Source organism: Streptosporangium sp. NPDC050855 (assembly GCF_044456585.1).
Classification (GTDB): domain Bacteria; phylum Actinomycetota; class Actinomycetes; order Streptosporangiales; family Streptosporangiaceae; genus Streptosporangium; species Streptosporangium longisporum.
The window spans coordinates 56954-170810 of record NZ_JBITFY010000015.1; the positions used below are offsets into that span (position 1 = coordinate 56954).

At 72.6% G+C, this 113857-nt stretch carries 101 protein-coding genes, 1 pseudogene and 1 riboswitch (2 of these 103 cut by a window edge); of the genes and pseudogenes, 51 read left to right on the forward strand and 51 right to left on the reverse strand.

Features of this window, described 5'->3' with window-relative positions; translation table 11 throughout:
- Positions 1–262: the 5' portion of an alkaline phosphatase PhoX gene (locus tag ACIBCT_RS27500; RefSeq protein WP_399193320.1), read on the reverse strand. 1124 nt of this gene lie to the left of the window's left edge; only the first 262 of its 1386 coding nucleotides appear in the window; the start codon lies at positions 260–262; its stop codon lies off the left edge, out of view.
- 195 nt (positions 263–457) lie between these two features.
- Between ACIBCT_RS27500 and ACIBCT_RS27505 the strand changes: the two genes are divergently transcribed.
- Positions 458–3694, forward strand: a complete 3237-nt coding sequence (locus ACIBCT_RS27505; protein WP_399193322.1) for a P-loop NTPase fold protein — start codon at positions 458–460, stop codon at positions 3692–3694.
- Here the strand turns inward: ACIBCT_RS27505 and ACIBCT_RS27510 are convergent.
- On the reverse strand, positions 3682–4080 hold the full coding sequence (locus ACIBCT_RS27510) for a winged helix-turn-helix transcriptional regulator (RefSeq protein ID WP_399193324.1): 399 nt from the start codon (positions 4078–4080) through the stop codon (positions 3682–3684). The genes ACIBCT_RS27505 and ACIBCT_RS27510 overlap by 13 nt on opposite strands.
- A gap of 65 nt (positions 4081–4145) precedes the next feature.
- Here ACIBCT_RS27510 and ACIBCT_RS27515 point away from each other — a divergent pair, with 65 nt between their 5' ends.
- Positions 4146–4535, forward strand: coding sequence for a YybH family protein (locus tag ACIBCT_RS27515; RefSeq protein ID WP_399193326.1), 390 nt, complete (start codon positions 4146–4148; stop codon positions 4533–4535).
- Between the two features lie 126 nt (positions 4536–4661).
- Here ACIBCT_RS27515 and ACIBCT_RS27520 read toward each other — a convergent pair whose 3' ends face one another.
- Entirely contained in the window at positions 4662–5129 is a 468-nt protein-coding gene (locus ACIBCT_RS27520; protein ID WP_399193328.1) for a Dps family protein, read from the reverse strand.
- Positions 5130–5241: 112 nt separating this feature from the next.
- Between ACIBCT_RS27520 and ACIBCT_RS27525 the strand changes: the two genes are divergently transcribed.
- The 3 genes from ACIBCT_RS27525 to mmuM all read left to right on the forward strand — a co-directional run bounded on the left by ACIBCT_RS27525 (position 5242) and on the right by mmuM (position 9684).
- Positions 5242–6090, forward strand: a complete 849-nt coding sequence (locus ACIBCT_RS27525; protein WP_399193331.1) for a MerR family transcriptional regulator — start codon at positions 5242–5244, stop codon at positions 6088–6090.
- On the forward strand, positions 6087–8534 hold the full coding sequence (locus ACIBCT_RS27530; protein WP_399193332.1) for a VIT domain-containing protein: 2448 nt from the start codon (positions 6087–6089) through the stop codon (positions 8532–8534). Before ACIBCT_RS27525 ends, ACIBCT_RS27530 begins: the two co-directional genes overlap by 4 nt.
- A 292-nt stretch (positions 8535–8826) precedes the next feature.
- On the forward strand, positions 8827–9684 hold the full coding sequence (gene mmuM, locus ACIBCT_RS27535) for a homocysteine S-methyltransferase (RefSeq protein WP_399193334.1): 858 nt from the start codon (positions 8827–8829) through the stop codon (positions 9682–9684).
- Positions 9685–9813: 129 nt separating this feature from the next.
- Here the strand turns inward: mmuM and ACIBCT_RS27540 are convergent, their stop codons facing one another.
- Both ACIBCT_RS27540 and ACIBCT_RS27545 read right to left on the reverse strand, forming a co-directional pair.
- On the reverse strand, positions 9814–11364 hold the full coding sequence (locus tag ACIBCT_RS27540) for a rhamnulokinase family protein (RefSeq protein WP_399193336.1): 1551 nt from the start codon (positions 11362–11364) through the stop codon (positions 9814–9816).
- Positions 11365–11435: 71 nt separating this feature from the next.
- Positions 11436–13550 carry a bifunctional aldolase/short-chain dehydrogenase gene (locus ACIBCT_RS27545; RefSeq protein ID WP_399193338.1) on the reverse strand — a complete coding sequence of 705 codons (2115 nt, stop codon included), beginning with the start codon at positions 13548–13550 and terminating at the stop codon, positions 11436–11438.
- A 224-nt stretch (positions 13551–13774) separates the two neighbouring features.
- Here ACIBCT_RS27545 and ACIBCT_RS27550 point away from each other — a divergent pair, with 224 nt between their 5' ends.
- On the forward strand, positions 13775–14743 hold the full coding sequence (locus tag ACIBCT_RS27550) for an acetylxylan esterase (protein ID WP_399193340.1): 969 nt from the start codon (positions 13775–13777) through the stop codon (positions 14741–14743).
- A gap of 198 nt (positions 14744–14941) precedes the next feature.
- On the forward strand, positions 14942–15949 hold the full coding sequence (locus tag ACIBCT_RS27555; RefSeq protein ID WP_399193341.1) for a LacI family DNA-binding transcriptional regulator: 1008 nt from the start codon (positions 14942–14944) through the stop codon (positions 15947–15949).
- A 61-nt stretch (positions 15950–16010) separates the two neighbouring features.
- On the opposite strand, the gene ACIBCT_RS27560 is transcribed toward ACIBCT_RS27555, so the two are convergent.
- Positions 16011–16787: a lysophospholipid acyltransferase family protein gene (locus ACIBCT_RS27560; protein ID WP_399193343.1), complete on the reverse strand. Its 777-nt coding sequence runs from the start codon at positions 16785–16787 to the stop codon at positions 16011–16013.
- A 148-nt stretch (positions 16788–16935) separates the two neighbouring features.
- Between ACIBCT_RS27560 and ACIBCT_RS27565 the strand changes: the two genes are divergently transcribed.
- Both ACIBCT_RS27565 and ACIBCT_RS27570 read left to right on the forward strand, forming a co-directional pair.
- A complete protein-coding gene (locus ACIBCT_RS27565; RefSeq protein ID WP_399193345.1) occupies positions 16936–17700 on the forward strand; it encodes an alpha/beta hydrolase in 765 nt (254 codons plus the stop codon).
- A 67-nt stretch (positions 17701–17767) separates the two neighbouring features.
- A complete protein-coding gene (locus ACIBCT_RS27570) occupies positions 17768–18286 on the forward strand; it encodes a hypothetical protein (RefSeq protein ID WP_399193348.1) in 519 nt (172 codons plus the stop codon).
- Between the two features lie 39 nt (positions 18287–18325).
- Here ACIBCT_RS27570 and ACIBCT_RS27575 read toward each other — a convergent pair whose 3' ends face one another.
- The 7 genes from ACIBCT_RS27575 to ACIBCT_RS27605 form a co-directional block, all read right to left on the reverse strand.
- Positions 18326–19453, reverse strand: a complete 1128-nt coding sequence (locus ACIBCT_RS27575) for a hypothetical protein (protein ID WP_399193350.1) — start codon at positions 19451–19453, stop codon at positions 18326–18328.
- A 337-nt stretch (positions 19454–19790) separates the two neighbouring features.
- Complete coding sequence (locus ACIBCT_RS27580) at positions 19791–20585, reverse strand: endonuclease/exonuclease/phosphatase family protein (RefSeq protein WP_399193352.1); 795 nt, start codon at positions 20583–20585, stop codon at positions 19791–19793.
- Between the two features lie 142 nt (positions 20586–20727).
- Positions 20728–21669 carry an ROK family glucokinase gene (locus ACIBCT_RS27585; protein WP_344896434.1) on the reverse strand — a complete coding sequence of 314 codons (942 nt, stop codon included), beginning with the start codon at positions 21667–21669 and terminating at the stop codon, positions 20728–20730.
- A 26-nt stretch (positions 21670–21695) separates the two neighbouring features.
- Positions 21696–23195, reverse strand: a complete 1500-nt coding sequence (locus ACIBCT_RS27590) for a hypothetical protein (protein ID WP_399193354.1) — start codon at positions 23193–23195, stop codon at positions 21696–21698.
- Positions 23196–23337: 142 nt separating this feature from the next.
- Positions 23338–24510: an ArsA family ATPase gene (locus ACIBCT_RS27595; RefSeq protein ID WP_399193356.1), complete on the reverse strand. Its 1173-nt coding sequence runs from the start codon at positions 24508–24510 to the stop codon at positions 23338–23340.
- A 154-nt stretch (positions 24511–24664) separates the two neighbouring features.
- Positions 24665–25102 carry an SRPBCC family protein gene (locus ACIBCT_RS27600; protein ID WP_399193358.1) on the reverse strand — a complete coding sequence of 146 codons (438 nt, stop codon included), beginning with the start codon at positions 25100–25102 and terminating at the stop codon, positions 24665–24667.
- 57 nt (positions 25103–25159) lie between these two features.
- Complete coding sequence (locus ACIBCT_RS27605) at positions 25160–25927, reverse strand: metallophosphoesterase (protein WP_399193360.1); 768 nt, start codon at positions 25925–25927, stop codon at positions 25160–25162.
- Positions 25928–26133: 206 nt separating this feature from the next.
- Here ACIBCT_RS27605 and ACIBCT_RS27610 point away from each other — a divergent pair, with 206 nt between their 5' ends.
- Both ACIBCT_RS27610 and ACIBCT_RS27615 read left to right on the forward strand, forming a co-directional pair.
- Entirely contained in the window at positions 26134–27927 is a 1794-nt protein-coding gene (locus ACIBCT_RS27610) for an AMP-dependent synthetase/ligase (RefSeq protein ID WP_399193362.1), read from the forward strand.
- 149 nt (positions 27928–28076) lie between these two features.
- Positions 28077–29006, forward strand: a complete 930-nt coding sequence (locus ACIBCT_RS27615) for a helix-turn-helix domain-containing protein (protein WP_399193364.1) — start codon at positions 28077–28079, stop codon at positions 29004–29006.
- On the opposite strand, the gene ACIBCT_RS27620 is transcribed toward ACIBCT_RS27615, so the two are convergent.
- From ACIBCT_RS27620 to ACIBCT_RS27655, 8 genes are all read right to left on the reverse strand, one after another.
- Entirely contained in the window at positions 29003–30127 is a 1125-nt protein-coding gene (locus ACIBCT_RS27620) for a glycosyltransferase family 4 protein (protein WP_399193366.1), read from the reverse strand. The genes ACIBCT_RS27615 and ACIBCT_RS27620 overlap by 4 nt on opposite strands.
- Positions 30124–31401, reverse strand: a complete 1278-nt coding sequence (locus tag ACIBCT_RS27625) for a M48 family metallopeptidase (protein ID WP_399193368.1) — start codon at positions 31399–31401, stop codon at positions 30124–30126. The genes ACIBCT_RS27620 and ACIBCT_RS27625 overlap by 4 nt, the downstream gene beginning before the upstream one ends.
- A complete protein-coding gene (locus ACIBCT_RS27630; RefSeq protein ID WP_399193370.1) occupies positions 31398–32342 on the reverse strand; it encodes a hypothetical protein in 945 nt (314 codons plus the stop codon). Before ACIBCT_RS27630 ends, ACIBCT_RS27625 begins: the two co-directional genes overlap by 4 nt.
- A 79-nt stretch (positions 32343–32421) precedes the next feature.
- Positions 32422–32964, reverse strand: a complete 543-nt coding sequence (locus ACIBCT_RS27635) for a C40 family peptidase (RefSeq protein ID WP_399193372.1) — start codon at positions 32962–32964, stop codon at positions 32422–32424.
- 133 nt (positions 32965–33097) lie between these two features.
- Positions 33098–33257, reverse strand: a riboswitch (cyclic di-AMP (ydaO/yuaA leader).
- 367 nt (positions 33258–33624) lie between these two features.
- A complete protein-coding gene (locus ACIBCT_RS27640) occupies positions 33625–33915 on the reverse strand; it encodes a DUF1905 domain-containing protein (protein ID WP_399193374.1) in 291 nt (96 codons plus the stop codon).
- A gap of 346 nt (positions 33916–34261) precedes the next feature.
- Positions 34262–35239 carry an NlpC/P60 family protein gene (locus tag ACIBCT_RS27645; protein WP_399193376.1) on the reverse strand — a complete coding sequence of 326 codons (978 nt, stop codon included), beginning with the start codon at positions 35237–35239 and terminating at the stop codon, positions 34262–34264.
- A gap of 155 nt (positions 35240–35394) precedes the next feature.
- Positions 35395–36069 (reverse strand): hypothetical protein, encoded by a 675-nt coding sequence (locus ACIBCT_RS27650; RefSeq protein WP_399193379.1) that lies wholly within the window; start codon positions 36067–36069, stop codon positions 35395–35397.
- A gap of 46 nt (positions 36070–36115) precedes the next feature.
- Positions 36116–37438: an NYN domain-containing protein gene (locus ACIBCT_RS27655; RefSeq protein WP_399193381.1), complete on the reverse strand. Its 1323-nt coding sequence runs from the start codon at positions 37436–37438 to the stop codon at positions 36116–36118.
- 173 nt (positions 37439–37611) lie between these two features.
- Here ACIBCT_RS27655 and ACIBCT_RS27660 point away from each other — a divergent pair, with 173 nt between their 5' ends.
- From ACIBCT_RS27660 to ACIBCT_RS27670, 3 genes are all read left to right on the forward strand, one after another.
- Entirely contained in the window at positions 37612–38793 is a 1182-nt protein-coding gene (locus tag ACIBCT_RS27660; protein WP_399193383.1) for a phosphotransferase family protein, read from the forward strand.
- A 98-nt stretch (positions 38794–38891) separates the two neighbouring features.
- On the forward strand, positions 38892–40616 hold the full coding sequence (locus ACIBCT_RS27665) for a DEDD exonuclease domain-containing protein (protein WP_399193385.1): 1725 nt from the start codon (positions 38892–38894) through the stop codon (positions 40614–40616).
- Between the two features lie 65 nt (positions 40617–40681).
- Positions 40682–40969, forward strand: a complete 288-nt coding sequence (locus tag ACIBCT_RS27670; RefSeq protein WP_399193638.1) for an Lrp/AsnC family transcriptional regulator — start codon at positions 40682–40684, stop codon at positions 40967–40969.
- Between the two features lie 66 nt (positions 40970–41035).
- Here ACIBCT_RS27670 and ACIBCT_RS27675 read toward each other — a convergent pair.
- The 3 genes and pseudogenes from ACIBCT_RS27675 to ACIBCT_RS27685 all read right to left on the reverse strand — a co-directional run.
- Positions 41036–41800, reverse strand: a pseudogene (locus ACIBCT_RS27675) (sensor histidine kinase); the annotation flags it as partial.
- A gap of 83 nt (positions 41801–41883) precedes the next feature.
- Positions 41884–42945, reverse strand: coding sequence for an anthranilate phosphoribosyltransferase (gene trpD, locus ACIBCT_RS27680; protein ID WP_399193389.1), 1062 nt, complete (start codon positions 42943–42945; stop codon positions 41884–41886).
- 33 nt (positions 42946–42978) lie between these two features.
- Positions 42979–43377 carry a hypothetical protein gene (locus ACIBCT_RS27685; RefSeq protein ID WP_344896806.1) on the reverse strand — a complete coding sequence of 133 codons (399 nt, stop codon included), beginning with the start codon at positions 43375–43377 and terminating at the stop codon, positions 42979–42981.
- A gap of 202 nt (positions 43378–43579) precedes the next feature.
- On the opposite strand from ACIBCT_RS27685, the gene ACIBCT_RS27690 reads away from it, so the two are divergent.
- Genes ACIBCT_RS27690 through ACIBCT_RS27705 form a run of 4 tightly spaced genes read left to right on the forward strand, consistent with a single transcriptional unit; the run spans position 43580 to position 47811 of the window.
- Entirely contained in the window at positions 43580–44197 is a 618-nt protein-coding gene (locus ACIBCT_RS27690; RefSeq protein ID WP_399193392.1) for a heme-copper oxidase subunit III, read from the forward strand.
- 16 nt (positions 44198–44213) lie between these two features.
- On the forward strand, positions 44214–45029 hold the full coding sequence (locus ACIBCT_RS27695; protein WP_399193394.1) for a c-type cytochrome: 816 nt from the start codon (positions 44214–44216) through the stop codon (positions 45027–45029).
- Complete coding sequence (locus ACIBCT_RS27700) at positions 45026–46141, forward strand: Rieske 2Fe-2S domain-containing protein (RefSeq protein WP_399193396.1); 1116 nt, start codon at positions 45026–45028, stop codon at positions 46139–46141. The genes ACIBCT_RS27695 and ACIBCT_RS27700 overlap by 4 nt, the downstream gene beginning before the upstream one ends.
- Complete coding sequence (locus ACIBCT_RS27705) at positions 46138–47811, forward strand: cytochrome bc complex cytochrome b subunit (RefSeq protein ID WP_399193398.1); 1674 nt, start codon at positions 46138–46140, stop codon at positions 47809–47811. The genes ACIBCT_RS27700 and ACIBCT_RS27705 overlap by 4 nt, the downstream gene beginning before the upstream one ends.
- Before the next feature lie 242 nt (positions 47812–48053).
- Here ACIBCT_RS27705 and ACIBCT_RS27710 read toward each other — a convergent pair whose 3' ends face one another.
- From ACIBCT_RS27710 to coxB, 4 genes are all read right to left on the reverse strand, one after another.
- Positions 48054–49283, reverse strand: coding sequence for an Ig-like domain-containing protein (locus ACIBCT_RS27710; RefSeq protein WP_399193400.1), 1230 nt, complete (start codon positions 49281–49283; stop codon positions 48054–48056).
- Positions 49284–49438: 155 nt separating this feature from the next.
- Positions 49439–49834 carry a cytochrome c oxidase subunit 4 gene (locus ACIBCT_RS27715; protein ID WP_344896367.1) on the reverse strand — a complete coding sequence of 132 codons (396 nt, stop codon included), beginning with the start codon at positions 49832–49834 and terminating at the stop codon, positions 49439–49441.
- A complete protein-coding gene (gene ctaD, locus ACIBCT_RS27720; protein ID WP_399193403.1) occupies positions 49831–51501 on the reverse strand; it encodes a cytochrome c oxidase subunit I in 1671 nt (556 codons plus the stop codon). The genes ACIBCT_RS27715 and ctaD overlap by 4 nt, the downstream gene beginning before the upstream one ends.
- Positions 51498–52247: a cytochrome c oxidase subunit II gene (coxB, locus tag ACIBCT_RS27725; protein WP_399193405.1), complete on the reverse strand. Its 750-nt coding sequence runs from the start codon at positions 52245–52247 to the stop codon at positions 51498–51500. The genes ctaD and coxB overlap by 4 nt, the downstream gene beginning before the upstream one ends.
- A 218-nt stretch (positions 52248–52465) precedes the next feature.
- On the opposite strand from coxB, the gene ACIBCT_RS27730 reads away from it, so the two are divergent.
- The 3 genes from ACIBCT_RS27730 (at position 52466) to ACIBCT_RS27740 (ending at position 54381) form a co-directional block, all read left to right on the forward strand.
- The gene (locus tag ACIBCT_RS27730) at positions 52466–53602 is read left to right on the forward strand and encodes a cysteine desulfurase family protein (RefSeq protein ID WP_399193407.1); all 1137 of its coding nucleotides are present in this window, start codon (positions 52466–52468) and stop codon (positions 53600–53602) included.
- 25 nt (positions 53603–53627) lie between these two features.
- Positions 53628–53897: a sulfurtransferase TusA family protein gene (locus ACIBCT_RS27735; RefSeq protein WP_399193409.1), complete on the forward strand. Its 270-nt coding sequence runs from the start codon at positions 53628–53630 to the stop codon at positions 53895–53897.
- Positions 53898–53958: 61 nt separating this feature from the next.
- Positions 53959–54381 carry a CBS domain-containing protein gene (locus tag ACIBCT_RS27740; RefSeq protein WP_399193411.1) on the forward strand — a complete coding sequence of 141 codons (423 nt, stop codon included), beginning with the start codon at positions 53959–53961 and terminating at the stop codon, positions 54379–54381.
- Between the two features lie 292 nt (positions 54382–54673).
- On the opposite strand, the gene ACIBCT_RS27745 is transcribed toward ACIBCT_RS27740, so the two are convergent.
- Entirely contained in the window at positions 54674–55660 is a 987-nt protein-coding gene (locus tag ACIBCT_RS27745) for a carbohydrate kinase family protein (protein WP_399193413.1), read from the reverse strand.
- Between the two features lie 175 nt (positions 55661–55835).
- The gene (locus ACIBCT_RS27750) at positions 55836–56189 is read right to left on the reverse strand and encodes an iron-sulfur cluster assembly accessory protein (RefSeq protein WP_030910261.1); all 354 of its coding nucleotides are present in this window, start codon (positions 56187–56189) and stop codon (positions 55836–55838) included.
- Between the two features lie 211 nt (positions 56190–56400).
- Here ACIBCT_RS27750 and nadA point away from each other — a divergent pair, with 211 nt between their 5' ends.
- Positions 56401–57555, forward strand: a complete 1155-nt coding sequence (gene nadA, locus ACIBCT_RS27755) for a quinolinate synthase NadA (RefSeq protein ID WP_399193415.1) — start codon at positions 56401–56403, stop codon at positions 57553–57555.
- Positions 57556–57713: 158 nt separating this feature from the next.
- Here nadA and ACIBCT_RS27760 read toward each other — a convergent pair whose 3' ends face one another.
- The 5 genes from ACIBCT_RS27760 to ACIBCT_RS27780 form a co-directional block, all read right to left on the reverse strand.
- Entirely contained in the window at positions 57714–58424 is a 711-nt protein-coding gene (locus ACIBCT_RS27760) for an SIMPL domain-containing protein (protein WP_399193417.1), read from the reverse strand.
- 290 nt (positions 58425–58714) lie between these two features.
- Positions 58715–59467: a maleylpyruvate isomerase family mycothiol-dependent enzyme gene (locus tag ACIBCT_RS27765; protein WP_399193419.1), complete on the reverse strand. Its 753-nt coding sequence runs from the start codon at positions 59465–59467 to the stop codon at positions 58715–58717.
- Between the two features lies 1 nt (position 59468).
- Positions 59469–62240 carry a protein kinase gene (locus ACIBCT_RS27770; RefSeq protein WP_399193421.1) on the reverse strand — a complete coding sequence of 924 codons (2772 nt, stop codon included), beginning with the start codon at positions 62238–62240 and terminating at the stop codon, positions 59469–59471.
- A 671-nt stretch (positions 62241–62911) separates the two neighbouring features.
- A complete protein-coding gene (locus ACIBCT_RS27775) occupies positions 62912–63190 on the reverse strand; it encodes a hypothetical protein (RefSeq protein ID WP_344886739.1) in 279 nt (92 codons plus the stop codon).
- A complete protein-coding gene (locus tag ACIBCT_RS27780) occupies positions 63187–64029 on the reverse strand; it encodes a PspA/IM30 family protein (RefSeq protein ID WP_399193423.1) in 843 nt (280 codons plus the stop codon). Before ACIBCT_RS27780 ends, ACIBCT_RS27775 begins: the two co-directional genes overlap by 4 nt.
- Before the next feature lie 144 nt (positions 64030–64173).
- Between ACIBCT_RS27780 and ACIBCT_RS27785 the strand changes: the two genes are divergently transcribed.
- Both ACIBCT_RS27785 and ACIBCT_RS27790 read left to right on the forward strand, forming a co-directional pair.
- Positions 64174–64782, forward strand: a complete 609-nt coding sequence (locus ACIBCT_RS27785) for a DUF3043 domain-containing protein (RefSeq protein ID WP_399193425.1) — start codon at positions 64174–64176, stop codon at positions 64780–64782.
- Between the two features lie 346 nt (positions 64783–65128).
- The gene (locus ACIBCT_RS27790) at positions 65129–66127 is read left to right on the forward strand and encodes an aldo/keto reductase family protein (protein WP_344886733.1); all 999 of its coding nucleotides are present in this window, start codon (positions 65129–65131) and stop codon (positions 66125–66127) included.
- A gap of 276 nt (positions 66128–66403) precedes the next feature.
- Here ACIBCT_RS27790 and ACIBCT_RS27795 read toward each other — a convergent pair whose 3' ends face one another.
- Positions 66404–66610 (reverse strand): hypothetical protein, encoded by a 207-nt coding sequence (locus ACIBCT_RS27795; protein WP_344886731.1) that lies wholly within the window; start codon positions 66608–66610, stop codon positions 66404–66406.
- Between the two features lie 371 nt (positions 66611–66981).
- Between ACIBCT_RS27795 and ACIBCT_RS27800 the strand changes: the two genes are divergently transcribed.
- Both ACIBCT_RS27800 and ACIBCT_RS27805 read left to right on the forward strand, forming a co-directional pair.
- On the forward strand, positions 66982–67971 hold the full coding sequence (locus tag ACIBCT_RS27800) for a bifunctional adenosylcobinamide kinase/adenosylcobinamide-phosphate guanylyltransferase (RefSeq protein ID WP_399193428.1): 990 nt from the start codon (positions 66982–66984) through the stop codon (positions 67969–67971).
- A gap of 298 nt (positions 67972–68269) precedes the next feature.
- The gene (locus ACIBCT_RS27805) at positions 68270–69232 is read left to right on the forward strand and encodes an adenosylcobinamide-GDP ribazoletransferase (protein ID WP_399193430.1); all 963 of its coding nucleotides are present in this window, start codon (positions 68270–68272) and stop codon (positions 69230–69232) included.
- Positions 69233–69342: 110 nt separating this feature from the next.
- Here the strand turns inward: ACIBCT_RS27805 and ACIBCT_RS27810 are convergent, their stop codons facing one another.
- The 3 genes from ACIBCT_RS27810 to ACIBCT_RS27820 form a co-directional block, all read right to left on the reverse strand.
- Positions 69343–70281, reverse strand: coding sequence for a lysostaphin resistance A-like protein (locus tag ACIBCT_RS27810; protein WP_399193432.1), 939 nt, complete (start codon positions 70279–70281; stop codon positions 69343–69345).
- Between the two features lie 277 nt (positions 70282–70558).
- Positions 70559–71548, reverse strand: a complete 990-nt coding sequence (locus tag ACIBCT_RS27815; RefSeq protein ID WP_399193434.1) for a DUF1648 domain-containing protein — start codon at positions 71546–71548, stop codon at positions 70559–70561.
- 38 nt (positions 71549–71586) lie between these two features.
- Entirely contained in the window at positions 71587–71934 is a 348-nt protein-coding gene (locus ACIBCT_RS27820) for a GntR family transcriptional regulator (protein ID WP_344886725.1), read from the reverse strand.
- A 90-nt stretch (positions 71935–72024) separates the two neighbouring features.
- Between ACIBCT_RS27820 and ACIBCT_RS27825 the strand changes: the two genes are divergently transcribed.
- The 10 genes from ACIBCT_RS27825 (at position 72025) to ACIBCT_RS27870 (ending at position 84846) form a co-directional block, all read left to right on the forward strand.
- A complete protein-coding gene (locus ACIBCT_RS27825; RefSeq protein ID WP_399193436.1) occupies positions 72025–73557 on the forward strand; it encodes a leucyl aminopeptidase in 1533 nt (510 codons plus the stop codon).
- Between the two features lie 249 nt (positions 73558–73806).
- The gene (gene lpdA / locus ACIBCT_RS27830; RefSeq protein ID WP_399193438.1) at positions 73807–75186 is read left to right on the forward strand and encodes a dihydrolipoyl dehydrogenase; all 1380 of its coding nucleotides are present in this window, start codon (positions 73807–73809) and stop codon (positions 75184–75186) included.
- Between the two features lie 37 nt (positions 75187–75223).
- The gene (gene sucB, locus ACIBCT_RS27835) at positions 75224–76804 is read left to right on the forward strand and encodes a 2-oxoglutarate dehydrogenase, E2 component, dihydrolipoamide succinyltransferase (protein ID WP_399193440.1); all 1581 of its coding nucleotides are present in this window, start codon (positions 75224–75226) and stop codon (positions 76802–76804) included.
- A 207-nt stretch (positions 76805–77011) separates the two neighbouring features.
- Positions 77012–77908 carry a TIGR01777 family oxidoreductase gene (locus ACIBCT_RS27840; RefSeq protein ID WP_399193442.1) on the forward strand — a complete coding sequence of 299 codons (897 nt, stop codon included), beginning with the start codon at positions 77012–77014 and terminating at the stop codon, positions 77906–77908.
- A gap of 40 nt (positions 77909–77948) precedes the next feature.
- Positions 77949–78686 (forward strand): Type 1 glutamine amidotransferase-like domain-containing protein, encoded by a 738-nt coding sequence (locus ACIBCT_RS27845; protein ID WP_399193444.1) that lies wholly within the window; start codon positions 77949–77951, stop codon positions 78684–78686.
- Positions 78687–78714: 28 nt separating this feature from the next.
- Positions 78715–79392, forward strand: a complete 678-nt coding sequence (gene lipB / locus ACIBCT_RS27850; RefSeq protein WP_344886715.1) for a lipoyl(octanoyl) transferase LipB — start codon at positions 78715–78717, stop codon at positions 79390–79392.
- A 164-nt stretch (positions 79393–79556) separates the two neighbouring features.
- Entirely contained in the window at positions 79557–80486 is a 930-nt protein-coding gene (gene lipA, locus ACIBCT_RS27855; protein WP_399193448.1) for a lipoyl synthase, read from the forward strand.
- 105 nt (positions 80487–80591) lie between these two features.
- Positions 80592–83111, forward strand: coding sequence for a beta-glucosidase (locus tag ACIBCT_RS27860; protein WP_399193450.1), 2520 nt, complete (start codon positions 80592–80594; stop codon positions 83109–83111).
- 251 nt (positions 83112–83362) lie between these two features.
- Complete coding sequence (locus ACIBCT_RS27865; protein WP_344886709.1) at positions 83363–84040, forward strand: DUF4191 domain-containing protein; 678 nt, start codon at positions 83363–83365, stop codon at positions 84038–84040.
- Complete coding sequence (locus ACIBCT_RS27870; protein WP_399193452.1) at positions 84040–84846, forward strand: class I SAM-dependent methyltransferase; 807 nt, start codon at positions 84040–84042, stop codon at positions 84844–84846. The genes ACIBCT_RS27865 and ACIBCT_RS27870 overlap by 1 nt, the downstream gene beginning before the upstream one ends.
- Here ACIBCT_RS27870 and ACIBCT_RS27875 read toward each other — a convergent pair.
- Both ACIBCT_RS27875 and ACIBCT_RS27880 read right to left on the reverse strand, forming a co-directional pair.
- Positions 84818–85249: a sigma-70 family RNA polymerase sigma factor gene (locus ACIBCT_RS27875; RefSeq protein WP_399193454.1), complete on the reverse strand. Its 432-nt coding sequence runs from the start codon at positions 85247–85249 to the stop codon at positions 84818–84820. The genes ACIBCT_RS27870 and ACIBCT_RS27875 overlap by 29 nt on opposite strands.
- Before the next feature lie 208 nt (positions 85250–85457).
- Positions 85458–85919 carry an RDD family protein gene (locus ACIBCT_RS27880; protein ID WP_399193456.1) on the reverse strand — a complete coding sequence of 154 codons (462 nt, stop codon included), beginning with the start codon at positions 85917–85919 and terminating at the stop codon, positions 85458–85460.
- Positions 85920–86037: 118 nt separating this feature from the next.
- On the opposite strand from ACIBCT_RS27880, the gene ACIBCT_RS27885 reads away from it, so the two are divergent.
- From ACIBCT_RS27885 to ACIBCT_RS27900, 4 genes are all read left to right on the forward strand, one after another.
- A complete protein-coding gene (locus ACIBCT_RS27885; RefSeq protein ID WP_399193458.1) occupies positions 86038–86403 on the forward strand; it encodes a hypothetical protein in 366 nt (121 codons plus the stop codon).
- The gene (locus tag ACIBCT_RS27890; RefSeq protein ID WP_399193460.1) at positions 86400–87059 is read left to right on the forward strand and encodes a hypothetical protein; all 660 of its coding nucleotides are present in this window, start codon (positions 86400–86402) and stop codon (positions 87057–87059) included. Before ACIBCT_RS27885 ends, ACIBCT_RS27890 begins: the two co-directional genes overlap by 4 nt.
- Before the next feature lie 161 nt (positions 87060–87220).
- Positions 87221–88645 (forward strand): type I glutamate--ammonia ligase, encoded by a 1425-nt coding sequence (gene glnA / locus ACIBCT_RS27895; RefSeq protein WP_399193461.1) that lies wholly within the window; start codon positions 87221–87223, stop codon positions 88643–88645.
- A 1048-nt stretch (positions 88646–89693) separates the two neighbouring features.
- Positions 89694–92387: a ricin-type beta-trefoil lectin domain protein gene (locus tag ACIBCT_RS27900; protein WP_399193463.1), complete on the forward strand. Its 2694-nt coding sequence runs from the start codon at positions 89694–89696 to the stop codon at positions 92385–92387.
- A 72-nt stretch (positions 92388–92459) separates the two neighbouring features.
- Here ACIBCT_RS27900 and ACIBCT_RS27905 read toward each other — a convergent pair whose 3' ends face one another.
- Both ACIBCT_RS27905 and ACIBCT_RS27910 read right to left on the reverse strand, forming a co-directional pair.
- Positions 92460–93323 carry a hypothetical protein gene (locus ACIBCT_RS27905; protein WP_399193465.1) on the reverse strand — a complete coding sequence of 288 codons (864 nt, stop codon included), beginning with the start codon at positions 93321–93323 and terminating at the stop codon, positions 92460–92462.
- Positions 93320–94033 (reverse strand): ABC transporter ATP-binding protein, encoded by a 714-nt coding sequence (locus ACIBCT_RS27910; RefSeq protein WP_399193467.1) that lies wholly within the window; start codon positions 94031–94033, stop codon positions 93320–93322. Before ACIBCT_RS27910 ends, ACIBCT_RS27905 begins: the two co-directional genes overlap by 4 nt.
- Positions 94034–94194: 161 nt before the next feature.
- Here ACIBCT_RS27910 and ACIBCT_RS27915 point away from each other — a divergent pair, with 161 nt between their 5' ends.
- From ACIBCT_RS27915 to ACIBCT_RS27935, 5 genes are all read left to right on the forward strand, one after another.
- Positions 94195–95373 (forward strand): sensor histidine kinase, encoded by a 1179-nt coding sequence (locus tag ACIBCT_RS27915; RefSeq protein ID WP_399193469.1) that lies wholly within the window; start codon positions 94195–94197, stop codon positions 95371–95373.
- Positions 95348–95995, forward strand: coding sequence for a response regulator (locus ACIBCT_RS27920; RefSeq protein ID WP_399193471.1), 648 nt, complete (start codon positions 95348–95350; stop codon positions 95993–95995). Before ACIBCT_RS27915 ends, ACIBCT_RS27920 begins: the two co-directional genes overlap by 26 nt.
- A gap of 276 nt (positions 95996–96271) precedes the next feature.
- Positions 96272–96472 carry a hypothetical protein gene (locus ACIBCT_RS27925; protein WP_399193473.1) on the forward strand — a complete coding sequence of 67 codons (201 nt, stop codon included), beginning with the start codon at positions 96272–96274 and terminating at the stop codon, positions 96470–96472.
- A 520-nt stretch (positions 96473–96992) separates the two neighbouring features.
- Positions 96993–97535 carry a C40 family peptidase gene (locus tag ACIBCT_RS27930; RefSeq protein WP_399193475.1) on the forward strand — a complete coding sequence of 181 codons (543 nt, stop codon included), beginning with the start codon at positions 96993–96995 and terminating at the stop codon, positions 97533–97535.
- A 7-nt stretch (positions 97536–97542) separates the two neighbouring features.
- Entirely contained in the window at positions 97543–98376 is an 834-nt protein-coding gene (locus ACIBCT_RS27935) for an LLM class flavin-dependent oxidoreductase (RefSeq protein WP_399193477.1), read from the forward strand.
- Between the two features lie 90 nt (positions 98377–98466).
- On the opposite strand, the gene ACIBCT_RS27940 is transcribed toward ACIBCT_RS27935, so the two are convergent.
- The 4 genes from ACIBCT_RS27940 to ACIBCT_RS27955 form a co-directional block, all read right to left on the reverse strand.
- Positions 98467–99663 carry a hypothetical protein gene (locus ACIBCT_RS27940; RefSeq protein WP_399193480.1) on the reverse strand — a complete coding sequence of 399 codons (1197 nt, stop codon included), beginning with the start codon at positions 99661–99663 and terminating at the stop codon, positions 98467–98469.
- Positions 99664–99865: 202 nt separating this feature from the next.
- Positions 99866–102853, reverse strand: coding sequence for a bifunctional [glutamine synthetase] adenylyltransferase/[glutamine synthetase]-adenylyl-L-tyrosine phosphorylase (locus ACIBCT_RS27945; RefSeq protein WP_399193640.1), 2988 nt, complete (start codon positions 102851–102853; stop codon positions 99866–99868).
- A gap of 258 nt (positions 102854–103111) precedes the next feature.
- Entirely contained in the window at positions 103112–103813 is a 702-nt protein-coding gene (locus ACIBCT_RS27950) for a type 1 glutamine amidotransferase (RefSeq protein ID WP_399193482.1), read from the reverse strand.
- Positions 103814–103917: 104 nt separating this feature from the next.
- Complete coding sequence (locus ACIBCT_RS27955; protein ID WP_399193484.1) at positions 103918–104682, reverse strand: PaaI family thioesterase; 765 nt, start codon at positions 104680–104682, stop codon at positions 103918–103920.
- A gap of 195 nt (positions 104683–104877) precedes the next feature.
- Between ACIBCT_RS27955 and ACIBCT_RS27960 the strand changes: the two genes are divergently transcribed.
- The gene (locus ACIBCT_RS27960; RefSeq protein WP_399193486.1) at positions 104878–105033 is read left to right on the forward strand and encodes a hypothetical protein; all 156 of its coding nucleotides are present in this window, start codon (positions 104878–104880) and stop codon (positions 105031–105033) included.
- Here the strand turns inward: ACIBCT_RS27960 and ACIBCT_RS27965 are convergent.
- The 3 genes from ACIBCT_RS27965 to ACIBCT_RS27975 all read right to left on the reverse strand — a co-directional run bounded on the left by ACIBCT_RS27965 (position 105023) and on the right by ACIBCT_RS27975 (position 107461).
- Complete coding sequence (locus ACIBCT_RS27965; RefSeq protein ID WP_399193488.1) at positions 105023–106177, reverse strand: cellulose binding domain-containing protein; 1155 nt, start codon at positions 106175–106177, stop codon at positions 105023–105025. The genes ACIBCT_RS27960 and ACIBCT_RS27965 overlap by 11 nt on opposite strands.
- Before the next feature lie 343 nt (positions 106178–106520).
- On the reverse strand, positions 106521–106832 hold the full coding sequence (locus ACIBCT_RS27970) for a hypothetical protein (protein ID WP_399193490.1): 312 nt from the start codon (positions 106830–106832) through the stop codon (positions 106521–106523).
- Positions 106833–107071: 239 nt separating this feature from the next.
- On the reverse strand, positions 107072–107461 hold the full coding sequence (locus tag ACIBCT_RS27975) for a MerR family transcriptional regulator (RefSeq protein ID WP_399193492.1): 390 nt from the start codon (positions 107459–107461) through the stop codon (positions 107072–107074).
- Between the two features lie 113 nt (positions 107462–107574).
- Here ACIBCT_RS27975 and ACIBCT_RS27980 point away from each other — a divergent pair, with 113 nt between their 5' ends.
- On the forward strand, positions 107575–108282 hold the full coding sequence (locus ACIBCT_RS27980; protein ID WP_399193494.1) for an SDR family oxidoreductase: 708 nt from the start codon (positions 107575–107577) through the stop codon (positions 108280–108282).
- A gap of 417 nt (positions 108283–108699) precedes the next feature.
- On the opposite strand, the gene ACIBCT_RS27985 is transcribed toward ACIBCT_RS27980, so the two are convergent.
- Positions 108700–110061, reverse strand: a complete 1362-nt coding sequence (locus ACIBCT_RS27985; RefSeq protein ID WP_399193496.1) for a glutamine synthetase family protein — start codon at positions 110059–110061, stop codon at positions 108700–108702.
- A 189-nt stretch (positions 110062–110250) separates the two neighbouring features.
- Here ACIBCT_RS27985 and ACIBCT_RS27990 point away from each other — a divergent pair, with 189 nt between their 5' ends.
- The 4 genes from ACIBCT_RS27990 to ACIBCT_RS28005 form a co-directional block, all read left to right on the forward strand.
- Positions 110251–111177, forward strand: a complete 927-nt coding sequence (locus ACIBCT_RS27990; RefSeq protein WP_399193498.1) for a terpene synthase family protein — start codon at positions 110251–110253, stop codon at positions 111175–111177.
- Between the two features lie 35 nt (positions 111178–111212).
- On the forward strand, positions 111213–111755 hold the full coding sequence (locus ACIBCT_RS27995; protein ID WP_399193500.1) for an EF-hand domain-containing protein: 543 nt from the start codon (positions 111213–111215) through the stop codon (positions 111753–111755).
- Positions 111756–111847: 92 nt separating this feature from the next.
- Complete coding sequence (locus ACIBCT_RS28000) at positions 111848–112837, forward strand: terpene synthase family protein (protein ID WP_399193502.1); 990 nt, start codon at positions 111848–111850, stop codon at positions 112835–112837.
- Between the two features lie 186 nt (positions 112838–113023).
- On the forward strand, positions 113024–113857 hold the 5' portion of the coding sequence (locus ACIBCT_RS28005; protein WP_399193504.1) for a sensor histidine kinase. The gene runs 459 nt beyond the window's last position; 834 of the gene's 1293 nt are visible here — the first part of the coding sequence; the start codon lies at positions 113024–113026; its stop codon lies off the right edge, out of view.

Consider the following 113857-nt stretch of genomic DNA (forward strand, 5'->3'; position numbering starts at 1 on the left):
CGCCGTCCGGAGCCGGATGCCAGCGCGTCCCGCCGATCCGGTGCCCGCTGCGGGCGACGACCCTGGCGGTGAACCCCTCCGGCAGCGCCAGCCCGTGAGCGTCCGGCGGGCACAGCGGCCCGTACGGCCCGTACGTTCCGGCCGGGCGTCGCGCGGTGGCGTCCGTCACCGTCACGGCGTCCGTGGCGCCCTGCCGGAGGGAGCCGGCCGGAGCCGCACCGGGCGCCGGAGCCCCGGTGCGCACGAGCGTACGGCGAAGCATGGCTCCTCCTCGTGGTTCCTCGCGGTATGCCACAAGCCGATCGAACCGACATGAACGCCGACACCACAGGCGCAAACTTTGCGTCACCCATCGGGCAAACATCCGCCAAAACAGGTCGACCTATCGCCAAGATCGCCATCAACCCCGGTCCGCGCCCTCACAGTGGGATCACCGTCATCAGACCGGGGAGGACCGTTGACCGAGGGACTCACGTTCGCGAACCTGGTTTCCGAGACCGCGCCACGGGTGCGGACCCGCCGCGCCCTGGTCTTCCTGGACGCTCCCCCGGTCCCCTTCGCCGTCCCCGCCACGACCGCGGCCCGGACGCCCGCCCCGCCCCCGTCGCGGCCCGACCTGCGGCTGGCGAGCGCCCTGCGCGCCGAGGGGTTCACCGTCGACGCCGGGACCAGCGAGGGGCCGGACGCGGACGGCGAGCGCGTGTGGGAGCTGCTGCGCTCGGCGCGCGAGGGCGACCTGCTCGTCGTCCGGCTGCCCGCCGACGGCGGCTGGACCTCGGGACGGCTGGGGGCGATGATCGGCTCGTTCGGCCGCCAGGTCGGCGGGTCGCTCGCCGCCGCCGTGGTGCTGATCGTGGACTTCGGGTGGAGCGCCCTGGGCGGGTCCGCCGGTCCGGTCCGGCAGCTCGCCGTGGCCGGGGAGCCGAAGGTGGCCGCGGCGACGCTGACCCTGACGCTGCGGCTGGACGAGGCGGTGCCGGGCCCGGCCCGGACGCTGACCGACGTCATCGCCGAGGGGCTGGCCACCCGGGCCGCCGACCTCGACGGGGACGGCGCGGTCAGCGTCGGGGACCTGCACGCCTACGCGCTCGCCCGCTACGCGGCGGTCTCGGCCGCCCGTACCCCGATCCTGATCGCCTACGGGGACGTCGCCGGCGTCCCGCTGACCCCGGTGCGGGACGCCTCGGCCGAGCCGCACGCCGCCTTCGCCGTCGCCCTGGCCCGGCTCGGCGAGCCCGTCCCGCCCACGGCCGGGACGGAGATCGTGCGAAGGGTCTACGAGCTGCACCTGAGCGAGCCCGCCAGGGAGATGCTGCGCAGGGCGGCCCTGCTCGACGAGGACGAGCCGATCGACGAGATCCTCGGGGACGCCGGCGAGCTGCGGCAGTGGGGCCTGCTGGGCGAGACGACCACGTTCGCCCATCCGGACGTGCGGGCCTTCGGCCACTCGCGGCTGTCGGCGGCCGAGCGGGCGCAGACCTCGGCGCTGCTGCGCCGTCGCCGCGCCGGGATGCGGACCGTACGGCCCCGGGCCAGGCTCACCGCGGACCGGTGGACCACCGAGGACCAGCTCGGGCACCGGGTCTACGCCGAGGCCATCGCCGCGTTCGTCCGCCACCCCGAGACCCGGCCGCCGCTCACCATCGGCCTCAAGGGGCCGTGGGGCACCGGCAAGACCTCGCTGATGCGGATGATCCAGGACGTCCTGGACCCGGGAGCCGCCGGGGACGCGGCCGTCCCGATCCACCTGCCGGGCACCCGCGCGGAACGGACGCTGACCAACGCCGAGGTGCTGGCCAGGGCGGGGCGCCGGGGCCGGGAGAGCGCCGGGCAGGCCGAGCCGGACCCGCTCCCGCTGCGGCCTGCGGACTGGCGGCCCACGGTCTGGTTCAACCCGTGGATGTACCAGAGCGGCGAGCAGGTCTGGGCCGGGCTGGCACACGAGATCATCAGCCAGGTCACCCGGCGGCTGCCCCGCGCCGAACGGGAGCGGTTCTGGCTGGAGCTGAACCTGTCCAGGATCGACCGGGAGGCGGTCCGCAGGCGCGCCTACCGGCTGGCGATGACCCGCCTGGCGCCGGTGGCCCTCGGCCTGGTGGCCACGCTCGTGGTCACCGGGGCGCTGATGGCGGCCACCGCGCTGCTGCCCGCCTTCGGCGTGCTGCTGGGCAACGCCGCCGCCGCCGTGGGCGCGACGGGCTCCGCGGTGGTGGTGGGGGTGGGCGCGCTGCGGCTGGCGCGGTTCTTCGGCGAGGCCGCGGACAACGCCTTCCGCGGCCTGGTCACCCAGCCGGACCTGCTGGGCTCCGGCGGCCTGGCCGACGGGGCGCTCCCGGACGCCGTGACCGTGCCGGGGTACCGCTCCAGGACCGGCTTCCTGCACCTGGTCCAGACCGACATGCGGCAGGTCCTCGACCTGGTCGCCACCGAGGGGCGCCCGCTGGTGGTCTTCGTGGACGACCTGGACCGCTGCTCGCCGGGAACGGTGGCGCAGGTGATCGAGGCGATCAACCTCTTCCTCGCCGGGGAGTTCCCCAACTGCGTCTTCGTCCTGGCCATGGAGCCGGAGGTGGTCGTCGCGCACATCGAGGCCGCCTACCCCGAGCTGGCCGGGACCCTGCCCGGTGGCGGCCGGGCCGGGCTGGGCTGGCGGTTCCTGGAGAAGATCGTGCAGCTGCCGCTGAGCGTGCCGCTGCTGGACGACGCCGACCGGCTGCCCGCCTTCGTGCGGGCACTGCTGGGCGTGCCCGATGTCACACCGAATCCGGCCGGACCGTGTCCGGCGGGTCCCCCAGCCGCCCTGGAACGGCTCGACCCGCCACCGGATCCGGCCGGACCGCGTTCACGCGGTCCCCTGTCTCCCGCACGGCCCTTCCCGGACGACGCGGCCGGACCGGGTTCGCCCGGCGCCGGCGCGCCGGCGGGAACGGCCGTGCCGGGGCGGCGGGCACCGGTGTGGGCACCGGGAACGTGGGCCTCGGCGAACGTGCCGGGGTCGCGGACGTCGATGGAGACGCTGGGGGCACGGGCGCCGGTGAAGGAGGCGGCACCGCGGACCGCGGTGGACGTGCCGCCCGTGCCCGGCCCGTGGGCGAGCGACCCGCCCGACCCGGTCCAGGTGAGCCGGCTGCAGGACGCCATCTGGGCGCTGCGGCCGACCACGACCACCATCGACGAGGCCGCCCGGCTGGCGCAGGACGCGCTCGGCATCGAGTGCTCCGACGCGGTCGGCGGCCTCTGCGCGGCCACCCGCGAGGCCGCCGACCGGGTCTTCGACGACCTCTACAGCGACGAGAACGCCTACCGGGCCATCGAGTTCGTGCTGCCGGCCCTGACGTTCTTCAACCCGCGCGAGATCAAGCGGTACGTCAACGTCTTCCGTTTCTACTCGTTCCTGACCTACCGCCGCGCCCTCGCCGGAGCGGCCCCGGCCTCGGACGGCGAGGTCGCCAAGCTCGCGGCACTGGCCGTGCAGTGGCCGCACCTGCTGACGCTGCTGGTCAGGGAGATCGACGGGGTGAGCGTGCTGCGGCGGCTGGAGGGGGCCGCGGGCGACGCCGAGAGCTGGCGGCGCACCCTGCGCGACACCGGCCTGACCACCCCCGACCTTCCCGGGTTCGCCCACCTGGACTCGCTGCGGGACCTGCTCGCCCGCCCCCATCCCATCGCCGAGCTGGCCCGCTACCTGCTGTGACCCTCCCGGTGGAGGGAGGGCTCGCCCCAGTCCCACAGCGCCTGCAGCACGGGGCCGAGGCGGCGGCCCCGCTCGGTGAGGGTGTAGCGGACCCGGGGCGGCCACCCCGGCATCCGGTGGCGGTCGAGCACGCCGGCCCCGGTCAGGTGTGCCAGCCGGTCGGACAGCACCTTGTCCGACAGGCCGGGAAGGGCCCGGCGCAGCTCGCTGAACGTGTGGTCGTCCCGCAGGAACTCCCGGACGACCAGGGTCGTCCAGCGGCCGTGCAGGGCCGCGAGGGTGATCTCCACCGGGCAGGACGGGGTGGGCTCGGTGACGTCCGCGCGCGGGTCGTCGGGCAGGCCGGGCCGGACCGGGGCCGGGTGGCCGACCGTTTGGTGAGTCACGAGGGCGCCTCCTAGCGTTGCCGCGTTCCCCCGATTCCTACCTCCTACCGGGAAGGACGTGCGTGATGCGACGACTCGCCGAGATCCCCCAGGACGTTCCGGCGGTGTTCGCCGAGCGTTTCAACAGCGGTGACCCCGAGGCGCTGGCGGAGATCTACGAGGACGGCACGGTGTTCGTCGCCGAACCGGGCTCGCCGCTGACCGGCCGGGAGGCGTACGAGGCCAACGCCGCCTTCATGGCCCTCGGCCTCCCGATCACGGTGCGGCCGCGCCAGGTCTACAGCACCGGCGACCTCGCCCTGCTGATCGTCGACTGGGTCATCGAGGGCACCGGCCCCGACGGCGCGCCCGCGCACATCGAGGGCACCGCCACCGACGTCGCCCGGCGCGGACCGGACGGACGCTGGCGGTACGCCATCGACAACGTGTTCGGCGTACGGGCGACGGCCGGGTGAACCCGGGCCTTCCGCCCCGCCGGGATCGTCCTGCCCACGGGTGAAGGATCCCGGCGGTGACGGGAGGCACCGTGCCCGGTGCGGAGGGCGCCCCGGCCCGCGGGGACGGGGCGCCCGGCAGACGACCTAGCGCTGGGCCTCGATCATCCAGTGGTACTTCTCCAGGTCCTGGGTGATCTCGATGAGCAGGTCCTGGGTCATCGGGTCGGCCTTCTCGGTGGCGGTGACGCGTTCGCGCATCCGGCGGACGATGGAGCCGAGGATGTCCGTCATCGCGGCGACGACCTTGCCGTCGTTGAGATAACCCGGCTCCAGCTGCGGCACCTCGGTGCTCTTCGCGAGCGTGGAACCCCGGCCGTCGGGGTTGCACCCCATGGCCACCGCTCGCTCGGCGACGGTGTCCGCGTGCTTCCTGGCAGCCGAGACGATCTTGTCGAGCTGCAGGTGCAGGGAGCGGAAGTTGTGACCGATCACGTTCCAGTGGGCCTGCTTGGTCAGCAGTGACAGGTCGAGCAGGTCGACGAGCGAGCCCTGGAGCGCGGTGGCGATGACCTTCTTGTCTTCCGGATTGAGCGGGCTGGTGATCGCGGACATAGAGCGTCCCCCCTGTTTTCGCCTTAATCTCCGGTTTCGTACTGAATGTCCGTACCCACACATCCGGCTTCTTATGTTGACACTGTCATGATTACAGTGTCACTATCTCCGTATGGAATGGACCATCGGTGAACTGGCCGAGCAGGCGTCGGCGGCGCTGGCCCCCACCGCCCGGCCCAACGGGCGGGTCAGGGACGTGCCCAACGAGCGCGTGATCCGGTGGTACTCCACGATCGGCCTCCTCGACCCGCCCTCGGCCCGCCGGGGACGGGTGGCCGTGTACGGCAGGCGGCACCTGCTCCAGCTGATCGCCGTCAAGCGGCGCCAGGCCGACGGGCGGAGCATCGCCGAGATCCAGGTCGAGCTGGCCGGGGCCACCGACCGGACCCTGGAGGCCATCGCCCGCCTCCCCGAGGCGCCACCGGAGCACAGACCCGAGCGGGCACCGGGCCGGGGAACCGGCCGGGGACCGGTTCCGGACCAGGGGCCGGCGCCGGAGCGGGGACCGGCTCCGGACGACGGGTCGAACCACGAGCCGGACCGGGGATCGGCCCGGCGGGGACACGCGGCCGGGGCCCCCTCCCCCGCGACGGCACGGCCGCGCTTCTGGACCGGCGCCCCGGCGTCGGCCCCCTCCCGGCCGGCGCCCGCCCCGGCCGCACGACCCGTTCCCCCGGCCCCTCCCACCGCCTCGGGCGCGCCGGAGATGCCGACCGTGCCACCCGTGCCACCCGTGCCACCCGCGCCGTACGCCCGTCCCGCCCTCCCCGCCGTCCCGGCAGCCGTGGCCGTACACGGTGTACGGCTGGCGGACGGCGTGACGCTGCTGCTCGACGGCGGGCAGGGTGGCGGGCGCGCCCCGTCGCCCGACGAACTCGCCGAGATCGCCGCCGCCTCGCGGGAGCTCCTGTCGCTCCTGCGCGAACGCGGCCTCACACCTCCGGAAGGACCGCACCCATGACCGTTTCCATCACCACTCTGCGACCGGAGGAGTGCCTGCCCGTCCCGGACGCCGGGCTGGGGGCGCTGACCACCGAACGCGGCAACCTGCCGCTGGAGAGCGTGGACGTGACCGCCGCCGTGTCCGGCCTGACGGCCGGGGTCGAGGTGGTCCAAGGGTTCCGCAACCCCTACGACGTGGCCCTGGAGGCGACCTACGTCTTCCCGCTGCCCGACCGGGCCGCCGTGACCGCGTTCCGGATGGAGGCCGACGGCCGGGTCGTCGAGGGCGTGCTGAAGGAGCGCGGCCAGGCCAGGGCCGACTACGACCAGGCGATCTCCCAGGGCAGGCGGGCCGCGATCGCCGAGGAGGACCGGCCGGACGTCTTCACCATCAGGGTCGGCAACATCGTGCCGGGCGAGCGGGTCACCGTGCACCTGACGCTGGACCAGCCGCTCCCGTACGAGGACGGCGCGGCCACCTTCCGGTTCCCGCTGGTCGTGGCCCCGCGCTACATCCCCGGCACCCCGCTGGACGGCGAGCCGGCCGGTGACGGCTGGGCCCCGGACACCGACGCGGTCCCGGACGCCTCCCGGATCACCCCGCCGGTGCTGCTGCCGGGCTTTCCCGACCCGGTCCGGCTCTCGCTGGCCGTCTCCGTCGACCCGGCCGGCCTGGAACTGCGCGAGATGCGCTCCAGCCTGCACGTGGTCCGCGAGGAGGGCGGCACCGTACGCCTCCAGCCGGGCGAGCGCCTGGACCGCGACTTCATCCTGCGGCTGGCCTTCGACGCCTCCACCTCGCTCGCCCTCGCCCCCGACGCCCGTCCCGGCGACGGCTCAGGGGCCGGGACCGGCTCAGGGGCCGGGACCGGCTCAGGGGCCGGGACCGGCTCAGGGGCCGGCGGGACCGATGAGGCCGGGGGCACGTTCACGCTGACCGTCGTCCCCGGCGCCGAGTCCGCCGGGGGCGAGATCCGGAGCAAGGACGTGGTGCTGGTCCTCGACCGCTCGGGCAGCATGACCGGCTGGAAGATGGTGGCCGCCCGGCGCGCCGCCGCCCGCATCGTCGACACGCTCACCTCGCGCGACCGGTTCGCGGTGCTCTCCTTCGACACCGAGGTGGAGCACCCCGACGGGCTCGGCGAGGGCCTGTCGGTTGCGTCCGACCGCAACCGCTACCGGGCCGTGGAGCACCTGGCCAGGCTGGAGGCGCGCGGCGGCACCGAGATGCTGACCCCGCTGGAGCGGGCCGTCACGCTGCTCGGCGACTCGGCCGGGGACCGGGTGCTGGTGCTCGTCACCGACGGCCAGGTCGGCAACGAGGACCAGATCCTGGAGCGGATCGGCCGTCGGCTCACCGGGGTGCGGGTGCACACGGTCGGCATCGACCAGGCGGTCAACGCCGGTTTCCTGGGCAGGCTGGCCGGGCTGGGAGGCGGCCGGTGCGAGCTGGTCGAGTCCGAGGACCGGCTGGACGAGGCCATGGAGCACATCCACCGCCGGATCGGCGCGCCCCTGGTGACCGACCTGTCCCTCAAGGCCGACGGGCTCGACCTGGTCACCGAGACCGTCAGTCACCTCGGTTCGATCTATCCGGGCGTCCCGCTCACCGTGTTCGGCCGCTACCGCGGCACGGCGGCCGGGACGATCACCGTGAAAGGGCTGGACGCGGCGGGCCGTCCGTGGGAGCGCCGGGTCGGCGCGACGACGGTGGACGCCCCGGCGATGCGCTCGATCTGGGCGCGGGCCCGGCTGCGGATCCTGGAGGACCGGTACGCGGCCGGTGACCGGTCGCTGGAGGCCGAGATCGTCGAGACCTCGCTCAGGTACGGGGTGCTCTGCCGGTTCACCGCCTTCGTCGCGGTCGACAGCCAGGTGGTCGCCGAGGGCGGCCCCGGGCACCGGGTGATCCAGCCGGTGGAGCTGCCCGGTGGCTGGGCGAGCCCGGCCCCGTCGGCACCGATGATGCCCATGATGCTGTCCACGGCGGCCTACACGGGCGCGGCCCCGCCCTCGCCGGCCCCGATGGGCCCGCCCGGGATGGCCGCCCCCGGCTCCCCTCCGGCGTTCGGGGCCAGTCAGGCCGTGGCCGGTATGCCGCAGGAGGCGGCGGCGGGCGGTTTCGACGACCGCGCGCGGATGCTGCCCCGTTCCGCCCCGAAGGCGGCGGCCCCCCGGCGGGGTGGTGCGGTGCAGGAGCCGCCGAGGGAGCAGCTCGCCCAGGAGCTGAAGCTGCTGCGCGCCGCGGAGTCCCTGCCCGACGCCGAACGGCTGCGCGTCCTGGAGGACCTGGGCAGCCGGCTCGCGGCCCTGGCCGTCTACCTGGGCGGCCACCCGGAGCTGACCGCCCTGGCCGAGGACCTGCAGGCGGGCGGTGACCTGGACGCGCTCTGGCGCCGGGCCGTGGAGGGTCTGGAGGCGCTCACCGGCCCCGCCAGGCGCCGGCCGTTCTGGAAGCGCTGACCCTCGTCCCCGGGGCCGGGAACCCTGGCGTGAACCCGGGTGCGAGAACCCGGGTGTGAACCCGGGCCCGTTCCCGGACCCCGCGAACGGGTCCGGGAACGGGACGGGTCCGGAGACGGGGCCAGGAACGGGAACGGCTCCGGAGACGGTCCGCGAACGGCCCCGGGAACGGGCCACGAGCCCCCGGCGTCCGCGACAGGAGGACCTCCGGCACCGGATCGTGGCCGCGACCGGGGCGGGAAGGCGGGAAAAGGGGGCTTTCAGGCCAGGCCGCTCCACATAAGGTGGCGGGATGGTGATTCTGGACGGCGGCCTGGCCACGCACCTGGAGGAGCTGGGCGCGGACCTGCGAGACGACCTGTGGTCGGCGAGACTCCTGCTGGAGAACCCCTCCGTGATCCGGCAGGCGCATCTCGACTACTTCGCTGCGGGCGCCGAGGTGGCGATAACCGCGAGCTACCAGGCGAGCATTCCGGCCTTCATGCGCCGGGGGCTGAACGCCGCCGAGGCCGAGGATCTGATCATGTTGTCCGTGCACCTGGCCGCCCAGGCCAGGGACGCCCACGGCTCCGGCACGGTGGCCGCCAGCGTCGGCCCGTACGGCGCCTACCTGGCGAACGGCGCCGAGTACACCGGCGACTACGACCTCGACGAGGACGGCCTGACCGACTGGCACCGCGACCGCTGGCAGATCCTGGCCGACAGCGAGGCCGACCTGCTGGCCTGCGAGACCATCCCGTCCTACGCCGAGGCCAGGGCGCTGCGGCGGCTGCTCGCCGAGACGCCGGAGATGCGGGCGTGGGTGAGCTTCTCCTGCCGCGACGGCGAGCACATCAACGACGGCACCCCGCTCAGGACGGCGGCCGCGCTCTTCGCGGGCAACCCCCAGGTGATCGCGATCGGGGTCAACTGCACGGCACCGCGCCACGTGCTCAGCCTGATCTCACAGGTCAAGGGGAAGCCCAGCATGGCCTACCCCAACTCGGGCGAGGTCTGGGACTCGGAGAACCGGCGCTGGCTGGGGCTGGCCGACCCGGTGGAGTTCGGCGAGGCCGCGGCCCGCTGGAACGCCGAGGGGGCGGCCTTCGTGGGCGGCTGCTGCCGTACCACCCCGGAGCACATCCGCCAGATCCGCGCCCACCTCACCTGATCACCCGCTGCCCTCAGGAAGCACGGCCGGTCCGGCGCGCGGCCCACCGGGGACGGGGTCCCGGCGACGGCCCCCGCAGAACCGCGGGACCGCGCCACCGGCACCCCGGGACCCCGGGACCCCGGGACGTCACCTGGCGGGCCAGCCGAACCTCTCCGCGGGCGGTACCTCGGCCCCCGGGCGCGGCTCGTGGCGTTCCAGCGGCTGGCCGCGCCGGATCAGGGCGCGCAGGTCGGCCAGGGTGCCGGAGACGGCCCCGTCGGCCCTGGCCTGGACGAGGACGTTGCCGATCGAGGTGGCCTCGACCGGGCCGGCGACCACGGGAAGGCCGCAGGCGTCGGCGGTGAGCCGGCAGAGCAGGGCGTTGCGCGAGCCTCCGCCGACGATGTGCACGGTGTCCACCGCCTGCCCGGTGAGCCGCCGGGCGTCCTGGATCGCGGCCCGGTGGGCCAGGGCCAGGGAGTCGACCACGCAGCGGACCGTCCGCGCCCGGGTGTCCGGGACGGGCTGGCCGGTACGGCGGCAGAAGTCGGCGATGCGCGCGGGCATGTCGCCGGGAGCGTGGAAGACCGGGTCGTCGGCGTCCACCGCGGACCGGAACGGCTCCTCGCGCGCGGCCGCCTCCAGCAGCGCCTCCAGGTCCACGCGCCCGCCCGGTCCGGCGCCCCGCCCGGCACCGGACGCTCCCGGTACGTCCGCGCCGGACGCGTCCGCCGGGTCATGGCCGGCGGCCGAGTCGTCCGCGAGGCCGTCCCCGGCCACCGACCAGGTGCGGAGGCACTCCTGCAGGAGCCACAGGCCGGTGACGTTGCGCAGGTAGCGCACGGTGCCGTCGATGCCCGCCTCGTTGGTGAAGTTGGCCCGCCGCCCCTCCTCGCTGATCATGGGCTGGTCCAGCTCGACGCCGACCAGCGACCAGGTGCCGCAGGAGATGTAGGCGAACCGCTCGTCCGCCGCCGGGACCCCGGCCACCGCGGAGGCGGTGTCGTGGGAGCCGACCGCGATGACCCGGGTGGCCGCCGGCAGCCCGACCTCGGCCGCGACCTCGGGAAGCAGCGGGCCGATCACCTCTCCGGGGCGCCGGATCGGCGGCAGGATCCCGGCCGCGGGGCCGAGGCCGCCGGCCAGCACCGGGTCCCACTCGCGGGTCCTGGCGTCGAGCAGCTGGGTGGTGGAGGCGTTGGTCAGCTCCGCGCCGATCCGGCCGGTCAGCCAGTACGCGATCAGGTCGGGGATGAGCAGCAGCGTCGCGGCCGAGGCCAGCCGGGGCTCGGCGGCGAGCTGGTGGATCGTGTTGAACGGCTGGCGGGCGATGCCGGTGCGGGCGTACAGCTCCTCGAAGGGGACGTCGCTCGTCCGGTGCTCGGTGCGCGCGTCGCGGTAGTGCACCGGGTTGCCGAGCAGCGCGCCGCGCTCGTCCAGCAGCCCGTAGTCGACGGCCCAGGAGTCGATCCCGATGCCGTCCACCGGACCGGCCGCGCGCAGGCCGTCCAGCACGCCCCGGTGGATCCGCAGGATGTCCCAGTACAGGGTGCCGCCGGCCCGGACGGGCACGTTCGCGAAACGGTGCACCTCGCGCAGGTCGAGGGTGTCGGGCCCGATCTCGGCGACCACCACCCGGCCGCTCGACGCGCCGAGGTCGACCGCGGCGTACCGCCGGGTCCCCGGTGCCGACTGCATGCAAGCTCCTCTCGGGGGACGTCCGCCGCGCCCGACCGGCGGGGCGACGGGACGGAAGGGATCGGCGGGGGTCAGCGCAGGAACGCGGCCGCGACGCCCGCGTCGACCGGGACGTGCAGGCCCGTGGTCTGGGTCAGCTGGGTCAGCTGGAAGACCGCCCCGGCCACGTGCTCGGGCAGCACCTCGCGCTTGAGCAGGGTGCGCTGCGCGTAGAACTCGCCCAGCTTCTCCTCCTCCACCCCGTAGACCGCCGCCCGGTTGGCGCCCCAGCCGGAGGCGAAGATGCCCGAGCCGCGCACCACCCCGTCGGGGTTGACGCCGTTGACCCGGATGCCGTGCCCGCCCAGCTCTGCCGCGAGCAGCCGTACCTGGTGGGCCTGGTCGGCCTTGGCCGCGCCGTAGGCCACGTTGTTCGGCCCGGCGAACACCGCGTTCTTCGAGGAGATGTACACGATCTCCCCGCCCATCCCCTGGGCGATCATGACGCGGGCGCTCTCCCGGGAGACCAGGAACGAGCCCCGGGCCATCACGTCGTGCTGCAGGTCCCAGTCGGCCACCGTGGTCTCCAGCAGCGAGCGCGAGAGTGACAGCCCGGCGTTGTTGACCACCAGGTCCACCCCGCCGAACGCCAGCACGGCCTCCCGGAGCGCGGCGCGCACCTGCTCCTCGTCGGTGACGTCCACCCGGACCGCGACCGCGACGTCCTCGGGCCGGTACGCCTTCGCGCCCAGCTCTCCGGCCACCTTCCTGGCGGCGTCCAGGTCGCGGTCGGCCACCACCACGCAGGCCCCCTCGGCGGCCAGCCTGCGCGCGGTCGCCGCGCCGATGCCGGACCCGCCGCCGGTCACCAGCGCGACCCGGGTGGCCAGCGGCCGGGCCGGGGGCATCCGGCGCAGCTTGGCCTCCTCCAGCTCCCAGTACTCGATCCGGAACTTCTCGCTCTCCTCGATCGGCGCGTACGAGGAGATCGCCTCGGCGCCGCGCATCACGTTGATCGCGTTGACGTAGAACTCCCCGGCCACCCGCGCGGTCTGCTTGTCCCTGCCGAAGGAGAACATGCCGACCCCGGGGACGAGCACGATCGCCGGGTCGGCCCCGCGCATCGCGGGCGAGCCCTCCGTGGCGTGGCGCCGGTAGTAGGCCGCGTACCGCTCGCGGTAGGCGGCGTGCAGCTCCCGCAGCCGGGCGACCACGTCCTCCAGGGGCGCTCCGGCGGGCAGGTCCACCACCAGCGGGGCCACCTTGGTGCGCAGGAAGTGGTCGGGGCAGGAGGTGCCCAGCGCCGCCAGCGCGGGGTGGCGTTCGCGCGACAGGAAGTCCAGCACCTCGTCGGTGGCGGTGTGGTGGCCGACCTGCGGGGCGTCGGTCGAGGCCAGGCCGCGGACCACCGGCAGCAGCGCCGCCGCCCGCTCGGCCCGCGCCGCCGCCTCCAGCGGCTCGTACCCTTCGAGCACCGGCCCGAACGGCTCGGCGCGGCCGTGCTCGGCGATGTACGCCTCCGCGGTACGGATGATCTCCAGTGAGCTGGCCTCGCACTCGGCCGAGGTGTCGCCCCAGGCGGTGATGCCGTGCCCGCCCAGGATGCAGCCGATCGCCGCGGGGTTGCCGGCCTTGATGGCCGCGATGTCCAGGCCGAGCTGGAAGCCGGGACGCCGCCAGGGCACCCACACGACCCGCTCGCCGAAGATCCGCGCGGTCAGGTCCTCGCCGTCGGCCGCGGTGGCGATCGCGATGCCCGCGTCGGGGTGCAGGTGGTCCACGTGCGCGGCGTCCACCAGGCCGTGCATCGCGGTGTCGATCGACGGGGCCGCGCCCCCGGGGCCGAAGGCGCAGAAGCCGAAGGCCGCGACCATCTCGTCCTCGCGCTCGACCCCCGGGTACACCCCGGTCAGTGCCCGCAGCCGGTCCAGCCGGAGCACCGCCAGGCCCCGCTCGGTCAGCGTGCCCAGGTCTCCCCCGGAGCCCTTCACCCACATGACCTCGGCGGGCTCCCCGGTCACCGGGTCGGTCACCGCCCCCTTGGCCGAGGTGTTCCCGCCCGCGAAGTTCGTGTTCCGCGGGTCGGCTCCCAGCGTGTGCGACCGCTGCAGGAGCTCCTCAACCGGCGACGTCATGGCCTCTCCCCACTCGTGTGCCCACCGCCCGCCCGGCCGCGTGCCGGAACGCGGGTACACCGCTGCGCGCATGGTTTAAAAACGTTTTAATAGTGATGACGAAGCTACGCGGCAGGTCCGGCACTGTCAACGCCGACCCACAGGATTACTGAATTGATACGTTTTTACCATTGGTGCCCGCGCTGACAAGTGCGGGGGCCGCGCCCTACCGTGGTCACCGGCCGACCACCGTCCGGCCACCGGCCGGCCGGTCCACCGCCGGCCACCGCGCGCCGTTCCGACCCCGGGGAGATGCCTTGTTCGTCGACATGCCGCTGGACCAGCTCAGGCGGTACCGGCCCGAGCGCCGGGAACCGGACGGGTTCGACGCCTTCTGGGCCGCGACGCTGGCCGAGACCCGCGAGCACGACCTGAACGCCGTCTTCACCGAGATCGAGACGGACCTGTCCCTGGTGCGCTGCTTCGACGTCCGCTACGCGGGGTTCGGCGGGCACGAGATCAGGGGCTGGCTGCTGGTGCCCGCCTCGGCCACCGGGCCGCTGCCGTGCGTGGTGCAGTACATCGGCTACAACGGCGGGCGCGGCCTGCCGCACGACTGGCTCACCTGGCCCGTGGCCGGATGGGCGATCCTGGTCATGGACTCCCGCGGGCAGGGCGGCGGCTGGCGGACCGGCGACACCCCCGACCCGGTGGGCGGCACCGGGCCGCAGGTCGGCGGCAAGCTCACCCAGGGCGTCCTCTCCCCCGGCGACTACTACTACCGGCGCCTGTACACCGACGGGGTCCGGGCGGTCGAGGCCGCCCGCGCGCACCCGCTGGTGGACGCCTCCCGCGTCGTGGTCTCCGGCGGCAGCCAGGGCGGCGCCCTGGCCATGGCGGTGAGCGCGCTGGTCGGCGACCTGATGTTCGCCTTCATCGACGTGCCGTTCATGTCGCACATCCGGCACGCCGCCGAGATAACCGACGAGGACCCGTACGGCGAGCTCGGCAGGTTCCTCAAGAGCCACCGTCACCGGGTCGAGGAGGTCTTCGCCACCCTCGACCACTTCGACGGCGTGAACTTCGCGGCCCGCAACACCACCCCCGCGCTCTTCTCGGTCGGCCTGCGCGACGGCGTCACCCCCGCGTCCACGGTCTTCGCCGCCTACAACCACTACGCCGGGCCCAAGGACATCCGGGTGTGGGCCTTCAACGGCCACGAGGGAGGCGAGTCCGAGCAGGTCGCCGAGCACCTCCGGACCGCCAGGAAGCTCCTGGCGGGCTGAGCACCCCTCCGCCCCGGCCGGTCCCCACCCGGTCGGCGGACCGGTCCGGCTCCGTTACGGTCCCGGGCCGGTCCGCCGACCGTCACGGGGAACGGGACTCCCCCATACCATAAAAACGTTTTACAGAAAAGAGGCGGACAGGTCTGGAATACCGTCTTTACTGGCGTCGACAACGTTGTTACGTTTTAATGATTGCTCATGAGTTCGGTGAGCATCAAGGAAGTCGCGGCGCGGGCCGGAGTGTCCCCCGGGACCGTCTCCAACGTGCTCAACCGCCCGGAGAAGGTGGCCGCCGCCACCCGGGAACGGGTCGAGGAGGCCATCCGCGAGCTCGGCTTCGTCCGGCACGGTTCGGCCTCCAGCCTGCGCGCAGGGCACAGCCGCACCGTCGGCCTGTCGGTCATCGACATCGGCAACCCGTTCTTCACCGACGTGGCCGCGGGCGTCGAGGAGGTCGCCAGCGAGCGCGGGTACGCGGTGATCCTGGGCAACTCCTCGGGCGACCGCCTCAAGGAGGAGCGCAACCTGCTGGTCTTCGCCGAGCAGCGGGTCCGCGGGGTGCTCATCACCCCCTCCGGCCCGGACCTCACCAGGCTCGGGCAGCTCAAGGAGCGCGGGATCAACGTGGTCCTGGTGGACCACCCGGCCGAGCGCGCCGACCAGTGCTCGGTGGCGGTCAACGACGTCGTCGGCGGCTCGATGGCGGTCGCCCACCTGCTGGAGGCGGACCCCGGCCGGATCGCCTACGTCACCGGCCCCCTCGCCATCCGCCAGTGCGCCGACCGCCTGATCGGCGCCGGGCAGGCGCTGGCCGCCGCGGGCCGCGACCCCGCGCGGGCGCTGGAGGAGATCGAGATGAGCGCGATGAACGCCCGGTCGGGCCAGCAGGCGGCGGAGAAGCTGATCGCCGAGGGGCGGCTGCCCGACGCCGTGTTCTGCGCCAACGACCTGCTGGCCCTGGGCATGCTGCGCGGCCTGCTCCAGGCGGGCGTGCGGGTCCCCGAGGACGTCTCCCTCATCGGCTACGACGACATCGACTTCGCCTCGGCGTCGGCGGTGTCGCTCACCTCGATCCGGCAGCCGACCCACCGGCTCGGCCGGGTCGCCACCGAACTGCTGCTGGACGAGTGCGACAACCCCGCCTCCCACGCCCACCAGCAGATCATGTTCCAGCCCGAGCTGATCGTCCGCGAGTCCACCCGCTGACCTCGGGGCTTGCGTCGTACGGGACCCCCGGCACGGGCCACGGAGCCCGGTCGGAACGGTCTCAGCCGCGCTTGCGGGCCTTCCTGACGGCCTCCCTGGCCGCCTCCTTGGCGGCCTCCCTGACCTCGCGCCTCGCGGTCTCCCTGGCCTCCTTGGCCGCGCGGGCGGCCTCGGCCTTGGCGTCGGCGGCGTACTGGTCGACGTACTCCTGGCCGGAGAGCTCCATCAGCGCGTACATGATCTCGTCGGTGACGGCGCGCAGGACGAGGCGGTCCTCCTCCATCCCGTAGTAGCGGGAGAAGTCGAGCGGCTTGCCGAACTTCACCCCCGGGCGGTGGCCCAGCTTGGGCAGGACGCTGCCGGGGGGCATCATCTCGAAGGTGTTGACCATCGCCCACGGGATGACCGGCACCCGCGCCTCCAGGGCCATCCTGGCCACCCCGGTCTTGCCCTTGTAGAGGCGGCCGTCGTGAGAGCGGGTCCCCTCGGGGTAGATACCGAGCACCTGGCCCTCGGCGAGGATGCGCTTGCCCGTACGCAGCGCCGCCTCGCTGGCCTTCCCGCCGGAACGGTCGATCGGGACGGTACCGACACCGCTGAAGAAGGCCCTGCTCATCAGTCCCTTGACGCCGGAGCCGGTGAAGTAGTCGGACTTACCGAGGGAGATCACCTTGCGCTTGAGGAAGAGCGCGCCGAAGAAGTGGTCGGCGAACGAGAGGTGGTTCCCGGCGAGGATCACGGGACCCTCCCTCGGCACGTGGTCCACGCCCTCCGCCCACGGGCGGAAGATGAGATGGAGCAGGGGCCCGACGACGGCCTTCACCACCCAGTACAACACTCGACACTCCTTCGGTTGCAGGCGGGGACCTGGAGTTATCCTCCCACTTCCGATCGCAGCCACCTACCCCACCGAACCGCCCGAAACGGCCTCTCGCAAAACACGTCCCGGTCGTGCGACGATCGGGCGAACCTCACAAGGAGCCACGATGCCAGTCATGCCCGGTGCGGAGGCGTACCACCATGCGGGAGGACGGATCGGCGTCCTGCTCTGCCACGGATTCACCGGGTCCCCGCAGTCGCTGCGCCCCTGGGGCGAGTACCTGGCGGCGGCGGGCATGACGGTGGCCCTGCCGCGGCTGCCCGGACACGGCACGACCTGGCAGGAGATGAACCGCACCCGCTGGGAGGACTGGTACGCCGAGCTGGACAAGTCCCTGGCGGACCTGCGCGGACGCTGCGACGAGGTCTTCGTCATGGGGCTGTCCCTGGGAGGGTGCATGGCGCTGCGCCTGGCCGAGGTGCACGGGGACGGGATCAAGGGGGTGGTGGTCGTCAATCCCTCGGTGGTCAACGACGTGCCGCTGCTGTGGCTCTCTCCCGTGCTCAAGTTCGTCGTCAACTCGGTACCGGGCGTCGCCGGGGACATCAAGAAGGAGGGGGCGACCGAGCTCGGGTACACGCGCACCCCCGTCAAGGCCGCCGCCGGTCTGCTCCGGCTCTGGAGGCTGACCCGTTCGGAACTCGGCAAGGTCACGCAACCGGTCCTGATTTTTCATAGTCCGCAGGACCATGTTGTGAAACCGGCAAGTGTGCGTATTCTGCGGGAGAGGCTGACCGGAGGGAACCTGAATGTGGTGGAGCTCCCCGACAGCTATCACGTCGCGACCCTCGACAACGATGCGGATCGGATCTTTGCAGGGAGCCTGGAGTTCATCACGACGAACGCGTCTGTACCCTTGCAGAGAGACTGATCGTGAGCGGGGGATGGCGCGGTCTCCGGGAGAAAGTGATCGGCCGATGAACAACGGGCCCAGCTAAGTGACACCTCAAAGCGATGAGGACGAGGTCTGGCGTCAGATCGTCGCGTCCTTCAACGACACCGCCGAGCACGACTCGGCACATCAGCCGTGGCCGGACAGCGAGAACCTGCCGGCAGAGCCTCCGCGACGGGTGATCAGACAGTCGGACGAGGAAGACCTCCTGCGCGAGGACGACCCGGCCGACGGCTCCCCGGGCAGGGCGGGCGAGCCGGCCGGATCGGACGCGCCGGACGACCCCGGTGCCGACGATTCCGCCGGTGAGGACGAGGAGGGCCACTACGTGCCCCCGCCCCCTCCCCCGCTGCCCAAGACCGACGCCACCACCAAGATCGCTTGGCTGGCCCTGTTCGGCGGTCCCGCCTACCTGCTGCTCAGCGCCGCCCTCAGCTGGAACCTCAAGGGCTGGATGCTCTTCACCGCGGTCGCCGCGTTCATCGGCGGGTTCGTGGCCCTGGTGGTCCGCATGGGCGACGGGCCGCCCAACGACTCGGGCTGGGACGACGGCGCGGTCATCTGAGACCGGGCCGGTACGGCCGTCCGGGCGCGGGCCCGCGGGTCAGGACTTGGTGCGCTCCGGGTCGCCGAACCGTTCGATCACGTCGGTGTAGGTGCCGGAGCCGTCGACCACGTGACCGACGGTCCACACGGTGCGGGTGCCCGGCAGGTAGGCCACGGACTGGAGCCTGACCGTCCGGGGAGCGGCGCTCTCGGGACCGCGCAGCGCCTTGACCCGGTGCCCGTCGTAGCGGAGCAGGAACGGCTCCCGCGGACGCTCCAGGTCGACCCCGGACATCCAGAAGTGCCCCTTGCGGTCGCCCGTCACCCCGTACAGCCGGACGTCCCCCTCGGGAAGGGGCACCCGCGACCACTTCCTGCCGTTCCACGACAGGGCCAGCGGGACGGTCCCGCCCGTCTCCCGGGAGACCCCGCCGACCGCCAGGGCCCGCTTCGGCCCGTCGAGGTGGACGTCCCGCAGGTAGCCGCCGGGGATGTCGGGGATCTTGGACGGCTTCCATCGTCCGCCGGACTGCCTCATGACGAGCGGCTCGCCCTCGGCGTCGCCCACCGCCCACCCGTCGCTCTTGCCCGACAGCGCCACCCCGTAGAGCGTCCCCCGGTCGGTGAGCCGGGTGAGCCTCCACTTCGAGGGGGTGCCGGTCACGATCAACGGCGTCCCGTCGCGCCGGCCGACGGCCACCACCCGCCCGGGGACGGCCGCCACCCCGCCCAGCCAGTCGCCCGCGTGCAGCCTGTCGGGGGTGACCCTGTCGAAGGTCCCCCCGTCGCCCTTCGCCACGTACGGCTGGCCGTCGTGCCCCTCGCCGACGGCCCACAGCTCGGTGGCCGAGGCCGCGGCGACGGAACGGAGCAGCCCGGCGCCGGTCGGGTCGTTGCGGATGCCGACCTCGTTCCAGGACGAGCCGTCCCAGTGGGTGATCGCCCCGCGGCTCTGCCAGATGTCCCAGACGCTCTGCTGGCCGACGGCCCACACGCTGGTGGACGAGACACCCGCCACGTCCGAGAGGGAGCCGTCACTGCTCAGGCCCGCGCTGACCGGAGCCTGCCAGGCTTCGGCCTCGGGCGGGCTGACGGGATCGGCGTGTACCGGGAACGTGTGCGAGAACAGCAGGAGCAGGCCTCCCGCGCCGAGAACCAGCGCACGCCGCGGAAGGCGACGGGTCATGTTTCAAATGGTACGGCGCCCGTCCCCTTCCGTGTGCCGGTCTCGGCAGTTGACAGGCCCCGATCCGCGGGCACGTCCCGCCGCCTGCCGGGGAGGTCCCGCTCGCGCACCCCCGAGCTCCGGCGGAAACGCCCTGCTCCGGCGCCTCTCCCGGACTTCTCCGGGCTTCTCCGGGGCTTTCCGGGCGTGGCCGGGAGTGTCCGTCCGGGGCTTCTCCGAGCGTGGCCTGGACCTTCTCTCCGGAGCTTCCCGGGCGTGGCCGGGGCCTCCTGTCCAGGGCTTCCCGGGCGCGGCCGGAGTTCCTGTCCGGAGCCTTCCGGGCGTGGCAGGGGCCTCCTCAGGGAGTCCGGTCCGCCGGGCCTCCCTCGCCCGCCCCGGTGTCCGCCCGGCCCTTCTCCCCCGGCCCGGACGACGTGGCGTCACCGGCCTCGGGTCGCAGCGGGTCCAGCTCGGCGACCACCGGAAGGTGGTCGGTGGCGGCGGCCAGGTCGGCCGGGGCCGCGTCCACCACGCCGCAGGAGAGCACGGACAGGCCCTCCATCGCGAAGATCGCGTCGATCCGCTTGTGCGGGCCCTTGGCCGGGAACGTGAAGCCGTTCCCGCGGGGCGAGACCGGATAGCAGTCGGTCAGCCGCTCGGCCAGGTGGTCCCAGCTGGGCTGGCCGGACTGCTCGTTGATGTCCCCGGCCAGCACCGGGAGCGCGTCGAACCGGTCGGCCACCTCCTGCACGACGGCGACCGCCTCGGCCGCGTGCCGGCGACGGGCCTTCTCGTCGAGGTCCAGGTGGATGGAACCGACCGCGAGCCGCCGTCCCTCCGCCTCGACCACGGCGACGGCGACGGCGCGCCGCTCCAGCGGGAAGAAGGACTCCAGCAGGCGTCCCTCCCCGTGCAGCAGGCGCACCCGCGGTCCGGTCAGCACGGCGACCCCGCCCCGGCGGCGCCCGCAGGCCACGGTCAGCCCGCCGAAGGCCGCCAGCCGCCTGCGCTTGCGGCGCCACAGCAGGAAGCGGGGAGCCTCCTGCACACAGAGCACGTCGGCGTCGAGCGCGGAGACCACACGCTCCAGCGCCGCCAGATCGTCCTTCATGGAACGCACGTTGTAGCTGGCGATCCTCAGCACCACGGTCACCTCACCTCAGGACCCGCCGCGACCCCACGACCTCACGACGGGTACCCCCACGAGGCGCCCCTATACCCACGAACGACGCGAACCTCGCGATTCCACCGGACATGCCCGCGTGCGTCGGCGGGCATGTCCGGCGGAGGTGGCGTCAGCGTCTGCGGGCCAGGTCCGCGGCACCCACCAGGCCGGCCGAGGCGCCGAGCTCGGCGGGGCGGATGTCGGCCAGCGGCCGGTGCCCCCGGCCGCTCAGCTGGGTGGCGAAGGAGTCCCGGGCCTCGTCGATCCACAGGTCCGAGGCGCGCGAGACACCGCCGCCGAGGATGAAGCACCCCGGGTCGAGGACGGCCGCGAGGTCGGCCAGGCCCTGCCCGATCCACCGGCCGATCGAGGCGAACGCGGCCAGCGCGGCCGAATCCCCCTGCCTGGCGGCGTCGGTGATCTCCTGGCCCTCGATCTGGTCGGGGGTCCCGGCGATCTTCAGGAGCGTGGCGGCCCGGCCGGGATCGGCCTCGGCGATGATCCTGGCCTCGTTGACCAGGGCGCTGCCGCTGGCGTACTGCTCCCAGCAGCCGAGGTTGCCGCAGCCGCACGGACGTCCCTCGGGGACCACCTGCATGTGACCGAGCTCGGCGCCCATGCCCCAGCGGCCCCGGTAGAGCGAGCCCTCGAACACCAGGCCGCCGCCGATGCCGGTACCGACGGTCACGCACACCAGGTGGGTCTCACCCCGGCCGGCACCGAACCTGGCCTCCCCCCACGCCATGGCGTTGGCGTCGTTCTCCACGACCACCGGCAGGCCGACCAGGTCGGAGACCTTCTTCTGCAGGGGCTCCTCGCGCCAGGCGAGGTTGGGGGCGAACCGGACGATGGACCGGGTCTCGTCGACGAACCCGGCGGCACCGAGGCCGACGGCCTCGATCTCCCGGTCCTTGGCGAGCTCCAGGACCGCCTCACCGATCGTGTGAGCGACCTGGTCCGGGTTCTCTGCCGGGGTGGGCCGCAGCAGATGCGCGACGATCTGGCCGTCCTCGTCGACCACTCCCGCCGCGATCTTCGTACCGCCGATGTCCACGCCGATGGTCAGCGCCATTGTCCGTTCATCCTCTCCCCCTGGGCTCACCCCAGGTCGATGTGCTCCACGGGGGTTTCCTCGCGTTCGCGCTCCCGTGCCCGATCTCCGGACGCGGGCCTGCTGCCGATCCCGTCGACGGCCGACTTGAAGGCCGCGAACAGCTCGGTCCCGGCCTGCAGGAGGTGGTCGGTGACCGCCCCGCCGGACTCACGCTGCGCCGCCATCGCACGGCAGACCGGGCAGGCGCGGCAGATGTACTCCTCGTGATCGGAGACCGCCTCCTCCCACACGTCCCGCTCCCTGCCTCGGCCGCCCCCGGAGATGGCGCCGCCGATGCCGGTCATCGTGCCCTTGATCAGGTTCTTGCGCAGTTCCCTGGCCGCCTTCTGCCGCAGGGTCTCGAAGAGCTTGAACGCCTCCTCGGCCGCGGCGCCCAGCGGGTCCTTGCCGCCGTCCCCGGCGCGCTCCTCGGTGGCACGTTCGTTCCCGGCGTGCTCGCCCCCGGCCCCGCGGGCATGGACCCGGTCGGCACGATCGGCGCGGTCGGCGCGCACGCGCTCGTCCTCGTTCCGGTCGGCCCGCGTCGGCTCGGCCCGCGTCGACTCGGTACGGGCCGGCTCGGTACGGGCCGGCTCGTCGCGTCCGGCAGGCTCGTCCGAGCCTGGACGGTCGGAGCGCCGGCCGGGCCAGCTCCACGGGATCTGCGCGGCACGCTGCTCCTCGCGGCGGGCCCGCTCGGCGCGCTCGAACCACTCGGCGCGCGCGTCACGCCCGGCCCGCCCGGTCTCCCCGGCTTCCTCGTCCCGCGTGGCTCCCTCGGCCTGCGCGGACTCCTCGGCCTGCGCGTCCTGTTGGGCCTCCTCGGGCCGCCCGGCGCTCTCGGCCTGCCCTCCGGCGTCCTTCACGGCCCGTACGGACTGCCCGGTGCCCTCGACGGCCTCGGCGGTCCCGGGGCTCTCGGCGGTCCCGGGGCTCTCGATGCTCCCGGCGGCCTCGGTGCTCGTGTCCGGGCCGGTGGCCTTGGTCCGGCCCGTGCTCCTGGCCGTTCCGGAGCCCTTGGTTCCGGAAGCCTTGCCCCGCGCGGTGCTCTTCTTCGCCTGCTCGGTGCCGTCGGCCTGCCCCGCGTCCTTCCCGGCCCGCGCGTCCTTCCCGGCCCCCTCGGCCTTTCCGGTGCTCTCGGCCTTTCCGGTGCTCTCGGCCTTTCCGGTGCTCTCGGCCTTTCCGGCGCCTTCAGCGCTCTCGGCCGAGGCGGCGGCCTTGGCCCGCCCGCCGCTCTTGGCCGATCCGGAGCCCTTGCCCCGCCCGGCGCTCTTGGACTGCCCGGTGCTCTTGGACTGCGCGCTGCTCTTGGACTGCGCGGCCTCCTCGGCGGTGCCCTCGGTCCCCTCGGAACCGGCGTCCGGGGTCTTCCCGGCCGGTTCGGCACGCTCGCCCCGCTTGGTGCGCGGATTGGCGCGCGGAGTCTTCCCGGAGCCCTTCGTCCCCGGGGCCGTGTCGGCCCGGACGGCGGGTTCGGGCGTCTCCCCCGTCTCCACCGCCTTCACCGGCGCCTCGGCTCCGGCCGTCCCGGCCTCCCGGGCGTCCGGAGTCGCGGGGGCGGCGGTCGTGCCCCGCTTCCTCGGCGCACGCGGCTTTGCGGGCTTACCAGGTGTAGGCGACGTAGGGGTCTTCTCTTCGTCATTCGTGTTATCGGTCATCAGGCCCTCCCGATTCGAACCGTACCCGGAGAAAGCCATCCCGGAGCGCGGCCTCCCGCACCGGCCTGCGGGCCAGTGCGGCGGGAAGGGCCAGGACGCGGCGGTAGGAACCGGCGTTGACGATCAGCTCGTCGCCCTTGCGCGACAGGTCGACGTCGTCCTTGTCCGCCAGCGGCAGGGCCAGGATCAGCTCGCCCTCGTCGGTGATCCGCAGCGGCGGGTCGACGGTGGGCGGGGCGAAGGGGTCGCTCTCGCCGTACATGGCCTCGGCCACGCCCGCGAGCGCGTCGAGGCCCACCGGCTCGGCCTCCAGGTACGGGACGATCCGCACGGGCAGCGGCGCGAAGGACTCCTCGACCTCGGTCAGGTGGCGGGCCTGGGCGTCCACCCATCGCCGCCGCCACGGATCGGCGCCCTCGGAGGGGAAGACCCGGTTGGCGATCACCGCGTCCACCCGGTAGCCGTACAGGCTGAGGGAGGTGAGGGTACGGCGGGCCTCGGCCAGCACGACGGCCTCGGGGGTGAGCACCAGCCGGACGCTCGCGCCGGGCCCGGTGAGCAGCTCGCGCACCTCCATCAGGCCCCGGTGAAGCCTTTCCCCGGCCCCGATCACGTGGTCCTCGGGCACGCTGACCTGCGCCAGGCGGCGGACCAGCGGGGACAGGGTGCGCAGCAGCCGCCTGCCGACGGGCAGCAGCCGGTTCACGTGCCAGTCGAGGGCCTCGGGCAGGGCGAGCAGCCGCAGCGTCTCCGCGGTCGGGGCGCAGTCGATGACGATGACGTCCCACAGCCCGGTCCGCGCCTGCTCGCGCAGCTCCAGCAGCGCGATGACCTCCTCGGCGCCGGGCAGCACCGTGATCTCCTCGGCGGTCACCTCGTCGAGGCCGAGCTCCGCGAACAGGCCCCTGGCGTAGTCGCGCAGCTCGCCCCACTGGCGCTCCAGCGCCCGCTGGGTGTCGACCTGGTGCAGGGACAGGCCGGGCGCGATCTCGGTGGGCTCCCCGCCGACCCGCACGCCGAGGGCGTCGGCCAGCGAGTGGGCGGTGTCGGTTGAGACCACCAGCGTCTTGAGGCCGGACCGGGCCGCGAGGGTGGCCGTGGCCGCGGCGGCGGTCGTCTTGCCGACCCCGCCCTTGCCGGTGAAGAGCAGGATCCGGCTCACGGCGCCTCCCGCACCCGCGGCACCGGAGGGACCTGCCGGCCCGTCGCCGGTGACGCCGGAACCCGTCCCGGGCCCGTGACCGGCGGGACCGAACCGGTGACCGGCGGGACCGGGCCCGTCCCGGAGCCCGCCGCCGGTGCCGCGCCTGGCCCGGTCATGGGGTCTCGACGCGCTTCTTCAGCCCCTTCAGGGCGGTGTCGATGATGACCTTCTCGGCCTTCCGCTTGATCATGCCGATCATCGGGACCTTGAGGTCGACGGCGAGCTCGTAGGTCACCTCGGTGCCGCCGCCCACCTCGGCGAGGCGGTAGCTCCCGGTGAGCCCGGAGACCATCTTCCCGGCCTCGGCGATGATCCAGTCGACGGACTCGTCCCCGTGCCAGGTGTAGCGGAGGGTGTACTCGTCGTTTATCACGCCCGCGTCGAGGACGAAGCGGACCGTGGCCGGCCGTCCGTCCTCCCCCTCGGACAGGACCCTGGCGGCCTTCACCTGGCCCGCCCATTCGGGGTAGGAGGGGAAGTCGGCGATGACCGCCATGACGGTCGACCGGTCCGCGCCGATCGTGATGCTGGAGGTGGTGCGATCAGCCATGGGCCAACCGTACTGCCTCACGATCGTCCGCGTACGTCCCCGCGACGCCGGGCGCGCCTACCACTCCAGGACGAACGGCGTCCCGCGGCCGCGGAAGTGCCCGACGTTGAGGCACTCGGTCCTGCCGACGCGGACGCGGGAGGCGAGCGGCTGGTGCACGTGGCCGAAGAGGGCGTAGCGCGGCTGGGTCCGCCTGATCGCCTCCAGGGTGGCCTCGCTGCCCCGCTCGAAGCGCCGCGCCACCACGTCGTAGAGCAACTGGGGAACGGCCGGCGGGATGTGGCAGCAGAGCACGTCCACCTCGCCGACGGCCTCGACCTTGCGCGCGTACTCCTCGTCGTCGATCTCGTAGGGGGTGCGGTACCGCGTGCGCAGGCCGCCGCCGACGAAGCCGAAGCGCAGGCCGCCGATCTCCACGGTCTCGCCGTCGAGGACCCGGTGGCCCTCGCGGACGTACTCGGGCCACAGCAGCGGCAGGTCCACGTTGCCGTAGGTCATGTAGGCGGGCACCGGCATCGCGGCGAAGATCTCGTCGTACTGGCGGCGGACGGAGCGCTCGATGTGCTCGCGCGGGTCGCCCTCCAGCGACGCCCACAGCTCCGAGGACATCGCCCGTGCCTCGTCGAACCGTTTGGCCGTCCGCAGCCCGATGAACTCCGCGGCCCGCTCGGCCCCGAACAGCTCGGCGAAGATGCCCTTGGAGTGGTCCTGGTAGTCGACGAACAGGATCAGGTCGCCCAGGCAGATCAGCGCGTCGGCGCCGTCCCCGGCGCGGGCCAGCGCGTCGGCTCTTCCGTGCACGTCGCTGACGACATGAACCCGCATGCCCGCCATCCTAACTACCGCCAAATACCGACACGCCTGGCGAACACCACCGTTCCGGGGCCGCGGTGCGGCCCTCTTCCGGGAGTCCGGGGGCTTGGTACGGTGAAATTCCTGTGATAACGCCTGGATGACGAATTTACCGGTGCGTAACTTATCGCGATAACTTCCAGGCAGCCCATCGATCCGTGCGTCCCCGGGAGTGATCCGTGCGCGAGTACAGCGTCCCCGTGCTGGTGGATGTCCCCTCCTCCGCCAACCTGACCGACACGGTGTTCCGTCGCGCCGAACAGGAGCCGGGCGCGGTCGTGCTGCGCCGCAAGCTCGGTGAAGACTGGTCCGCCGTCACCGCCGGAGAGTTCCGCGACCAGGTCGCCGGGGTGGCCAAGGGCCTGATCGCGGCCGGTGTCGAGCCCGGCGACCGCGTCGCCCTGATGTCGCGCACCCGCTACGAGTGGACCGTCGTCGACTACGCGATCTGGTCCGCGGGCGCGGTCAGCGTGCCGATCTACGAGTCCTCCTCGGCCGACCAGGTCTCCTGGATCATCTCCGACAGCGGCGCGAAGGCCGTCTTCGTGGAGCTGGACGCGCACGAGGCGACCGTCCGCGAGGGCGCGTCCGAGCTGCCGGGCCTCAAGGACGTCTGGCTCATCGAGGGCGGCGCGCTGGAGGAGCTCACCGCGCGCGGCGCCGAGGTCTCCGACGACACGCTCACCGAGCGCAGGACCGCGCGCCAGGGCGCCGACCTGGCCACCGTCGTCTACACCTCGGGCACCACCGGCAGGCCGAAGGGCTGCCGGCTGACCCACGACAACCTGCTGTTCACCGCCAGGAACGTCGCAGGCGGCCCGCTGGAACGGCTCTTCACCGTGGACGGCAGGTCGGCGCTGCTCTTCCTGCCCCTGGCGCACGTCTTCGCCCGCATCATCGAGGTCGTGCTGGTCGAGACGGGCACGCTGCTGGCGCACACCCCCACGATGAAGAACGTCGGCCCCGACCTGCAGGGCTTCCGGCCCACCTTCCTGCTGGGCGTGCCCCGCGTGTTCGAGAAGGTCTACAACACGGCCGAGCAGAAGGCCACCGCCGAGGGCAAGGCGAAGATCTTCCGCGCCGCGGCCGACACGGCCGTCGCCTGGAGCAGGGCGGAGTCCACCGGCGGCGCGGGGCTGGCCCTGCGGCTGAGGCACCGGGTGTTCGACAGGCTCGTCTACCGCAAGCTCCGCGCCGCCACCGGGGGCAGCCTCTGGGCCGCGGTGTCCGGCGGCTCGGCCCTGGGAGAGCGGCTGGGCCACTTCTTCCGCGGTGTGGGCATCGAGGTCCTGGAGGGCTGGGGCCTGACCGAGACCTCCGCGCCGTCCTCGGTCAACATCCCGGGGGCCAACAAGATCGGTACGGTCGGCAAGCCCTTCCCCGGGGTCACCATCGGCATCGGCGAGGACGGCGAGGTGCTGGTCAAGGGCCGGCACGTCTTCGACGGCTACTGGAACAACGACGAGGCCACCGCCGAGGTGATCGACGAGGCCGGCTGGTTCCACACCGGTGACATCGGCGAGCTCGACCCGGACGGCTACCTCAGCATCACCGGCCGCAAGAAGGAGCTCATCGTCACCGCCGCGGGCAAGAACGTGGCGCCGGGCCCGCTGGAGGACCGCATCCGAGCCCACCCGCTGGTCAGCCAGGCGATGGTGGTGGGCGACGACCGGCCGTTCGTCGCGGCGCTCGTCACGCTCGACGTCGAGGCCCTGGAGCAGTGGAAGACCGCCAACGGCAGGACCGGCGCGGACCTCGCCGCCCTCAGCTCCGACCCGGAGATCGTCGCCGAGGTGCAGAAGGCCGTGGACGACGCCAACAGGACGGTCTCCAGGGCCGAGCAGATCAAGAAGTTCACCGTGCTCGACGTCGACATCAGCGAGGAGAGCGGGCACCTCACCCCGACCCTGAAGGTCAAGCGCGGCGTGGTCATGCGCGACTTCGCCGAGCGGGTGAACGCCCTCTACCGCTAGCACGTGCCGTCCGCCCGTCCGTCCGAGGGGCGGGGAACACCGGGGCGGGGCACGCGGAACGCGGGGAAGGCGAAAGCGGACGCGGGGAACGGCCGGGGGCGGTGGCCCGCGGGCACGGTCCCCGCGGGCACCGCTGTTACGTTCGCACCGTGAGCGACAACGAACTGGGACTGTTCCTGCGCGTCCGCCGCGAAGCGGTGTCACCCTCCGAGATCGGGCTGCCGACCGGCCCCCGGCGCCGCACGCCGGGCCTGCGCCGGGCCGAGCTGGCCACGCTGTCCGGGGTCAGCGTCGAGTACCTGACCCGCCTGGAGCAGGGACGCGACCGGCGGCCGTCCGTGCAGGTGCTCTCCGCCCTCGCCGACGCGCTGCGGCTGACCACGATCGAACGCGTCCACCTGCACCGTCTCGGCAAGACGGCCGAGGGCGGCTTCGGCTGCGTGGACGCGCCGGTGCCGCCCCGCGTGACGCGCCCCGCCGTACGGGCGCTGCTCGACCGCCTGGAACCGGCCCCCGCGGTGCTGCTCAACCGGCTGAGCGAGGTCCTGGCCTGCACGGCCGGGTACCGGCGGCTGGCCGGACCGGCCGGGCTGCTGGACGGCGATCCGCCGAACCTCGCCCGCTTCGTGTTCACCGACGAGCGGGCGCGGGCCGTCTACCCCGACTGGGACGAGGTCGCCGACGAGCAGGTCGCCGCCCTCAAGCAGGGGGCGTTCCGGACGGACCCGCACCTGGTGCTGCTCGCCGACGAGCTGGCCGTCACCGCCGGGACCGCCTTCACCGGGCGCGTGGAGACCCTGCCCGGCCTGCCCCGGGCGAGCGGCGTGCTGCGGATGCTCCACCCCGAGACGGGCGAGCTGCGCCTGGCGTACGAGACCCTGGAGCTGCCCGCCGACGACGACCAGCGCCTCGTCGTCCACCTGCCCGCCGACGACGCCACCTCCGCGGCGCTCGACCGTCTCACCGGCCACCCCGTCGGTGACCCCGTCGGTGACCCCGGGGACGCCCGTCCCGGCGGCCCGGCCGCGTCCCGCGCCGGTCGCCCCGCCGGTCTTTCGGAGGGCGCGGAGCGGGGTTAGGGGGTCTGCGCGGGCTCCAGCAGGCGGGCGAAGCGGGCCGCGGCACGTTCCCAGCTCCACTCGCGCGCGACCCACTCGCGCCCCCGTTCCCCCATGGCCCGCGCGCCGGCCGGGTCCTTGAGCAGGCCGGTCAGGGCCGCGGCGACCTCGTCCGGACGGGTCCCGTCGACCACCAGCCCGGTCTCCCCGTTCAGCACGGCGTCGGGGGCGCCGCCCGAGGAGCCCGCCACCACCGGCAGCCCGGTGGCGGACGCCTCCAGGTAGACGATGCCGAGCCCTTCGACGTCCACGCCGCCCAGGCGGGTGCGGCACGGCATGGCGAACACGTCTCCCGCGGCGAGGTGGCCGGGCAGCGCGGACTCCGGCACCGGGCCGACGATCCGGACCGCGCCGCCCAGCGGCCGGGCGAGCCGTTCCAGCGTCCTGCGGTACGGGCCGCCACCGATGATCAGGAGCACCGCGTCGGGGACGTCCCGCAGCACCGTGGGCCAGGCCCGCAGGAGCGTGTCCTGGCCCTTGCGCGGCACCAGCCTGGACAGGCAGACCACCGTCGGCCGGTCCCCCAGGCCCAGTTCGGCGCGGATCCGCTCCCCCCCGGCGCCGGGGTGGAACGTCCCGGTGTCGACGCCGGGCGCCAGCCGCACCAGCCTGCCCTCGGGGACCAGCCCGGCCAGCCGGCGCCGGGTGTACTCCCCCAGGTAGGTGACCGCGTCGGCCTCCGCGCCGATCCTGGCGAGGATCCCGCGGGCCAGCGGGATCCCGGCCCATCCCGCCTCGTGGCCGTGGGTGAGCATGACCACGCGGCGTGCCCCGGCCTCGCGCATCCTCGGCGCGAGCAGGCCCAGCGGCGCCGCCGCCCCGAAGACCACGGTGTCGCAGCCGAACCGGGCGACCAGGGCGGCGGCCCGGCGGGCCACCGCGGGCGAGGGCAGCATCAGCGACCCCGGGTGCCGCACCACCGGGTACGGCCGGCGCCGGTCGAAGGCGTCACCGCCGGGCCAGGCCGGGGCGTACACGACGACCGAGCCGGGCGGGCGGCGGGCCACGAGGCCGTGCACGAAGGACTGGATCCCTCCCGCGCGGGGCGGGAAGTCGTTCGTGACGACCAGGGTCCGGCTCACGGCTCGGGGAGACCGTTCAGCCGGGCCCAGGAGCGGGCCGCGGCGATGCGCTGCGGCGCCGCGGGGTGCGAGGCGTAGAGCAGGTGTTCGAGGGGGTCGGGCGACAGGTCCGAGACGTTGGTGGCGGCCAGGCGCCGCTGCATGGCGACGAACGTCGCCGGGTCGCGGGTCAGGTCCAGCGCGTGCACGTCGGCGCGGGCCTCGACCTGCCTGCTCACCACGTTCTGGGCCGGTCCCGACAGGACCGTGGCCAGGCTCACCAGCCCCATGATCAGGCCCGTGGCCCGCGGGTCGCCGAGGGCGGGCACCCCGGCCCGCCGCCGCAGGCCCGGCGCCGAGGCGACCGCGTACAGCAGGCACGCCCCGCAGGCCGCGCCCAGGCCGCCGACGAGCGTTCCCCAGAGCACGTCGCCCGCCTCGGCGTGGCCCAGCTCGTGCGCGACCACCAGCTCGACCTCGTCGGCGGGGGCCCGCAGCAGCGTGTCGTAGACGACGATCCTGCGGGTGGCGCCGAAGCCGGAGACGTAGGCGTTGAGCGCGGTGGTCCGCCGCGAGGCGTCGGCGACGAGCACGTCCTCCACGGGCACGCCGTCCCTGGCGGCCATGGCGAGCAGGTCGTCGCGCAGCTTCCCGGCCTCCATCGGCCTGAAGTCGTTGAAGATCGGCTCGATGAGCACCGGGTAGGCGAAGGACGCGCCCAGCGTCAGCGCGAACACCCCGGCCGAGGCCGGGATCCACCAGCGCCGGTAGCGCCGCGCCAGCGCGACCACCGCCAGGACCATGATCGCGGTCAGTGCCGTGCCGACGCCCGCGCTCTTGACCCGGTCGGCCGACCACGCGGGCCACTGCTGGGTGGACAGCCCGTACTCGCGCAGGTAGGTCTCCGACCACATCCCCAGCGGCCAGCGCAGGGCCGCCACCGCGGCCGAGATCACCAGCACGCCGAGCAGCACGCGCAGCCACCAGGGGCCCCGCAGCCGGTCGGCCAGCCGGGCGCCCAGCGGCGTGGCCACCAGCACCCCGGCCACGACCAGCGTCAGGCCCAGCGACAGGTACGCGGGAACGCTGACCAGCGCGTCGAACGCCTGGGAGCGGGCGATCTGCTCGGCGGTGAAGTCCCGCTCCGGGGAGGGGGCGACCTCGGGCGCCGCCGCGGGCAGGGCCCGCCAGGGCGTGGTGAACGCCACGACCGCCAGGGTGAGCGCGCCCAGGGCGGCCAGCGCCCACCCCGCCGACCGCGTGCCCGAGGGCGCGTCCGTCGTGCTCAGCGTCATCGCAGTTCCCTCCGGAGGTACTCGCGCCAGGCCCGGGTGAACTCGGCCGCCGACAGGCCGAGCGTGCTCCCGACATCGCTACCGTAGAGCCTCACCAACGCCTTCTCCCCGAAGCGCTCCGCGACGAGGCGGCAGGCAAGCCACGCCTCCTCGTAGGCCTGCGCGAGCCTCGGGGCGCCCGGGGCGAAATCGGCCGGTCCGGGGAGGCGGGCGGGCAGGGTCCCGGCGCGCACCTCCGCGGCCAGCTCGGCGGCGACCGTCCGCACGGCGATCCCGGCGTCGCGGTACCCGGCGTAGTCCGCGAAACCCTCCGAGAGCCACATCGGCACCCGGCCGCCGCGGGTGGCGCCGGTGGCCACGTGGGTGAGCTCGTGCGTGATCACCACGTCCCTGCCGGTCGCGGTGAGCCGGGCGTAGCCGGACGGCAGGACGATCACCCGGTCCGCGGTGGCCAGGGCGGCCAGGCCGCGGGTGCTTCCCGCCCCGGCGAGGGCGGCGGCCTCGGCGTCGGTGGCGGGGTGGAGGACCAGGGCCCGGACCGGTCCCCAGATCTCCGCGACGGTGCGCCGGGCCCGGTCGGCCGTGGCCGCCAGGTCCCGCAGGGCGGCGTGCGGCACGCGGTGGCCGACCACCACGGAGTGCCGGCCCCGCACGACGGTCGCGCCGTCCGGCCAGAGGCCGGCGGGGACATCGGGAACATCGGGAACATCGGGGACGCCGGGAACACCGGAGACCCCGGGAGGTCCGGGGACGGCGGGAGTGCGGCGGCCGGCGAGGGTGCCGAGGGAGTCCGGGACGCCGGGGAGGCCGTGCCGGCCGGCCGGGAGGGGTCCGGCCCCGGTGAGCGGGCCGGCGCTCAGCAGCGCCAGCATCCCGGCGAGCACGGCGCGGCGGCCTCGCGGGACGGATCCGCCCGGGTGGGACCCGTTCGGGACGGACATGTGAGCCGATGGTAGCCGACCGGACGGCAGCGGTCCCGTCCCCGCGGTGCGGGGACGGGACCGCTGTCACCGTTCGGGTTCAGGCTCCGGGCCGGGCCGCTCCCGCGAAGGAGGACCGGTAGTGCCCCTTCAGCTTCACGATCCGGACGGACTTGCCGCTGCTCGGCGAGTGGACCATCCTGCCCTTGCCGACGTACATGCCGACGTGGCCCTTTCCGCTGAAGAACAGCAGGTCACCGGGGAGCAGCTTGCTCCAAGGGACCTTCTTCTTGAGCGACCTGTACTGGCTGTGCGTGATCCTGGGAAGGGACACGCCGGCCGTGCGCCAGGCGTAGCGGACGAGCCCCGAGCAGTCGAAGGCTCCGGGACCGGAGGCTCCCCACCGGTACGGATCGCCGATCTGCTTCTTGGCCGCCGCGACGGCCTTGCCGGCCCGAACCTTCTGCAGTGCCGCCCTGCTCATCGTGGTCTTGGCCTTGGCCTTGGACTTCGTGGCGGTCCTGGCCTTGGTCCTGGCCTTGACCGTGCCCTTCGTCGTGGCCCGCCCGGTCTCCGTGCTCTCGGTCTGCTCGGAGACGCCGGTCGCGCTGCTGACCAGGATCTCAGGGGGATTGTCCGTCATCGCCTGCGCCGCCGTGGGTCCCAGGGTGACCGCTCCGGCTGAGGCGGTCAACGTGAGGGCGACGCCGCCTAGAGAAAGGCGGAAAAAGCGTGACAAACGGGGGTTGTACGGGGTGGTAGACAGGATTTCTCCTTGGTGCTTCCACTGATGCCTACCGGGTTAGCTGACGGATTCGGGCTTGGAAGATGCCCTACGGCACAAATGTGCCGATTCACCCCTGGCCACGGTGTGTCGGGCCTTTTGGGTCCCCGGTTCCATGCCTCCTGGCTGCACGGATTCGGCGGGCCGCCACGATGACGTCCGCCCCTTGCGGGGGCGCGGCGGCCGGCTGGATTTCTATGGACGAAGACGGCCCGGAGACCGTCGTTCACCGCGGCGGCATGGCTTGCACGTCGCGCAGCCAGAAGTTACTCCGATCGCCACGTTTCGGCAAAGGGTTCCCAGAAACGGAGGATCGAGAGGGCTTCTTGATCCTCCCGTTACCGCTGCGTGATGCCTATTTATGCGATCGAGATATGACTCTCGTCACATCGCCCTCCAAGCCCTGTGAATCGCGAGTTTTGTTATCTTCGTCACATCGTTCCGGCCCTCGCGGTGAGCGCGGGGGACGCCGTGGCCCGGGTCGCCGCGAGCGGCGTTCCCGGGCCCGCGGGCGACGGTTCAGCTCAGCCGCCGCTCGAGGTGGAACGTCACCTCGGCCCCGGCCTCGTGCTTGCCGATCAGCCTGCACAGCTCCGCCCGCAGCGGCAGCCAGTGCGGGCCGGCGCCCGAGGGCATCAGCGTGGCGGCGAACGGGTGACCGTCGACCGTCCCGGTGACCTTCACGGCCCGCCTCGTGCCGAGGAGCTCGGCCGAGCCCGGCACGGTCACGAAGGTGGCGAAGGCGCCGTCCTTCTCGATGGGGGCGGTGAAGGTGTGGCCGAGCGGCTGCGGGGTCGCGGGGGTGGGCATCGTCGTCTCCCTGGTCCTGTGTCGCGGCACGCCTCCGGGGGCCGGAGGAGGCCGATGGTCCGTCCGGAGAGAGGACTCCCGCGAGGGCGCGGAATCGTCGCCCGCGCGCGAGACGTCTTCACGGACCCCCACGGGCGCCGGTGGGCGGCCCGTCCGGGGGGCGAGCGGCCCAGACGGACCGGAGCCCCCTCGGGAGAGGGCGGCCCCGGGCACACGGGCCCTCAGGAGCGGACAGGCCCTCAGGAGCACGACGGGGCCCTCAGGGGCACACGAACCGCCCTGAGGGACGGACGGGCCCTCAAAAGCGACGGGCCCTCAGGGGCGGGCCCCCAGAAGCGACGGGCCCTCAGGGGCGGACGGCCCCGACGAGGCGGCGGCCGTAGGCCGACAGCGGGACGACCTTGACCACGTCGCCGGTCTGCGGGGCGTGCACGATCTTGCCGTCGCCCGCGTACATGCTGACGTGCCCCAGGCCCTCGCTGAAGATGAGGTCCCCCGGCTGCAGGTCGTTCAGCGAGACCTTGCGGCTCGCGCCCCAGCTCCACTGCTGCCAGGTCGTCCGGGGGATGCTGACCCCGCCGGTGCGCCAGGAGGCCTGCACCAGGCCCGAGCAGTCCCAGCCGCCGGGGCCGGTGCCGCCGTACTGGTAGGGCTTGCCCACCTGGGCGAAGGCGAACTGCAGGGCGGCACGGGCGTTGCCCGAGGCGGCGCCGGTGTACTGGATCCCGGCGCTGTCGGGGTCGCCCTGGCGGAAGGCGCCGAGCTCGCGCAGGAGCTTGGTCTGGACCTTGACCATCCTGTCGGCCTTGGCCTTCTCCTCGGCGAGCTCGTCGCGGGTCTCGTCGGCCTCGGCCAGCACCTCCTTGGCCTTGTCCCGGTTGGTCCGCAGCTCCTTGGTGGCCTGGTCGAAGGCGCTGAGGGAGCGGGCCCGGGAGGCGGCCATCTGGTCGGCGGCGGCCAGGCCGCTGAGCAGCGCGGCGGGGTCGGGCTGGACGACCATGCTCTCCCAGCCGGTGATCGCACCGGACTGGTAGCTGCTGACGGCCATCGAGACGAGCTCCTCGCGCAACCCGGCGACCCGCTCGCTCTGGCGGGCCAGGTCGCCGTTGAGCGTCCGGTACTTCTTCCTGGCCCGCTTCCACTTCTCGGCGGCCTGGTTGTACTTCTCCACGACCTGGTCGGCCTGCTCGTTCAGCTTGGCCAGCTTCTTCCTGGCCTGGGCGAGGGTGGGCTTGGGCTCCGCGACCGCTCCGCTCACCGGCACCATCAGCAGTGCGAGGGCGAGACCGGCCGCCACCGGTATCCGACTCAGTCCAACCGGCATGCCCGCCACGGCCACGTCAACGCCTCCCAGATACACAGACCTGCGGCGAATAGTACAGAAGAAGTAATGATTGGCTCACCTTTTCGTCGGGTTTGCCCCAAACAGGTGGCCGTTCCTTCCGCCGCAGGTCATGTCCGCCGGACGGCGGCCCGCCGCTACCGGCAGATGGCGACGGAGCAGACCTTGGCGGTCATCCTCCTGGCGTCGCGCAGCTGGACGGCCCAGTCGCTCGCGACGGGCCTGGAGTACTCCCCGGCCCACTGGTAGATCAGGACCGCGCTGCCCTTCCTGACCAGCACGCTCCGGTCGCCGCCCACCCCGGCCTTGCCGCGGTAGTACACCTGGCCGGAGACCCTCAGCGCCTCGTCGCCGATCCCGGCCTGCCGCGCGTGGGCGTAGCGGTAGGTGGAGCCGGACCGGGTGTCGGACCGGCACGCGACCAGGGCCGCGCGGACCTGGGAGACCGCCCTGGCCGCGTCGGCCGGTGAGCGGTACAGCACGACCTGCTCGACCTTCATGAAGTCCGGCACCGCGGTGTAGGTCACCGTCCGCGCGGCCAGGCGGCCGGTCCGGGCCGGCGTGCTCCGGTCGCAGGGGTTCACCGCCAGCGGGGTCTTCACCGAGCCGCTGACCTTCCAGGTCGTCTCGGGGTCGTCGTCCTTCTTGGCGGCCTCCTTCTCGTACAGCAGGAAGCCCTTGGGGATCGTGGCCGTCCCGGTGGACGCGGTGCCGCCGGTGGGGACGGTGGGGACGGTGGCCGCGCCGGCGGGTGCGGCGGTGGCCGCGCCGGCGGCCAGGACGGTGAGGGCGAGCGCTATGATCTTCTTCATCGGGTAATCCTCCTGGATCATTCGATGCGCGAACCACCCGAAAGGTTCACGCACGACCCAGGCGGCGCAGCAGGAGGACCGCGGGCACCGGGCGGGCCCCCATCCTGCGCACCGAGTCGGCCACCTCCCGGTCGGAGGAGACCACCGCGACGGCCCGTCCTGCGGGCTCGGCGCGGACCAGCTGGCGGATCAGGTCGTCGGCGATCTGCCCGGGGGCGCTGAACATCACGCGCACCCCGCGCGGCGCCGACACCGGGACCGGACCGTTCAGCTCCGCGCCGTCGAAGACGCAGGTCAGCTCGGTACGGGTCTGCGCGTAGAGCGCCCCCAGGCCGGTGAGCAGGCGGCTGCGCTGGTCGGCGAGGGTGAAGGTGCCGTAGCCGGACTTGGTCACGTTGTAGCCGTCCACGATGAGGTGGATCTGCGGCAGCGCGAGCAGCTGGTCGAGCAGGGCGGGGTCGTCGTCGGCCAGCGCCCGAGCCGGGACCGCCTGGACGCCCTGGCTTCCCGGGGCCACCGCGGCCACCGAGTCGGCGGGGCGGTGGATGCCCGAGGGCAGCGCCAGCTCCCTGCGCAGCCCGGCCGCGGCGTCCTGGAGGGCGTCCAGCAGCATGCGCACCTTGGTGTCCTCCACGCTGCGGCCCTCGCGGGCGGCCCTGCGGGTGGCCTCCAGCTGGCGCTCGGCGTCGGCCAGGCGCTCGCGCAGGCGGCGCAGCTCGCCCTCGGTCGCGCTTCCGGCCGAGACCGCGGTCGCCTTGACCTCGGCCGCGGCCTCCTCGGCCGCGACGGCGCGCGCCTCGGCGGCCCTGGCCCGCTCCCGGGCGTCGTGCAGCCGGTGGCGCAGGTCGGACACCTCCGAGCGGGAGGACCGCAGCTGCTCGCGCAATCGCTCGGCCTCGTCCTTGGCCGCGGCCTTCTGCGCGGCGAGCTGCTCGCGCAGCCGGGTGACCGTCTGCTCCTGCGCCGACCCCTCGGCGGCCACGGCCGACCGCTCCAGGTCCTCCCGGGCCGTCTCCACCATCTCCGCCCAGCCCGGCGGCCGGGTCAGGTAGGCGGCGGCGGCCACCATCACCGGCTCGGCGGCCGGCGGGACGGTGCCCTCGGCCAGGCTGGCGACCAGCTCGGGCCAGCCGGCGGTCAGGGTCTCGGCGACCAGCTCGCGGAACTTCTTGTCGGTCTCCAGCTGCGCAGCGATGGGCGTGCCGCCGAGCTTGGCGCGCTTGCGCGGGTCGAACCTGGCGATCCCCTTCAGGGGCGCGGGGACCGAGGCGGCGGGCATCGACCCGAGGATCTGGGAGGCCAGCTCCACGACGTGTGAACGGACCTGCTCGGGTAACGGACGAGACAGGCCCTCTCCGGCTGAACTCATCACGGCCCCTACTCGGATCGGCATTCACGTCAAGGGTACGGCTAGCGCACCCTGACCCCGACCTGACCGAAGACGACCGGCGCCCGGCCCGCCGGTGAACCCTTTATGGACAAGCGATTGCTCATAGGTTACGACTGTGCGGATCACTTTGTGACCTACGCCACGGGAGAGCGATGGAAGAGCGGCGCGAACGGGCCGAGGGGATGCGGACCTCCACCCGTGACCTTGCCGAGGTACGCGAGCGGTTGCGCTCCTGGCTCACCGGCAGGGTCGGGGCACCCGTCACGATCCCCAGGGTCGACCATCCGTCGGGGAACGGGCTGTCCAGCGAGACCCTGATCTTCGACGCGCGATGGACCTCCGGCGGCGAGGGCCACGAGGTCGACGGGGTCGGCGGGGTCGACGGGGTCGACGGGGTCGGCGGGGTCGGCGAGGTCCACGAGGTGCGGTGCGTGGCCAGGATGGCGCCGGCGAGCGAGGCGGTGCCGGTCTTCCCCGACTACGACCTGGGCAGGCAGTTCGAGGTCATGCGGCTGGCCAGGGAACGCGCGGGCGTGCCCGCCCCGGCGACCCTGTGGTACGAGCCCGACCCCGGCCCGCTGGGCACCCCGTTCTTCGTGATGGAGCGCCTGGAGGGGGACGTGCCGCCGGACCTGCCGCCGTACACCTTCGCGGGCTGGCTGCCGGAGGCCTCCCCGGCCGACCGCGACCGGCTGCAGCGGCACAGCGTGGAGATCCTGGCCAGGCTGCACGGCACCGCGCTCACCGCCGGGGAGACGGCGGCGCTGGAGCCCGCCGGGACGGGCGGGCCGGCGCTGCGCAGGCACGTCGACGAGCAGCGCGCCTACTACGCGTGGGCGCACGGCGCGAGGCCGGTCCCGCTGCTGGAGCGGGCGTTTCGCTGGCTGGAGGAGCACTGGCCGGACGATCCCGGCCCCGACGTGCTGAGCTGGGGGGACGCCCGCATCGGGAACGTGATGTACCGGGACTTCACCCCGGTGGGGGTGCTGGACTGGGAGATGGCCACGATCGCCCCCCGGGAACTGGACCTCGCCTGGATGATCTTCCTGCACCGGTTCTTCCAGGACGTCGCCGAGTCCATGGGCCTGCCGGGCCTGCCGGACTTCATGCGCTCCGAGGACGTGTGCCGCACCTACCGGGAGCTGACCGGGTACACCCCCCGGGACATGGGGTTCTACGAGACCTACGCCGCGCTGCGGCACGGGGTCATCATGGCCCGCGTCTGGCAGCGCCGCGTCCACTTCGGCGAGCTGCCCGTGCCCGCCGACCCCGACGACCTGGTGCTGCACCGGCACCGGCTGGAGCGGATGATCGCGGGGGATCGCCGCAGCTGAGCGGCGCCCGCCCGCGGGGCTGCGGGGTCGTCCCGCGGGGACCCCCGAGGGGGAGGCGGCGCGCTAAATGTCGGTCGGGGCTTCTAGGGTCGGGGATCGTGGACTACGCCGTACAGGGAACGCTCGACGAGCTGGGCACGCCGCTCAGCGAGGTCACCTTCGTCGTTTTCGACCTGGAGACCACCGGCGTCTCGGCGGCCGAGCACGCCATCACCGAGATCGGGGCGGTCAAGGTCAGGGGCGGCGAGGTGCTCGGCGAGTTCGGCACCCTCGTCGACCCCGGCTCGCCGATCCCGCCGTTCATCTCGGTGCTGACCGGCATCACCGACGGCATGGTGGTGGCGGCACCCAGGATCGAGGCGGTGCTCCCTTCGTTCCTGGAGTTCGCCGCGGGCTCCACCCTGGTGGCGCACAACGCCGGGTTCGACATGGGCTTCCTCAAGGCGGCCTGCGCCGCCCACGACTACCCCCCGCCCGGCCATCCGGTGGTCGACACCGTGGACCTGGCGCGGCGGCTGCTGACCCGCGACGAGGCGCCCAACGCCAAGCTCGCCACCCTGGCGAAGATGTTCAGCCGCACCGAGCCCTGCCACCGGGCCCTCGCCGACGCGCGGGCCACCGCCGACGTGCTGCACGCGCTGCTGGAACGGGCCGGCTCGTTCGGGGTGCACACGCTGGAGGAGCTCAAGGGCTTCGTCCGCGCGCCCACGCCCGAGCAGCGCCGCAAGCGCCACCTGGCCGACTCCGTGCCCTCCGGCCCGGGCGTGTACGTGTTCGAGGACGAGGGCGGCGACCCGCTCTACGTCGGCAAGAGCGTCGATCTGCGCAACCGCGTGCGCAGCTACTTCACCGCGGGCGAGACCCGGCCCCGCATCCGCGAGATGGTCGGCATCGCCGCGCGGGTCAGGTCCATCTCCTGCGCGACCCCGCTGGAGGCGGAGGTCAGGGAGCTGCGGCTGATCGGCTCGGCCAAGCCCCGCTACAACCGCAGGTCGCGCTTCCCGGAGAAGATGTTCTGGCTGAAGCTGACCGACGAGCCGTTCCCCCGACTGTCGGTGGTCCGCGAGATCAAGGACGACGACGCCTCCTACCTGGGCCCGTTCTCCAGCACCCGCGCCGCCGAGGACGCCCGCGCGGCGCTGCACGAGACGATCCCGCTGCGCCAGTGCACCGAGCGGATCACCCTGCGCTCGCGGCGGTCGGCCTGCGCGCTCGCCGAGATCGGCCGGTGCGGGGCGCCGTGCGAGGGCCGCCAGAGCCCCGAGGAGTACGCCGTGCACGTGGTCGCGGCCCGCCGGGCGCTGGAGCTGGACGCGGCCCCGGTCTTCTCGGCCATCGAGGCCCGGATGGAGCGCCTGGCGCTCGACCAGCGCTACGAGGAGGCCGCGGCCGACCGCGACCGGCTGGCCGCCTACGTGCGCACCTCGGCCCGGATGCAGCGGCTGCGGTCGCTGACCGCGATCCCCCAGCTGGTCGCCGCCGCCCCGCTCCCCGGCGGCCGGTGGGAGATCCACGTGGTGCGCTACGGCCGCCTCGCCTCGGCCGGGGTGATGCCCTCCGGGGCCCATCCCACCCCGTTCGTCGACGCGCTGACGGCCACCGCGGAGACCGTGTCCCCGGGGGCCGGGCCGGTCCACGCGGCCAGTGCCGAGGAGACCGAGTGCGTGCTGCGCTGGCTGGAGTCACCCGGGATCCGGCTGGTGCAGGTGGAGGGCACCTGGAGCCTTCCCGTCTCGGGCGCCGGGAGGCTCAAGGCGCGCATCGACCGCGCCTACCAGGGGGGCGAGCCGCGCCGGGCGCGCGAGGGCCGCCCGCTGCGCTGAGCGCCGCGCGGGACGGCACTGGTAGCTTCTGAGGCGGCAGGCAGCACTCAACGAGGAGGAAGCTCGTGGTCACCGCGATCGTGCACATCAACGCCGAGGTGGACCGGATCCCCGAGGTCGCCCAGACGATCGCCGAGATCGACGGGGTGAGCGAGGTCTACTCGATAACCGGCGAGTACGACCTGATGGCCATGGTCCGGGTGAGCGCCTACGAGGAGATCGCCGAGGTGATCCCCGGGCGGATCAACAAGGTGGCCGGGGTGCTGCACACCGAGACGCACATCGCCTTCCGGGCCTACTCCCGGCACGACCTCGACGCCGCCTTCTCGATCGGCCTGGGCGAGTCCGACTAGCCCCCGCGCCCGCCCCCCCGGCTCGCCGGTGCGGCCGGGGTTCACCTCACCGGCGGTGGGCAGCCTGGCCCGTACCTCGAAGCCCCCGCCGCGCAGCACGCCGGCCTCCAGCGTCCCGCCGAACAGGACGGCGCGCTCGCGCATGCCGAGCAGGCCGGCCCCGGCGGCCCCCGGCGGGCCGGAGCGCCCGTCGTCGCGGACGGACACCTCCAGCAGGCCCGGCCGCCAGCGCAGCGTGACGCGGGCCGAATCCGCCCCGGCGTGCCGCAGGGTGTTGGCGAGCGCCTCCTGGACGATGCGGTAGGCCACCAGCTCCAGGGCGAGCCCGACCTCGGCGGGGCGGCCGTCCTCGACCACCTCCACCCGCAGCCCCCTCGCCCGGATCCCGGCGAGCAGGTCGCCCAGGTCCGACAGCCTGGGCTGGGGCGTCCTGCCGGTGGAGGGACCGTCGAGGTCCAGCAGGGACAGGGCACGCTGGAGCTCGACCAGCGCCTGGCGGCCGGACTCCTCGGCCACCCTGAGGGTCTCCCTGGCCCGTTCGGGATCCTTGCTCATGATCATCCGCCCGGCGCCCACGCCGAGCGTCATCATGCTGATCCCCTGCGCGACGATGTCGTGCAGCTCCCGGGCGATGCGCGCCCGGCGCTCGGCGAACCGGGCGCGGGCCAGCTCCCGCCGCCGGTCGGCGTCCCCGGCCTCCCAGGATCTCAGCCTGAGCAGCAGCAGCCTGCGCTCGCGCGCCAGGACCGCGACGGCCAGGCAGAGACCCGGCGTCACGCACGCCAGCAGGAGGGGGAGCATCTGCCCGATCAAGGAGTCGGCACGCCACATGGACGCAATCTAGAGCGCTCCCAGCGAGGGTCACATCCCCTCGTGGGCGGATCTGCGGTCCGTCCACGAGGGGAGGGCCGACGTCAGGAGCGCGGCCGGCTGACCTCGATCCAGCGCTCCAGGGTGGCGGCGGCGGCACCGGAGTCGACGGCCCGCACGGCGCGCTCGTACCCGGCGGCCATCGCGGCGTCCAGGTCCTCGACGGCGCCGCTCGCGTCGCCGGAGGCGCCGTCGAGGGCGACCAGCGCGGCGGCGGCGTTCAGCAGCACGGCGTCGCGGACCGGGCCGGTGCGGCCGGCGAGGAGGTCGTGGACGGCCTGGGCGTTGAAGGCCACGTCCCCGCCGCGCAGCGCGTCCGGCTCTGCCCTGGTGATGTCCAGGACGGCCGGGTCGAACACGGTCCGCTCGGCCTGGCCGGCGCGCACCACCCAGACCGTGGAGGTCGTGGAGATGGTCAGCTCGTCCAGCCCGTCGTCGCCCCTGAAGACGAGCGCGGAGACGCCGCGCTCGGCGAACACGCCGGCCACCACGGGGAGCATGCGCTCGTCGAAGATGCCGACCGCCTGGGCGGCGGGCCTGGCCGGGTTGGTCATCGGGCCCAGGAAGTTGAAGACCGTGGGGATGCCCAGCTCCTTGCGGGGCGGGCCCGCGAAGCGCAGCGCCGGGTGGTAGACGGGCGCGAAGCAGAAGGCGATCCCGGCCTCCACCGCGACCCTGGCGGTCTCGGCCGGGGGCAGGTCGAGCATGATCCCCAGGTGCTCCAGGACGTCGGCGGCGCCGCAGGAGGAGGAGGCGGCCCGGTTGCCGTGCTTGACGACCCTGGCCCCGGCGGCGGCGGCCACGATCGCGGCCATGGTCGAGACGTTGACGGTGTGCGCCCGGTCTCCCCCGGTGCCGACGACGTCGACGACGTGGCCCTCGACCGACAGCGGCACGGCCCGCTCCAGCATGATGCGCGCCAGGCCGGCCACCTCTGCGACCGTCTCGCCCTTGGCCCGCAGCGCCACGGCGAAGCCGGCGATCTGGGCGGGGGTGGCCGAGCCGGACATGATCTGGTCCATCGCCCAGGCGGTCTCGTCGGCCGTCAGGTGCTCACCCGCGAGCAGGGCGGACAACAGCGCGGGCCAGGTGGTACGCGCGTCCATGAAGGTCTCCAGGGGGGTCTTCGCCGGGGTTCTCTACCGGGCGGGCAGGCGGGTGGACAGGCGGCGGCGCATCAGGTCGGCGACGGTCTCGGCGAGCACGACCGGGTCGATCGGGTGCCCCAGCACGGCCTCGGCGCGCGACCACTCGGCCAGCCAGCGGTCGGCGCTGCGGGCGATCAGCAGGCAGATCGGCGGGCAGTCGTGCACCTCGTCCTTGGCCTGGCGGGCCACGCCCATGCCCCCGGCCGGCTTGGCCTCGGCGTCGAGCACGGCGACGTCGATCTCACCGGAGTCGAAGTACTGGACGACCTTGGCGTGGGTGGCGCACTCCACGATCTCCACGAAGGGCACGTCGGCGGCGGGGCGGCGGCCGACGGCCTGGCGGACTCTCTCGCGGGTGCTCGCGTCGTCGCTGTAGACGAGGATCCTCATCGTCGTGTCGTCGGTGCTCACGGTCGCGCTCACTGTCCCTCGTCCGTCGATGTATGGTCACCTGGGATGCTACCGGTCTGCCGCCCCCGGCTCCCAGACCGGAGCCATTGCCGGGCGAATTGCCCTGTACGTCCACTTCGAGAGGGCGTATGCGCTCCCTATCGGGGGGGCGTGCGGCGACCCGAGCAGGAGAGCCGCAATAATGCTGCCCGTGGCGACAGCATCCGCAATCTCAACGACGACGACAGCACATTCGTCCCGCCGGCCCGATCTGGTCAGCGTGGGGACGATCGTCTGGCTGTCCTCCGAGCTCATGTTCTTCGCGGCGCTGTTCGCGATGTACTTCACCATCCGGTCGGTGACCATCGGCCAGGGGCAACCCTGGCCCGAGGCTCACCTGAACGTCCCGTTCTCCCTGGCCAACACGGTCATCCTGGTCCTGTCGAGTGTGACCTGCCAGCTGGGCGTGTGGGCTGCCGAGAAGGGCCAGGTCGCCAAGCTGCGCTTCTGGTACATCGTCAGCTTCCTGATGGGCGCCGTCTTCGTCGCCGGCCAGCTGTACGAGTACAGCGAGCTGGTCCACGAGGGGCACACGCTGTCGCACTCCGCGTACGACTCGGTGTTCTATCTGACCACGGGCTTCCACGGCCTGCACGTGACCGGTGGGCTGATCGCGTTCCTGCTCATGCTGGGACGCACGTACGCCGCGAAGCGCTTCACCCGTGAGCAGGCGACCAGCGCGATCGTCGTGTCCTACTACTGGCACTTCGTGGACGTGGTCTGGATCGGCCTTTTCGTGACCATCTACGGAATTCAATAAGGAATCGGGGATCTCTGTGAATAGGATCACCGCTGGGCGGCGGCATCCCCTCGCGAGATACGCCGTCCTGCTCCTGGCCCTGGGGCTGATCGGCGGGTTCTATACCGTCGCCCTGGCGGCCTCCACCCCCCGGCAGGCCGACGCGGCGATCGCGTCCGGCAGGGCCGACGACGTGGCCGAGGGCAAGAAGCTCTTCGAGCGCAGCTGCTCCAGCTGTCACGGGCGCAACGCCGAGGGCACCGGCCAGGGGCCGACCCTGATCGGCGTCGGCTCGGCCTCCGTCGACTTCCAGGTCGGCAGCGGGCGCATGCCCCTGGCCAACCCGTCGTCGCAGGCCCCGCGCAAGCCCGTGGCCCCCTGGGTCACCCGGGACACGCTGCGCCAGCTCGGCGCCTACATCCAGTCCCTGGGCGGTGGCCCGGTCACGCCGGACGACGACATGGTCGACGCCAGCAAGGGCGACGCGGTCAAGGGCGGTGAACTGTTCCGGGCGAACTGCATCCAGTGCCACAACTTCGTCGGCGCGGGCGGCGCCCTGACCCAGGGCAAGTACGCCCCGCCGCTGCACCAGGCCACCGAGCGGCAGATCTACGAGGCCATGGTCACCGGCCCGCAGGCGATGCCGGTGTTCAACGACAGCATCATCACCCCCGAGCAGAAGCGGGACATGATCGCCTACATCGTGGGCGTGCGCAACGAGCCCGACCCGGGCGGCGCCGGTCTCGGCCGCATCGGCCCGGTCACCGAGGGTCTGGTGGCCTGGATCGTCGGTCTGAGCCTGCTCTCCCTGGCCGCCATCTGGATCACCGCGAAGAGGCGACAGGCCAAATGACTGAGAACAACCACGGCACAGAACAGCCCGAGGAGCGCGCGCCCAAGCGCGTCATCGGCACCCCCTCGCCCGCGGCGAGCACCTCGATGCTCGGCACCGGGCAGGCCGCCCGGCCCGCGGACGTCCAGGTCCCCGGGGTCGTTCCGCAGGACGAGGCGACCGCGAAGAAGGGCGAGCGTTACGCCGCCCTCTGCTTCGCCGTCGCCTTCCTGGCCGGGATCGCCTTCGTCGCGTCGTACGTGATCTTCCAGGTGGGCGACGTCGCGAAGACGCAGACCTCCAACTTCGCGCTGGGCGGCACGCTCACCCTGGCGCTGCTCGCGCTGGCCGCGGGCATGGTGACCTGGGTCCGCATGGTGATGCCGAAGTACAGCCTGGTCCAGGAACGCCACCCGATGGCCTCCGACCCCGCGACCAGGGCCTACGTCGGCGAGACCTTCATGCAGGGCGCGGCCGAGAGCGGGATCACCAAGCGCCCGCTGCTGCGGCGCACCCTGCTGGCCGCAGCCGCCCCGCTGGGCCTGGCCCCGCTGGTGCTGCTGCGCGACCTCGGCCCGACCTACAACGACTTCCCCGAGAAGCTGCGGCACACCGTCTGGGGAGAGAAGACCAAGGACGGCAAGCCCCGCAAGCTGCTCGTCGAGGGAAGCGGCTCGCCCATCCGGGCGGCCGACTTCAACTCCCCCGGCGGTATCCTGTCGGTGGTCCCCGAGGGCTACGAGCACGACCTGAACGCGCTGGCCAAGGCCACGCTGATCCTGATCAAGTTCCGTCCCGAGGAGCTCAGGTCCGGGACGAACCTGAACTGGACGCACGACGGGATCGTGGCCTACTCCAAGATCTGCACGCACGTCGGCTGCCCCGCGGCCCTGTACGAGCAGACCACCCACCACATCCTGTGCCCGTGCCACCAGTCGACCTTCGACGCCGCCGACGGCGCCAAGGTCATCTTCGGCCCGGCCGCCCGCCCTCTGCCCCAGCTGCCCATCGCCGTGGATAATGAGGGGTACCTCGTTGCTACGGCGGACTTCGCCGTCCCTGTCGGTCCCAGCTTCTGGGAGCGTGGCGACGCCGAGGCCGAGGCCCGTGAGAACGGAGCCAAACAAAAATGAGTGTCGAAAGCGTTCCCAAGCCCATCGCGGGCGCGGGTAACTTCGTCGACGACCGCCTCGGGGCGGGGAACTTCCTCCGGCGCAACCTTCGGAAGATCTTTCCCGACCACTGGTCGTTCCTCCTCGGTGAGATCGCTCTCTACTCCTTCATCATCCTCCTGCTGACCGGCACGTTCCTGACCCTGTTCTTCAAGCCGAGCATGGCCCACGTGGAGTACGCCGGCTCCTACGACGCGCTCCGCGGCGTCATGATGTCCGAGGCGTACGCGTCGTCGCTGTCGATCAGCTTCGACGTGCGCGGCGGACTGCTGATGCGCCAGATGCACCACTGGGCGGCGCTGCTGTTCATCGGCGGCATGATGATCCACGCGCTGCGGGTGTTCTTCACCGGCGCCTACCGCAAGCCCCGCGAGCTCAACTGGCTGATCGGCGTGCTGCTGCTGACGCTGGCGCTGGCCGAGGGCCTCACCGGCTACTCCCTGCCCGACGACCTGCTCTCCGGCGCGGGCCTGCGGATCACCGAGGGCGTGGCGATCTCGCTGCCGCTGGTCGGCACCTGGATCACCTTCTTCCTCTTCGGCGGCGAGTACCCGGGCGAGGACGTCATCTCCCGGTTCTACTCCCTGCACATCCTGCTGATCCCGGGCATCCTGCTGGCGCTGATCAGCGCCCACATGATCCTGATGTGGGTGCAGAAGCACACCCAGATGTCGGGCAAGGGCCGCACGAACGAGAACGTGGTGGGCTCCCCCTTCTACCCGGCCTTCATGATCAAGGCCGGCGCCTACTTCATGTTCACGTTCGGGGTCATCGCGCTGCTGGGCACCTTCGCCCAGATCAACCCGATCTGGCTGTTCGGTCCCTACACCCCGGCCGACATCTCGGCCGGTTCGCAGCCCGACTTCTACATGGGCTTCCTGGAGGGCTCGCTCCGCCTGATGCCCGCCTGGGAGATCAACCTCTTCGGTCAGGCCGGGGGAACGCTCGCGATGAGCGTGCTGATCCCCGCCCTGGTGCCGATGGGCATCATCATGACGGGCCTGGCGCTCTACCCGTTCATCGAACAGTGGGTCACCGGCGACCGGCGCGAGCACCACATCGCCGAGCGTCCCCGCAACAACCCGCACCGCACCTCGATCGGCATGGCCGCGGTCACCTTCTACGGTGTCCTGTGGCTGCTCGGCGCCAACGACGAGATCTCCGCGTTCTTCCAGGTCTCGCTGAACTGGACGACCTACGTCGGACGCTTCCTGATCATCGCCGGGCCGGTGGTGGCGTACATCATCACCTACCGGGTCTGCCTGGGCCTGCAGCGCAGCGACGCGGAGATCCTCAGCCACGGCGTGGAGTCCGGCGTGATCAAGCGGCTCCCCCACGGCGAGTACGTCGAGGTGCACGTCCCGCCGCACGAGGCCATCGCGGCCCACATGCGCCGGGAGACCGTCCCGGTCATCACCGACGGGAACACCGGCCGCGACGGCATCCCGTCCAAGGGGATGCGCGGCCCGCTGGGCAGGCTCCGCGTCAAGATGAGCCAGGCCTACGGCGGCGAGAAGATCCCGCTGGAGGCAGGGCACGGAGACGGCCACGGAGACGGCCACGGAGACGGCCACGGTCACGACGAGCACGCCGCGGTCGGCAAGGGCGAGGACAGGTCCCTGACCCGCTGACCGCACTACCCCGGGGGCCTCAGGGCCTCCGGGAGCACTGACCGGGAGACCCCCAGGGGCTCTCAGGGGCTCTCAGGGGCACCCAGGGGCCACGGCCGCACGTGAGGGGGCCCGGACACCGACACGGTGTCCGGGCCCCCTTCTCGTGCGCCTGGGGCCCGCCGCGGGCCTCGCACGCTCTCGTACGGACCTCGCACGGGCCTCTGGTACGGACCTCGTACGGGCCTCGCGGATGGCAGGGGTCAGACGTCGTCGGTGGTGAAGTGCTTGAGGCTGCTCCACTTCAGCCACTGGCGCCAGCTCTCCTGCCAGTGCCCCCAGCCGTTGGTGGGCTCCAGGACGCGGGGCGAGCCGGTGATGATGATCGGGTCCCCGATCAGCGTGTTGTCCAGGAACCACTTGGCGTTGGACGGGCTGACGTTGACGCAGCCGTGGCTGACGTTGGAGTACCCCTGGGAGCCGACCGACCAGGGCGCGCTGTGGATGTACTCGCCGCTGTTGGAGATGCGCACGGTGTCGTAGACGGTCAGCCGGTAGTACCCGGGCGAGCCCGGCCCGATCCCCGGCGAGGTCATGACGGTCACGTTCTCCCGGGACATGGCCAGGTGCACGCCGCTGGTCGTGTGGTACTTCCACACGCCCCCCTTGCCGGCGCTCATCGGGATCTCCCGGACGACCCTGCCGTCGCGCCGCACGGTGAGGTGGTGGGACAGCACGCTGCCCCGGGTGATCTGCGAGCGGCCGATCCTGAAGTCGACGGTGCGGCCGGCCGCGCCGTACAGGCCGGCGCCGCCGCGCACCCCGGCGAGGCGGGCCTGCACGCGGACCCTGGTGCCGGCCGGCCAGAACCTCTTGGGGCGGAAGTGCACGTTGCGGTCGTCGAACCAGTGCCACGCGCCCAGCACGGGCCGGGAGGTCTTCACCGACAGGTGGCGTTCGATCGAGACCCGGTCGGAGACGTCCCGGTCGAAGGTGATCATGATCGGCATGCCGACGCCGACGGTCAGGCCGGTGTCGTCCTTGTTCGGGGTGATGTTCTGGATCGCGAACGTCTCCCGCGCCTTCACGGTCGAGAACGAGGAGGTGGTCCGGGTGGCGGTGCCCGCCGGGTTGACGGCCGTCGCCTGGACCTCGTAGGAGGCCCCTGGAGCCGCCGTGCCGCGGCTGCGCCACTGGGTACCGTCGGCGCTCAGAACGCCCGCCAGCGGCTTCTTGGAGCCCTTCACGGCCCTGACGGCGACCTGGGTCAGCGTGCCGCCCTGGGCTGCGACCACGATCGGCGCGTCGGTGGGCACGCCGGTCGCCCCGTTCAGGGGCGCCACGGTGACCAGGGCCGCCGCCGCGGCGGGCGAGGAGGCCGGTGCGGATCCGCCCGGCGTGGCGGTGCTCGTCGAGCAGGAGGCGGTCACCAGGGCGAGGGCCAGCAGTCCGGCCCCGGCCCCCCGGCTCGAACCGCGGATAGCGTGCCCCACATGAACTCCCCTGTCCGGATCGAACCACTGATTCAGTTATTACCCGGAGTAGGCGGTCCGCCACGGAAGACATCCACCGCGAGCACCCAATAAACGACAAAAAGCGGGCCACGGAGGATTTCCGTGGCCCGCCTCGTGGCGCGGGTGCCGGGACGTCAGTGCGAGAAGTTGCCCCGGTAGTACTCGAAGACGAACCCGATGGTGGCCATCAGGACCGCGAAGACGCCGATCAGGAACAGCCACCAGCCGATGACCAGGCCGACCGCGGTGAGCGCGACCGCCAGGCAGACGAACAGCGGCCACCAGCTGTGCGGGCTGAAGAAGCCGAGCTCTCCGGCGCCGTCGGCGATCTCGCCCTGCTTGTCGTCCTCGGGCTGCTCGCCGATGCGGCGGGCCGTGTACATCAGGTAGTAGCCGATCATGAACGCGAAGCCCACCGAGATGGCCATCGCGGTCGTGCCGACCGGCTCCTTGGACCAGTACCAGTAGACGACGTCCACGGCGGCGAAGAACACGCCGCAGAGGATGAACAGCCAGCCCTGGACCTTCATCGGGCCTCCTCCTTCTCCAGCTCACCGGGGGTCTGGGCGTACGGGCGCTTGAGGTCGAACGCGGGACGCTCGGACCTGATACGGGGCAGGGAGGTGAAGTTGTGCCGGGGCGGCGGGCAGGAGGTCGCCCACTCCAGGGAGTTGCCGTACCCCCACGGGTCGTCCACCGTGACCCGCGGCGCGGTCTTGGCGGTCTTCCACACGTTGTACATGAACGGCAGCGTGGAGGCGCCCAGCAGGAACGCGCCCACCGACGAGACCATGTTCAGGTCGGTGAAGCCGTCGATCGGGCTGTAGTCGGCGTAGCGGCGCGGGAAGCCCTGCGCGCCCAGCCAGTGCTGGACCAGGAAGGTGGTGTGGAAGCCGATGAACAGCGTCCAGAAGTGGACCTTGCCCAGCCGGTCGTTCAGCATCGTGCCGGTGAACTTGGGCCACCAGAAGTAGAACCCGGCGAACATGGCGAACACCACGGTGCCGAAGACCACGTAGTGGAAGTGGGCGACCACGAAGTAGGAGTCGGCCACCTGGAAGTCCAGCGGCGGGGAGGCCAGGATGACGCCGGTCAGGCCGCCGAACAGGAACGTCACCAGGAAGCCGATCGCGAACAGCATCGGCGACTCGAACGACAGGTGGCCGCGCCACATGGTGCCGATCCAGTTGAAGAACTTCACCCCGGTGGGCACCGCGATGAGGAACGTCATGAACGAGAAGAACGGCAGCAGCACCTGGCCGGTGGCGAACATGTGGTGCGCCCACACCGTGATCGACAAGCCCGCGATGGCGATGGTGGCGCCGACCAGGCTGATGTAGCCGAACAGCGGCTTGCGGCTGAAGACCGGGATGACCTCGGTGATGATGCCGAAGAACGGCAGCGCGATGATGTAGACCTCGGGGTGGCCGAAGAACCAGAACAGGTGCTGCCACAGCAGCGCGCCGCCGCTCTGGGGGTGGAAGATCTGCGTGCCGAGCTTGCGGTCGGCCTCCAGCGCCAGCAGGGCGGCGGCCAGCACCGGGAAGGCCATCAGCACCAGGATCGAGGTGAGCAGGATGTTCCAGGTGAACATCGGCATCCGGAACATCGTCATTCCGGGCGCGCGCATGCAGATGATCGTGGTGATGAAGTTCACCGAGCCGAGGATCGTGCCCAGACCGCTGATGGTCAGTCCGACGATCCACAGGTCGGCGCCGATGCCGGGAGAGAAGATCGCGTCCGACAGCGGGGCGTAGGCGGTCCAGCCGAAGCTGGCCGCGCCGCCCGGGGTGATGAACCCCGCCAGCGCGATCGTGCTGCCGAAGGCGAAGAGCCAGTAGCTGACCATGTTCAGCCGCGGGAAGGCGACGTCGGGAGCGCCGATCTGCAGCGGCATCAGCTCGTTGGCGAACCCCGCGAACAGCGGGGTCGCGAACATCAGCAGCATGATCGTGCCGTGCATGGTGAACAGCTGGTTGAACTGCTCGTTGCTGATCATCTGGAGACCCGGCTGCGCCAGCTCCGCCCTCATGACCAGCGCCATCACGCCGCCGATCAGGAAGAAGACGAACGACGTGATCAGGTAGAGGTGTCCGATGATCTTGTGATCGGTGGACGACGCCCACTTGGTGATCACCAGGCCCTTGCGGGTCGGCGTCGCCGGGGAGAGGACGAGGGGATTGTTGACTGCTGTCACTGGGCACCGGCCTGGCTAGCGATGTACCTGTCGAACTCGTCTGCCTCGACGAGCTTCACCGAGAAGAGCATCCGGCTGTGGTCCACGCCGCACAGCTCGGCGCAGCGCCCGGCGAAGACGCCGGTCTTTTCCAGCGTCCGCACCTCGAACCTGTTGTCCACGCCCGGGATCACGTCCAGCTTGAAGTGGAACGCCGGGATCCAGAAGGAGTGGATGACGTCGGGCGAGCTGAGCAGGAACTTGACGTTCCTGCCGGCCGGCAGCACGAGCTGCGGGCCCTTCATGTAGTTCTCCGCCGGCATGCCGGCCACCTGGACGGTCTTGCCGCCCGACTCGGTGGTGAAGCGCCAGCTCCACTGGAAGCCCTCGACCCTGACCGTGACGTCAGGCTTGTCGGACATGGTGGTGATGTAGTTCTGGTCCCTGGCGGTGAAGAAGAAGAACACGCCGACCATGATGATCGGGATCACCGTGTAGAGGATCTCGATCGGCAGGTTGTACCGCACCTGGGGGGGCAGTTCGTCGGCGGAGTTCTTCCTCTTGCGGTGGAAGGCGACGGACCACAGGATCAGCCCCCACACGACCACGCCGGTGCCGAGAGCCGCGATCCACGAGCCGTTCCACAGGCTCTGGACGGCGTTGGACTGCTCGGTGATGCCCTCGGGCAGGCCGGCTCGGGACCAGTCTTCGGCACTGCACGCCGTCAGGGAAACCAGCGGCAGCGCCAGAGCGGCGGCGCGTGGCACCCGGCGGCGGGCCAACGGACGCCGTGCAGAACGGCGGGTCGGACTCACGGATCGCCTACCCCACAGATGAAGCCCAGGAGTCGCTCCTGGGAGATCGTTTGTTCACGTTCAGGTTTTCGTAGTCAGCAGCTTCACGCTGGGGGACACATTAGCGCGACCATGGGCCGCCCTCCCGCCCAGCCCCCGCCCGCACCGCGCGTGGTGCGACGATTGGGAGCGTGGCGTACTTCGACGCGGCCTCCACGGAGCCGCTGCACCCCCAGGCCCGCGAGGCCCTGATCGCGGCCCTGGACGTCGGCTGGGCCGATCCCGCGAGACTGTACGGTTCGGCCCGCCGGGCCAGAATGTTACTGGAACAGGCCAGGACCGAGGTGGCCGAGGCGCTGGGCGCCAGGCCGGACGAGGTCTCGTTCACCTCCTCGGGGACCCAGGCGGTGCACCTGGGCGTGCTCGGCACCCTGCACGGGCGGCGCCGGGCCGGGAGGCGCCTGGTGACCTCGGCGGTGGAGCACTCCAGCGTGCTGCACGCCGCGGGCATCCACGAGCGCGACGGCGGGGCGGTCGAGACGGTCGGCGTCGGCATCACCGGCGCGGTCGAGGCGGGCGCGTTCGCCGAGGCGGCCGCTGCCGAGGGCACGGCGCTGGCCTGCCTGCAGAGCGCCAACCACGAGGTCGGCACCCTGCAGCCGGTGGCCGAGGTCGCCGAGGCGTGCGCCGGGGCGGGGGTGCCGCTGCTGGTGGACGCGGCCCAGACCGCGGGCCGGATGCCGCTGCCCGGCGGGTGGTCGGTGCTGGCCGCGAGCGCCCACAAGTGGGGCGGCCCGGCCGGGGTGGGGATCCTGGTGGTCCGCAAGGGCACCCGCTGGCGCAGCCCGCTGCCCGACGACGACCGCGAGCGCCGCAGGGTCCCGGGGTTCGAGAACGTCCCGGCGATCGTCGCGGCGGCGGCGGCGCTGCGCGCCACCGTGGCCGAGTCGGCCATCGAGTCGGCCAGGATCGCCGCGCTCGTGGACCGGATCAGGACCGAGGTCGCCCGGACGGTCCCGGACGTCGAGGTGATCGGCGACCCGGTGGCGCGGGCACCGCACATCGTCACGTTCTCGTGTCTCTACGTGGAGGGTGAGGCACTGCTGACCGAACTCGACAGGGCCGGATTCTCGGTATCGTCCGGCAGCTCGTGCACGGCGAGTACGCTTCGTCCGTCGCATGTTTTGGAGGCCATGGGCGTGCTCACGCACGGGAACGTACGGGTGTCGCTGCCCCGAGGCGCCTCGGCGACGGATGTCGACCGCTTCCTGTCCGTCCTGCCGGACGCGGTGCGCAGGATCCGTGAGGAGGCGGGGGTAAAGCTGTGATCAACTTTCGGGGAGTGAGAAGGTCATGACGTCCAGCCAGGCCACCCCGGCGGATTCCGCCCAGCCTCCGGCCCTGACGATCGACGCGTTGGGCAAGAAGTGCCCGATCCCCATCATCATGCTGGCCGAGCAGATCAACCTCGTGCCGCTCAACGGGATCGTCTCGGTGCTGGCCGACGATCCCGCCGCCTTCAACGACATCCCTGCGTGGTGCCGGCTGAAGTCGCACCGGCACGTGGCCAGCTACGAGCTCCCCCAGCGGGGCTGGGCCATCCACGTGCGGCGTAATTACTGATCTGCCCTTAAATCGGGTATGTCCCCTCCGTAAGTCCGACCAGAGGAATCGGGGGGACGACATGAGCGGTGAGACCGCCAGAGATCTGATGCACGCCGGGGTCCGGTGCGTCGAGGCACACGAGACGCTCGACCGGGCGGCGCAGATGATGCGCGACATGAACGTGGGCGCGCTGCCCATCTGCGGCAGCGACGACCGGCTGAAGGGGATCATCACCGACCGCGACATCGTGGTCAAGTGCGTGGCCCATGGCCAGGACCCGTCCAAGATCACCGCCGGGGAGCTGGCCACCGGCCTGGTCTGGGTCTCCGCGGACGCCGACGTCGCCGAGGCGCTGGACAAGATGGAGCAGAACCAGATACGGCGGCTGCCGGTGATCGAGAACGGCCGCATCATCGGCATGATCAGCGAGGCCGACCTGGCCAGGCACCTGCCGGACGACAAGATGGCCGAGTTCGTCCACCGCGTCTACGCGGGCACCTGACACCCGGCCCGCGCGGACGGCCCGGACCGGGCGCGCGGACGACCGGAAACGAACGGCCGGAGCCCGCCGCGCCCGGCCCTGCGGCGCGAGGGCGCGGCGGGCCGGGCGCGGTGACGCGGCGACGGAGCCTGGTTCCGGTACGGGCGCCGGTTCGCGCACGAGTACCGGTCCCGCACGGGTGGTCACCGGCAGGGGTGACGGTCTCGGGCGCACGGGTGACGGTCTCCGGTACCGGGGGCGGTTCCGGCACGGGTGGCGGCCCCGGGCGCCGGAGGCGGCGGGACACGCCGGGTCAGGCGTAGTGGCAGTTCAGGAAGCCCGACACGTCCGAGGCGGCGTCGGCGCCGTAGGCGTCGGCGAGGCGCTCCAGGAAGACCTTCCGGCCGAGCTCGTACTCCTGGCCCCCGACGCGCTCCAGGACGTGGGTGGCGACGAGGTTGCCGACCTGGCCGCAGCGCTCCAGGGACAGCCCCCAGGCCAGGGCGGACAGGAAACCGGAACGGAAGGCGTCGCCCACCCCGGTGGGGTCGGCCTTGCCGAGCTCGGGCGCGGCGGGGACGTGCAGGGACGGCTCGCCCTTGCGGTCGATGACGACGCCCTTGGGGCCGAGCGTGGTGACGCGGACGGCGACCCGGTCGAGGATCTCCGCGTCACTCCAGCCGGTCTTCTGCTCGATCATGCCCTTCTCGTAGTCGTTGCCGAACAGGTAGGCGGCACCGTCGACGAGCTGGCGGATCTGGTCCCCGGGCATCCGGGCGAGCTGCTGGGAGGGGTCGGCCGCGAACGGGATCCCCCGCTGGCGCGCCTCGTCGGTGTGCCTGAGCATGCCCTCGGGGTCGTTGGGGCTGACCAGCACCAGGTCCAGGCCGCCGAGCCGGTCGACGATGGGGCCCAGCTCGATCAGGCGGGCCTCGGCCATCGCGCCGGTGTAGAACGAGGCGATCTGGTTGTGGTCCTGGTCGGTGGTGCACAGGAACCGGGCGGTGTGGTGGATCTCGGAGACGTGCACGGAGTCACAGTCGACGCCGTGGCGCTCCAGCCAGGAGCGGTAGTCGGCGAAGTCCGCGCCGACCGCGCCGACCAGGACGGGCCGCAGCCCCAGGCAGCCCATGCCGAAGGCGATGTTGGCCGCGCAGCCGCCACGGCGGATCTGCAGGTCGTCCACCAGGAACGACAGGGACACCCGGTCGAGCTGCTCGGCGATGAGCTGGTCGCCGAAGCGCCCGGGGAAGGTCATCAGGTGGTCGGTCGCGATGGAGCCGGTGACGGCGATGCGCACGGGGTTGTTCTCCTCGTTGTCGGCATCTGGAAACAGGGGCGTCGAGCCTCGCAAGAATACGCGACAGCGCGGGCGCGCGAAGGCCCCGCGGGGTGACGGATGTCATCCCGCGGGGCCTTCGCGGTCTCGCCCTACGGGACGAGCCGCCCCGTCCGGACCGGCCGTGCGCGCCCGGTCAGTTGAACGAGTCGCCGCAGGCGCACGAGCCCGTGGCGTTGGGGTTGTCGATCGTGAAGCCCTGCTTCTCGATCGTGTCGACGAAGTCGACGGTGGCACCCACCAGGTAGGGCGCGCTCATCCGGTCGGTGACCACGCTCACGCCGTCGAAGTCGGAGACGACGTCGCCGTCCATCGAACGGTCGTCGAAGAAGAGCTGGTAGCGCAGGCCGGAACAGCCACCGGGCTGCACGGCCACGCGCAGCTGGAGTCCCTCCTCGCCCTGCTGCTCCAGCAGGCTCTTGACCTTCGCGGCGGCCGCGGAACTGAGGATCAGGCCCTGCGCCGTGGTCTCGCTGCTCTCAACCGACATGTGGTGACTCCCGCGTCTGCGTCAGCCGCTCCCCGGGAACGGCTGTCTGTGTATGACGTCCTTCTCAGACGCTACCAACACCCGTCCCGGTGCACACATTCCTGAAAGGCCGCGAACTCCTCGCCCGGATCCGGGACCCCCTCCCGGCGAACGGCGCCTCCGGGACGTGTGTCATCATTAGTCGTCACTTCGACGATAAGGGGGTGTGGCCGTGACGACCACCGAGACCGGGCTTCCGCTCTTCGTCCTCGGCAGGGGTGTCGACCCGCACAGCGAGCGCGGCGTCGACTGTCCCGGCGAGCTGCCGTCCGCGTCCGACCCGGCGCTGGTGGAGCGCGCCCGGCGGGCCAAGGCGGCGCTCGGCGAGCGGGTCTTCGTCCTGGGCCACCACTACCAGCGCGACGAGGTCATCCGGTTCGCCGACGTGACCGGCGACTCGTTCAAGCTCGCCCGGGAGGCCGCGGCCCGGCCGGACGCCGAGTACATCGTCTTCTGCGGCGTGCACTTCATGGCCGAGTCCGCCGACATCCTCACCTCCGCCTCGCAGAAGGTCGTGCTGCCCGACCTGGCGGCCGGGTGCTCGATGGCCGACATGGCCACCTTCGACCAGGTCGAGGAGTGCTGGGAGGTGCTCCAGGACGCCGGGATCGCGGACGTCACCGTCCCGGTCACCTACATGAACTCCAGCGCCGACATCAAGGCGTTCTGCGGGCGCAACGGCGGTGCCGTCTGCACCTCCTCCAACGCCAGGCGCGCCCTGGAGTGGGCCTTCCAGCGCGGTGAGAAGGTGCTCTTCCTGCCCGACCAGCACCTGGGCCGCAACACCGCGGTGCTGGAGATGGGCCTCGGCCTGGACGACTGCGTGGTCTACGACCCGCACCGGCCGGGCGGCGGCCTGACCCCCGAACGGCTGGCCGCGGCCACGGTGATCCTGTGGAAGGGGCACTGCTCGGTGCACGGCCGCTTCAGCGCCCAGTGCGTGGACGACGTGCGCGCCCGCATCCCCGGGGTCAACGTGCTGGTCCACCCCGAGTGCAGGCACGAGGTGGTCACCAAGGCCGACCACGTCGGCTCGACCGAGTACATCATCAAGAAGATCGAACAGGCTCCGGCCGGGTCCTCCTGGGCGGTGGGCACCGAGCTGAACCTGGTCAAGCGGCTCGGCGCCATGTTCCCCGACAAGAACGTGACGTTCCTGGACCGGACCGTCTGCTACTGCTCGACGATGAACCGGATCGACCTGCCGCACCTGGTGTGGGCGCTGGAGTCGCTCGCCGCCGGCCAGGTCGTCAACCAGATCACCGTGGACGACGACACCGCCCGCTGGGCCGGGGTCGCGCTGGACCGGATGCTGGCCCTGCCCTGACCCCTGCCCTGACCCCTCCCCCTGCCGCGACCACGGCCGGAGCGGGGAGCGGGGACGGGCCCCGGCGGGTGGTCGACCCGCCGGGGCCCGCCGGGTGCCGGGGACCTGTCGCGTACCCGGGTTCGGGGGGCGATGGGGGGACACCGCCTGGGCGGGGCCTACTCCAGCTCGTACACCACCCTGACGCTCACCGACACGTCGCGGCGGCCGGGGCTGATCGAGGCCTTGTCCGCGATCCCGGCGGCGCCGTAGACCGGTGTCGGCGGGGTGAAGCTCTGCTCGCTGATCTCCAGGGGGATGCCGAGCCTGCGCCCGGCGAGCTTGGCGTACTGCACGGCACGGGCCCTGGCGTCCCTGAAGGCGACCTCGCGCGCCGCCCTGAGCGGCACGCGGTTGTCCGACACCTCGAACGACACGCCGTCCAGCCGGACCGCCTCACCGGCCGCGACCGCCGCGTCGACCACGTCGTCCGCGGTGTCGATGTTCCTGACCACGGCCTCGACGCCCTGCGCGGCCCGGTAGCCGGAGATCGTGGGATATTCCTTGTACTCGGGCCCCAGGGAGAGCTCGTCGGTCCTGAGGTCCTTGGCCGCGACCCCGGCCGCGAGCAGTGCCCGCGTCAGCGCCGCGGCGGCGGTGCGGGCGGCGGTGAAGGCCTCGCCCGCGGTGGGACGGCGCACCTCCACACCGGTGTCCAGGCGCATGACGTCGGGAGTGACCGACATCACGCCCTCCCCCGTCACGGTGATCTGGGGACGGTCCACCCCGACGGCCGCCGTGGCGGGCTCGGAGTCGGCGAGCGCGGTGCCGCCGAACAGCCCGGCGGAGACGAGGGCGGCCGAGACCACCGCCTGTGACATCTTGATCATAAGGTCATGGCATCACGGGGCCCCGGCCGCGGCTGCCCGCCCGCCGCCGGGCCTGTCGTGTCTTGGCCGAATCCCGGTACGGACGTTTACCCGCACCCGGCCGGGCTGGGGCGGGTGCGGGTGGGTCGGGATGGGTCCGGGCGGGTCCGGGCGGGTCCGGGTGGGTCCGGGTGGTTTCCGGAGGGGACGAGAACAGCTGCCCGGGTGATCGACGCGTCTCGGTACCCGGGACGGCCGGTGCCCCGCGATGCCCGAGCGGGTCGGCGCGTCGCGACGTCCGGGACGGGAGGTCAGATCCGGGTGAGCTCGCGCCACCGGGCCAGCAGCGCGGTGTCGCCCTCGACGACGTGGTCGCCGGCGTCGCACCGTCCCCACAGCACCTGGAGCAGGTCGGCCGAGGTGGCTGCGCGGACGGTCACGTCCCCCGCCCGTACCTCCCGCCGGTGGTGGAAGCGGTCGGGATCGAGGGTGATCACCCACCCCGCTCCGGTGCCGGCCTGCAGGGAGATCGTCTCGCCCGTGCCCCTGAGCTCCTTCACACCCGGCTGCCAGCGCACGTACGGCAGCACCTCCAGGAACTCCTGCACCCCGTCGGCGGCCACGTCCTCGTCGACGGAGACCGGGACGCCCAGCGCGAGCTCGGCGTCCATCCGGTGCACCACGGTCTCGTGCAGCGTCCGCCTCGACCAGAACCGCACCCGCCGGTCCCCGCCCCAGGCCCACATCGGCGTCTCGGCCTCCCGGGAGAGCAGGGCCTCGGGCAGCAGGACGGCCCCCTCGCCGAGCCAGGCCGGGTAGTCGCCCACGTCGGCGGGCAGGCCCGGGTCCACGTCGGCGACGTTGCGGCCCCGCTGGGCCAGCTCGCGTACCAGCGTGGCCGCCCAGCGGTGCACGGCGCCGACGTGGACGGCGAGTTCCGCCAGGTCCCAGCCGGGGCAGGTCGGCACCGGAACCGACAGGTCCCGGCCCTTGAGGACCTCGGCCATGCGGGTGATCTCCGTGCCGACGGCCCGGGCGTGCTCCTCGTGGGTCCACTCGCGCATGTCAGTCCTCCCGGGTGAAGCGCATGAACTGCTTCTCGTACTCCTTGGCGTCGGTGCTGGTGACCAGGACCCTCCGGACCTGTCCCGTGAAGTCGAACACCACCGCCTCGTAGCCGGAGCCCTTGCGCCGCCAGCCCGCGATGTGCTCGTCGTCGTACCAGCCGATCAGCCGTTCGGTCGGGAACGGGACGCGGACCTTCGGCGGGCCGTCCGCCGTCGTCGACCAGACGCAGATCTCCTTCTTGGTCCCCTTGCAGTAGGTCAGCAGCGACGAGCCGGACGGCGAGGTGTCGTCGCCCTCCACGGTGATCGGGGCGCCCACGTCCAGCAGGGTCTGCAGCACGGTGCCCCCGAGGTCGTAGAAGCGGATGCGCTGGGTCTTGCCGTCCAGCGCCCAGGTGCCGACGGCGCGGCCGTCGCCCCGCCAGAAGTAGCTCCACCTGCCCGCGTCCTTCTCCCTGACCCGGACGATCCTCGCCTTTCTGGTGTTCACGTCGATGATCGCGAAGCCGTACGCCTTGCTGGTGTCGCCGACGGCCTCGTACAGCGTCACCAGGCCGCGCCTGCCGTCCGGAGACCACTGCGGCAGCGTCGGGTAGACCGGGGCCTTGGTGATCCTGATCCTGCTCGCCGCGCCGGTGCGGTGGTTCACCACCGAGACGATCGAGTAGCTCTGCGCGTCGTACATCCGGTCGGTGCCCAGCGCCTGGGTGCCCGTGGCGTTGACCGTGTACTGGAAGTACGTGTCGTTCTTGACGAACCGGCCGTTCCCGGCCTGGCGGACGTAGAGGTTCTTGTCCCACTCCAGGCTGTACGAGCTCAGCCTGATCGGGTCCTGGTCGCTCTCGTGGAGGGTGAGCGCGCTGCCGGGAAGCCTGATCGTGCTGGTGGCGCGCGGCAGCTCGGAGCGGCTGGGCGCCGGGGTGGAGGCAGCGGTGCTCGCCCCCGGTGTACCGCCCGTCCGGACGGTGCCCGTCCCGCCGGTACCGGTGTCGGGGCGCGTCGCCAGCACGACGCCCCCGGCGACCAGGGCCGTGGCCAGCAGGGCGCCGCCGATCACGAGCCCCACCTTCCGGCCTCCGGCGGGCGCCCACTGCCCCGGGTACGAGGGGTGGGAAGGGGCTCCGGGGCCGTCCTGGTACGCCCGGTGCGGCTGCCGCGGGTCCGGCGGGTGCCCTCCCTGGCCCGGGTACCCGCCGGGGCCGGGGTGCCCCTGCTGCCAGGGCCTTCCGTGCGGGTCGGGGTGCTGCGCGTGTCCGGCCGAGCCGTGGGGGTCGGAGGTCTGCGGGTACCCGATCGAGCCGTGGGGGTTGAAGTTCTGCGCGTGCCCGGCCGAGCCGTGGGGGTCGGAGGTCTGCGGGTACCCGGCCGGTCCGGGGCCTCCCGGGTAGCCGCGCGGATCGGAGACCTGCGGCGGTCCGGGCCGCTGCGCGTACGCCTGCGGCCCGGAAACACCCGGGTGGCCGTACGGGCCGGGGTCGTGCGGCAGGCCGGGACCGCGCTGGGGCCCGGGGTCGTACGCGAGGCCGGGCTGCCGGTCGTGAGCCTGCGGCCCGGACCGTCCCGGACGGCCGCGAGGGTCGGAGACCTGCGGGGGGCCGGGCTGCGGGTACCCGACCGGCCCGGAGTGCCCCGGACGGCCGCGAGGGTCGGAGCCGCGCGGGTCCTGGACGGGGAGCCCCCCGCCGGGACCGCTCTGCCAGGCGAGCGCCTGCCGGTCCTGGTGCCCGCTCTGGTGGGCCCACTGGTCCTGGTGACCGCTCTGGTGGGCCCACTGGTCCTGCCGGACGTGGTCGTCGCCCGCGGGACGGGTCCACCCGGGGCCGGACCCGTCCCCCTCCGGGTGCCGATCGGGTCCGAGGCCGGGGCCTGAGCCGGGGCCGGTCTGCTGGGCCGCGGCTGCGGACCCCTCGGCGAGGATGCCGCGGGGCGCGGTGGGCGCCACGGTACCGGCCGGGCCGCCCGCGTGGCCGAGCAGCCGCAGCAGCGCCTCGCCCGCCGTGGGCCGCTGGGCCGCTTCCTTGGACAGGCACTGCCCGACCAGGTCGCGCAGGGCCGGGTCGGCGATCGCCGACAGGTCCGGCTCCATGTTCATGATCCGGTTGAAGATCGCTGGAAGGCTGTCGGTGCCGAACGGCGGCTGCCCGGTGGCGGCGAAGACCATCGTGCAGCCCCAGGCGAACATGTCCGCGGGAGATCCCGCGTTCTCCCCGGCCAGTTGCTCGGGGGTCATGTACGAGGGGGTGCCGATCGCCATCGCGGTCAGCGTGGAGGTGCGGTCGAGGGCCTTGGCGATGCCGAAGTCGATCACCCGGGGGCCGTCCGGGGCCAGCAGCACGTTGGACGGCTTGAAGTCGCGGTGCACGATCCCGGCCTGGTGGATGGCGACCAGCGCGGTGACCGTGCCGATGGCCAGGCGGTGCAGCGCGGCGCCCTCGCGCGGGCCCTCGCCGTTCACCACCGCGTCCAGGGTCGGGCCGTCGACGTACTCGCTGACGATGTACGGGCGGTGCGCCTCGACTCCGGTGTCGATCACCGCGGCGGTGCAGAACGGCGCGACCCGGCGGGTCGTGCTGACCTCGCGGACGAAGCGCTCCATCGCCTCCTCGTCCTGCGCCAGGTCGGCGCGGAGCAGTTTGACCGCGACCCGCACCCCGGCCGGGGACTCGCCCAGGAAGACCGTTCCCTGACCACCCTCGCCGAGACGCGCGGTGAGCCGGTACTCCCGCACCTGCTCGGGATCCCCGGGCCGCAAGGACGCGAGGTCCGCCATGGTCACACCCTTCTCCCGTACGCGCTTTCCGGGTCCCATTGTGGGGGCAAAGGGTCACAGGACGTACATCAAACCGCAAGCCGGACGGGCCATGATGGCGCGTTCCACGGGGTTTCCGGGCACGGCCCGGACAAGGCCCGAGGGCGGGTGGAGCGGGAGGAGAACCGGGTCCCGTCACGGGGCCGGACGAGCCGCGCGGCGTACCGGCGGCCGAGGACGGTGAAGGGGTACAGCGGCCTCGTGAAGCGGCACGCAGCGGCACACGGGGGGACACGGGGGGACACGGGGGGACACGGGGCAACGCACCGGCGTCACATCGGCACGGCACCGGCGCGGCATCGGGGCTGAGCCGGGGGGCCGTACCGGCGTCCGGGCGACGCGGTGACCCCGTGGTGCGGTGACCCCGTGGTCACGCGGACCACGGGGTTCTCGCGGGCGCGGCCGCGCGGGACCGGGGGACACGGTGGGCGCGGCGGGCGCGGCGGGCGCGCGGGCACGCCGGGGGCGGCGATCGGCGGCGATCGGCGGCACGTGACGGCCCGGACAGCCGGCCCGGACGCCCGGCGCGGTCGTCACGGCCACGACGACCACGGGAGTGGTCCGAGCGGGAAGACGGTCACCGTCCGGCCGGGCCCCGGCCCAGGGGACCGGGCCCGTGCCACGGGGCCGAGCTAGCCCGGGATCAGCCCCTCGTTGCCGAGCATCTCCCGCACTTCCTCCATGGAGGCGTCGGCCGGCGGGAGGATCAGTTCCGAGGACTCCAGGCTGTCGTCGGGCAGGGCCTTGCCGACGTGGCGGACCCTGTCCAGCAGGGCGTGCAGCCGCGTGCGGAAGGCCTCCTCCTCGCCGGCCTCGATGGCGGCCTCCAGCTCGGCGTCCAGCGTGTTGAGCACGTCGAGGTCGGCCGCGGAGATGTCGATCTGGCCTTCCCCCATGATGCGGACGATCACTGGCCCTCCCCCGGCTGACGCAGCTGCTGGGTCTGGTTGTCCTGCTGCTGCGGGTACTGCTGGGACTGGGGCTGCTGCTGCTGGGGCTGAGGCTGCTGCTGACCCGGACCGGAGGTGATCGCCCCCTGCGGGCCGGTGCCCTGGCCGAGCTCGGCCTTCATCCGTGCGATCTCCAGCTCCACGTCGTGCCCGCCGCCCATGCGGTCGAGCTCGGCCTGGATGTCGTCGCCGCGCTGGCCGCTGAAGTCGTCGAGCGCGCCGCTGGCCAGCAGCTCGTCGATGGCGCCCGCGCGGGCCTGCATGGAGGCCGTCTTGTCCTCGGCGCGCTGGATCGCCAGGCCGACGTCGCCCATCTCCTCGGAGATGCCGGAGAACGCCTCGTTGATCCGCGTCTGCGCCTCGGCCGCGGTGTAGGTCGCCTTGATCGTCTCCTTCCTGGTACGGAAGGAGTCGACCTTGGCCTGCAGCCGGTGGGAGGCCGTGGTGAGCTTCTCCTCCTCGGCCTGCAGGTTGTCGTGCTGCACACGAAGGTCGGCGATCTGGGTCTGCAGGCTGCCACGACGGGTCAGCGCCTCACGGGCGAGGTCCTCACGGCCGACCCCCAGCGCCTTGCGGCCCTGCTCCTCGAGCTTGCGCGACTGCGCCTCGATCTGGTTGATCTGAAGCTCCACGCGCTTGCGCGAGGTGGCGACGTCCGCCACACCGCGGCGCACCTTCTGCAACAACTCCAGCTGGCGCTGATATGAGTAGTCCAGGGTCTCGCGAGGATCTTCCATCTTGTCCAACGCGTTGTTCGCCTTGGACCTGAAGATCAGCGAAAGTCTCTTCATCACGCTCATGCGCGTCGGCCGTCCCCTTCTTCAAGTGCGCTTCGGGCCACCCAGTGATCCCGGCCCCCGAAAAGCACCGGAGCCACCATAGGGTTCACCCTACGCATAACGCGCGGGGGCGTCACTAAGTTGCAGTCCCGGTAGGCTGGCCTTGTGTTCCGACGTACCCAGACCACCGCGGACGACTCCCCCGCCTCCGCCAACGATCCTAAGCCTGCGGGCAAGGGGCGTCCCACACCCAAGCGACGGGACGCCGAAGGTCGTCGCCGGCAGCCGGTGAACGCCCCGCAGAACCGCAAAGAGGCCTATCGGCAGCTTCGCGAGCGCCAGGCGAACGACCGCGTCAAGGCCCGCGAGGGCATGCTCCGCGGCGACGAGCGCTACTTCCCCGCGCGCGACAAGGGGCCCGCCAGGAAGTTCGCGCGTGACTGGGTCGACTCCCGGCGCATCGTGAGCCAGTACTTCCTGCCGTTCTCCATCCTGATCCTGCTGCTGACCTGGATCCCCTTCCCGGTGAGCGTGCGGGGGTACATCTACGTCGCGGTGATCACGATCGGCTGGCCGCTCATGATGATCGGCGTGCTGCTCACCTCGATCTGGGTGTCGTGGAAGGTGAAGAAGCTCGCCGCGGAGAAGTTCCCGGACGAGAACCTCAAGGGGGTCGGCTTCTACGCGGCCATGCGCGCCCTGCAGATCCGCAAGCTGCGCTTCCCGCCCCCGGCCGTGCTGCCGGGCGGCAGGCCCGTCCCGCCGAAGAACTGACGGCCGCGCCCGCGGACGGCACGCCGAGCCGGTCTTCGAGCCCCGCCCCCGTTCCCGGGGGCGGGGTTCTTCGCGTCCGGGGCTCTCGCAGGCGTTTCCGATGATCTCTCCTCGCGCTGATCCGGGATTCCGGGAGGGTTCTCCGTTCGGGGATTCTCCGGGGTCCCGCTCGACGGCCGTCCGGGCCGGGGACGGGCCACGGATTCACGGATTCACGGCCCGGATTCCCGGGCTCGTGAGCTCTTCACGGGGTGACGGCCGGCACGTGGCGTACTCCATCGAGCCCGACACGCCCGACAGAGCATCCCGAATCATCTGGAATCATCCCGGCGGTTAAGGTCGGACCATGGAATTCCGCCACCTTGGCCGAAGCGGTCTCATGGTCAGTGAGATCAGCTACGGCAACTGGATCACACACGGTTCCCAGGTAGAGGAGGACGCCGCCAAGCAGTGCGTGCGAGCGGCGCTCGACGAGGGGATCACCACCTTCGACACCGCCGACGTGTACGCGGGCACCAAGGCGGAGGAGGTACTCGGCCGCGCCCTCCAGGGCGTCCGGCGCGAGTCCCTGGAGATCTTCACCAAGGTCTACTGGCCGACGGGCAAGGGCCCGAACGACCGCGGCCTGTCGCGCAAGCACATCACCGAGTCCCTGCACGGCTCGCTGCGACGCCTGCAGACCGACTACGTCGATCTCTACCAGGCGCACCGCTTCGACTACGAGACGCCGCTCGAGGAGACCCTCAAGACCTTCGACGACCTGGTACGCCAGGGCAAGGTCCTGTACGTCGGGGTCAGCGAGTGGACCGCCGAGCAGATCGGCCGGGCACTGAAGATCGCCGACGAGATGGGCTTCGATCGCCTGGTCTCCAACCAGCCCCAGTACTCCATGCTGTGGCGGGTCATCGAGGCCGAGATCGTGCCGCTGAGCGAGAAGGAGGGCGTCGGGCAGGTCGTCTTCTCGCCGATCGGCCAGGGCGTGCTCACCGGCAAGTACCTGCCGGGTCAGCCTCCCCCGGAGGGTTCCCGGGCCACCGACCCCGCGGGTGGCAACTTCATCTCCCGGATGCTCAACGACGACGTGCTCACCCGCGTCCAGGAGCTGCAGCCGGTGGCCGGTGACCTGGGCCTGAGCATGGCCCAGCTCGCGGTGGCCTGGGTGCTGCAGAACCCGAACGTGTCCTCCGCCATCGTCGGCGCCAGCAGGCCCGAGCAGGTCCGCGACAACGTCAAGGCCTCCGGTGTGAAGCTGGACGCCGAGGTGCTGAAGAAGATCGACGACATTCTCGGCCCGGTCGTCGAGCGTGACCCCGCCAAGACCGTGAGCCCGCCGAAGCGTCCCTGACCTCCGGTCCGGTCTCTCGTCGCGGCGAGGACTCTCGTAGCCGCAGAGGACTCTCGTAGTGGCAAGGGCTCTCGTAGTGGCAAGGGCTCTCGTAGTGGCAAGGACCAGGAACGGCGGGCTCCCGGGCCCCTGCCTCGGCGGGAAACCGGGAGCCCGCCGTTCACGGTCGCTTTGGCTCGCCCCGGCTTGCTCCGGTTCATTCCGGCCTGCCGGGGCTCGCTCTGCTCACTTTGCTTGATCCGGCTTGTTGCTCCGGTTCACCCGGCTTGCCGGGGTTCACTCCGGGCGCAGCGACATCCCCTCGTACTCGACGCGCTCGCCCTCGAGCAGGGTGACCTTCTCGACCCCGGAGTCCAGCAGCTCACGCCAGCTTTCACCGAGCCACGACTCGGCGTCGGCCTGGCTGGGGAACGTGTCGGACGGCGTCACACCCTCGACCATCTCGCCACCGTTCGCGTTTTCATAACGCCAGCGCCACGTCATGCCACAGCTCCTTCTCGCGGGTCTCGCCGTTGCCCCTCGTCGGCTCAGCGAACCCTACCTCGCCGGGCCGCCCGCAGGCGTGCAGGCGTGATCACGTCCCGTACTCCGCCTCCGGGCCGGGGCCCTGGCCCCTTCGACGACCTGATGGGATACCGGGTGTGAAGGTCCTGATCTCCGGCACGGCGAGCGCGGCGGGCTGGCCGGCCCCCGGGTGCGGGTGCGCCTCGTGCGCCCGCGTCCCCCCTGGCCGGAGCCGCACCTCGGTACGGCTCGACGGCCCCACTCCCCGGGTACCACCCGGCGGCCCCGTCCCCCACCCACCACCCGACGAATCCGGCCCCCGCCTGCCACCCGGCGGCCCCATCCCCCACATGGCACCCGACGGACCCGCTCCCCACGCGGCACCCGGCGCTCCCGTCCCCCACGGTGACCTCCCGTCGTCCGGAGTCGTCGTCCTGCCTCCGCCCGCCAGGCCGCTGCCGCCCGGTTACCGCGCCCGGTCGGGTCCCGACGGCCTCACCGTCACCACGCCCGACGGCCTGCGCATCCTGTACGCGGCCGCCCTCCCCGCCCTGCCGTTCCCGTACGCGGCCACCGGCCCGGCGGAGGAACTGGACATGGTGCTGGTGGACGTCCTGGACCGGCCGGAGCGGCTGGGGGACCTGCGGCGGCGGGGGCTGGTGGGCGAGCGGACGCACGTGGTGGCCGTCGACGTCGACCACCGGGTGCCGGCGGAGGCCGAGCTCGCCCGCAGGACCGCGCTGTGGGGGGTGCGGACCGTACCGGACGGCACGGTCATCGACCTTCGCGACCCCCCGCCCACCTCACCCTCCCCGCCCCGGCGGACCCTGCTGCTCGGCGGCAGCCGGTCCGGCAAGTCGGCGGAGGCCGAACTGCGGCTGGCGGCCGAGCCCGATGTCCTCTACGTCGCGACCGGGCCGTCCGGAGAGGGGGACCCCGAGTGGTCGCGCCGGGTCCGGGCTCATCGCGATCGCAGGCCCACCCACTGGGGGACCGCCGAGACCACCGACCTGGCCGGGATACTGCGGTCCGCCGCGAGCCCGTTGCTGATCGACGGGCTCGGCACCTGGATCACCGCCGTCTTCGACGAGTGCGGGGCCTGGTCGGGCGGGGAGGGTCTCGACGCGGTCGCGGCCCGGTGCGACGAGCTGGTGGCGGCCTGGCGGCAGACCCGTGTCCGGGTGGTGGCGGTCTCCGACGAGGTCGGCCTCGGCGTGGTCCCCCACACCTCCAGCGGCCGGATGTTCCGCGACGCCCTCGGCCGCCTGAACCAGCGCCTGTCCATGGAGTCGGAGGACGTCGGCCTCGTCGTCGCCGGTCGCCTCCTCGGCCCGATCTGAAACCGGCCGTCCCCGCCGAAGCCGCCCATCTTCGCCCGAACGCGATACCGGCCGTCCCCCTGACCAGATCCCCCCTGACCGGATCCGACACCGGCCGTCCCCCTGACCGGATCCTCCCCGACCGGACCCGGCACCGGCTGTCCCCGCCGGAGCCGACGCCGCCCACCTTCGCCCGAACGCGACACCGGCCCCCCCGACCGGATGGCACCGGCCGCCCCCCTTCGAACGGATCCACCACCGCCCCATCCCCCGGCCTGCTCAGCCGGGGTGCGACCGGGGCGGGCTAGGATCACCGGTCATGCCCGCGCCCCCCTCCCCGGACACGCCCCCGACACCGCCGGAGCCGCAGGGCCCCCCGGACAGGCCCTCGACGACGGCCGACGGGATCCGTCTCGCCGTCGGCACGCTGAGCGTGTTCCCGGTCCGGCCGGGGGTGGTCGACCGCCGGGCCGCAGGGATCGCGATGGCGGTCGCCCCGCTGGTCGGAGTGGCGATCGGGGCCGTCGCAGCGCTGGTACTGACGATCTCCCTGTGGCTGGCCGTGACCCCGCTCCCGGCATCGGTACTGGCGGTGGCGACCGTGGCGCTGCTCACCCGGGGACTCCACCTGGACGGGCTGGCCGACCTCGCCGACGGGCTGGGCAGCGGGAGGTCGGCCGAGCGGGCTCTGGAGATCATGAAGCGGTCGGACATCGGCCCGTTCGGGGTGGTCGCCCTGGTCCTCACCCTGCTGGTCCAGGTGACCGCCCTGCACGAGGCGATCCGGGCGGGGGCGGGGCCCGTCACCCTGGTCGTGGCCTGCGCGGCCGGGCGCCTCGCCCTCACCTGGGCCTGCCGGACCGGTGTCCCGTCCGCCCGCCCCGACGGCCTCGGCGCGATGGTCGCGGGCACCGTCCGGTGGGGCACCGTGCTGGTCGTCACCGCGCTGACGCTCGCGGCAACGGCGGCGCTGGCCTGGATCCACGAGCTCGGCATCCTCGGCGGGTACGCCTCCTCCTCCTTCGAAGGGGACGGATACGGTTACGTGAGCTACGTCCCCGGTAACGGGATCGTCCTGGACTACGGCCTCACGGCGGGTCTCGGGCCGTTCCTTGCGCCCTGGGGTCTTCCCCTGGCCGTGGCGGTGGGCCTGCTGGCGGCGTGGGCGCTGCGCCGCCGGGCCGTACGGCGGCTGGGCGGCGTGACCGGTGACGTGCTCGGCGCCCTCGTCGAGACCGCCACCGCGGCGACGCTCCTGGCCTGCACGGTGCTCGCGAACTGAGCTCCGGCACGACCTCCGGCCCGCCACCACCCGCCCTCCTTCGGCCACCGGCGCGCCCCCGTCGCGCCCCCGCCCGTCGCAGGCCACCACGGCTGTCGATCAGCCCCCTGTCACGCCACCTCCTGCCGGACCGGGACGACCGGGACGGGCGCCCCGACCGGACGGCGGGCGAACAGCAGGGCCGAGACCACGGCCAGCAGTGCGGATCCGACCAGGCTCGTGATCCCCGCGAGCGCGAGAACGGGCGGGTCGGCCGCGTCGCCCACGACCATGATCAGGCCGGCCGAGGCGTTCATCGATCCGTGCCCGACGACCGCGGGCCAGACGCTCCCCGAGTACAGCCGGAGCCAGCCGAGCAGTGCCCCGAAGGCCACGCAGAAGACGACGAACATCGGCGCCGCCCACGCTCCCAGCTCGGGGTAGTTGTACCCGCGCAGGGTGAGCGGGAAGTGCCATGCCCCCCAGATCACACCGGACGCCAGCAGGGCCCGCCACGTGCCGAGCGGTGCCAGACGCGGCAGCAACCATCCCCGCCACCCCCACTCCTCCCCGAAGGCCGCGACCGAGTTGACCAGCGGGGCGATCAGGACCATCAACGCGACCTGTGTCCACGCCAGGATCGCGGGATCCGTCGGGGACGGCCCCGTACCGGAGGCGGCCAGGCCCTGACGGAAGAAGCTCAGCCCCCGCAGGTCGACGGAGACCAGCCCCAGGGCGGCACTGAGCACGATCGCGACGGCCACCAGGGCGGGGATGCCGAACCAGGCCAGGACGACCAGCGCGAGCGTCCGCCCGCGTCGCTCTCCCAGCCGCAACCCGGTGTGTCCCGCCCACTCACGCCAGGTGGTGCCGGGCCGTCCGAGCCGCCTGTCGCGGGCCCGGACGGCGAGGACGCCGAGGGCCGGCGTGAACATCATCACCAGCGCGACCGGGAAGAACAGGGGCGCGCCGAGCCGCGCGTCCGCGAACCAGAGGGGAAGGGCGACCAGCCAGGACAGGCCGAACGCGACGGACAGGAACAACCACAGGTCGGGGAAACGACGCAGCATGGGACCACCTTTCGGACGCCGGCGCGAGGGCGCGGGCAGAGGGGAGGGCACGGTGGTGGGGACGCGGACCGGGGACGAGGCCCAGGGGACAAGGCGCCGGAGACGAGGTGCCAGGGACGAGGTGCCGAGGGCATGACGGCGGGGAGCACCGGCGCGGACACGGCGACGGAGGGCGACGGAGGGCGATGAAGGTGGGGCGCCGTGGGCACGGCGCAGGGGACGTCGGCACGGATGCGGTGGGGTGAGTGAGGCGCCCGAGGCGCCGTGACACCGGGTGTCAGCGGGCGCCGGGGCCGGTGGACTCCCTGGCCACGAGGGTGTTGACCAGGGCCGCGCCGTTCTCGGCGTCGTCGATCGAGATGGCGAGCCGGCCACCGGAGACGTAGCCCAGCACCAGGCACTCCCCGCCGCGGAGCATGACCGTGGCCGACCCCGGCAGGCCGCGGATGCCCCAGCCCCCGACGGCGGACGGGAACAGCTTCTCCGACCAGGCCCGTTCCACCCGCTTGATCGGGATGCGCCACCGGGGAAGGCGCAGCGGACCGTAGAAGATCACGATGCCCTCCTCGGTGACCTGCACCCGCGCCGAGCTGAAGATCAGGCCCACCAGCCCCACGAGGATCAGGGTGCCCGCCATGCTCCACAGGACGCCCTCGCCGCCGATCAGGGCGAACACGGCGCACCCCGCCCCGGCGGCCAGCAGCGATCCGCCGACCACCACCAGCGCGACGTTGTGCACCGAGGAGACCCAGACCGCGCGCTGGTCGGCGCCCAGTGAGAGCCGCCGAACCGCGCCGGTCTCCGGGACGTCGTCGGGGCCCGGCCTGGCGGCGACGGCGCCGAGCCAGCCGCCCGCCAGCAGCCCGAGGACCGCGACCGGCACGCCCCACCCCAGGGGAGAGGCCCGCCACCAGGCGGGGGCGTCCAGGTTGGCGGCCAGCGTGACGGCCTCGATCCCCAGGAGGAACAGGCCGCCGCCGCCCAGCAGGGCTCCGGTGCTCATGCGCGCCGTCCTGCGCCTGAGCGACAGGCGGCCGGCGAGGCAGGGCACGACGGCCGCGCCCACCAGCACCGCCCACACGCCCACCTGGAGCCACAGGAAGGCGTCGAACGACATGGAACGGTCGGGGGCGCCGGAGACGCCCCAGTGCGTCGCGAGCGGGTCCGGCAGCCGCTCGCGCAGTGCCAGCGCCGGAGCCGTCAGCGCGACGGCCACCAGCGCGAACCAGCCGACGGCGGCGGACAGGAAACGGGCTCGCAGACTCATTCGATCATTCCCTCCAAGGACCGGGCCCCGGGGCCCGGTCACGACAGTTCCCTGATGAGCTCGATGACGTCGTCGTGGCGGTAGCCGTACTGGACCGCCTCGGCGAGCAGGGAGCGCAGCTTCTCCTCGATGACGCTGCGCGGGTTGGGACGGTTGAGGACGCTCACGCCGCGTCCCCGCCGGAACTCCAGGACCCCCTCGTCCCGCAGGTCCCGCAGGGCGCGCAGCACCGTGTTGGCGTTGATCCCCAGCGCGGCGGCCAGGTCCCTTGCCGGAGGGAGGCGGTCTCCCGGTGCGTAGGACCCCTCGGCGACGGCACGCCTGATCGCCTCGGCCACCTGCTCGTGCAGCGGCCGGGGATCGTTCAGATCCAGTGTGATCAGCATGATGCTATCGACATTAGCACCATGACCCCGGATGGTGCCACCCCGAGTGGCACCATCATGCGATAGAATTCGTAGGACGAACCCTCGTTTATGCGTACCGTGAAAGCCCTACTAGCATCGGCCTACGTGACCACTGTGCGGCTGAACCCAACTGACAACGCTGTCTCGTTCGACTCCGACGCCCTGGTCGTCGGAGTGCACACCGGGCCGGACGGCCTGCTCGCCGCGCCCGGGGCCGAGGGCCTCGACGAGGCGCTCGGCGGCAGGCTGGCCACCACGCTCGCCGGCATGGGCGCCAAGGGTAAGCCGGGCGAGATCTCCAAGATCCCCACCTTCGGCGCGCTGACCGCTCCCCTACTGGTCGCCGTCGGCCTGGGCGACGCCCCCGCGGACGGGTCCGGCTACGACGCCGAGGCGCTCCGCCGGGCCGCGGGCACCGCCGTCCGCGCCCTGGCCGGGACCGGCCGCGTGGCGCTGGCCCTGCCCGCCGCGAGCGCCGACGCCGCCGGTGCCGTCGCCCTGGGCGGCCTGCTCGGCGCCTATTCCTTCAGCAGGTACCGCACCACCGGCGAGCAGACCGCCCCGGTGGCCGAGCTGACCGTGCTGAGCGACGCCGAGGGCGCCCGGGCCGCGATCGAGCGCGCCACCGTCCTGGCCGAGTCGGTCTCGCTCGTCCGCGACCTGGTCAACACCCCGCCCTCGGACCTGTGGCCGGCCCGCTTCGCCGAGATCGTGCAGGAGAAGGGCGCCGAGGCCGGCCTGTCGGTGGAGGTCCTGGACGAGACGGCGCTCAAGGAGGGCGGCTACGGCGGCATCGTCGCCGTCGGCCAGGGGTCGGTCAACCCGCCCCGCCTGGTCCGCCTGGCCTACAGCCACCCCGAGGCCGGCACCAGGCTCGCCTACGTCGGCAAGGGCATCACCTTCGACTCCGGCGGCCTGTCGCTCAAGCCGACGGCGTCGATGGACTGGATGAAGTCGGACATGGGAGGCGCCGGAGCGGTCTTCGGCGCGATCCTCGCGATCGCCGGGCTGGGGCTGAAGGTCAACGCGGTGGGCTACCTCTGCCTGGCCGAGAACATGCCGAGCGGCACCGCGCAGCGCCCCTCCGACGTGTTCACCAGCTACTCCGGCAAGACCGTCGAGGTGCTCGACACCGACGCCGAGGGCCGCCTGGTGCTGATCGACGGCATCGCCCGCGCCGCCGAGGACGAGCCCGACGTGATCGTCGACGTGGCCACGCTCACCGGCGCGCAGATCGTCGCGCTGGGCTGGCGGACGGCGGGCGTCATGGCCAACGACGACGCGCTGCGCGCCGAGGTGGTCGAGACCGCGGGCGAGCAGGGCGAGGGCGCGTGGCCCATGCCGCTGCCCGACGAGCTCCGCAAGGGACTCGACTCCCCCGTCGCCGACATCGCCAACCTGCACCCCGAGCGTTTCGGCGGCATGCTCACGGCCGCCATCTTCCTGCGGGAATTCGTACCGGACGGAGTCCGTTGGGCACACATTGACATGGCCGGTCCCGCCTTCAACAAGGGCGAGCCGCACGGGTACACGCCCAAGGGCGGTACCGGTGCCATCACCCGGACGCTGGTGGGCCTGGCCGAGCGGTACGCGGGCGAGTGACCACCACGAGGCCCTCGCCGGCCGGCCCTCGTCACCGCGCAAGCGGGTCACGAGGGATGCGGACAAATGAAAAGATGCGGTTGCCGGGGCCAGGCCGAGGGCGCCTCCCGGCGCGGCGCCGAGCCGGGACCGGCGGCGGTGCGGAAGCGATCGGCGATCCGCGCGGCCGGACGGGGTCCGGGAGGGGTGCGACCGTGAACACGACGAACACGACGAACACGGTATTCCGATCCGACAAGGAGCTTTCCTGTGGCTGATGGCAGCGGCCCGTACGACATCGTCGTCCTGGGTGGCGGCAGCGGTGGCTATGCCTGCGCTCTGCGGGCGGCCGAGCTGGGCAAGACGGTCGTTCTGATCGAGAAGGACAAGATCGGCGGCACCTGCCTGCACCGGGGGTGCATCCCCACCAAGGCGCTTCTGCACTCCGCGGAGGTCGCCGACGAGACCCGGGAAAGCGCGACCTACGGGGTCAGGGCGAAGTTCGAGGGCATCGAGATGCCCGCCGTGCACGCCTTCAAGGACAAGATCGTCAATCGCGCCTGGAAGGGCGTGCAGGGCCTTCTCAAGAGCAAGGGCATCACCATCGTCGAGGGCGAGGGCCGTCTCGCGGGCCCGAACCGGGTGACGGTGGGCTCCGACGTCTACGAGGGCCGCAACATCGTGCTCGCGACCGGCTCGGCCCCCAGGTCGCTGCCCGGCCTGGAGATCGACGGCGAGCGGGTCATCACCAGCGAGCACGCGCTCAGGCTCGACCGGGTGCCCGGCTCCGTGGTCGTCCTGGGCGGCGGCGTCATCGGCGTGGAGTTCGCCAGCGTCTGGCGTTCCTTCGGCGCCGAGGTGACGATCGTCGAGGGCCTGCCGCACCTGCTGCCGCTGGAGGAGGAGTCCAGCTCCAAGCTGCTCGAGCGCGCCTTCCGGCGCCGCGGCATCAAGCAGGAGCTCGGGGTCTTCTTCGAGGGCGTCAAGACCACCGACACCGGCGTGGTCGTCAGCCTGGCCAACGGCAAGACGCTGGAGGCCGAGCTGCTGCTCGTCGCGGTCGGCCGGGGCGCGGTCTCGTCGGGCATGGGCTTCGAGGAGGCGGGCATCGCGATCGAGCGCGGCACCGTCACGGTGAACGAGTTCTGCCAGACCAGCGTGCCGAACGTGTACGCGGTCGGCGACCTCATCCCGACCCTGCAGCTCGCCCACGCGGGCTTCGCCGAGGGCATCCTGGTGGCCGAGCACATCGCCGGCCTGAACCCGGTGCCGATCGACTACGACGGCGTGCCGCGGATCACCTACTCCGACCCCGAGGTCGCCTCGGTGGGCATCACCTCCGCACAGGCCAGGGAGCGCGGCCACGAGATCGTCGAGTTCACCTACGACCTCGCGGGCAACCCCAAGAGCCAGATCCTGCAGACGCAGGGCGCGGTCAAGATCATCTCCGAGAAGGACGGCCCCGTGCTCGGCGTGCACATGGTCGGCCGCCGCATCGGCGAGCTCGTGACCGAGGGGCAGCTGATCTACAACTGGGAGGCCCTGCCCTCCGAGGTGGCGCAGCTGGTCCACGCGCACCCGACCCAGTCCGAGGCCGTCGGCGAGGCGATGCTGGCGCTGGCCGGCAAGCCCCTCCACGTCCACAACTAAACGTAAGCCCTCACTCGGAACGCGAGAGAAGACACCCATGCCGAAGTCCGTACAGATGCCCCAGCTCGGTGAGAGCGTCACGGAGGGTACCGTCACCCGCTGGCTGAAGAAGGAGGGCGAGCGTGTAGAGGCCGACGAGCCACTCCTGGAGGTCTCCACCGACAAGGTGGACACCGAGATCCCCTCCCCGGCCGCGGGCATCCTCACGAAGATCGTGGTGGCCGAGGACGAGACCGTCGAGGTCGGTGCCGAGCTCGCCGTCATCGACGAGAACGGCACCGAGGGCGCGGCCCCGCAGCAGCAGGCGCAGGAGTCGGCCCCCGAGCCGGAGCCCGAGCCCGAGCCGGAGCCCGCCCCCCAGCAGCAGCAGGCGCAGCCCGCCTCCTCCATCCCGCAGCCCGCCCCCCAGCAGGCCCCCGCCCAGCAGCCCGCCGCACAGCAGGCCCCGGCTCCGCAGCAGGCACCGGCCCCGCAGCAGGCCCAGGCGCCCGCCCAGCAGGCTCCGGCCCCGCAGCAGCAGGCCCCCGCGCAGCAGCCCGCCCCGCAGCAGGCGCCGGCCTCCGTGCAGGCCTCCCCGGCCGCGCCGCCGTCCCCCATCGCCGCGACGCCGTCCGCCGAGCAGCCCGCGCCGTCCTCGGGCGACAGCCCGTACGTGACCCCGCTGGTGCGCAAGCTGGCCGGTGAGCACGGGGTGGACCTGGAGTCGCTGACCGGCACCGGTGTCGGCGGCCGCATCCGCAAGCAGGACGTCCTGGAGGCCGCCCGCGCCCGTCGCGAGCAGGCCGCCGCCGCACAGGCCCCGGCCCCGCAGGCCGCCGCTCAGGCCCCGCAGGCCGCCGCCCAGGCATCGGCCCCTGCGCAGGCCCCCGAGCCGGTCGTGGTGGACACCACGCTGCGCGGGCGCACCGAGAAGATGTCGCGGCTGCGCCAGACCATCGCCAAGCGCATGGTCGAGTCGCTGCAGGTCTCGGCCCAGCTCACCAGCGTGGTCGAGGTGGACGTCACCAAGATCGCGCGGCTGCGCGAGGCGGCGAAGGCCGAGTTCCAGCGTCGCGAGGGCGTCAAGCTCACGTTCACGCCGTTCTTCGCCCTGGCCGCGATCGAGGCGCTCAAGCAGCACCCCAAGCTGAACGCCACGATCAACAGCGAGACCAACGAGGTCACCTACTTCGACGCCGAGCACCTGGGCTTCGCGACGGACACCGAGCGCGGCCTGCTGGTGCCGGTGATCAAGGACGCGGGCGACCTCAACATCGCCGGCCTGGCCCGTAAGATCGCCGACCTGGCCGAGCGCACCCGTACCAACAAGGTGAGCCCGGACGAGATCACCGGCGGCACGTTCACGCTGACCAACACCGGCAGCCGCGGCGCGCTGTTCGACACCCCGATCCTCAACCAGCCGCAGGTCGGCATGCTCGGCACCGGCGCGATCGTCAAGCGCCCGGTGGTGCTGGACACCCCCGACGGCGAGGTCATCGCGGTCCGCTCGATGATGTACCTGGCGCTCAGCTACGACCACCGCCTGGTCGACGGCGCCGACGCCGCCCGCTTCCTGACGACGATCAAGCGTCGCCTGGAGGAGGGCCGCTTCGAGAACCAGCTGGGCCTCAACGGCTAGCCCTCTCCGCTCCCACGGGGCCGGTCCGCGACGTCGCGGACCGGCCCCCGCGCGTTCCGGCGCCCCCTCCCGGCCGCCCTTCGTCCCCGTCCGTCCCGGCCGTTTCCCGGGCGACGGCGTGAGGCACCGGACCCGCGGGGACGACGCGAATCCGCACGGCGCCCTCCTTCCGAAGAGGCGGAGGGGAGGTCGATTACATTGGGCGATATGACGATCATCATGACCGGCTCCTCCGGTCTGCTGGGCACGGCTCTGGTCAAGGCCCTGCGGGACGACGGGGCCCGGGTGGTCCGTCTGGTCCGGCGGGTGCCGCACGGCGACGAGGAGGCCTTCTGGAACCCGGCCAAGGGGGTCCTCGACCCCGCGGTGCTGGAGGGCGCCGAGGCGGTGATCCACCTCGCCGGTGTGGGCATCGAGGACAGGCGCTGGAACGACGAGCACAAGCGCGAGGTGGTCCGCAGCAGGGTCGAGGGGACCCGCACCCTGGCGACCGCCCTGGCCGGCCTGGCCGTGAGGCCCGCGACGCTGCTGTCGGCCTCGGCGATCGGCTTCTACGGCGACACCGGGGACCGGGCGGTCGACGAGACCGCCGGCCCCGGCGAGGGGTTCCTCGCGCGGGAGGTCGTGGTGCCCTGGGAGGCGGAGACGGCCCCGGCGCGGGAGGCCGGGATCAGGGTCGTGCTGCTGCGCACCGGCCTGGTGCTGGCCCCCGGCGGCGGCATGCTCGCCCGCATCCTGCCGGTCTTCAGGGCCGCGCTGGGGGCCCCGCTGGGGTCGGGACGGCAGTACTGGTCGTGGATCTCCCTCGACGACTGGGTGCTCGCCGTGCGGTACCTGCTCGCGCATCCGGAGATCTCCGGCCCGGTGAACCTGACCGCGCCCGAGCCGGTCACCAACGCGGAGTTCACCAGGGCTCTCGGGGCGGCCCTGCACCGGCCCACCATGCCGCTGGCCGTGCCGGGTTTCGCGCTGCGGACCCTGCTCGGCGAGTTCGCCCGGGAGGGCGTGCTGAGCGGCCAGCGGGTGCTCCCGAGGCGCCTGCTCGACGGCGGTTACACGTTCCGGCATAAGCGTCTCGACGAGGCACTGGCCGCCGTACTCTAGGGTCCCTGTTTCAGCCACCACCGATCACTGGGAGACGGACATGGGCAGGCCCGGGCATTCGCACATCGTCGCGATCGGAGGCGGTTCGTTCCGCCCGTCCGCCCGCTACGGGTTCATCGAGGCGAGCCCGCTGCTCCGGTACGCCCTGGACCTGAGCGGCCAGGACCGGCCCCGGCTGGGCCTGCTGGCCACCGCCACCGGTGACGACTCCGAGTGGCTGCTGAAGATGTACGGCGCCTTCCGCGACTGGGACGTCGAGGTCAGCCACCTGACGGTGTTCCCGATGCCCAACGTCGAGGACCCGCGCGAGTGGGTCCTCGGCCAGGACGTCGTCTACGTCAGCGGCGGCAGCGTGGCCAACCTGGCGGCCCTGTGGCGGCTGCACGGCCTGGACGAGATCTTCCGGGAGGCCTGGCGGGCGGGCGTGGTGCTGAGCGGGCAGAGCGCCGGGGCGCTGTGCTGGCACGTGGGCGGCAACACCGACTCCTTCGGGCCCGAGCTGCGGGCCTGGTCCGACGGCCTGGGCCTGCTCCCGTACTCGTGCGGCGTCCACTACGACTCCGACCCCCAGCGGCGCGAGCTGCTGCACGCCTCGGTGGCCTCGGGCGAGCTGCCCATGGGCTACGCCGCCGACGAGGGCGTCGCCCTGCACTACGTGGGCACCGAGTTCATCCAGGCCGTCAGCGTGCGCCCGGGGGGGCACGCCTACCGGGTGGAGCACGACGGGTCGGGCGGCGCCAAGGAGTTCCGCATCGAGCCTCGGCTTCTCACACCATGACCACGAACGGGTCAACTACTCTTGAGCCGTGAGTGACCTGGCAATCGTCCGTCTTGGCGTTGACTTCCCCTACGAGCAGGCATGGGACCTCCAGCGGCGCATCCACGCCCGCCGGGTGGCCGACGAGATTCCCGACACCTGCCTGATGCTCGAGCACGCGCCGGTCTACACGGCGGGCAGGCGTACCGCGCCGCACGAACGGCCCTCCGACGGCACCCCGGTCGTCGAGGTCGACCGGGGCGGCCGGATCACCTGGCACGGTCCCGGCCAGCTGGTCGGCTACCCGATCGTCAGGCTCGGCGGCCGGCTCGACGTGAACGCCTACGTGAGGCTCCTGGAGGAGACCCTGGTGCACGTCTGCGCCGACTTCGGGGTGCAGGCGGGCCGGGTGGAGGGGCGGGGCGGCATCTGGGTGGCCGGTGACCCCTCGCACGGCCTGCCCGACAGGAAGGTCGGGGCGATCGGCATCCGGGTCGCGGGCGGCGTGACGATGCACGGGTTCGCCCTGAACTGCTCCAACGACCCGAGCTGGTACAACCGGATCGTCCCGTGCGGGATCAGCGACGCCGGGGTCTCCTCGCTCTCGGCCGAGACCGGCCGCCGGATCGTGGTGGACGAGGTGCTGCCGTACGCCGAGAAGCACCTGACCGAGGCGCTGGGCGCGCGGGCCTTCGAGCTGCCCGAGGAGGACCTGTTCCGGCGCTGATCGGCGTCCCCGGAGCGCCGCGGGCGGCCCTCGTGAGGGGGCGCCGGGGCCGGGGCCGCCGCAGCCTGCGGCGGGACATAAGCTGGGGGTGTGAGCGAGCGTGACGACATATACCGCACCTCGATGTGCACCACCTCGGTCCCGCGACCGATGAAGGAGCTCGCATGACCGTCTCCCCCGAAGGCCGGAAACTCCTCCGCCTGGAGGTCAGGAACGCCGAGACCCCCATCGAGAAGAAGCCTGAGTGGATCAAGACCCGGTTCCGGACCGGCCCCAACCACACCGAGCTGCGCGCGCTGGTCAAACGCGAGGGACTGCACACGGTCTGCCAGGAGGCCGGTTGCCCCAACATCTCCGAGTGCTGGGAGGACCGCGAGGCCACCTTCCTCATCGGCGGTGACCAGTGCACCCGGCGCTGTGACTTCTGCCAGATCGACACCGGCAAGCCCAAGGAGTACGACACCGACGAGCCCCGCCGGGTGGCCGAGTCGGTGCGGCAGATGGGGCTGAACTACGCGACCGTGACCGGTGTCGCCCGCGACGACCTGCCCGACGGCGGGGCGTGGCTGTACGCCGAGACCGCGCGGCAGATCCACGCGCTCCTGCCCGGCTGCGGCGTCGAGCTGCTGGTCCCGGACTTCAACGGGGACCAGGCCCAGCTGGAGGAGGTCTTCTCCGCCAGGCCCGAGGTGTTCGCGCACAACGTCGAGACCGTGCCGCGGATCTTCAAGCGCATCCGGCCCGCGTTCCGCTACGAGCGCTCGCTGGGTGTGATCACCAAGGCCCGCCAGGCCGGTCTGGTGACCAAGTCCAACCTGATCCTCGGCATGGGCGAGGAGCGCGAGGAGGTCGTCCAGGCCATGCGCGACCTGCACGAGGCCGGGTGCGACCTGCTGACCGTGACCCAGTACCTGCGTCCCACCCCGCGTCACCACCCGGTGGACCGCTGGGTCAAGCCGGAGGAGTTCGTGGAGCTGCAGGCCGAGGCCGAGGCCATCGGGTTCGCCGGTGTCCTGTCCGGGCCGCTGGTGCGTTCCTCCTACCGGGCCGGCCGCCTGTACAAGCAGGCCGTCGAGGCCCGCCAGCACGCCTGAGCGCGTCGCCCGGCCCCGGGATCGGGGCCGGGCACCCGCCCGCTTTCGTAAAGCTGTGACCGCGGGCCCTGTCGCCCTCCCGGCCCGCCGGGCGAGACTGTCGGCGTGGACATCGAAGAGCTGATCGGGACGCTGGATCTGGGCGCCAAGACGCGCCTGCTGACCGGGACCGACATGTGGTCGCTTCCCGCCCTCCCGCGGATCGGGCTCGGCCCGCTGGTGATGAGCGACGGCCCGATCGGTGTCCGGGGTGAGCGGTGGTCGCCGGGTGATCCCTCGATCGCGCTGCCCAGCCCCACCGCGCTCGCCGCGACCTGGGACGTGGAGCTGGTCCGCAGGGCCGGGCGGCTGCTCGCCCAGGAGGCCCGGCGCAAGGGCGTGCACGTGCTGCTGGCCCCGACCCTGAACCTGCACCGCAGCCCCCTGGGCGGCAGGCACTTCGAGTGCTTCTCCGAGGACCCGTACCTGACCGGTGAGATCGGCGCCGCCTACGTCGAGGGCGTCCAGGGGGGCGGCGTGGCCGCCACGCCCAAGCACTTCGTGGCCAACGACTTCGAGACCGACCGGTTCACGGTGAACGTCACGGTCGGCGAGGGGACGCTGCGGGAGGTCTACCTGGCCCCCTTCGAGCGGGTGGTACGGGCCGGCGCCTGGGCGCTGATGTCCGCCTACAACGCGGTCAACGGGACCACGATGACCGAGCACCGGGCGCTCCAGCGCGACCTGCTCAAGGACGAGTGGGGCTTCGACGGCCTCGTCGTCTCGGACTGGACGGCCGCCCGCTCCACCGAGGCGACGGCCGACGGCGGGCTCGACGTGGCCATGCCGGGCCCGTACGGCCCCTGGGGCGCGAAGCTGGAGGCCGCGGTCCGCGACGGCCGGGTGGCCGAGGAGGTCGTCGACGACCAGGTCCGCCGCGTGCTGCGCCTGGCCCTGCGGGTCGGGGCGCTGCGCCCCGACCCGGGCTCCCCCGCCACCCTCGCGTCCACTCCCGGCCCCGCCTCCGACCCCGATCCCGGCCCCGCGTCCGCCTCCGACCCCGGCCCCGATCCCGATCCCGATCCCGACCCCGACCCCGGTCCCGGGACGGGCCTGAAGGTCGCTCCCCGGACCGACGGGGACGTCCCGATCGACGGGGTGGCGCTGGCCCGCGAGGTGGCCGCGCGCTCGTTCACGCTGCTGCGCAACGAGGGCGGCCTGCTGCCGTTGGAGGGCGTGCGGAGCGTGGCGCTGATCGGGCCGGCCGCCGCACAGCCGCGGATCATGGGCGGTGGCAGCGCCCAGGTGTACCCGGACCGGATCGTCTCGCCGCTGGAGGGGTTGCGCGGGCGCGGGGACGTCGAGGTCCGCCACGCGCCGGGCACCGACCCGCGGGTCCGGCTTGCGCCGCTCGCCGTGCCCTGCCGCGCCGTCTTCCTGGACGCCGAGGGCGGGCTGCTGGGCGAGCATCCGCTGGCCGACGCCGAGGCCCGCTGGGTCGGCCGGCTGCCCGCGGACGTCGACGCCGACCGGCTGGGCGCCGTGGAGATCCGCTGTACGTACACCCCGGAGGTGACCGGGTCGCACGTGTTCTCCCTGGCGGGGGCGGGGGCGTTCGCCGTGAGGATCGGCGATGAGGTGATCTTCGACGGGTTCGTCACGTCGCCCGGCGGTGATCCGGCGACCGCGTTCCTGGCGCCGCCCGAGCATCGCCTGACCGCCGCGCTCACCTCGGGCGTCCCGGTCGAGCTGCGCGTCCGGCACCTCACGGCGGCGTCCGGCGGGATGGCGTTCGTCTCGTTCTCGCTGGGTCACGCCGCCCCCTCCCCCGGTGACGACGCGACGATCGCCGAGGCGGTCGCGACGGCCGCCGGCGCCGACGTGGCGATCGTGGTCGTCTGCACCACCCCGGAGGTGGAGAGCGAGGGGTTCGACCGCACCGATCTGGCCCTGCCCGGCCGTCAGGACGAGCTGATCGCCAGGGTCGCGCGGGCCAACCCCCGCACGGTCGTCGTGGTCAACGCCGGGTCACCGGTCCTGATGCCCTGGCTGGAGCACGTCCCCGCGGTCCTGCTCACCTGGTTCCCCGGGCAGGAGGCGGGCGCCGCCCTGGCCGACGTGCTGTTCGGCGACGCCGAGCCCGGCGGGCGGCTGCCCACCACCTGGCCGCTGCGCGAGTCCGACGTCCCCGTCCTGGACGTGACGCCGTCGGACGGCGAGGTCGCCTACCGGGAGGGCCTGCTCATCGGGTACCGCGCCTGGGAGCGGGCCGGGCGCGTCCCGGCCTTCTGGTTCGGCCACGGCCTGGGCTACACCACCTGGTCCTACGACTCCGTCGCCGTCACCGGGACCACCGTGACGGTCGCGGTGACCAACACCGGCGGGCGCCCCGGACGCGAGATCGTCCAGTTCTACCTCGCGCCGCCCGAGCAGGACCCGACGCGGCCCGCACGGATCCTGGCCGGGTTCTCGGCCGTCGACGCGGCCCCCGGCCAGACCGTGATCACCACCGTGTACCTGCCCGAGCGCGCCTTCCAGGTCTGGACGGAGCGGGGCTGGCGGACCGTACCCGGGGAGCACACCGTCGAGGTGGGCCGCGGCGTCGCCGACCCGCGCCTGTCCGCGACCGTGACCGTGACCGGGTAGGACGGGCACACGGGACGGGCACACGGGACGGGCAGGGCGGTACGGGAGGGGTGGGGCGGGAGCGGTGAGCCGGGGACGTCGGGGCCGGCACGGAAAGGAAGCGGGAGGGCCGGGACGGTCGCGGGAGCGGGCAGGACCGGACCGGGCGGGGCCGGGGCCGGACGGGCCGCGCCGGAAGAGGGCGGCCGGGCCGGGACGATCGTCAGGTCACGTTTTCATTTCTTGAGCCCTGGATTTGTATCCTTCAGAGCATGGCCAAGAAGCCCGAAGACTCAGAGCGCCCGGGGCGCGTCAAGCAGCTCCGTATGATCGCGCAGATCATCAAGCAGGCCAACCCCAAGGGGATGCCGATCGTCTATGCCTCCGCGCTGGGCACGCTCGTCCTGTTCGTGGTGATCGGCCTGGTCACGGGCTGGTGGTACCTGTTCGTCATCGGGATCATGCTGGCCCTGACCGTGGGGCTCGTGGTGTTCGGCCAGCTCGCCCAGCGGGCGCAGTACTCCATGCTGCACGGCCAGCCCGGTGCCGCCGCCGCGATCCTGCAGGGCATGCGCGGCAACTGGGAGGTCACCCCGGTCGTCGCGGCCACCCGCGACCAGGACGTCGTGCACCGCGTGGTCGGCTACCCCGGGATCATCCTGGTCTCCGAGGGGCCGGGCAACCGCGTGCAGAAGCTCCTGGTCGCCGAGAAGAAGCGGGTCCAGCGGGTCGCGCTGGACGTGCCCGTCTACGACGTGCAGTCCGGTGACGGCGAGGGCCAGATCCCGCTGGCCAAGCTGCAGCGTCACCTGATGAAGCTGCCCCGCAACCTCAAGAAGCCCGCCCTGTACGAGATCAACAACCGGCTCAAGGCGCTTCCGCAGACGATGCCGATGCCCAAGGGCCCGCTGCCGCGCGGTGCGAGGATGCCCCGCCCGAAGATGCGCTGATGTCCCTCGCCGGGGTGGGCCGCCACGGGGTGGACGCCGCGGCCACCTCCCGCGCCAACCGCGGCTGGTGGGACGGCGCCGCCGACGACTACCAGGCCGAGCACGGGGAGTTCCTGCGCGACGCGGGCTTCGTCTGGTGCCCCGAGGGGCTGGACGAGGCCGACGCGCGCCTGCTGGGCGACGTCGCGGGCCGTGACGTGCTGGAGATCGGCTGCGGCGCCGGGCAGTGCGGGCGCTGGCTGACCGGCCGGGGCGCCCGGGTGGCCGCCTTCGACCTGTCCTTCCGCCAGCTGCAGCACTCCCGGCGGATCGATCTGGACTCCGGTTCCGCCCTTCCGGTGCTCCAGGCCGACGCCGAGGCCCTGCCGTTCGCGGACGAGGTCTTCGACCTGGCCTGCTCGGCGTACGGCGCGCTGCCGTTCGTGGCGGCCGCGGGGACCGTCCTGGCCGAGGTCCGCCGGGTGCTGCGGCCCGGAGGGCGGCTGGTCTTCTCGGTCAGCCACCCGATCCGCTGGGCCTTCCCCGACGACCCCGGCCCGGCCGGGCTCACCAGCGACCGCTCCTACTTCGACCGCTCCCCGTACGTGGAGACCGGCGAGGACGGGCGGCCGTCCTATGTCGAGCACCACCGCACGATGGGCGACTGGATCGCCCTGATCACCGGCGCGGGCCTGACCGTGCGCGGCCTGACCGAGCCGGAGTGGCCGCCGGGCCACGACCGCGAGTGGGGCGGCTGGAGCCCGCTGCGCGGGCGCCACCTGCCGGGGACGGCGATCTTCACCTGCGAGCGGGCACCCGGTTCCTAGCGGTCCCGCGTGGCCTCTCCGGGTAGGGGCGGAGCCAGAAGACCTCGGTCGCCGACGGCGAGGGCACGCCGGGAGTGGCCAGCACCGGCGCCTCGCGCGGGCGCGGGCGGCGCGGGTCGCGGTCGAGGAGGTCCAGGCAGGCGTTGGTCGCGATCCGGTACAGCCACGCCCGGAACGTCGAGCGTCCCTCGAAGGTCTCCCGTCGCCGCCAGGCGCGCAGGAACGTCTCCTGCACCAGGTCCTCCGACTCCTCGAACGAGCCGAGCATGCGGTAGCAGTGCACCCGCAGCTCGCGCCGGTACCTCTCGGCGAGCGCGCCGAACGCCGTCTCGTCGCCCGCCAGCGCGGCGGCCGGGAGCGTGGCGTCCTCCGTCCGTTCCGGCGCCGTCCCGTCCTCGATCATCAGGCCGTTCCTCCCGTTCGTCCCGTTCGTCGTGCCGCGCGGCGCGGCCGCCGACGGTGTGACGGCCGCGGGGCGGAAAAGGAATCGGTGCCGGCGACGACGCCGCGGCAGGACGCGGAGCGGGCGGGAGACCGGTCGAACGGTGCGGACGGCGATCGGGCGACCGGGCGACCGGCGGGAGCGGGACGGGGACCGGGAGCGGGCCCGGTCAGAGGCGTACGACCACGGTGTTCGCCGCGCGGTCGTGCAGGCCCCGCTGGTCGCGGTCCCAGATCAGGGCGGGTACGGCCAGGCAGAGCAGCAGGGTCCGTACCAGGACCGCGACGAATCCCGGCTGCCCGCCGCCGAGCGCCGCCACCCTGATCCCGAGCAGGCGCATCCCGAAGGTCATGCCCATGGTGCCGACCAGCAGGAGGTACTCGACCGCGAGGATCGTGATCGGCACCCAGCCCTGCCGGGTGGGGTCGATCCCCAACAGCCCCTGGGTGATGGCCCAGGTGCAGATCAGCCAGTCGATCAGCAGGGCGGCGATCCTGCGGCCGAACCCGGACACCGAACCGCTGCCCTCCTGGGGCAGGCCGAGCCGCTCCCCCGGGTATCCGAGGTCGATCCCGGCCGATCTGACACCGCCGAGCCAGGTCTGGGTCCACCGCGGCTGCCTACTGCTCATGCCTCCAACGGTAGCCGCCCCGGCCGCCGCCCCCGTATCCGCCCGGACCGCCTGTCGCGCCCCGGCCCGGGTCATAGATCATTGGTCTTCCATCGCGCGCATCCCCCCGGAGAGACCCGTGTCCGAGATCGACGACATCGACGAGCGTTTCACCGCGCTCACGGCCCAGATCACCGATCGGGAGCGCAGGCGGATGAGCAGGAGCGCCGCGCGGAGCAGGACGCGGCCGCCCCGCTCCCGGCGTTCCCGCAGGCGCTGGACGACGGTCGCCGTCGTGGCCGCCCTGGTCGCGGCCACCGGGTTGTTCGTCATGTACCGTCCGGACGTCGTCGACCGGTTCCGCGCCGGCGTCTTCGGGGGCTTCGCCGGTCCCGGCCGCCCGGACGGCGGGACGGGCAGGACGGACGTGACCCTCGGGACGGATGCCGCCGGGACGGACGACCCTTCGCGGGCTCGCCCGCCGCCGCGTACGCCGACGGGGTGAAGGGCCTGGTCATGCCGCCGGCCAGGGCCATGGGCGGGTTCAGCCGCAAGCAGGTGGCCGCCGCTGTACGACGTGCCAGGAACCTCCTGGCGGCCGCCCATCTGAACCGCAAGGTGCTCCTGGGGGGCCGGCCGGAGGGGTTGATCCGCCTGCTGGACCCCGAGCAGCGCAAGCCGTTCGTCGAGGGCCTGGCGCATCCCGGCACCAAGGGCGACTTCCGCAGCCAGGACTGGGTGACCAGCCTGGCTCCCGGGAGCGCCGAGCTCGTCGGCGACACCTTCAAGGTCCACGGGAAGAGCAGGCTCTCGGTCTTCAGGGAGAACGGCCTGCGGGGCGTCCGGATCAAGGTCAACTACCTGTTCGTGTACGCGATCAGGCGACCGGGTCGGCCGGAGACGCTGACCAGGCTCGTCGCGCACAACGTCGGCGCGCTGGACCTCTGGAAGGAGGAGGGCCGGCTGCACTTCTGGGTGACCGAGTGGAACGGCGGGGGTGTCGCCCCGGCGCGGTGCGACATCGACGACGGGTTCGTCCACCCGTTCTACCCGGACTCGGCACCCGACGCGAAGCTGGACCACAACGCACGATCGGTGGACCCCTACTCCCTCGAGGAGGAGCCGTCGGAGGAGTGCGCGGCGCTCCGGTCCGGGACGTGAAACTCACGTAAAGGAAAGACCCGCCATACCCGCCCAGGCCGGACCTGAGGACTAGCGTTGAGGGGACTTTCGCTTAACACGGGTGAAACAAACGAGACACGGCACGGTAACGGCCCAGGCATAGTTTCGGTCTGATGGCCCGTGCCCCATGGGAGGTTAGCGTGTTCAACTCCGCCGACGACGTCCTGAACTTCATCAAGGACGAGGGGGTCCAGTTCGTTGACGTCAGGTTCACCGACCTGCCGGGAACGACGCACCACTTCACGTTCCCCTCGGAGAACTTCGGGGCCGGTGTCTTCACCGACGGCCTGATGTTCGACGGATCGTCGATCCGCGGCTTCCAGGCCATCCACGAGTCGGACATGTTGCTGCTGCCCGACCCCTCCACGGCCGTGCTCGACCCGTTCCGCCAGCACAAGACGCTGAACATCAACTTCTTCGTGCACGACCCGCTGACCGGCGAGGCCTACAGCCGCGACCCGCGCAACGTCGCCCGCAAGGCCGAGGAGTACCTCAAGGGCACCGGCATCGCCGACACGGTCTACTTCGGCCCCGAGGCCGAGTTCTACATCTTCGACGACGTGCGCTTCGAGACCAACGCCCACTCGAGCTACTACCACATCGACTCGATCGAGGGCGCCTGGAACAGCGGCAAGGCCCAGGACGGCGGCAACCTCGGCTACAAGCCGCGCTTCAAGGGCGGCTACTTCCCGGTGCCGCCGATGGACCACTTCACCGACCTGCGCTCGGAGATGGTCCGCAAGCTCATCGACGCCGGCATCGACGTCGAGATGCAGCACCACGAGGTGGGCACGGCCGGTCAGGCGGAGATCGACTTCCGGTTCAACACGCTGCTCAAGTCCGCCGACACCCTGATGCTGTACAAGTACATCGTCAAGAGCACGGCCCTGCAGCACGGCCACACGGTCACCTTCATGCCCAAGCCGATCTTCGGTGACAACGGCTCGGGCATGCACTGCCACCAGTCGCTCTGGAAGGACGGCGAGCCGATCTTCTACGACGAGGTCGGCTACGCGGGCCTGTCGGACACCGCCCGCTACTACATCGGCGGCCTGCTCAAGCACGCCCCGTCGCTGCTGGCTTTCACCAACCCGACGGTCAACTCCTACCACCGCCTGGTGCCCGGCTACGAGGCCCCGGTCAACCTGGTCTACTCCCAGCGCAACCGCTCGGCGTGCATCCGCATCCCGATCACGGGCTCCAACCCGAAGGCCAAGCGCATCGAGTTCCGCGTCCCGGACCCGTCGTGCAACCCGTACTTCGCCTTCGCCGCCCAGCTGATGGCCGGCATCGACGGCATCCGCAACAAGATCGAGCCGGTCGAGCCGGTCGACAAGGACCTCTACGAGCTTCCCCCGGAGGAGGCCCGCAACATCCCGCAGGTGCCGGGCTCGCTGCAGGACGTGCTGGCGGCGCTGGAGGCCGACCACGAGTACCTGCTGGAGGGCGGCGTGTTCACGCCGGACCTGATCGAGACCTGGATCGCCTACAAGCGCGAGAACGAGATCGACCCGATCCGCCTGCGCCCGCACCCGCACGAGTTCGAGCTGTACTACGACGTCTGAGCCATCGAGCCCCTGACCCGGTAAAACGCTGACGGTCAACCCGTCGGGGCACATCCGGGGCACTCGGGCTCCCGCGAAAGGCCGTCGGTCGTCCCTCCGTCGAGGGCACGTCCGGCGGCCTTTCGCATGCCTCGGGCCTTTCGCATGCCTCCCGCGGGCCGGGGCGACTCTCCCGGCTCCGAGGACCGGTCTCCGGACGAGCGGGCCGGACAGGTTCCGGTTCGTCGCACCGCGCTCTCGCGGGGTGAGGACGAGACGGGCACCCGCCGATCTCCTGTGGGTGCTTCGGACGAGCGGACCGGCGAACGTTACGGCTTCGCCGATGAAAGTTACATCGGCGCGCGTGACCCACCACCGCCGATGTGACCGGCCTCCGCTCCCGGCCCGCCCGGAGCGCGGGGTGTTCCTGCGGGGGCTCGGTGCGCCGCGGGCACCGCGCGGAGGGTCGCACCGGACCGCCCGCCGCCGGCTCGGTGACGCGGGCACCGGCCCCTGACCTGGCGGATCGGGCCCGCGAGCCGTCAGGTGGCACCGTACGCGTGACCGGCGGGGTAACACCGCACCGATCGGGGAGCCCGCCGTGTCGCGGAAGATCACCCGGTGCCACGGTTCCCGAGCGGACGAAGGCCGACCTTCCCGCGTTCACCGGCTGTTGCCAAAAACCTCTGTTAATGCGACGTTACCCCCAGACATCAGTCGGCATACGTCATACGTTACAAATCAGTAACGCCGCGTCTGCCACGGATTCCTGGGGCGTGCCATGAGGAGACCTCTCTCACGTTCCGGCGCCGGTGACTCCCCGTCAGCGCGGCGCCGGGGCGGACGACCGGGACTCCCCTCGGCACCGGCGAGCCCGTCATCTGCGAACCGGAGAACCCGTGAACCTTCGGCGAGGGCCCACGAGCCGCCCGTGGCGGACGCCCGGTACGCACCCGACCGACCGGCACCGCCCGTCCCGCAGCACGGACGTCCGGCCTAACCGGCGGCGACCGCGCCAGAGGGATCGCGCGGTGAACACCCCGCCCGGAATCAGCGAAAGGAACAGAGCGTGAAGCCAGCCACGTCCACCACCGGGAAGGCGTTGGCGGCGCTCGCGGTGTTCGTCGCCGCCGCGTTGCCGCCGACCTTCGCGGGCGCCACCCCGGCCTCGGCGGCGGCCCAGGCGACCTACTACGTCGCCCCCGACGGCAACGACGCCAACCCCGGGACGATCACGTCACCGTTCAGGACCCTGCAGCGCGCCAGGGACGTCGTCCGCACGGTGAACGCCACCATGACGGACGACATCCAGGTGTACCTCCGCGGAGGCACCTACCCGGTCGCGAGCACGATCGACTTCACTCCGGCCGACTCCGGCACGAACGGTCACCGGGTCGTCTACTCCGCGTACCAGAACGAGACGCCGATCCTCAGCGGGGGCGTTCAGGTGACCGGATGGACGCAGCACAGCGGCAACATCTGGAAGGCCCCGCTGAACCGCGCCAACAAGCTCCGCGCGCTCTACGTCAACGACAGGCGCGCGTACATGGCCTCGAAGACGATGACCTCGGCGGGGTGCTCCGGGACCTACACCGTCACGGCGGGGCAGGCGCCCTGGGCGTGGGAGTCGGGTTCGCAGTGCGCGGCGGTGAAGTACGGCCTGAACGACTTCCCCGCCGTCTCCGGCAACCACGACGACATCGAGATAGAGACGGGAACGACCTGGACCACGGCCATCGTCGGAGTCCGCCAGGTCACCTCTGACGGCGCGAACCGCATAGCCCAGTTCCAGCAGCCGGGAGCGGCCATCGCCCAGGGCGCCTTCAACGGGAACGCCCAGACCGGCGGAAACCACAAGGTCATGAACGCCTACGAGTTCCTGGACACGCCGGGCGAGTTCTTCTTCGACAAGACGAGCCGTACGGTGTACTACTACAAGTCGGGCTCCGAGGACATGACGACCGCGACGGTCTTCGCGCCGAACAACGTGTCCACCGTCATCAGGGTCGCCGGCACCTCCACGAGCAACCGCGCCCGGAACATCACGTTCTCCGGCCTCACGGTCCAGCACTCCGACTGGAACCTGTTCAACGTGGCCGGCTCGGTGCTCAAGCAGGCCCAGCAGGGCAACCTCGGCGCGCTCGCGTACGCCAGGCAGAACTTCCACGTCTACCACTACCGCAACGTCGACATGGCGCCCGGCATCATCCAGATCGAGAACGCCGACGGGCTCGTCCTGCAGAGGAACCGGGTACAGCACACCGGCGTCGACGGGATCACCATGGTCAACGACGTGGTGAACACGCAGCTGATCGGGAACCACACGAACGACATCGCCGGATCCGCCATCGCCGTGGGCCATCCCCAGCACGTCTACATCGGGGACCACACCGCGACGAACCGTGAGAAGTACCCCGCCCAGGTCGAGGGAGCGCCCAGGAACATCGCGATAACGAACAACTACCTCCACGACAGCGCCGTGCTGTTCAACGGGCACAGCCCCATCTCGGCGTACTTCGCCGACGGCCTGTCCATCCGGCACAACCGCATCGAGAAGGCCCCGTGGTCCGGTGTGACGCTCGGCTGGGGGTGGTGGAACTTCGACGGGTCGTCGGGCTCGATCGTGCCCAACCGGCCGACCACCACGGCGAAGAACAACACCGTCAGCCACAACCACTTCATCGACACGGTGCAGCGCCTGAGCGACACGGCTCCGGTCTACACGCTGGGCAGCCAGCCGGGGACCACGATCACCGACAACTACATGCAGGGCGTCCCGTCCGGCCACAAGTACGGGCTCCACCCTGACGAGGGCTCGGCGTACATGACCTTCCGCGACAACGTCCTGAGCGTGGACAAGAACATCACGTGGCTCGTCAACTCCGACGACTTCGGGCGCAAGCACGACCTGAGCATCACCCAGACGTACGGCCCCATCAACAAGGTCTCCAACAAGAACCTGCCGAACAGCACGATCCACGACATCCTCGTGTCGTCCGACTACGTCTGGCCGTCGCAGGCCTACGGCATCGCCGTGAACTCCGGGCTGGAGGACGCGTACAGGGACATCGTCCCCCAGGGCGACCTCTCCCTGCCGGACCACGTCCTGCCCGCGAGCACGTTCGTCGGCGCCGGTGCGACGTCGATCCCCATCCGCAGCACCGGCGACGCGAGCAGGACGGTCTGGCTGGCCCCCTCGGGGACGACCTCCTTCACCGCCGGCGCCACGATGACCAGGGCCGGCGGAACCGCGACCTCCATCGCCGTCCCGACGTCGGCCGGTGAGTACCGCCTCTTCGTCGTGGACGCGCAGGGGAACCGGTCGGCCGAGTCGAGGTCGCTCGTCAGGCAGGGCAACGGCGGGGGCGGCCGGCAGAACGTCATGATCGTGGGTGGCCAGTCGGGCCGATGCGTGGACGTCAACGGAGGCACGTCGACCAACGGCGCCCAGGCGCAGCTGTGGGACTGCAACGGCGGCACCGACCAGCGGTGGACGTACACCCCGGGCAAGCAGCTGCAGGTGTTCGGCAACAAGTGCCTGGACGCCTCCGGCCAGGGCACCGTGAACGGCACCCAGGTGGTGATCTGGGACTGCAACGGGCAGACGAACCAGCAGTGGAACCTCAACGCCAACGGCACCGTCACCGGCGTGCAGTCCGGGCTGTGCCTGGACGCCTACGGCGGCGGCACCGCCAACGGCACGAAGGCCATTCTGTGGGCGTGCAACGGGCAGACCAACCAGCAGTGGAGCCTGCGCAACTGACGTGAGACCCACCGGGCCGCGGACGGTCGTACGCGCACCGTCCGCGGCCCGGTCACCACGTCGCGGGTCCCGTCAGGTGATCTCCTTGCGGCTGACGCGGAGCACCCCGGCGATCGCCGGGAGGGCGATCCACACCAGTGCCGACGTGGCCAGCCGGGCGGCGTCACCCCCGGTGAGGTGACCGTTCGTCATGGGGATCGCCGCGCGGTTCACGTCGAGCCAGTCGGCCAGGAGCGCGCCGGTGGAACCCATCCTGCCCACCATCGACCACAGCATCGGCGTCGTCAGGCAGACCACGATCGCGGCCGGCCCGTTCAGCAGCAGCATGCCCAGGGCGAGGCCGGTCGCGACCACCAGCACGTTCGTCACCATCCAGCCCAGCAGGGCCACCGGGCCGACCTCCCAGGTGGCCGGGAGGTCCCGGACGCCCGCCACGACGGCCGTCACGGGCACCGCGACCAGCAGCGAGAACGGCGCGGACAGCGCGGCGATGATCAGCGGGGGCAGGCACTTGGCCGCCAGCACCCGCGACCGCCGGGGTTCGAGCGCGAACGTGACCAGGGCGGTGCGGTGGCTCCACTCACCGGTCACGGTGAGGATGCCGAGCACCGGCAGCAGGGTCGCGAGCCCGATGCCCGCGGTGCCCGCCAGGGTGTAGAGGTCGGGGTCGGTGACGAAGCCCCGCGCCGTGATGGACGCCGGTATCAGGGCCACCAGCAGGACCGCCATGATCTTGCCGCTGCGGGTGTCGAGGAGCTTCCTGGCCTCGACCCGGAGCAGCCGGGAGAACGGGATGCGCGCCCGGGCCGAGGCCGGCTTCGGGTTCGGGGCCGGCTTCGGGGTCGGGTTCGGGGGCCGGGTCGCTGTACGGGCGTGGGAGGTGCCGGTCGCGGGGGTGTCGGTCGCGGGGGTGTCGGTCGCGGGGGTGTCGGTCATGCGGCGCTCCGATCGGCGTCGGCGGTCAGGTCCAGGAAGGTCTGTTCGAGGCTCCGGCCCCGGCCGAGTTCGTCGACGGTGCCGTTCGCGAGGACGCGGCCGCGTCCGATCATCACGATCCGGTCGGCGGTCTGCTCGACCTCGTGCAGCAGGTGCGAGCTGAGCAGCACCGCGCACCCCGAGGCGGCCAGCTCGCCGAGCAGCTCGCGCATCCACCGGATGCCCTGGGGGTCCAGGCCGTTGGCGGGCTCGTCCAGGACGAGCACCTCGGGCCGGCCGAGAAGGGCGTGGCCGATGCCGAGGCGCTGCCTCATGCCGAGCGAGTAGCCGCCGGTCGTCCTGCGGCTCTCCTTACGGGTCAGCCCGACCAGGTCGAGGACCTCGTCGACCCGCGACCGCGGAAGGCCGAGCGTCATCGCGCCCAGCGTCAGGATCTCCCGCCCGGTACGGCCGGGATGCAGGGCCCCGGCGTCGAGCAGCGTGCCGACCAGCAGGGCCGGGCACCCCAGCTCGGCGTACGGCCGGCCCAGTACCGTGGCCGACCCCGAGGTGGGGCGGGAGAGGCCGACCAGGACGCGCAGGGCCGTCGACTTCCCGGCGCCGTTGGGTCCGAGGAACCCGGTGACGCTGCCCGGCGCGACGGTGAAGGACACGTCGTCGAGCGCTCTGGTCCCCCGGAAGTCCTTGGTGACGCGACTGAATTCGATCATGACTCCAGTCCACCGGATCCGGGTCCGCCGGTCATCGTCCCGGGGTCGAGGTCCGCAGGACCGCGGGGACCGACTCCGGAGCCGCGGTCGTGGACCAACGGCCATCGGAGGTCGACCCAGGTCGCTGGGACCTCCCCCGGCCGCTCCGTAGGCTGTGGACCGTGCACGATCCCACGGAGAACCAGCCGCCCCTGGACGGGCGGGCCGTCGCGGTGCGCTACCTGTGCGCCCTGGCCCCCATGCTGTTCGACGCCGTCATCCTGTTCATGGCCGTCCTCCGCCGGCCCGATCGGCTGGGACTCGTGCTGCTCAACACCGGTCTCGCCCTGGCCGGGCTGGTGCTGATGCGGTGGCGGCGCCACCGGCCCGTCCCGATCGCGACGGCGACCACCCTGCTGACCTCCTTCTCCACCATGGCGACCGGACCGGCCCAGGTCGTGTACGTCTCCCTGGTCACCCACCGGCGCTGGCGGCAGATCGTCCCGATCGCGATCCTGTCCTGGGTGTGTCTGGTGGTACGTTCCAGCTGGTTCGGCATCGACCAGGCGACCTACATCTCGACGGCGGCCGGGACGATGCTGCTGGGCGGGCTGACCGTCTTCGGGCTGTACCTGCGCGGGCGCCGCGACCTGGCCGCCTCGGAGCGGCAGGCGGTGCTGGCCGCCGAACGCGAGCAGCTCCAGCGGATCGAGCAGGCCAGGCTGGCCGAACGGGTCCAGATCGCCCAGGAGATGCACGACGTGCTGGCCCACCGGCTCTCGCTGCTGTCGATGCTCGCCGGCGGCCTGGCGTACCGGAGGGACCTCGGCGCCGAGCAGACCCGCGAGACCGCGCTGGCGATCCAGGAGAACGCGCACCGGTCGCTGAACGAGCTGCGCGCCGTGCTCGGCACGCTCCGGGACGACGGCGCCGCGCAGGCCCCGCAGCCGACCCTGGCCCACCTGGAGACCCTGTTCGGCGAGGTGCGCGCCGCCGGCCAGCGGGTCGAGGTGCGCGACGCCGTGGGCGAGCGCGGGCTGCTGCCGGAGCAGACCGGCCGGCACGCGTACCGGATCGTGCAGGAGGCCCTGACCAACGCGCGCAAGCACGCGCCGGGCGGCGAGGTGACCGTCGAGCTCTGCGGGCGGCCGGGCGAGGGCCTGCGGATCCGGGTGGGCAACCCGGTGCCGGGCGGGACGCCCGCCGGTCCCGGTGCGAGGCTGGGCCTGGTCGGCCTGGCCGAACGGATCCGGATGGCCGGTGGCACGCTCGGCCACGCCGTCCGCGACGGACACTTCGTTCTCGACGCCCGGCTGCCGTGGGAGGCTTCACACCGTGATTCGACTGGTGATCGTGGATGACGACGCGATGGTACGGACCGGGCTGCGTCTCATCCTCGGCGGCGAGCCCGACCTGGAGCTCGCCGGAGAGGCCGAGGACGGCCGGCAGGCCATGCGCGTCATCGCCGACCTGCGGCCCGACGTCGTGCTGATGGACATCCGGATGCCCGTCCAGGACGGGCTGGTCACCGTCGAACTGCTGCTGGCCCGGCCGGACCCGCCCCGGATCCTGGTGCTCACCACCTTCGACGCCGACGACATGGTGCTGCGGGCCCTGCGGCTCGGCGCCGACGGCTTCCTGCTGAAGGACACCCCCCCGCCGAAGATGATCGAGGCGGTACGCGCCGTGGCGAGGGGTGAGCCGGTGCTGTCGCCGAGCGTCGCGCGGCGGGTGATCGACGCGGCCACCACGGGACGCGGGCCGGGGCTCCCGGACGCGCGGCAGGAGCTGGCCAGGCTCACCGAACGCGAGTGCGAGGTGGCGGTCGAGGTGGCCAGGGGCGGTTCGAACGCCGAGATCGCCGAGCGCCTGCACATGAGCGTCGCGACCGTGAAGGCGAACGTCACCCGGATCTTCGCCAAGCTGGGGACGGAGAACCGGGTGCAGGTCGCGATGAAGGTGCGTGACGCGGGCCTGCTGTGACAGGGGGCCCGCCGGGAGGGCCCGCCGGGAGGGCCCGCCGTGACGGGCTCGCCGGGGACGCCGGGGCGCTGGAAGGGCTGCTCCACGAGCGGCTCGTCTTCACCGGCCCGCCGGACGGCAGGTGCCGTCCCGGGGCCGAGGAACTCGACGCACGCGGCCCCGGCCTGACGCACACGGAGCACCGGCCCGGTGTTAGATCCCGGCCGTACGGGACAGTGAGGAGGCCAGGCGGACGCTCACGCGTCCGGCACGGGAACACCATCTTGGAGGTTGCGCATGCTGGCTCAGACCACCCGTAAGGCGGCACTGGCCGCCGCGACGATGGCCGCGCTGGTCGGCCTGGTCGGCGGTTGCGGCGGCGGGGGCGACGACGACGGGGACGACGGTCCGGACGTGGTCAACACCACCTCCGCCCCGGGCCAGGACAACGACGGGGACGACGCGAACGAGCCCAACGACGCGGACGACAACAACTGACGGCCGCGGGCCGCGAGCCGCGGGTGACCGTGCCCCCGTCACCCCGCCGCTCCGCCCCGCGCGACCCCGCCTCCATCCGCGACCCGCGTGCCCGGCACGCGGGTCGCGGCATGTCCGGTACGGGACACCCGGGCGCGTCACCGGTACCCGGGTCGCGGCATGTCCGGTGTCGGACACCCTGGTGCATCACCGGTGTCGGGGTCCCGGCGTGTCCGGTACGCGGGTCCGCGCGGCGTGTCCGCGGCTTCACGGGTCACGCGCGCTACCGGCTCGTCAGGCAGACTGAGGATGACTTATACGGATAAATCATCCAAAGTGAGGTGACGTGACAGAGGTTCTCCGGAACGGAGACCCGTCTCCGGCATCTCCCCCCGCCGGAGAACGGCGTCCTCCCCTCCGATCCGGCGCCCCCTCCGGGCGCGACGACGCCTCCCCGCGCGGGTACTCCCCCGGGCACGACGGCTCCCCTCTGCACAGTGGCCGGCACAGTGGCCGGCGCAGGTGGTGGGCCGCGACGGCCGTGCTCACGGGAACGTTCCTGCTGGCCGGCGCCTCCGCCCTGATCCCGCTCGCACCGGCCCCTCCCAACCGGATCACCGCCATCGCGTACGCGATCGAGGCCGGGCAGGACCAGCCCGGCTGGCGCGGCGGAGGGATCCCCTACTCCTGGGGCGGCGGGCACGACGACGCTCCCGGCCCCTCGTTCGGCACCTGCCAGGGCTACCAGGGATCGATCAAGCCCTGCCCGGCCACCAGGACCCGCGGCCTGGACTGCTCGGGGCTGGCCCGCTGGGTCTACCACCTCGCCTACGGCCGGGACGTGCTGGGACCGGGCAACACCGACGACCACGTAAAGCGGCTCAAGAAGGTCCCCGCCGCGGCGGCCAGGCCGGGAGACCTCGTCTTCTACGGCAAGGTGGGCAAGCGTAAGGTCAGAACCCACCACGTCGGCGTCTACATCGGCCGCGGCAAGATGATCAACGCGCGCAGGACGGGGACCGAGGTGCGGATCGACCGTGTCGCGGCCGTCCGCGGTCTCGCCGGCTACTTCCGCTACCTCTAGGAGAGACATGCGTCTGGGTGTCATGTTCGACCGCGACCTTCCCCCCGAGTCGCTGATCCCGTTCGCCCGCCACCTGGACGTGGGGGACGTGGACGACCTGTGGGTGGTGGAGGATCTCGGCTGGACCGGCGCCGTCTCGTCGGCGGCCACCGTGCTCGCCGTCACCGAGCGGCTGCGCGTGGGGATCGGCATCGCCCCGGCGCCCCTGCGCAACCCGGCCCTGCTGGCCATGGAGCTCGGCAACCTGGCCCGGCTGCACCCGCACCGGCTCGCCGCCGGGATCGGGCACGGCGTCCAGGACTGGATGCGCCAGGTGGGCGCCCTCGCCCCCTCCCCACTGGCGCTGCTGGAGGAGACGATCACGTCGGTACGCGGGCTGCTGCGCGGCGAGACCGTGTCCCTGCGGGGACGGGCCGTGCACATCGACGGGGTGCGCCTGGTCCACCCCCCGGCCGTCGTGCCGCCGGTGCTGGCCGGGGTGGTGCGGCCCCGCTCGCTGGAGCTGTCCGGCCGCGTCGCGCAGGGCACGATCCTGCCGGAGGGCGTCGGTCCCGACGGGATCGCCGAGGCGCTGAAGGCGACCGGTGACGGCGATCACGAGATGGTGGTCTTCACCCACCTGTGCATCGGCGACCCCGAGGCCGCCGCCCGGCTGGCGGCGGACTCCGCGGGGTTCCTGGGCGTCTCGCCGGACGAGGTCTCGATGGCGTCCGGCTCCGCCGAGGAGGCCGCCGACCAGGTGAGATCGCTCTGGGAGGCGGGCGCCGCCACGGTCGTGGTCCGGCCGTACGGCCCCGGCCCGCTCCCCCAGGTGGACCTGCTCCTGGCGGAACTGCGCTGAGACACGGCCCGGCCCGCGCGGGGACCCGCCGAGCCCGGACGCGCGGGACCCGTACCGGGGACGGCCCGCCCGCGGGACCCCGCGGACGGTCTAGGAGCGGTTGCCCCGCACGCCGGTCAGCCGGCGCAGGACGTCCCACCAGAACGAGGCGCCGAACAGCAGCGCGACCATGGTGAGCAGGTACCCGGGCCAGTGCCCGGGGGTGATCAGCCGGTCCCACCAGGCCGCGCCGTTCCACCTGAAGGAGGGGTCGGCGGAGTCCTCCGGCGGCATCGTGACGCTCAGGATCGCGTGGTCGAAGATCTTGACCAGCGCCGGGGAGCTGAGGGACTCGGTCACGCACCGGTACGGCTCGGCCAGGCCGGGCTCGGCACCGGCGCACCTCTCCTTGAGCGCGGCGTACCCGTCCCCTCCGCCGCCCGCGATGGCGGCCACCCCGGCGCGGTAGGCGTTGTCGCGCAGCAGCGTCTTGCCGTACTCCAGCGCGTCCATGCTGAACAGCAGGGTGAGCACCATGCCCAGGGCGAAGACCACCCACCTGACGTAGCGGGCGTAGAGCGTGGACAGGCGCTGCATCTCACCGTCGAACCAGTGCTCGACGCCCTTGCGGAACTTCTGGGTGTCCCGCTGGGCGCCCTCCCAGACCCCGCGCAGGTGACCGGCCAGCGGGCTGCGGATGGCCTCCAGCTTGGCCAGCAGGCCGTCGATCCCGTCCTCCTCGGCGGCGACCAGCTCCATCACGGCGCCGGAGAAGCGCTCGGGCGGGATGTTCGCGATGCTGGTACGGGCGCCCTTGGGGTGGTCGATCTCCTGGAGCCGTTCGTACAGCCGGGCGGTCATGTCGATCGCCGGTGCGGGCTCCCCCGTCCCGGCGGCGCCCCCGGTGACCGGAGCGGCGGCCGTGCCGGTCCCCCGCTCCCCGGAGCCCGCCGCCGCGGCCGGGGAGGACTCCCCCGGGGGCGCCCCCGCGTCCGCGGGAACCGCGGTCAGGTCCACCGGCATCGGCTCCACCACCGCGGGCGCCGGGTCGGGGCTGTGCACCGGACGCGGGTCGTCGCTGGAGAAGGGGAGCTTCGCGAAGACGTCGGCCACCTTCGACGGGATCCACGACCTGCCGCCCTCGGAGCCGTCCATCGTGTCCCTGAGGTAGGCCCACAGGAACTTGCTGCGGATCCCGAGCAGCCGGACGATGGCCTCGTTGATCCCGCTCACCAGGAGCGACAGGAGCAGGAAGGCCAGGATCAGCCCGATGGCCAGATCGATGTAGACGGATATCAAAAGGATCACCCGGACCGTTGATACACGCCCGCCCCGGACGGCGCAACGCGATCACCTGAAACAGGTCGATTTCGTGATCCCGGGTCTGTCTCCAGGCCCGGACGCCTCCCGGGCGGGCCGGACGCGCGGTCCGGCCCCACGCAGGACCCCGAGGACCCAGAGGGGCCCGAGGAGCCCGAGGAGCCCGGGACGGACGGAGGACGGCGGCGGGTCAGTCCTCGTAGAAGACGCGCTCCACCACCCGGCGGGCGCGGCGGGTGACGCGGCGGTAGTCGTCCACGAAGTCCTCCGTACCGTCCGGCGGGTAGCCGAGGGCGCGGGCGATGAGCCTGCGCTCGCCGGCGTCCACCGGGATCGCGTCGGCGGCACGGCCCCGGACCGTGACGATGACGTCCCGGATGCGCGAGGCGAACCGCCACGCCTCGGCCAGCACCGCCTCGTCGGCCTCGGAGAGCAGCTCCTCGGTGACCGCGGCGGCCAGCGCCTCCAGCGTGCGGGTGGTCCGCAGCGACGGCAGGCGCCCGGCGTGGCGGAGCTGGATGAGCTGGGCCACCCATTCCACGTCGGACAGGCCGCCGGGCCCGAGCTTGGTGTGCAGGGCCGGGTCGGCGCCCCGGGGAAGGCGTTCGGCCTCCATCCTGGCCTTGAGCCTGCGGATCTCCAGCACGGCCGCGTCGGAGATGCCCTCGGGCGGGTAGCGCAGCGGGTCGGCCAGGTGCAGCAGGCCGACGCCGAGGTCGGCGTCCCCGGCCGAGAAACGGGCGCGCAGCAGCGCCTGCGACTCCCAGGGCGAGGACCAGCGGCGGTAGTAGGCGGCGTAGGAGGCCAGGGTGCGGACCAGCGGCCCGGCCTTGCCCTCGGGGCGCAGGCCGGGGTCGATCAGCAGCGGCGGGTCGGGGGCCGGCAGGGCCAGCAGCCTGCGCAGCTCGTTGGCCACCTCGAACGCCGTCTCGGTGGCCTCCCGCTCGGGGGCGCCCTCCAGCGGCGAGTGCACGAACATCACGTCGGCGTCGCTGCCGTAGGAGGACTCGACCCCGCCCAGGCGGCCCATCGCGATCACCGCGAACCGGGTGGCCAGCGGGCTGCGCCGTTCCATCTCGACCTTGTCGATCGCGGCGTCGAGCGCCGCCTGGATGGTCACGTCGTTGAGGTCGGACAGGGCCTGTCCGACCTCCTCGATGCCGATCAGGCCGGACAGGTCGGCGACGGCCGTACGGAGCAGCTCCCTGCGGCGCATCGCCCGGACCGCGGCCACCGCGCTCTCGGCGTTCCCGAGGTGGCGGGCGACCACGGTCCGCGCCTCCGACAGCAGCGCCGCGGCGGGGCGGGGGATCAGGTCGTCGTCCGAGCCGAGCATCGCGACCGCCTCGGGGGCGTTCATCAGCAGGCCGGTCACGTAGCGGCTGGTGCCGAGCATCCGGGCCAGCCTCGCGGCCACCGCGGTCTCGTCGCGCAGCAGCCGCAGGTACCACGAGGTCGTGCCGAGCTTGTCGGAGACCTGACGGAAGCCGAGCAGGCCGCCGTCCGGGTCGGGGGCGTCGGCGAACCAGCCCAGCATGACCGGCAGCAGCGTCCGCTGGATCGCGGCGCGCCGGGAGACGCCGGTGGTCAGCGCGCTGATGTGGCGCAGCGCCCCGGCCGGGTCGGCGTAGCCCAGCGCCTCCAGGCGGGCCTTGGCCGCGGTGGTGGACAGGCGGTCCTCCGACTCGGGCAGCCTGGCCACGGCCTGCAGCAGCGGCCGGTAGAACAGCTTCTCGTGCAGGCGCCTGACCTCCACGGCGTGCCTGCGCCACCGGGTGGTGAACTCCCCCACCGGGTCGGCGGTCATGCCCATGCTCCGGCCCAGGCGGCGAAGGTCGGCCTCGCCCTCGGGCACCACGTGGGTACGGCGGAGCCGGTGCAGCTGGATCAGGTGCTCCACCTGGCGCAGGAAGGTGTACGCCTCACCGAGCGTCCTGGCGTCGTCCCTGCCCACGTAGCCGCCCCGGGACAGGGCCGCGAGCGCGGGAAGGGTGGCGCGGCGGCGCAGCAGCGGGTCCAGCCGGCCGTGCACGAGCTGGAGCAGCTGCACCGCGAACTCGATGTCGCGCAGCCCGCCGGGACCGAGCTTGAGCTGGCGTTCGGCCCCGCCGCCGCGGACGTGGGCCTCCACCCGGCGGCGCATGGCCTGGACGTCCTCGACGAACTTCTCGCGGGTGGCGGCCTGCCAGACCATCTCGTTCATCGCGGCCACGTACTGCTCGCCGAGTTCGGCGTCGCCCGCGATCGGCCGGGCCTTGAGCAGGGCCTGGAACTCCCAGGTCTTGGCCCAGCGCCGGTAGTAGGCCTCGTGGCTGGCGAGGGTGCGCACCAGCGGACCGGCCTTGCCCTCCGGGCGCAGGGCCGCGTCGACCTCCCAGAGCGACCCCTCGGGGGTGCTGGCCGAGCAGGCGCGCATCATGCCCTGGGCCAGCCGGGTGGCGAGCTGGACGGCCTGGTGCTCGTCGACGCCCCCGGTGCCGTCGGGGCCGGGCCTGGGCTCGGCCACGAAGACCACGTCGACGTCGCTGATGTAGTTGAGCTCGCGAGCCCCGCACTTGCCCATGCCGATGACGGCCAGGCGTACCGACCCCGCCTCCGGGTGCTCGGACCTGGCGACGGCCAGTCCCGCCTCCAGGGCGGCCCCGGCCAGGTCGGACAGCTCCGCGGTCACCTCCGACAGCGAGACGGTGCCGGTGACGTCCCGGGCGGCGAGGTGGAGCAGCCGGCCCCGGTAGGCGACGCGCAGCGCCGACAGGGTGTCGGCGGAGGCGTCGGCGGCCCTCGGCTCGGGGTCGTCGGGCTCCGCCCCCACGGCGAGCAGCAGTTCCGCGCGGAGCTCGCTCTCGGTCGGGCGCTCCACGGCGGAGGCCTCGCCGAGCAGGCGCCAGTGCTCGGGGTGCCTGACGACGTGGTCGCCGAGCGCGGCGCTGACCCCGAAGACGCCGACCAGCCGCTCGCGCAGCCCGGGGTCGGCCCGGAGCGCTCCGAGGACGCCGGGATCCCGCTCGGCCAGCCGGTTCAGCGAGATCAGCGCCAGGTCGGGATCGGCCGCGGTGACCAGCGCGTTCAGCAGGCCGAGGTCACCGACGGCCTCGGGGCCCATCTCGTCGAGCAGCCGCTCGGCCCTGGCCCCGTCGGCGAAGCCGAGCCGGGCGAGCCGTCCGGCCGTCGTCTGCATCCGGGGCACCGTCTCCACCGACCCTCCATGGTGTTCGATCACGGGCACGGGCGCTGTTCCTCACGTCTCCCCCGAGCCGTCCTGTTCCTACCCCGGGTCACCCCGCCTCTCCGCGGGGACGCCCCCCGCGGTCACGCCCGCTCCGGGGTCAGGCGGATCCCGGGCGTGGCTCGCGTCCCAGGCGTCCGGGGCGTTGCCGCACAGGGTAATCCCGAAACCGCGCGGCGTCGTTAGCGGATTCGGACCGTGATCGGACGGTCACGCGGTTTGCACGGCGGTGGCGAACCGCTCGGCCAGGGGCCGCCACGCCGCGACGAGGCGGTCACGGACCCGCTCCACCCCGGCGTCGAGCTCCTCGACCGAGTGGCCCAGGCCGGTCAGGTGGCCGGCCGACCCGGCCGTCCAGCCGGCGAAGATCTCGGGGGTGGCCTCGGGGTGGAACTGCACGGCCCAGGCGTTCGCCCCCAGCCGGTAGGCCTGGTTGGGGTACGGGTCGCCGGTGGCCAGCACCACCGCGCCCGGCGGGAGGCCGGTGATCGCGTCGCGGTGGTACTGCACGGCGGGAGCGGGCGCCAGCCCGGCGAAGAGCGGGTCGTCGGCGGCGGCGGGCAGCGGGACGATCTCGCGGGCCCCCACCTCCAGGCCGTGCGCGCCCCGCTCCACGGTGCCGCCGCAGGCCAGCGTCATGAGCTGGGCTCCCAGGCAGACGCCCAGGGTCGGGACGCCCGCGCCGACCGAGTCCCGGATCAGGTCGCGGGTGGCCGGCAGCCAGGCGAAGCGCTCGTCCTCCCAGGCCGCGGCCTCGCCCCCGAGGACGATCAGCCCGTCGGCGGCGCGGCCGGGCACGGCCTGCCCCAGGTAGGGCCGCACGACCTCGAAGGCGGCCCCGGCCCCGGAGAGCCAGCCGGCCAGGAACCCGAGACCCGCGTCCGCCTCGTGCTCGATGACGGTGATCCTCATATGCCGATTATGGTCCGGTACGGGCACCGGTCCCGTACCGGCCGGGAGCCGGGGGCCGCACGGAGGATCACCGCATCGTGTCGCGTCACGTCGTCCCGGGCCCGTCAGCTCGCCGGCGTCCCGGCCCGGCCGGGCTCGGCGCCCTGGGCCGGGGTGATCCAGACGGCCTTGGCCGAGGCGAGCAGCGTGCCGTCGACCTCGTAGACGGCGCTCTCGGCGAACAGCTTGCGGCCCTCGCGGCCGGTGGGGCGGGCGACGACCGAGTAGGTGCCGCCGGGGTAGACCCTGCGGTGCAGCCGCGCGGTCAGGCGGCCGAGCAGGGCGAACTCGCCGGGCTTGAAGTGCGCCCAGCCGCTGGCGCAGTCCAGGGCGGACCAGACGATGGCGTCGGGAACGGTGCCGTCCTCGTTGAGGATGCTCATCGGGACCCGCCAGCCCGCGGCGACCAGGTCGGTGCCGTCCACCGGCCCGGGGAAGATCCGCAGCCCGTCGCCGGGACCGCGCAGGCCGCAGGCGAAGCAGCCGGGGAAGGCGTGCGCGACCAGACCGGCGAATCCGCTCTCGGCCCGTGCCGCGTCGACGAAGGGCACGAAGGCCGGGGCGCCGAGCTCCTCGGCGACGGTGATGGCCTCGACCAGCAGCCTGTCCCCCTGGGTGAGGGTCGCGGTGTTGGCCAGATGGTGCAGCGACAACTCGGTGTCCAGTGGCGTCGGCGCGTGCAGCGTGACCTCGACGGCCGAGTCGTTCCCGGCGCCGTGCAACGCCTCGGCGACCGTACCCGCGATCCATCCGCCGTTCGCGGACCTCTCGGGGCCGCGGAAACGTGCCGGAACGGTGAGAACGGTCTGCAGCTCGGACATCATCGTCATGCCGCACCTCCTGACGCCTTTTACGGCGATCAATCCTCTTAAATCACGCTAAATGGATTGGCCGATTTTACCGGACTGCTTGTACATACAGCCAACTCGGGGTCGATGACGCCCCCGTTGACCGCGGGTGACGCCGGTATGACGTTCGACGGGCCGGACCGGATCACACGGTCCGCGAGAGGATCGGAACGTTCCGTGACCGCACCTGCGGGCGGTGCCGTCCGGAACGGCGAGGGCACCCGCTCGCGGAACGGCGAGGGCACCGGCACCGGCTCGCGGAACGGCGAGGGCACCGCCGCGGGAGGCGTCTCCCCGCGGCGGTGCCGCCCGGACGACGTGGTCAGCCGGTGAAGGCGCAGGACGTGCCGTTGAGGGTGAAGCCCGCAGGGTCGGCCAGGACGCCGCTGTAGGAGGCGACGAACCCGATCTGGGTCTGCGACCCCGAGGGGATGGCACTGTTCCACGGCTTGCTCACGGCGGTCAGGCGGGAGCCGTCCTGGCTCCAGCCCGACGACCAGCCCGAGACGAGGCGCGGGCCCGGCGGCGGGTAGTCGATCGTCAGCGTCCAGCCGTCGATCGGGGCGGCGCCGGTGTTGCGCACCGTGATGTGCGTGGTCAGACCCGAACCCCACGACGTCACGCGGTACGACACCTCGCACGACGGGCCGGGGGTCGGCGTGGGCGTCGGCGTGATGGTCGGGGAGGGGAGACCTCCCCTGGCCAGCGCGGACAGCGGGTCCGACGGCACGCTCAGGTTGCCGGCCGCGTCCCTGGCCACCACGACGTAGGTGTAGCGCCGCCCGGTGACCAGGCCGGACTCGGTGAAGTTCAGGAATTCGGGCGGGGTGATCGTGTCGACCTTGGTGTAACCGGTGAGGGTCTCGCGGTAGACGTCGTACGCCGTCACCGCCACGTTGTCGGTCGACGGCTGCCAGCAGAACGTGACGCCCCGGAAGTCCTGCAGGCAGGCGTCCTGCAGGCCGGTCGGCTTGGACGGGGGGATGCGGTCGCCCGGCAGGGGGGTCGGCGAGGCGGTCGGGGTCATCCCTACCGTCGCGGACACCGTGATGAGGCTGGAGGGCGGGCTGACGTTCCCGGCCGCGTCCCTGGCCACGACGTACATCGTGTACGAGCGGTTCAGCTCGCCCGAGAAGCCCCCGATCGTGCCGGTCGTGGTGGCGGCCCGGACGAAGCCGGTGATCTCCAGGCGGTACAGGTCGTAGGCGACGACCCCGTTGTCGTCCGTCGAGGCGTTCCAGCAGATGGAGGCGTAACCGACGGGGTTGTTGGGCGCCATCGGCACCGGGCAGGGCCGCGTGCCTCCCGGGCGGGTCGGCGGGGTGGTGTCCGCCCCCGCGCGCGCCGGAGCGGCCACGTGCGCGGCGTCCCTCGCCGGGACGGCGGCCAGGGCCGTCTCCCCTGCCGGGCCGACCGCCAGTACGGCGACGAGTAACGCCAGGGTGAAGAGCCCGAAAGTGAGGAGAACGGTCCCCACGGCTCGCCTGCCGATGTGCATGGTGCCCCTATCGAATCGCGTCGGCGTGTGACCCCCCGCAGTGAGTGTGAATCATTTCCGGCATTCCGTAAAGCCGTTGTCCCGAATGGCGAGAAAACAGGAATCAAAACGTCCCGAGCCCGTGCTCCCAGCCGGTGAAGGCGCCCGGGAATCGTCCCGGGTCCGAAATGGAGAAACGACCGGGTAATGGCGGGGCACGTCGGCCGCGGACATCGGCGACCGGGCGCGCGAGAACGACGGGACCTCGGCCGGGACCGTACTGAATCGCCGATGTGGCGGCCCGGGTCCTGCGGGCCGCCACGTCACGCGGGGGCGGCCGTCGTCACACGGCCCAGGCGTACAGCGTGCGGATGTTGCCGCACCAGGCCTCGATGTCGGTGATGCCCCGGTTGACGGTGTACGGTCCGCAGTCCCACCAGAACGAGTTCTCCACCATGATCTGCACCGTGGCGTTCGGACCGCAGTGGTTGTACTTCGCCCGCCGGTCGGGGGTCTCCGTGAAGTGGATGTAACCGCAGCCGTACGCCGAGGCGTTACCGGACACCGCCTGGGCCGACGCCGGTGAGGCACTGCCCAGCAAGGATCCGGCCGCCAGCAGCCCGGCCACACCCGCGGCGAGTCTCTTCGCTCTCATGCGTGCTCCTGAGTCGTTTCGATCTTCGAACGCAGGTAGCCTTCCACCCCTCCCGTCGGGCCGACAGCGGAGAGGCTGCCAAAAAGCGGCGGATCACTGCCAGACCCGCTGCGCGGAGAAGGACCGGCGGCAGGGCTCGGGCGACGCACGCGCCGACCGGTGGGACGTGCCCGTCCACACGTGTCCGAAGGTCCGTACGTACCTCAAGATCCGCACGTGTCCGAAGGCCCGCGCGTGGCTCAAGGAGGCGGGGGGCCCACCCATCCGGGGCAGCGATGGCCCACGTCCTTGGCCCTGGTGGCCGTGGTGATGAGATGGTCGAGCCGGTCGCGGGTGTTCACCAGGCTGTCGATCCGCTCTTCGATGCGGTCCCGCTCGTGTGACAGCCGGTCCAGCAGCGCGGGCGTCACCTCGCCGGTCTCGATGCACGGCAGCAGGTCCACGATCGTCCTGCTGGACAGCCCCGCGGCGTACAGCTGCTGGATCAGCCGGACGTGGCCGATCGCGCCGCGCGGGTAGTGCCGCTGCCCGCTGGAGGCGCGCACCGAGGTCAGCAGGCCGTGTTCCTCGTAGTAGCGCAGGGCCCGCACGCTCACGCCCGCCTCGGCGGCCAGTTCACCGATACGCATGGGCACCTTCCCTGTGACCTCCGTCATGGCACTTGCCTCTGACGTCAACGTCAGGTTTTAGCGTAACCCGCGTACGACCTGGACGAAACGACCCAGGCTCTCAGGAGGCACACATGAAGATCGCCGATTCCGTCGCGCTCGTCACCGGCGCCAACCGTGGCATCGGCCGGCACTTCGCGCGGCAGCTGCTGCAGCGGGGGGCGGCGAAGGTCTACGCGACCGCGCGTACGCCCGAGCTCGTCGACGTTCCCGGTGTGAACGTGCTGCGGCTCGACGTCACCGACCCGGTGTCGGTCGCCGCCGCGGCGGCCGACGCCGGTGACGTCACCTTGTTGATCAACAACGCCGGGGTCGCCACCTACCAGAACCTAGTCACCGGAGAGCTCGAGAAGATCCGGCTGGAGATGGAGACGCACTACTTCGGCACGCTCGACGTGGTCCGGGCGTTCGCCCCCGTGCTGGCGCGCAACGGCGGCGGGGCGATCATGAACGTCATGTCACTGCTGTCGTGGATGTCCTACGACGGAGCTAACGCCTACAGCGCGGCGAAGGCGGCCCAGTGGAGCCTGACCAACGGCATCCGCCTGGAGCTCGCACGCCAGGGGACCACGGTCGCGGGCCTGCATCTGGGCGGCACCGACACCGACATGATGGCGGCCTTCGACGTGGAGAAGAACGATCCCGCCGACGTCGTGCGCACCGCGCTGGACGGGCTGGAGGCCGGCGAGATCGAGATCCTGGCCGACGAGAACACCGTCCAGGTCAAGGCGGCCCTGTCCGCGGATCCGCGCGCGCTGTACCCGCAGATCGCCCGGGGGTGAATGCCGGCGGAGGTCATCGACCACGTGGTGGGCGGCCGCCCTTTGACGTCGTCCCACCTCATGCCTCCTCGGCGTGATCCGGGACGTTCGCGTCGTCGTCGGGCCGGACACGCACGAAAGACCCGTGGTGAGGAGAGACCTCGAACGACCGTGCCGGGATCTTCGCCATTCGTCGCCTGTCGCCGATCGGCGGTTCCACGCTCCGGTCCTCATTTCGAGCGTTCCGGTGGTCGGCCTTTCCGGGCGTCCCGGTTCGAGGCGGGAGGTCTTTTCCGGCGGGCGACACGCTCCGCAAGACCGCCGGTTCTCGTTACGACGCCCGTGCACGGCCCGGAATTTCAAAGGGTGCAGGGCCGGACGGTGATGAACCGTCCGAACCCGCACCCTTTACGCTGTAAGAATCGCTCCGGCCCGGGGCTACAGCACCGGCAGGTAGCGGCCCAGCTCGAATTCGGTGACCTGGCGGCGGTAGTCGTTCCACTCGGCGCGCTTGTTGCGCAGGAAGTAGTCGAAGACGTGCTCGCCGAGGGTCTCGGCGACCAGTTCGCTGCGCTCCATGACCGCGATGGCCTCGTCCAGCGACTGGGGCAGCGGCTGGATGCCCAGCGCCCGGCGCTCGACCGAGGTGAGCGCCCAGACGTCGTCCTCGGCGCCGGGGGGCATCTCGTACCCCTCCTCGATGCCCTTCAGCCCGGCCGCGAGGATCACGGCGAAGGCGAGGTAGGGGTTGCAGGCGGAGTCGAGCGAGCGGAACTCGATGCGGGTCGAGCCGCTCTTGTGCGGCTTGTACATCGGCACCCGGACCAGGGCCGAGCGGTTGTTGTGACCCCAGGAGATGTAGCTGGGGGCCTCGCCTCCGGCTCCGGCGATCGCCTCGGCGCCGCCCCAGAGCCGCTTGTAGGAGTTGACCCACTGGTTGCAGACCGCGGTGATCTCGGCGGCGTGCGTGAGCAGGCCGCCGATGAAGGAACGGCCGATCTTCGAGAGCTGGTAGTCGGCACCGGGCTCGTAGAAGGCGTTACGGTCGCCCTCGAACAGCGACATGTGGGTGTGCATGCCGGAACCGGGGTGCTCGGTGAAGGGCTTGGGCATGAAGCTCGCCCAGATGCCCTGCTCCAGCGCGACCTCCTTCATGACCAGGCGGAAGGTCATGATGTTGTCGGCGGTGGTGAGCGCGTCGGCGTAGCGCAGGTCGATCTCCTGCTGGCCCGGCCCGCCCTCGTGATGGCTGAACTCGACGGAGATGCCCATCGACTCCAGCATCATGATCGCGTTACGCCGGAAGTCGTGACCGGAGCTGTGCGGGGTGTGGTCGAAGTAGCCGCCGCCGTCGATCGGCTCGGGGCGGTCGTTCCCCTCGGGCCGGTTCTTCAGCAGGAAGAACTCGATCTCCGGGTGGGTGTAGAAGCTGAAGCCCATCTCGGAGGCCTTGGCCAGGGTCCGCTTCAGCACCCAGCGCGGGTCGGCGTGCGAGGGCGAGCCGTCCGGCATGAGGATGTCGCAGAACATCCGGGCCGCCCCGGGCGTCTCGCTGCGCCAGGGAAGGATCTGGAAGGTCGACGGGTCCGGCTTGGCGAGCATGTCGGACTCGTAGACCCGGGCGAAGCCCTCGATCGCCGAGCCGTCGAAGCCGATGCCCTCGGCGAAGGCCCCCTCCAGTTCGGCCGGGGCGATGGCCACCGACTTCAGGAACCCGAGCACGTCGGTGAACCACAGCCGGATGAACCGGATGTCGCGCTCCTCAAGGGTGCGGAGAACGAACTCCTGCTGGCGGTCCAAGGCTTCTCCTTCATTGCCGACGTGCCACGACACGCCTGATGGTCTCTCAGTCTGCCCTCTCAGTGTTTCGCACACGTTACGAGGAAGAACGGTGAGATATGGCATCGGGCTCGTCGCGCCTCCGCCCGGCGGGCCCCGTCTCCTCCTAGTGTGCGACCGGAACCGCTGGAAGTTCGAGCCGGGGGAGCGATGACGAGCACCGAGGTCCACAGATCACCGCGGCCGGACGGCCGGGGAACCGCGTCGGCCGGGCTGGCCGAACGGCTCGCGGCACTGACGATGCCCTGCCCCGTGCACCCGTCGTCACACCTGGTCGAGGCGGCCACCGCGGACTGGGCGCACGCCACCGGCCTGGAGCCCGACCCCTCCGCCCCCTGGCTGGCCGGGCGGGCGTTCGCCCGTTGCGAAACGCGCGTGGTCACGCTCTTCGCGCGCTGGCTGACCCTGGCGGCGCGGCTGCGCGAGGACCCCGGGGCGATCGGCGGGATCATCGCCGTGGCCGGGGGCGCCGAACCGGGCCCGGCGCCGCTGGAGCGGGCGTTCACCGGCCTGTGGCGGTCCTGCGCGCCGGGGATGAGCCGGGCGTGGCGCGAGCGGTTCACCGCCGGGCTCGCCGCCCAGCGCGAGGCGCTGACGGCGGCCGGGACGCCCACGGCCGAGGAGTACCCGGCCAGGGGCAGGGACGCCTTCGGCCGCTACCTCCTGGACCTGGTGGAGCCGTGCCGCGAGACCGAGGTGCCGGAGCCGGTGAGCCGGAGCCGCCAATGGCGCGCCCTGACCGAGGCGAGCGGGGACGTGGCCGCCTGGTGCGTGGACGTGGCCGGCGGGCGCGGGTACGTGCGCGTCGCCGCGGATCATCTGGAACGTTCCAGCGACCCGGTCGTACGCCCGCGGGGCCGGCGTGGCGCGGCCGAGGAGTGGGTGATCGACCGCCTCGCCGTACGGGTGGAGGAGCTGTGGGCCGCCGCGCGGGCGGTCCCGGCGCTCACCGAGCGGCACGGGCTCGGCTTCACCGCCTCCGGCGAGGTGACCGGGGTGGCATGCGCTTTCTTGACCGTTCCCCGGGCTTACCTGGAGTGGTTGACGCGAGAACACCGCTATCGTCACTCCGGGTAATGGAACGAGTTCGACAAGTGACATTGGAGTAGACGGTGAGCACCACGCTCCTCAACCGCAAGCTTGACCGTGCCTTCGCGCACGTCGACGCGGACGGCAGCGGATCCATCGGGCGCGACGACCTGCTCGGCCTCGGCGCCCGTATCCTCGTCGGATTCGGCGAGTCGCCCACCTCTCCCGCCGGGAGCAGGCTCGCGGGGGGCTTCGAGGAGATCTGGCGGACGCTGACCGCGGAGATCGACGCCGACGGTGACGCGATCTCTCCGGAGGAGTTCCGGGCCGGCATGACCTCGGCGTTCGTCGAGGGCGACCGGTTCGAGGCGGTCTTCGAGCCCGCCGCCGCGGCGCTGGCCGGGCTCTGCGACACCGACGGCGACGGCGTCGTGGGGCCGGAGGAGTTCTGGGTGATGATGGACGCGTTCGGCACCCCGCGCCAGGACGCGGCGGCCGCCTTCGCCCGGCTCGACGGCGACGGCGACGGCGCCGTGTCCGTACGGGACCTCGTGGAGGCCACCCGGCAGTTCTACACGAGCGCCGATCCGGACGTGGCCGGCAACTGGCTGTTCGGTCCGCTGTAGTGGCCCGCACCCCGGTCTTCGGCGGGTCCCCGGCCTGTCCCCGGCCCCACCCCGCGCCCTCGCCCCGTTTCCCGGCCCCCTCTCCCCTTCAGGTGCCGCCGGGTCCCGGCACGCCCCCGCGACGCCCCTCCGGGGTGGCCGCGGACGCGCTGCTGCCCCTGGTGGAGCTGGTGCCCGCGATGTCGGCGCCGTGCCGGATGCACCCCTCGGTGGAACTCGTCGGGGCGGAGCTCGCCGCCTGGACCCGCCGGACGGGGCTGGACACCCCGCCGAACGCCGGGTTCGAGCGGATGGCGGGGCGGGCGTTCGCCGCCTTCGACACGCGGGCGGCGCTGCTCTTCGCCAAGTGGCTGACCTGGCTGTTCCACTTCGACGACGAGTGGGACGAGAAACCCGCCGGGAGGGCGGCCGAGACGGTGGAGAGCGTCTTCGGCCACCTCGACCTCCTCGCGCGCACCCGCGCCCCCGCCCGCTCGCCCGTCGAGGTGGCCTTCGCCGACCTGTGGAGGACCACCTCGGAGCGGATGAGCACCCGGTGGCGGCACCGGTTCCTGGAAGGGCTGGCCGCGCAGGGGGCGGCCTGCCGTACCGAGGCGGAGAACCGCTGCTCCGGACGGGTCCCCTCCCCCGCCGAGTACCCGCGGCTGCGGCGCGGCACCGCGGGGCCGTACCTGTTCGACCTGGTGGAGCCCTGCCTGGGGGTGGAGGTGCCCGCGGGGCTGCGCGAGAGCGTGACCTGGCGGACGCTGATGGACGCCTGCAACGACGTCACCGCGTGGTGCAACGACGTCGCCTCGCACCACAAGGAGCGGGCCAACGGCGACGTGCACAACTACGTGACGGTCGCCGCCTCGGCGTTCGGGCTCTGTGACGGCGCCGCGGTCGCCTGGGTGAACGAAAGGATCGCGGCCCGCGCCGAGGACCTGCGCACCTCCGCGCGCCGCCTGCCGGCCCTGTTCGACCGGTTCGGGCTCTCCACCTCGCAGGCCAGGGACGTCAGCAAGGTCGCCTGTGCCTTCCTGGCGGCGCCGCGGGCCCAGCTGGAGTGGCTGCTGGAGTCCAGCCGGTACGACGTGTCCTGACCGGCCGTCCCGCGTGCCGGGAACCGCTCGCGCCCACCCGGGAGCGGTTCCCCTCCGGACGGGCCGCCGACGATCGCGGCAGTTCATGGGCATTTATGGAGATCCATCGATCTTTAAACGCTTATTGATTGGATTGCGTCTTAAGCCGGTTAAGGTCCCTTCAAGTACAAGATGAAGGGCCTGGACATGCGTGGGCTGAACCGGGCGTCCTCCTCGGGGACGCCCGTCCGGGCGCGGATCACGGCGGTGCGGGCCGTCTCGGCCTTCGTGGTCCCCGGACTGCGGCACCGGCTGTACGGGATCGGCACGCTCGTCACCCGCGCGCTGGTCGGCGCGGGCCTGGTCGGCGTGGTCGGCGGGGTGTACGTGGCGGTGGGCGCCGCCTCGGGCCTGTTCCTGCCGGACGTGGACCGGATCGGCGGGCTGATCGCCGCGCTCTGCGCGGGGGCGCTCTTCCAGCCGATCCGGCGGATGCTCCGGCGCCACGCCGACCGCCTGCTGTACGGCAGCAGGGGGGACCCGGTGGCGCTGGCCGCCGAGCTGGGGAGCAGGCTCCAGCGCACCGACCCGTCGGACGGGCTGGTCGCGGCCCTGGAGGTGCTGCGCGAGGGCCTGTCGGTCACCGGCGCGGCCGTGCGGTTCCCGGACGGCCGGCCCGCGGAGACCAGGGTGGGGACCCTGGAGGAGGTGGCGCGCGACGTCCGGCTCGTCTGGCACGGCGAGCCCGTCGGGCGCCTGCTCATCGGCCCCGCGGGCGCCCGGCGCCTGCCGGCCGCGCACGGCGAGCGGGTGATCGCCGCGCTCACCCCCTACGTGGCCGACGCCGCCCACGCGGTCCGGCTGGTCGGCGCGCTGCGCCGCTCGCGGGAGCGGATCGTCACCGCCCGCGAGGAGGAGCGGCGCCGCCTGCGCCGCGACCTGCACGACGGGCTCGGCCGGTCACTCAGCGGCATGGTGACGTCGATCAACGCGGCCAGGCACTCCCTGCGCACCTCCCCGGAGGCGGCCGAGCGGATGCTC

Excerpts from the sequence above, each read along its gene's own strand:
- ACIBCT_RS27600 (WP_399193358.1), bottom strand. The coding sequence starts at position 25,102 with ATGGCTGATCGCACCACCTCCAGCATCACGATCGGCGCGGACCGGTCG.
- ACIBCT_RS27765 (WP_399193419.1), bottom strand. The coding sequence starts at position 59,467 with ATGCGCGAGTGGACCCACGAGGAGCACGCCCGGGCCGTCGGCACGGAG.
- ACIBCT_RS27655 (WP_399193381.1), bottom strand. The coding sequence starts at position 37,438 with ATGAGTTCAGCCGGAGAGGGCCTGTCTCGTCCGTTACCCGAGCAGGTC.
- mmuM (WP_399193334.1), top strand. The coding sequence starts at position 8,827 with ATGGTGATTCTGGACGGCGGCCTGGCCACGCACCTGGAGGAGCTGGGC.
- ACIBCT_RS27690 (WP_399193392.1), top strand. The coding sequence starts at position 43,580 with ATGCTGCCCGTGGCGACAGCATCCGCAATCTCAACGACGACGACAGCA.
- ACIBCT_RS27905 (WP_399193465.1), bottom strand. The coding sequence starts at position 93,323 with ATGACCGACACCCCCGCGACCGACACCCCCGCGACCGACACCCCCGCG.
- ACIBCT_RS27685 (WP_344896806.1), bottom strand. The coding sequence starts at position 43,377 with ATGAGGATCCTCGTCTACAGCGACGACGCGAGCACCCGCGAGAGAGTC.
- ACIBCT_RS27810 (WP_399193432.1), bottom strand. The coding sequence starts at position 70,281 with ATGCTGCGTCGTTTCCCCGACCTGTGGTTGTTCCTGTCCGTCGCGTTC.
- ACIBCT_RS27575 (WP_399193350.1), bottom strand. The coding sequence starts at position 19,453 with ATGACCCGTCGCCTTCCGCGGCGTGCGCTGGTTCTCGGCGCGGGAGGC.
- ACIBCT_RS27750 (WP_030910261.1), bottom strand. The coding sequence starts at position 56,189 with ATGTCGGTTGAGAGCAGCGAGACCACGGCGCAGGGCCTGATCCTCAGT.
- ACIBCT_RS27705 (WP_399193398.1), top strand. The coding sequence starts at position 46,138 with ATGAGTGTCGAAAGCGTTCCCAAGCCCATCGCGGGCGCGGGTAACTTC.
- ACIBCT_RS27840 (WP_399193442.1), top strand. The coding sequence starts at position 77,012 with ATGACGATCATCATGACCGGCTCCTCCGGTCTGCTGGGCACGGCTCTG.
- ACIBCT_RS27990 (WP_399193498.1), top strand. The coding sequence starts at position 110,251 with ATGACGAGCACCGAGGTCCACAGATCACCGCGGCCGGACGGCCGGGGA.
- ACIBCT_RS27735 (WP_399193409.1), top strand. The coding sequence starts at position 53,628 with ATGACGTCCAGCCAGGCCACCCCGGCGGATTCCGCCCAGCCTCCGGCC.
- ACIBCT_RS27520 (WP_399193328.1), bottom strand. The coding sequence starts at position 5,129 with ATGTCCGCGATCACCAGCCCGCTCAATCCGGAAGACAAGAAGGTCATC.
- ACIBCT_RS27950 (WP_399193482.1), bottom strand. The coding sequence starts at position 103,813 with ATGAGGATCACCGTCATCGAGCACGAGGCGGACGCGGGTCTCGGGTTC.
- ACIBCT_RS27625 (WP_399193368.1), bottom strand. The coding sequence starts at position 31,401 with ATGACGCTGAGCACGACGGACGCGCCCTCGGGCACGCGGTCGGCGGGG.
- trpD (WP_399193389.1), bottom strand. The coding sequence starts at position 42,945 with ATGGACGCGCGTACCACCTGGCCCGCGCTGTTGTCCGCCCTGCTCGCG.
- ACIBCT_RS27870 (WP_399193452.1), top strand. The coding sequence starts at position 84,040 with ATGTCCCTCGCCGGGGTGGGCCGCCACGGGGTGGACGCCGCGGCCACC.
- ACIBCT_RS27910 (WP_399193467.1), bottom strand. The coding sequence starts at position 94,033 with ATGATCGAATTCAGTCGCGTCACCAAGGACTTCCGGGGGACCAGAGCG.
- ACIBCT_RS27715 (WP_344896367.1), bottom strand. The coding sequence starts at position 49,834 with ATGAAGGTCCAGGGCTGGCTGTTCATCCTCTGCGGCGTGTTCTTCGCC.
- ACIBCT_RS27540 (WP_399193336.1), bottom strand. The coding sequence starts at position 11,364 with ATGCAGTCGGCACCGGGGACCCGGCGGTACGCCGCGGTCGACCTCGGC.
- lipA (WP_399193448.1), top strand. The coding sequence starts at position 79,557 with ATGACCGTCTCCCCCGAAGGCCGGAAACTCCTCCGCCTGGAGGTCAGG.
- ACIBCT_RS27630 (WP_399193370.1), bottom strand. The coding sequence starts at position 32,342 with ATGTCCGTCCCGAACGGGTCCCACCCGGGCGGATCCGTCCCGCGAGGC.
- ACIBCT_RS27760 (WP_399193417.1), bottom strand. The coding sequence starts at position 58,424 with ATGATCAAGATGTCACAGGCGGTGGTCTCGGCCGCCCTCGTCTCCGCC.
- ACIBCT_RS27585 (WP_344896434.1), bottom strand. The coding sequence starts at position 21,669 with ATGGCGCTGACCATCGGCGTGGACATCGGCGGTACGAAGATCGCGGCG.
- ACIBCT_RS27815 (WP_399193434.1), bottom strand. The coding sequence starts at position 71,548 with ATGAGTCTGCGAGCCCGTTTCCTGTCCGCCGCCGTCGGCTGGTTCGCG.
- ACIBCT_RS27645 (WP_399193376.1), bottom strand. The coding sequence starts at position 35,239 with ATGCCGGTTGGACTGAGTCGGATACCGGTGGCGGCCGGTCTCGCCCTC.
- ACIBCT_RS27955 (WP_399193484.1), bottom strand. The coding sequence starts at position 104,682 with ATGACGATGATGTCCGAGCTGCAGACCGTTCTCACCGTTCCGGCACGT.
- ACIBCT_RS27700 (WP_399193396.1), top strand. The coding sequence starts at position 45,026 with ATGACTGAGAACAACCACGGCACAGAACAGCCCGAGGAGCGCGCGCCC.
- ACIBCT_RS27770 (WP_399193421.1), bottom strand. The coding sequence starts at position 62,240 with ATGGCGGACCTCGCGTCCTTGCGGCCCGGGGATCCCGAGCAGGTGCGG.
- ACIBCT_RS27790 (WP_344886733.1), top strand. The coding sequence starts at position 65,129 with ATGGAATTCCGCCACCTTGGCCGAAGCGGTCTCATGGTCAGTGAGATC.
- ACIBCT_RS27555 (WP_399193341.1), top strand. The coding sequence starts at position 14,942 with ATGAGTTCGGTGAGCATCAAGGAAGTCGCGGCGCGGGCCGGAGTGTCC.
- ACIBCT_RS27525 (WP_399193331.1), top strand. The coding sequence starts at position 5,242 with ATGGAATGGACCATCGGTGAACTGGCCGAGCAGGCGTCGGCGGCGCTG.
- ACIBCT_RS27565 (WP_399193345.1), top strand. The coding sequence starts at position 16,936 with ATGCCAGTCATGCCCGGTGCGGAGGCGTACCACCATGCGGGAGGACGG.
- ACIBCT_RS27945 (WP_399193640.1), bottom strand. The coding sequence starts at position 102,853 with ATGCAGACGACGGCCGGACGGCTCGCCCGGCTCGGCTTCGCCGACGGG.
- ACIBCT_RS27970 (WP_399193490.1), bottom strand. The coding sequence starts at position 106,832 with ATGAGAGCGAAGAGACTCGCCGCGGGTGTGGCCGGGCTGCTGGCGGCC.
- ACIBCT_RS27545 (WP_399193338.1), bottom strand. The coding sequence starts at position 13,550 with ATGCGCGCAGCGGTGTACCCGCGTTCCGGCACGCGGCCGGGCGGGCGG.
- ACIBCT_RS27800 (WP_399193428.1), top strand. The coding sequence starts at position 66,982 with ATGGCACCCGACGGACCCGCTCCCCACGCGGCACCCGGCGCTCCCGTC.
- ACIBCT_RS27605 (WP_399193360.1), bottom strand. The coding sequence starts at position 25,927 with ATGCGGGTTCATGTCGTCAGCGACGTGCACGGAAGAGCCGACGCGCTG.
- sucB (WP_399193440.1), top strand. The coding sequence starts at position 75,224 with ATGCCGAAGTCCGTACAGATGCCCCAGCTCGGTGAGAGCGTCACGGAG.
- ACIBCT_RS27865 (WP_344886709.1), top strand. The coding sequence starts at position 83,363 with ATGGCCAAGAAGCCCGAAGACTCAGAGCGCCCGGGGCGCGTCAAGCAG.
- ACIBCT_RS27795 (WP_344886731.1), bottom strand. The coding sequence starts at position 66,610 with ATGACGTGGCGCTGGCGTTATGAAAACGCGAACGGTGGCGAGATGGTC.
- ACIBCT_RS27980 (WP_399193494.1), top strand. The coding sequence starts at position 107,575 with ATGAAGATCGCCGATTCCGTCGCGCTCGTCACCGGCGCCAACCGTGGC.
- ACIBCT_RS27975 (WP_399193492.1), bottom strand. The coding sequence starts at position 107,461 with ATGCGTATCGGTGAACTGGCCGCCGAGGCGGGCGTGAGCGTGCGGGCC.
- ACIBCT_RS27935 (WP_399193477.1), top strand. The coding sequence starts at position 97,543 with ATGCGTCTGGGTGTCATGTTCGACCGCGACCTTCCCCCCGAGTCGCTG.
- ACIBCT_RS27530 (WP_399193332.1), top strand. The coding sequence starts at position 6,087 with ATGACCGTTTCCATCACCACTCTGCGACCGGAGGAGTGCCTGCCCGTC.
- ACIBCT_RS27660 (WP_399193383.1), top strand. The coding sequence starts at position 37,612 with ATGGAAGAGCGGCGCGAACGGGCCGAGGGGATGCGGACCTCCACCCGT.
- ACIBCT_RS27875 (WP_399193454.1), bottom strand. The coding sequence starts at position 85,249 with ATGATCGAGGACGGGACGGCGCCGGAACGGACGGAGGACGCCACGCTC.
- ACIBCT_RS27780 (WP_399193423.1), bottom strand. The coding sequence starts at position 64,029 with ATGAGCGTGATGAAGAGACTTTCGCTGATCTTCAGGTCCAAGGCGAAC.
- ACIBCT_RS27820 (WP_344886725.1), bottom strand. The coding sequence starts at position 71,934 with ATGCTGATCACACTGGATCTGAACGATCCCCGGCCGCTGCACGAGCAG.
- ACIBCT_RS27825 (WP_399193436.1), top strand. The coding sequence starts at position 72,025 with ATGCGTACCGTGAAAGCCCTACTAGCATCGGCCTACGTGACCACTGTG.
- ACIBCT_RS27845 (WP_399193444.1), top strand. The coding sequence starts at position 77,949 with ATGGGCAGGCCCGGGCATTCGCACATCGTCGCGATCGGAGGCGGTTCG.
- ACIBCT_RS27515 (WP_399193326.1), top strand. The coding sequence starts at position 4,146 with ATGCGACGACTCGCCGAGATCCCCCAGGACGTTCCGGCGGTGTTCGCC.
- ACIBCT_RS27880 (WP_399193456.1), bottom strand. The coding sequence starts at position 85,919 with ATGAGCAGTAGGCAGCCGCGGTGGACCCAGACCTGGCTCGGCGGTGTC.
- ACIBCT_RS27640 (WP_399193374.1), bottom strand. The coding sequence starts at position 33,915 with ATGCCCACCCCCGCGACCCCGCAGCCGCTCGGCCACACCTTCACCGCC.
- ACIBCT_RS27650 (WP_399193379.1), bottom strand. The coding sequence starts at position 36,069 with ATGAAGAAGATCATAGCGCTCGCCCTCACCGTCCTGGCCGCCGGCGCG.
- ACIBCT_RS27925 (WP_399193473.1), top strand. The coding sequence starts at position 96,272 with ATGCTGGCTCAGACCACCCGTAAGGCGGCACTGGCCGCCGCGACGATG.
- ACIBCT_RS27635 (WP_399193372.1), bottom strand. The coding sequence starts at position 32,964 with ATGACGGACAATCCCCCTGAGATCCTGGTCAGCAGCGCGACCGGCGTC.
- ACIBCT_RS27740 (WP_399193411.1), top strand. The coding sequence starts at position 53,959 with ATGAGCGGTGAGACCGCCAGAGATCTGATGCACGCCGGGGTCCGGTGC.
- ACIBCT_RS27805 (WP_399193430.1), top strand. The coding sequence starts at position 68,270 with ATGCCCGCGCCCCCCTCCCCGGACACGCCCCCGACACCGCCGGAGCCG.